Here is a 115,343-nt window from a genome sequence, read left to right as displayed (position 1 = left end):
GCATGTGACTCCAAGACGTCTTCTGCACGACGCAAAACATCTCCTGTACGATTTCACTACATCAAAGGCTCACGGTCTAGACGTCGTACTCGTAATAAGTACTTCCACAGTTTACGGAACTCTTCTTATGTCTCCATAAACAATAAAATCGGATATCTGCGTGGGCTACTCGTTACGTCTCCTTTGCAGACAATATTTGATTGTGCAAGGACACTACCAATCGAGTATGCGCTTATCGTAGCTGACCAACTTGCTCACTCATTCGGCATCACGAGCAAGAAAGCAGTAGCGTACGCGCGTCAACAGCACCGTTGTTGGAAATCCAGTACAGCAATTTATGTGCTCCAATTTTTGGATGCAAGATCAGAAAATGGAGGCGAAAGTTTCTCCCGTGCGCGAATGCTTCAGGCGGGTTTTGCACGACCATTATTACAAGTTGAGATTCCAAACCCATTGCGTCGTTTAGATTACCGACATGAAAAGAACTTCCAGCGAACCCGCACAATCAGACCTGACTTTCTATGGAAAATTAAGGCTATCAGAGCTCACTCTGATTCTCACTACAACAGCCAAATCATCGCTGAACTTGACGGCCGTGAAAAATACCTCAACCCTCATATGAATAAATATTCTACCCCTGCAGATGTCATCCTTCGGGAGAAAGACCGAGAGACAGCGCTCGCCTTAGCCGGCTTCACAATCATTCGCTTTCAATTTTCAGAGGTGGAGAAGAATGGCGGTGACAGTATGATCGGCAAACTAAAACTTGGTGGTGTCCCACACGTTGGGAAGTGGGAGATGCGCAGACGTCAGCGATTCCTCATCAGTGATATAACTCATAAGCGCCATCACCAACTTGATTAAGATGTCATGCGCGCACATGTATTTCCGCGCGCACATTATTTCGTGCAAAGTTCATCTTTATCCCGTCTGTCATCATTCGTGAGCCTAAAACAGTAATGATGCATCTAACATTGATATGTAGAGATGCAATGCTGCACTGTCAACATACAATTCGACAGACCTCGTATAGCCTTAAAAGTATTCCACCCTGACTTACTTATACAGCAATAATTCAGTTTAGGCGTAGCTTATCAGGTCACGTTTTGTGCAAGTTGATACGTAAATTAATCCTCTTTGCCGCAGTTTTGCATTAAAAGTGTCGCAAGCTGCACAAAATATATAGAAACCGCAACGTTCTACGACAAATTTCGGCGGTGAAGTGTAGTTCAAGTAAGATAGAAAGGAAGACTAGAGGAAAGAGCGTAAGGACAAAAACAAAAAGACCTGCTTTTCTGCACAGTGCGTCGCAAAATGCAAAAAACAGGTCGAAAATCTTTCTAACTCTCACGAACACAACCAAGCAGGCAAATCTGTTTGTATACTTGGCGCAGATTCGCGTAGCAGTTAGAAGATCATAAACTACTCAGCAACCACCTTAACGGTAAACTGCGCAGAAATTTCTGGATGCAACTGTACCGTTGCGGAGAAATCGCCGGTAGTCTTAATGTTCTCAACAGCGACTGCCTTAGCAGAAACTGGAGTGCCCTTTGCGGACAAAGCCTGTGCAACTTCAGGTGCTGCAATAGCGCCGAAGAGCTTGCCAGACTCAGAAACCTTAGCAGCAATCTCTACGACAGAGCCGTCAATCTGCGCCTTAGCAGCAACTGCATCCTCACGTGAAGCAAGAGCGAGAGCACGACGCGCGCGCTTCATTTGCTCAATCTGAGCTGCAGCGCCCTTAGTCCATGCAAATGCAAGACCTTGTGGCACAAGGAAGTTGCGTGCATAACCAGCAGATACTTCTACAACGTCGCCAGCCTGTCCGAGACCGTTAACTGAGTCAAGAAGAATAACCTTAGTGTTCTTTGCCATGGTAATTTCCTCTTTTCTTTAGCGACCATTGGTTGCGTAAGGAAGCAAAGCCATCTCACGTGCATTCTTGATAGCACGTGCAATCTTGCGCTGTTCCTGTACAGTTACGCCAGTGATGCGACGGGAACGAATCTTGCCACGATCAGAGATGAACTTGCGCAGCAATGCAACGTCCTTATAATCGATTTCGGTAATCTTTGCAGCCTTCAATGGGTTTGGCTTCTTTTTGAAAGGCTTAACTGGTGGCTGAGGCCTTTTGCGTGACATAATCACACTCCTTAAAAATTAAACTCTAGATTTTGCCCGACAAACCAAGCGAGAAAGTACGTTCCTGCTTATTCAAACGAGCCAAAGTCGTCATTACCGCCAAAGGAGCCGAAGCTAGATGCATCGCTATCAGATGCATTCCAAGGATCAGTTGACGGAGCAGAAGTACCAACCTGGGCATTCATCCCAGTAGCACCGTTGGAATAGTTAGGAGCAGTATTGTTGCTCTGATATCCGCTGTTGCGATTATACCCGCCTGAATAATTCCCAGACTGGATGCGATTTACAGAAGCGGTGGCGCGGCTCAGCGATGGTCCAATCTCGGTAACACGCAATTCAACAACAGTGCGAGATTCACCACTTTGCGTCTGATAAGAACGCTGGGTCAGATTTCCTTGGGCAATAACACGCATGCCTTTAGTTAAAGACTGCGCAATATTACTTGCCATAGTCGTGTACTGAGAATCCCAGCACGAACAGCGCAAGAAGAGTGCATCGCCATCTTCAAACTGTCCAGAATTACGGTTGTATGTGCGAGGCGTGGAAGCAATAGTGAAATTCACCACTTTGCTGCCATTGCTCGTCGTGCGCAATTCAGGATCTGCAGTGAGGTTTCCCACTACCGTGATGACGGTTTCTCCAGCCATAACTAACCACTATCCGTTTCGTGTACGTTTCGTTAAAATCTAAAGTTTTACGTTTACTAGTTTATTGACAAATAATTAACGATTTACTCAGCGTCGGTACGAAGAATCTTGGTACGCACGATGGATTCGTTAAGGTTAAGCAAACGATCAAGTTCGTCGCTCGTTGCTGGCTCAGCAGTGTAATTAACTACAGCATAATTGCCCTCGTTCTTACCCGCAATTTCATAAGCCAACTTACGACGGCCCCAAATGTCGACATTATCGACAGTTCCCTTTTCGTTGGTGACGGTTTCCATGTAGGTATCAACCAACTTCTTTACAGCACGCTCGTCCATCTCTGGATCAGCAATGAGCATGAGTTCGTACTTATGAGCAGACATCACCCACCTCCTTCGGACTAATCGGCTGCAGACCTTCTGCAGCAGGAGAATGTGTATACTCGCGTGTCTCTGGAAACGAGCGAATCCAACTAATTCTAGTGGTGTGTCAACGACGTCGCCGCCCTCCTCGTTTCAAGAACAACGTGTCCATAATACTAGTCAAACGAGACGAAAACACTTTTTAATATCTTGCTTGCAGTTTTCTTGTTTTATGGCTTTATATGCAGTCTTTCCCTTTTTGTGCAAGTTGCAACGTAATTTCGCTCGATACACCTCAAAATGAGCCTCAAAACGTATCATCATGCACAAAACTTCGAAAAAGCAATAGGGAAACACACTATTTACTCCTCTAATTTAGCTCATTAGCTCACGTATACCCCAGCAGCACACACCTCTAGTAACCATTAACCGCGCTTGGCACTTCATATCCGCAATACCCGCGCGCCGAGTCAACTTGCTTGTGATTTCATTTCACCGGCGAGCCGAAAAATTGGTTATAAATGATAGAAAAATTACGATTCCCATACGACGAGCATTCATCCCCCTCACCATCGCCTGACTCAAGAGCAGCTTTATTTGGCTGATAGGGCGTATAGATGTACAACAGCGCCGTAGCTTTGTTATAAATGTACACGTCTGAGGAACCGCACGATACATTTGGTGAATATTGGATGCGATTGAGCGAATTCCAATGATAATGGTAGCTCGATGAATGGTTCAGATAACACTTGAACCGGCGAGCAGCACCATACACCTGTTTGAAGAATCCTTTATATCGAGCATCGCAGTCCGCAGTATCCGGGCAAGATAACCCCGTGGCTGCATCAAGCTGAGTATGCGACGGTGCGGTAGCAGATTGCACAAGATGCTGCTCTTTTTGCAAAAGAACTAAAAGTACTTTGGGACTGATTCCGCACGACTGAGCAGCACCACTAATTATTTGTGCCGCGGTAGCCTGCCGAGACTCCGGAGCTTCATACCGTGTAGCACATTCAGCGTCTGCATCCATATCTTCGACATCAAATTCTGCATTTTTTATGCATGTTGAGCCGGAACAGAGAGTGCCTTTATCATCAAGAAAACTCTGAATTTCGGCGGTTGTCATTGCTTGGGAATCAAAGAACTGTTCATCAGAGATGATGTATCCCGGGTCAAAGCTAAATTTCTTATACGTAGTACTCTGGGATATTTGCGCATTACGGATTTCTCTTTGCCAACGCACTAAATTCGTGGTAGCAAAAACAAAAGCCCCAATGAGCACGACAGCAAGAAGCCACAAAATGCCCGTTTGCCAAGGGCGACGCGCTTTACTCATGCGATTTCCTCTTCCTCCCTCGAAATTTTCTCACCGGTTTCTCTCGCTTTTGTTTCTCGATTCTGAGCGTGTTTTATGCAATTTGACACCTCAAAATGTTGCTTACACTTCATAATCAATAATCACTGCCCTAAATTTGCATAACTGCGCTCGACATCAGGTTTGTAAGCTTCCCACCAGTCTTGATGATTCGCATACCACTCAACCGTTTGAGATAGTCCTTTGCGAAAATCCGTATGCTTCGCTTTCCAGCCAAGCTCTTCGACGATTTTATGAGGGTCTAATGCATAGCGCCGATCCGCCCCAAGACGGTCACGCACATGCTCCACCGTAATTTTTTGCTCACCGCAGTATTGCGGCAGAATCTCCTCTAACATATTCACTACATGTGCATTGTTTATTGTGCAATTTGCGCCAACGAGATATGTCTGACCGATATGACCATTCTGCAAAATTTCCCATATTGCACTACATTGATCTTCCACATGAATCCAATCGCGCACCGCGAGACCATCGCCATAGAGCTTAATTGGCAAGCCACATAAAGCGTTCGTAATGGCTCGCGGAATAAATTTTTCAATATGCTGAAAAGGTCCATAATTATTTGAACAGTTGGAAATAGTGGCTCTCAAACCGTACGTCCGCACCCATGCGCGAACCATGTGGTCCGAGGCCGCTTTCGACGCTGCGTATGGAGAAGACGGTTTGTACGAGCTCGACTCAGTGAATTTTTCCGTCGAATCTAACGCCGTATCCCCAAAGACCTCATCAGTAGAAATATGATGAAATCTCACGTCGTATTTTACTGCCGCTTGCAGCAAAATCAACGTGCCCATAACATTTGTTTCAAAAAAAATGCGCGGCTGAGTAATTGCTCTATCATTGTGTGATTCTGCAGCAAAATGCACTACCGTATCAACTCGACTCATCAATGAATCTACGAGTTTTTCGTCGGTAATGGAGCCGTGAACAAATTCCACATTCTTTACCCCGTCTAGGTTCGCGATATTTCCGGCGTATGTCAATGCATCAAGCACAATCATGCGAATATGCGGTGCATGAGCACTTACATAACGCACAAAATTCGAGCCGATGAAACCAGCGCCGCCTGTAACGAGAAGAGTGTGCATACGTTCAGTGTAGTGATGGAGTGGGATTGCTTAGAGAATTTTTTCCCCCCCCCCAGATATATCCAGCCGCGTAATCAGAAGGATGGATGAGATGGTATGGGATGAGGATTGCTGGAGAGGAAACAAAAAGTAATAGGAAGAGAAAGAAGAAAATTTGGTTTTCTCCTTTGCTTTTTACACTTTTTGTGCAAGTTGAAACGTTTTTATCACTGTCTAATCGGAAATAGGCTTAAAAAATGTTCCAACCTGCACAAAAGTGTCAGAGAATGCTGCGACGACCATAAACTCTCTCGATTTTCCACATATTTCCATACAGCCTTGCCGCTAAAATGACGTCTAACAGGCATTCATTGAAGGAAAGGCTCCCCAACCATGGCAAATGTGCGGAATGCAGCAGACGTTACAGGCGAAAATCCAGTTGAGGCTGACGTCGTTATCGTTGGCGCAGGATTGTTTGGTCTGGTCACCGCTCAGCAGATTACAGAGCATACCGACAAGACCGTTCACATCATTGATATCCGCGACCACATCGGTGGAAACGCGTACTCATACTTCGATAAAGAGACTGGCGCAGAAATTCACAAGTACGGCGCACACCTCTTCCACACCTCCAACGACCGTGTATGGGAATACGTGAATCGTTTCAGCAAATTCACGAATTACGTGCACCGCGTGTACACCACACACGACGGCGAAGTTTTCCCGCTGCCTGTCAACCTCGGTACCATCAATCAGTTCTTCCACGCTGCATACACACCGGAAGAAGCCAAGCGCCTCATCGAACAGCAGGCTGGAGAGTTTGCACACATCGAAGAACCACAGAATCTCGACGAGCAGGGCAAGAAGCTCATCGGCGAGCCGCTTTACAACGCGTTCATCCGCAATTACACCGGCAAGCAATGGCAGACTGATCCATCCGATCTTCCAGCTTCCATCATTCGTCGTCTCCCAGTACGTTTCAATTATGATAACCGCTACTTTAAGGACACTTACGAGGGGCTCCCTGCAGACGGGTACACCCGCTGGATGGAAAACATGATTGACTCCGATCGCATTACCGTCACTCTCGGAGTTGATTTCTTCGATGAAAATCAGCCATATTCCAAGGGTAAACTCGTGGGCACAGTGCCAGTCATTTACACTGGTCCAGTCGATAAATACTTCAATTATGAACTAGGCGAGCTCAAGTGGCGCACCGTCGACTTTAAGGAAGTCCGCTACGACGAGGAAGATCACTTTGGCGTTCCAGTAATGAACTACGCCGATGCTGATGTGCCGTATACCCGCGCCATCGAATTCAAGAACTTCAACCCAGAGCGTCGCGAGCAGCAGAATCCGCGCAAGACGGTCGTCTGGGAAGAGTATTCGCGCTTTGCTGAACGCGGTGATGAGCCATATTATCCAATCAATACCGATGCAGACAAAGAACTGTACGCACAGTACAAGGAGCGCGCTGCTGCAGAGCCACAAGTCGTGTTTGGCGGACGCCTTGGGACCTACGCATACTACGATATGCACCAAGTCATCAACACCGCTCTCATCGCATACGAAAAACAGGTGAAACCACTGCTACAGTAGGGCCGGCTCTACTTGCGTAACGCGTGACGTGTGGTGTGTGAGACGTGATGCACGATGAACCCATCTTAGTTTAATCTCTTTGATGCTCGTACTGGAACCATTACGACTTCTCACAATTTAAAGCAATCTAGGCTGATGCTCGCTTATGAGTTTCAGCCTTTTAATTTGCCTTTTTGCTGTATTTTGTGCAAGTTGGAACGTTTTGAGACTCTGTTTATACTAAATTCATGAGAAAAACGTATCGTTCTGCACAAAATAGTGGAGAAGCAACGGATTCTGCCGAGATTTCTGGAATCCGTATCAGCAATCTTGACTCCGCAGAGCAAGCAACCATGTGGCGCACCTTCACCGCTGATTTTTTGTACAAGCATCACCGCAATTCGGCTGACCTGTGGGATGAGTCCTCGCACATATGCGATTTCCTCATCGCAAACAACTCTAATATCACGTGCTATTTTGCAAAAATTTTAAGAACGGCATACATCACCAATGAGACCATCACTTTAACCTATCAAGAAGTGCTCGACGGTCCATTTTTCCTCGCCTTTGGCCCCGAATCAATCAATGCGTTGCTCGGCCTTTCATTTAAAGATAAGCCTGCACTGCATATCCGCACATTTTCAGGTGCACATAGCTCTCTTGTCGATGCCCTCATCTCGAGTTTCACTGTGGAACGAGATGGGCATCGTTACATCAACTCTGAATTCGAACCTTCAGCGCTCACTGCCAGCCCTGATTTATATCAACAAGCGAGGTCCTGTCCAAGTAGCCCAGCACGTTTGCCACACAACTTACGTAATGCACCAAACTGCACAAAATTGATTGCTCAAGCCCTCGAAAAAACCTATCAGCTCAAGAAGGGCAGTTTATCGCTACTCGCAAGGCGGTGGGAAGAATGGATACATGCATGCGAAATGGGAACTGTCATTTTCGTACCAGCCGACACAACCATTGGCAAGTTTGATTTTGCGTCGCAACTTGCAAAAATTCCAGAAGAACTCAAAGAGGAAGCTATTCGTCAAGTCCTTTCTGAAGACGAGAAAACCTACGTTTCTCCTCAAGAAATAGCAACTATTCTAACTCATCCGCAGCGAAGCAAAGTCTTCAGCGCGCTCAATGCAGCTTTTCGCACTAAATCATACAATTCGCGCTCAGAAGCCCACCAGTATGCACGCGATTTATATCAATATGCTTACCAAATGACACTTGCAAATCAGTATCACTGTGTGCTAATGACTGTCCAAACTGCACAAAACACGCAAAAAGCACAAAATCCAGAAAATACACCTACTTCTCCCCTCTCATCACTCATTTCACGCACAATACACGCGCTACCGGCATCGCGCTTGTCTCGCTCCCAGCCAATGCCAACACTCAACACTTTTACGCAGAAATATTGTGCATATCTCGACACGCAAAACGAAAAGTTGACTGGTTTTGCCGCCATTCACGGAGAAACCACTGAGTTTTTTGCAGAAATGCCAGCTGTCTATTTCACAAACCTTTTGTACACGTCACGTTCCACGATTTCAAAGTGGCGAAATGCACAAAATACGCAAAAACAAGCTGCCGCACGCGAGCTTGACTACGCCGTAAAGATGGCAGCAAACCAAGTGGACCGAACGAACGAGGTTAGGTCGACTATAGTGAGAGGAATAATTGCAATTATCCTCGCGGTTGCAGGATGGTTTATTGACAAATTCCAGTTTGACGGGACGAATGGCGCGACTCTCTCTGTGGGAATCGCCTTCTTAATTTCAGTCGGACCAGAAATAATAGACCTCATCCGAAATCTTATGGAATTTCATAGAGGTCCGCGTACGTTCTTCGCACAGTTCTAGATACTGTAACGAATCGCTCAGCTACATGAGCCAATTAGCACTCAAACACACTAAGATACAAGCGATATTGCCTTCCCCACAGCGAGCTGCTAAGACTTAGCACCTCGTCGCAACTTCCAGATAGTGTATGCAGCGAGCGTAATGCCATCGGTAATTTCGCCACGCGCAATCATTGATTCGAAATCGTTTACACTCACCCAGCGTAAGCTATCTCCCAGCTCCCAGTCACTTTGAAGCATAGATTGCGAGCACTCAACATTCATCGATTTAGACGAGTCAAGCACAGACTCGTCCACGCGAATGTTCGCAACTGCTATAGCCCCAGCAAGCAACCCTGAATCCGCATGTATCGTCTGCCATACCGTTACCGCACTCTCCGGTACCGAAATGCCCGTTTCCTCGCGAAACTCTCGAAGAGCTGTCTGCGCAGGCGTTTCGCTAGCTTCGCCAACTCCACTAGTCTCGCCAGCCATAGTAATCTCCTCAGGTCTGAGAGACTCGCCCATACCACGCGGAAATTCCCACGCAAACTCATTCGTCGCTACTCGCCAGTGATGCCCAATGAGCAGCTGACAGTGCGATAAACTGCGAGGGCGGTCAGTCCCATCAGTACACCCACTGGCAATGCTGGCGATATCCTTATCCTCACCTTCAGAGCCAGAGTTAGAGCCAGTCCGCTCAGCCACGCACACCGCACCCACAGCACCGTTCTTGACGTCTACAACGTTGAACTGCACAGCTTCGCCGGTAGCTTTCACGCGCGCTTGAACCTCGGTTACGGTGAAGTCAGCTCCGCCCTGCTCGTGATAGACCTCACGTTGAGACAAAACTTCGAGAGGAGGCCCTGCAGTTTGAGAATTTTCCGTTATTACCACGTGTTGCCTCTCCTCATAGCCAGTATAACTAGCATTACGATAAATGCCTACGTAGATTCGCCGTTAAACACAACGGCGCATCTACATCTCCTTAAACTCAATCCCCGTATCGTTAAGCAACGCATACGCGCGATTGCGAGTATCACTGACAGCAAAGAACCCCGAGTTTTCTTCATTTGTAAAGGCAACCATGTCACTACGTTCTGGATCGACAGGATTTTGCGTGCGCAGAGACACAACAATCTTGAATTTGCCATTGTTAAAAAGATTGAGTGGCAGGCTAAATTCTTTGCGGCCATGTCCACCATGCATGATGTGGTAAGCCTTCTGTCCCGAGTCATAGACTGCGCCGCCGCGTACGATATCGTGCAGGGCAATAGCAAGGTAGAAGTCTTGGTCCTCATCGCGGAAGTCATACTCAACTTCAAACTTAAACGTATCATCACGTGTAAGCATCTGTGAGGAAAGAGCATTAATGCGTAGCAAAGGAACGCGTTCATTGAGGCCAAGAGGGAACTTGCTTTCCTCTTTTTCTTTCTCTTCACGCTTAAAGTTCTCTAGCGTGTAGCGATCTGCTACGTCATCCTTGTCTCCAGAAGCGATAACTTCACCATCTTTGATAAGCACGGCATTATTGCAATACTTCTTTACTGCTCCCATATCATGAGTGACTAAAATAACCGTCTTCGTCGGGTCTTTCTTAATTTCAGTAAAGAAGTTGTCACATTTACGTTGGAACGCCTCATCGCCTACTGCCAGAACCTCATCGAGCACTAGGATATCACCCTGCGCCTTGATGGCGACGGAGAAAGCCAATCGTACCTGCATACCAGATGAGTAGTTCTTCAGTTTCTGGTCCATAAATTCTTCGAGCTCAGCAAACTCGACGATATCGTCATACATCGCTGACACCTCAGCTTCAGTAAAGCCAAGCAGCGCACCATTGAGGTAGACGTTTTCTCGACCAGTCAGTTCAGGGTTGAATCCTACTCCGAGTTCGATAAACGGTACAAGTCGACCTCTTACATCGATAGAACCAGCATCCGGCGTATAAATCTGCGAAATAAGCTTGAGAAGTGTGGACTTACCAGATCCATTACGACCTACGATACCAAAAAAGTCACCTTGCCGAACTTCAAAATTGATGTCGCGTAAAACGTGCTGATCTTTATAACCCTTAATACCCTTTGTCCAATTAATAAAGGCCATTTTCAAACCAGTAGCCTGCTCCGTCGGTAAGCGGAAGTGTTTTCCTACATGCTTGACAGAAAGCACGACAGGACGTTCATCTTCATTAGAAGTAAGACCCGGCATAAGGCTCGCGCTCGCGTTTGTTTGCATGTTTTCTGTTACATTCGTCGTATCCATTACAGCACCTCAGCAAACTTCTGGCTATTTTTCTTGAAGATATAAATACCCAAAACAAAAATAGCGACAGACAAAAGCAGTGGAATCACTGCAATACCCTTATTCCCAATCTCTGTCCACACAGTCGGAACGTATTGCGGAGAGATGAAATTATGACGGATATCTTGAAATACCTGTGCGATAGGACTCATCAGCATCAGTTTCGTGATGGTGTGACTATAGCGATCGACCATGCTTAATGGGTAAATGATAGGTGTCGCATAGAAAAGTACCTGAAGCAGAACTTCCCAAATATGCGCGATGTCACGGAAGTGAACATACATAGCGGCGAGGATAAGCGACACTCCCACTGCAAGCATCACAAGTTCGATGACGTAGAACGGGACAAGAATTACTCGCCATGTAAATGTAACCGGAGAAAATAGGCAGAAGATAAATACCACAACGAAGTTGATGAGGAGACTAATGAGCGCTCCGATTGTGGCAGAAACTACCACGATATACGTCGGAAAGTGAATCTTACGAAGTAAATCACCGCGATCAACGATGGAGCGTAACCCCACGCTTGTCGCCTCCGAGAAAAATGCCCACAAGCAGTTTCCCAGTAAAAGGACGACAGGAAACGTCGGCGTACCGTCAGTGAACTTCAAGAACCTTACAAACACCGTGTACATCACAGCAAAAAGCATCAGTGGCTTCACGACCGACCATGCGATACCTAAAAGCGACCCTTGGTAGCGTAGCTTAAAATCAGTCTTCACTAGCTCACGTAAAACTACAAAAGAGTAGTGATATTTCTCGCGTACATTCCCCAAAATATTTTTCACAAGAACCACTTTAACATCACGTCGGCTCAGAGCGCTCTTGCAACCGGCAAAGAACAAATACGGAGAAACCGATGTGTCTCTTTGTCTCTTCGCTATAAGATTATAGATTTTATGACTTCACACTCAAAACACCGTAATGTCAGCATTGAGATTCTTCGCATCATCGCGATGTTTTTAGTCCTCGCATGCCATGGCATTCTTCATTTGAACTGGATGCTCCATGTTGATTCTGGGCTGACACCTCATCCTGGATGGGAAACAGCATTATCATATTTAGTTGTTCAATACGGTCAAGTAGGTGTGTGCATCTTCTTCATGATTTCCGGTTACTTCCTTGTCAAAAAAAGCTTTAATTGGAAACGAATCATTACCCCCTGGGCTCATGTACTCGTATATACTATCGGTTTCTTCATCATCGCTCTTCTGCTACCGGCTGCGATTAAGCAATTCGCAGGAATCAACGTGCTATTTGATACACGAGCACACATCGTCGAAACACTCGTAGCAGTCTTTACGCCAATATCAGCCAGTTCCTACTGGTTTATGACATCATACATTGCTATGCTCATTCTTTCACCTTACATAAACACTCTTTTTGAGCACGTAAGCGAGCACGCCATGATAGGACTAATAGGTTTCATATCTTTACTTAGTGTTCTCATGCTTTATTGGGGACGTACAAACCTCTTCAACCATATTTTTTACGCGTGCCTCTGCTATATGATTGGCGGATGGATGCGCGTATACCTTCCTGCGCACCGCACTTGGAACAGAGTACAGATATTCGGCGCTATCATAGTAGCAACAGTAGCCATGGCTCTTTTCAACTTTGCAGCGGCTAGTCAAAACAGCATCATAAATGCTCTCACGTGGAACGCACAACTAAAAGATGGCATATGGCTTGGCCCCGTAATTGTAGCCGCTTGTCTCTTCCTCTGCGCTGTTAAGAAACAGTCTCCTAGCCGGCACACTACCTTTGAAAGCGCAATCATTGCTATAAGCCCGGCAACCTTCGGCGTCTACCTACTTCATGAAAATCTTTTTGGCTATCGTCTACTATGGAGGACGTGGGAATACCTCGTCCCAGCTCCGCACACTATACTAACTAAAGTAGCGGCTTACTTAGCTATCCTCGTGGTAACGTATGCTGTCTTACTGCTAGCTGCATATGTGATGGATCGTTTCATAGCAAACCCAATATCTCGATTTGTGGGGACTAAACTCGCAGCGGTAATCAAAAAATAATCTTCTGAAGGTATAGAAGCTCCACGCTACTGCTAAAAAGCCCATCACTCATGTTGTCCTAATCATTGGGATTAGGACAACATGACCACATTTCAATAGTCAGAAGGCACTGTGCACACTGTACGAATCCAGCTACTTATCAGCAGCATGAACTCGAGCCGATTCCTCTACTCCCTTTTGCGTAGCCGGGACCAGACCAGCTATCACGGCTAAGAACGCCCCAAATAGCATTACATACGAATATCGAGCTTGAGCTGCTGCCGTTAGCAATAAGTTAGCCCATGTCATTACGAATGGCGCGAAAAGTACTAGATTCTTATATTTTTTCTTTGATAGTACAAATCCTAGCGAAATGATTGGAATCCAAATCGTATAGAGCACTTCGCTTCCCGCAATTGAGAATGGCGGAACATTCTTAAGAGCTCGGTTAAGCGGACTACCTAGATGCTCTTGCTGCCATGAGAATGCACACTCTTTCGAGTTAGGGAGAATATATTTTCCTCCAGCTTCACTCCACCCGCAATGTTCATACTTCAATGCATAGTAGCTATCACCAACAACTATATAGTTTCTCACATATGAAATCGCGTGGAAATACGATGCCGGGTAGCGGAAGAAAAGTTTAATCCATAAGATTACAAACTCTCGAAGATACTGAGAATTTTTAGTGCGCGTGTATGCGAATGAATTTATTGGATCAGCATACACTGGATTGAATTCTTTCTTTGCTGTCTCCATATCAATCACACGCGAAATAACTTCTTTTTCATGAGAATTTAAGTCATTCTCATGGTCTATGACAACCTTCGCCATCTGCTGCATAGGGACTGCAAGAGGTTCTTGAATTCCTCCCGGAGCAATATGGAGTGCAGGAAGAACAGTAGCTGGGACAAGCACTAAAACTATTAAAGCCGGCACAATGCCCATGACCAATGTCTTCCACCGTTCTTTAAGGAATATAGTCAGAATGAGCAACGACGGAGTAGTCACATAGATAGAAGTTTTACGCATTAAACCGGCTAAAGTCGAGAGGACGACTATCCCCACTACTAACTTCCACGAAATCCGTTGTTTGTTGAGCAACCTATATGCCAACTCAAAGAAGCATACTAACCATACAGTAAAAACTGGAATCCACGTTGAATCTTTCACGATGATGCTTAATGCCGTGGAGAATGTAGGCACAAACGCCGTGAAAAGAATGATAGAGAATAAATATCTTCCAGAGATTTTAATGCGAGAGCCAATCCAACTGATGACAAGTGCAAGGGAAGTGGCCCCGAGAAGATACTGCAACCATGTAAGAATCTCTAGCCCTAAAAGTTCATTGCCGACTTTCATACCTAAATCGTCAAAGAAACCGTAGATATACGTATCTACAAATGGATGATGATCAGATAGTCGATAACCAGTTAGTATTGTTCCAACCTTCGGGTCCCAGACTAATATCTTCTTATACTGTATGAGCTGCACGATGGTATCAATATCGACAATTACTGGACCGTTAGCAATCATAATAGGTATCCAGCATAGGAAAATAGCGACGCCTAGTAATACAACATTTAAAGGCTTCAGCACTACATATTTGCTAAAGTAATAGTCTAACTTGCTATGCGTTTCGCTGTCTGCTGTAGAAGTTTTATGCTCATTGATTTTCGCTATGGCTATTACGGCAAGGTTGTACAGAGCCATAGCAATAAAGAGCATCTCAACAACGACTATAGCGAGCAGAACTTTCTTCCCATAAAGAGTAGAAATCGAATAGAACAATGAGACGTCAGTTTGAGAAGGTTCAACATTCTGTGCTGGCGGGATTACGATTGAGGCACTTATGACAAATGCTGCTAGAAAAATTAAGATGCGATTTCTGCGTTGTAGCGTTTTATACTTGGGGATAGCAGCAAAAACTATATACAACGTTACAGCAAAAAGTACAAAACCTACAACAATACTATTATGAGACACAACATCTAAAAGAAACGTACCAATTGAGTATTGACGAGTAGGATAATTCTTCACCTCGGTCGCCAAGGGAATTGCAAAGGATAAGGCCACTCCAATACCTATGAAGGCGCCCAAAATCACCTTTAAGAATCTTTGCTTTACCATATCCGCAGACCTTCCTCATTAAGTTTGTTCAGTTAATTTCCAGTAAAATTTACGTAAGTTCTATTGAAAAGCTAATGACCACGATTCAACCGCTCTGTAGACGGTGTCATTCGAAGAAATGAGCGCATAATATCGTCCCTGAGACAATAAATTCAAGCTATAAAGTAACACAGTCCATAAGAATGTACAAAGAGCAAAATTACGTAGCCAAGCAGCTTTAACTGTGTAAGTTATAGCCCCTACACCTGAAGATGGTATCGTCTCAGTCTCGCTCCATTGATCGAGTAAATTCTGAATGACGATAATCGCGGCAACAATTAAAAGCCACCCAAAGTCCCCAAAATAGCGCGAGTTAACGCCTACAAGGGCAGAGTCAAGGAAGAGAAGAAGAAAAGCACATACAACGCAACCCGACACAAGTAATGCGTTTTTTTGAGTATGCATCACTCGTTTAAATGGAATTGCTAAAAGTATCGCAAAAGCAATTGGCGTAAAAACTAAAAAGCCTCCAAAATACGGCTCCATGATAAAGGTCCCCATGAAACCGTGTGGAATATCGACCGTAAAAATATAAGGGAAGTTAGGCGATATGTTAAGTGGTTGGAACAAGTACATCCATAATCCACTCGGAGCTCGCATAATGGTTCGTGAGTGATGAACCATGTCAAACCCCGTAAGATTGTATGTCGCACCGAAATCAAAGAATGATTCAAACCTAATTTTGTTGTACCACATTGCAGGAATTCCCACACAGAAAAACGGCGCAATGACAGCTAAAGTATTCCATACTCCACGTTGTGAGAAGAATAGTCTCTTCTTAATCTGTTCCCAAAATATAGGGAACGCCAGGAATGCACTCAGAATAAATTGAGGTCGGCACAAAAGATTGAGAGCAATGCACAATGCTCCAAAGAAAAGCATCGCTTTTGTGAATCGCGCATTAGCCCTAAACGAACGAAGCCACAATCCTAATCCAAAAGTCGTTACTGTCAAAGATGCAAGAATTGGCAGAGAATATATTTTAGGCAAAAACACTTGTGTGAATCCGCTTCCACCGACTACTAATGTGATAGCCGAAAGAATATACATGCCAAAGCTAGTCTTATCAAAATACTTCTTCAATAATGCATAGAGGAAGTAGAAAGCCCCAATGACAAATAAAACAGCGAATGCTACAACTGCATAGTCAGTACGTAAATCGTGTCCCGTCAGCAATTTAAAAGGTATAAACGCAACAATTACAGGGAAAACTCCAAAATAGGAATAATATTTTCCATTAAAAAATGCATAGTCCCAATATGACTGTTCTCCCGTTGACTGACCGTAATACAATCTCAGACCTGCATCATATGGGTTTTTCATATGGGCTAACCAGCGCGGCACATTTAAATCAAGATAAGCATGCCCTCGCAAGAGCGCATTTGCTACATGATTATACTGGTTACTATCGTTGATAAATCCGCCGTCTTGGGTAAGGTACGTCCCACTGAACATCTTTTCTGGTTCTGCCAACCTGCTAATTGCAAAAAGAATAGCGCTCAGTACAAGCATAGAGAAGATGGTTAAGATGAGCTGAGCCTTATGTGCCATACTTAACCGCCATTTATATATACGGCTTGAAGGCAAAAATACGTAGATAAAATAGCTAACAGACAGGAAAAAGACAAATCTTGTGAGAGAAAAATGGAAAGGACGATTTGGATTTACTCTCACAGTATTTAACTTTAGTAATTTCCCCTTCTGAAGGTCTACAAATCTTAAGTTAAGAGTAGAAACTTTTCCAGCAGCGTGTAGCCTCACATAATGAGTATCTGGTAAATTCTCAACAACCACAGTACGCCCGATAGGGACCGCGGTCTTCGAGTTTCCCTCATCTTTCACGTAAGGTTCAAGCGTAAAGCTTTTTCCTACACGAGAGTGGCTAGGAGATGTAGCACTCCGAGGATTTACTTCAATATAAGATATTTCCTGAGGTTTCTTAAATTCTACAGAGAGATACGCATTATCGGTACTCGTAACTTTCCATAAGCCACTAGCAACTTTAGAAAAACCGTTACCTAATGTGACAGAACTGTCAATCGGGGAATTATGGAAAGAATTCCAAAAGGGGAAATTAAAAATAAAAATTTCTAAGAGAAGGACAATTACAAGAGGGATAAACATACGAAAACATGGAAAAATACCCTTCATGCTATTACGCATGTAATCCCTCCTCGCACTCGAGTTAAAACGTCGTTTATACTCTACTCTTACGCCTGCAAAGGTTCCTGTGGGAAATCAGTCTTTGGATTGAAACGTACTGCCTCAAGCATCTTTCCATACATCTTGCGACGAAGTTTCTTAGCTACATTTCCACGACGCATTTGTACAGCTACATTCGCACAGAAAAGTAAGAACTTTGCCTTGCCTTCATGGTGAAGACGGTAAGATCCCTGATTCCGAACGCCATAAGCAAACTTCCATGCATTCTTCTCATCAATCATGGAGAAGTTTACACCCTTGTTTGCCCCCATGTCGTGCATCACTACTGAGTCCAAAACTTCTACGCCAGGGCAAGACCTTGTGATGCGCATAGTGTACTCAGCATCATCAAACCAGATAAAGTACTCCTTATACGGCAAGCCAAAGGCTTCCATGACCCAGCGAGGAACGAGGACAGAGACAAAGGATGCTGCAGAGACCATGACGAGGTTGCTATGTCCCAACGCTTGCAGACGCCCCCAGTCCCACGTCGGGACAGGATTGTTCATCTCACAAATTGTACCGTCGATGAACTTTACCATTGAACATGCAAACGGCACATCAGGACCAAGCTCTTCAACCGCCTCACTGAATCCAGACACAAGCTTTTCTAGTGCGTCAGGCTGAGGATAACCATCATCGTCAAATATCCATACGAAGTCAGCGCCCATCTCATAGCCACGACGCATACCTGCAGAGAAACCACCTGCACCTCCTACATTTTCAGGGAGGTGAATGATTTCAAGTTGTACTCCTTCAAGCGAGAAGTTCTTTTGGTACTCATCAAGATACACATCCGTACCATCAGTCGATGCATTGTTGACGATGATGAACTGGTCAGGAAGTGTAGTTTGAGCTTCTAACGATTTTAATACAGTCTTAAGCTTTTCTAAACGGTTAAAAGTTACGACGACCGCTGCTACTGTCTGTTTAGTCATTCTTCTTCCAATCATGTAAAAGTCTGGTCACGAATGAGTTCGCAGTTTCCAGCTTTGCAAATTCGTTGAGATTATCGTTTTCTACCACCCACAGTCGCTCACGTGTACTCTCATCACGAAGAAGATGATCAAGTGAACGCATGGTGTCCTTCACAAAATTGTACGTCGAACGACGGCTCAAGCCTTGCGGCGGAATGAGAGTATACTGTGAGCCTACATTTGCTGAGATAACAGGTATACCGGCTCGCAGTGCCTCAATCGTAGTCAGAGTAATCCCCTCGTTGACTGAAGAAACTACAAGTACATCACTATCGGCATACGTCTGTGATACTGAAACTTCCTGACCGCGGAATTCAACTACACCCTCGAGACCTAAGCGACGGACAATTTCATCACGCACGATATCCATGGAGCCACTACCATGCATGATGAATTTATAGGTATTTGGGCTACTTTTATGGAGCTTCGAAGCGAGAAGCAAGAACGCTTCGAGACGCTTCTGCCGAGCAAGACGACCTACGAATGCCACAGTTAAAGACTTCTCATCATGGCGAGGCTGGAACTGCGGCTCAGAGGTATGAGCAGTCAAGTCTATCAACGGAGCGTCTACAATCTTTTGCGGATCAATGCCATGCACCTGAGTAAGCCACTGTTCAAGCTGAGGCGAAATAACGTGGTGAATATCAATCCACTTATCATGCGTAACTGCCTCATGTGGATAGCCACCACCGAATTTATACTCCACGATGTGCAGAGAGTCCATTACCGGGGTCGCAGCAAAGTACTTCTTAATCCACCATAAACGGTCGTAGAGCCACTGACAGTGATGAACGAGTACGCCTGCGACATTGAACTGCTCAAAAACTGCCCTGAGCAATGTCGCATCACCTACACGCTCCTGCAACGGATGAGTCAAATTGAGCACTACAGCATCATCAAACTCAGGACGAGTAATCCACGGCTGATGACTATCGCGATCAGTGATAACAATTGGTATATAACCTGCTTGCTTAGCGAGAGCTACAGTTTCTAAAGCCCAACGCTCCGCACCACCTGCCTGCAACCAGTGCATGCCGATAAGGATAGCTTGCGGCGCATCAGCACGAGGGGTACCTGGCCTCACTTCAACCCACGGATGGTGGACGTCACCACTGCGATTGACAAAATCTGTCGTATAGGCATCTGCGTGTTTAGCCTCTTTACGCCCGATAAGTTCTCCACGCTTGCGCTGTGCTTCACGAAGGGTATCAAGCAAAACTGGAGTATTGGTCTCAAGTTTGCTATAGATACGACTCAACCGACGCTGAGGATTATTTACCTCGACATCGGTGTCTGTTGCATCATCAGGGGTGAGGAGGATGTAGCGAACATTTCTGTCGATAATCTGCTCATCACCAGCAAAATAATGAGGAGAGAATACCGACTTTGGCTCGACAAGGGATGTCGCAGAAAATTCTAAGAATGGCTCTAACCCCGCTCCGTCGGTAAGGACACCATTAAGCGTAGAAGTGTCCATCAAACGAGGATACTGCCACTTCTGCCCCATATAAATCTTGTACTTGAGAGTACGACCGGGTTGAATCAAGGAATGATAATTGACAGCTGACTCAATGAGCCGCTGCTGACGAGTCGACAATGCGGTGAGCTTTTCTCCTGACTGTTGAGACTCTAACTTATAAAATCGCATCTTCCCTATTACCTCTATCTCCCACAGACTTTTTATTTCCTACGGATATACTCAAACATATTCGTTGTCTCGACAAATTCTTTACGGTCGTTTTTCGCAATGACATCCAAGATAATACCAGCAATTATCAGTAACACACCTGTAAGGATAATGAAGAAACTTCCAAACAGCGTGGGGAACTGTAGAACTTGTCCCGTTTGCCAGAACTTGATAAAAATAGGAACCATCAAGCCGATGCCTATGAGCGCAAAAAGTAAGCCAACCGTACCAAAGAATGGAAGTGGCTTATATTCACGAATCATACGGAAGATTGTAGAAATTACTCTTACGCCATCGCCTACTGTTTCAAGCTTAGACACAGAGCCTTCAGGACGGTCGCGATACTGAACAGGAATTTCATAAAGCTTGAGATTCTTATCGAGACTATGAATGGTCATTTCTGTTTCTACTTCAAACCCGTGTGCTTGAATTGGGTATGTCTTTACAAATTTAAAAGAAAAAGCGCGATAACCAGTCATGATGTCCTTCACATCAGATTGGAATAACATGTTGATAGAATCACGCACAAGCGAATTACCAAAATTATGGAATGGTCGTTTATTTTCCTGAAAGTAGGTGGAACTTAAACGGTCACCGATGACCATATCATAGCCTTCAAGGACCTTCGCTACCATATCTGGTGCAGATTCCGCTGGGTATGTGTCATCGCCATCTACCATGACATAAACATCTGCATCAATATCATTAAACATAGACTGAATAACATTACCTTTGCCTTGACGAGGTTCAGGACGTACTATGGCACCCAAAGAATGCGCAATTTCAGCAGTATGATCTGTCGAATTATTGTCATAGACATAAATTGCCGCTCCTGGTAGCGACTTCTGAAAGTCTTGCACAACCTTAGCAATAGTAACTTCCTCGTTATAACAGGGAATAAGCACTGCGACTTCTGGTTTTTGGGTTCCACTCATATTTGTAGTATAACCTAACGCTTTAATAACCACTGCTGCCCTTGAGAATTATTACGTTCCCATAACTGTACATTGGTATTATTAGCAGTATTATTCGCGCTCACATCGAGTGCGAAACTCTGGTTGACGCGAGATAAGAAGGTATACGTCCCGTTACTATTCTGAATGGCAATCCACTGCTGTGCGTAAGAACCATTTGAATCATATTGCTGGATATTTTGACCGCTTCGTGCAATAGCGGAGTCTAAGTCGAGAGCTTTTCCTGTTTTCTTACTCGTTATAGTTATATACCCTTCAGCATTATGGGTGATAACCCACTTCTGTGCATCACTTCCATTGCTAGACCAAATTCGAATATTCGTATAATTTGCAAAGGAACCCGAACTAAGATCCATGACAGCAGTGCTCTTTTGCGGACGTACAAACTGATATGTACCGTTAGAAATAGTACTAGCATGAGCCTGAGCATACGTAAGTAATTTCCACTTCTGAGCTGTCGTCCCATTAGCTGTATAAAGCTGAACATTTGTGCCATTGGACACCCCATTTGATGTGACATCCATGACAAATGACACATTAAGACCTGAATGGAAAGTGTATGATCCATCGCTATTTTTCACAGCAATCCATCTTTGCGCATCTGTTCCATTTGCGGCATACTGCTGCACATTTTGAGCATTTCTAGCAATACCAGAGTTCACATCAAGTACTTTGCGAGATTCTTTATTCGTGATAATGACATACCCCTCAGAATCATGCGAGATAATCCAACTTTGTGCATCTGTGTCATTTGCAGAGTAAATTTGAGCATTTGCAGCATCCGCATGTGACGCTCCTGAGATATCGAGCACTTTATTCACATTAGTTGAACGCGCAAAGTTATACGTTCCATCCGGCAAATCGCTGTAATGATCAAGTGCAAAATGAGCATCATGAATGTCGCTCGAAGACGGTGTCGATACACGCCAATTCTGCGCAGTTGTGCCATTGCCTACGTACGTTTTCACATATGAACCAGATGTAGAGTTTGCTCCTGGCACCTCCATAAATTTTCCAGAGCCTCTGCCTTGGAATGAATATGTGCCATCAGTATTCTTACGAACTATCCATTGCTGTGCGCTCGTGTTATTGGAACTGTACTGATCAATTGACGCACCATTGTCCGTATTGTTCCAAGCAACATCAATTACTTTACCTGAGCTCTTGTTTACTAAGGTAAACGTTCCGTTACCTACCTGCCTAGCGATATAGAGCTGAGCGTTAGAACCGTTCCATCCCCAAAGACGGATAGGTAACCCATCATTTGATGATGCTGACTCGATATCTAGAGATTTAGATGTATTCAGTGCAGAAACAATTTTGACTGTTTGATTATCAGTCAATGATTGCGTTGAAGCGAGGTAAAATTTCTGAGCGTTCGAGTTATTTGGTGTGTATAGTTGAACTGCCGTGCCATTACTCGTCGATGCTCCTGCTAAGTCCATGACCCAGTTTCCTAGAGCTGATTGAAGTATGTACCCTTCACCACTTTCACGTATGAACCATCTTTGCGCAGTCGAACCATTAGAATCCCACTGCTGAAGTTTTGCATTATTTTTTGCATCTGCGGAACTCACGTCAATTGCCTTACCAGAATTAGCATTCACAATGGTGTAACTTCCATCACTCTGACGAGTAAACTTGAACTGTTGAGCAGCTGAATTGTTGTACGTATAAACTTGCATCTGTGTACCACTATTGGTACTTGCTGAAGGAATATCTACAGAAATCTTTTCGCTCAACTTAGAATCTATGTAATAATTTCCGTTTGGAATGGTAACCATAGGAAGACTGCGCACATCAAACTCCGCCACATAGCTCGCATTCCCGAATGCATTGATATCCACATTTCCACTGATGCCGTTGACCTTGCCACTTGAGGAGTACTGCCATCCACGCGAATTTGTATTCCACGCTGTGAAGCCCATGTATGCCCCGTACTGCGCTACCCAACTTGTGTTTTGCCAGATATAGCTACTCTTCAAATTGCTATTCAAGTAGCTCGTATACGAGTACACAGACGTGTTGGTATATCCGCGAGCGCTCATAGTGGACTTAAACGAGGACACAAGCTGAGCATTAACGTTTGGATTCGTCGATGGCGCATGACCGGTCCATGTCCACCGCTCCATGTCATAAAATACTGGGTATGCCATGTCCTGCGCACTTACGCCAAGGTCACGAAGTACATCTGCGAGAGAATTTGCTTCCTTGACGGACTCGCCTGTGCTCGACGAATATGAATACCAATACACACCAAACGGGATACCTAAGCGTTTGAGCTCGCTGATATTACGTCGTGCCCAATTGTCGGGACCATTTCCCCAGCCGTACCCTGCACGGACGATGACACCTTGGACGTTTCCGGTAGCTTTGACTGCATCCCAATTGATATTTCCTTGCGCATAGGAGACGTCGATGACGCCCTTTGCTTGCTGGACGAACAGTTGACCGTTGTTTTGGAAGAAAGCTGGCGTGCCATTATACGTGCCCCAGTGAGCACCATAGGAATTGTTCGGCAAACTCACATTAGTGATGTGCGTAGCAGATTGAGCGGCACGAGTGCGGCGACTCGAAGAATTTTCAGTATGGGTAGCGTCCTCTTCAGTCTGCTTATCTATCTGCTCCTTGACCTCTGAGACAGGAACTGGAATGAAACTTTCTCCATCTGTCTTTGCAAGTGGCTCTGGCTGTTTGTCCTGTGTACCGACGATGTTTGGGTCGGTTACCTTATCACCAGTTTTGATATCATACACATTGCCACTATCATCCGCCGCGAGGTTTTCCGATACGACAGTTGCATCATCAGGTACACTCTGTGAGATACTTTCAGGAAGCTTTTCTTGTGGATTTTCTGGGATAGAGGAGCTCGATACTTCACTGCTTGAGCCTAGATTGTCAGCGACGGTCTCATCCGCCGCGTACGCTGCCTGTGGGATAGATACTCCTCCAACGGCCATTATCGCGGCTATAGCAGCAACGACAGCATTTTTTGTAAGCTTCTTCATCTTCATCCTTTTAGCGGGAACTGAAACGTCCACATTTCTCAAATTTCAACTCCCCTCATGATAAAAGTAAAAGAATGAAAATTTTGAGAAGACAGTGAGAAGTGAGGTAACCCGTACAAGGTCCACACAGGTCCTGCATAAAGTCTTTACAACCTATGCAGTTTCACTGGATTTTGTATCTGCTCATGCCTGCACACTCGATATACTTGAAATCATGGATTTTTCTGTGGTAATGAGCGTCTACTCAAAAGATAGGTTTGACAGCATCCGTCGCGCTATCACGTCTATCACCACCGATCAGATTTGTAAACCTGCTGAAGTCATCATCATCGAGGATGGTCCCGTTGCAGAAGAAGTCGAGGCTTACCTTTCATCCCTTGAATCTTCATCCGCGCCCATCACGATAATTCGCCTGCCGCACAACCGCGGTCTTGCACACGCACTCAATGTAGGGGTGAGAAACACTTCTACCGACTGGATAGCACGTATGGATGCTGACGATTATAGCCTTCCATACCGTTTCGAGCGCCAGGTCACTTATCTCGAGTCTCACCTAGAGGTGGATGTACTCGGCAGCGCTCTTCAAGAATTTACAGAGCCGCAGTACGATCACATTATATGGGGAGAAAAACGTCTACTGCCACGTTCTTCCTCAGAAATCAGCGCTTATGCGCGCTTTCAGTCGCCTGTACACCACCCGACGGTCATGATCCGCAAATCAGCATTGCTGAGTGTTGATGGATATCCAGAAGATTCTGGACATTTCGAGGACTATCAGTTGTGGGAGCGAATGCTACTGAACGGTGCTCAGTTTGCTAACATCTCCGAGGTTCTCCTCGGATACCGCGTAGACTCTGGCGCATATAATCGCCGCGGTGGCTGGCATATGATGCGAGACGAGATTGCACTCCAAAAGCAGTTCTACAAGGACGGTTTTACCTCTCGCAGTCAGTTCATAAGAAATGTCATCATTCGCGGTCTCTACCGACTTGTTCCCACGAGTATCAAAAAACCGCTGTACCGGCTTCGCACAGCGGTAAAAAACCACAATACTGTTTAATTCTCGTCAGTTCTCGAATTCCTCTCGAATTCTTTGAGCACAGTCTCTGCTTCAGGACTTGCAGCAAGTACTTCAGCATTGGAGAGAGGACGCCCACTTCCAGCTTCCTTCCACCCCTGTCGAGCATATGTGAGAATCGCGCTCTTATCCTTTGCGCGGGCCACGGTCTCCGCCCAGCGCTTCACCGTCGCCAAACGGTAATAAATACGCTCTTTTCCTGTAAAGTTCACTTTCGCATACTTAAAGAGCCACTGTTTGTTGCGCACTTCAAATCTAAAACGAGCACCAGGATCGGCATTAGACGACCCAAATACCTTTGTCTTGTGCTCGACGACACTTTCAGGCACATAGTACCCAGTCGATTCCTTCAGAAGGCGCGTCGTAAATTCGAAGTCATCATTCCATAAGAAATATGCGCCAATGGGTAGTGCTTTGCGAGCGCGAATTTCATGTGCGTTGATACAGCATGACACGAAGGAGAAAGAACGCGCCTGATATGCGCCGTGAGAATGTGTGAGAGTCGGTGCACCGTGATGGATCCACCGACGCGCGCGTGGCTTATTCATCAAATGCTCGCGTCCGTCTATCCACACCGCTTTCGAGCCTACGATGACAGGCTCGTCGCCATTAACTCTTTCAGCTTCATTAATGGCTTCAACGAGCTTTTCGAGGGCTGTCGGGGTAGGCACCGTGTCATCGTCCATAATCCATACATAGTCTGTATCCGTCTTACGAGCTGCAAGCGCGATACCTACTGCAAAGCCGCCAGCACCACCGACATTCTCATTGAGTTTCATAAGCTCCGGTTTCGACGGATGCGACTCAACAACGCTCACCGCGCCACCTGTACTTGCATTATCGACGACGATGGTGCGAGCAACGGGATATGTCTGAGCTGCAAGACCATCGAGACACTCTTTGAGAAGCCTCTCACGGTTATAAGAGACAACGACAGCGGTAATGCGCAGAGATGTGGAAGTCATATAGCTATACTAACAACTCTTAATCCTCGACTGAACGTGCACGCTCGAGGAAAGTAAAGGTACGTTCAATAGTCTCATCAAAACCAAACTGGGGAGACCATCCTAATGAGCGAAGTTTACTATCGTCGAGCTGAGCAAGACGCTTGAGTTCAGCACGACTTGCTGTATCCGTCGTATGCGCTGGTATATGAACGTTAATTCCTGCACACTGTCCAATCTTTCGAGCAAACTGCGCAAAAGTCACCATATTCTCAGAATTTGTGACGTTATACGCATGACATGGCTCTCCTCTAGAAATTATCGACAGAATTCCTGAGACACAGTCAGCGATATACGCAAACGTTCGGATTTGCTCACCAGTGGATGTCAACGAAATGTCACGACCTGCAAGGGCATCTCTAAAAAATTGTGCGCTTGCTCTGCTATCCGACGCTCTAAACTGAGGACCGATAACATGGGATGGACGCGCTATACGCACATCAATACCATACTGCGTAGCATAACTTGCACAAAGTGTCTCTGCAGCACGCTTCGATTGCGGATAGCAGGAACGTGCGGAGAGTATATCAAGCACACCTTGCTCCTCCTCTTTGACACGATGCTCCTGCATAAAGTAGCCATATATCTCGCCGCTCGATATGTAAAGTGTTCTCTCTACGTTATGTGCGACTACATAGTCAAGCACGTGGGATAATCCTTCTACGTTACTGAGCATTGTGCGCACAGGAAATTGTGCAAATGAAGCGGGATCTGCAGGGGATGCCGCGTCTATCACGATGTCAGGAGTCCCATAAAGGTCTTGTATCGTAGTATCGGTACTCCACGAGGCATCGTTGATATCAACCTTCACGGTACGAACACTTGACGTATGTGCAAAGAGATTTTTTAGCCTTTCCTCACTCCGGCCGCAAGCGATAACGCGTGCGCCAAGTTCGCATAGTGTAAAGCACACCGTACTTCCAATAAAGCCACTCGCGCCAAAGACAGCAACGGTCTTCCCTTGAAAAAATTCTGGAGAAATCACTGATTGTGCAGCACGACGCGCATCCTGGATATACATATCACTGTATATATCATCCATACAATTTACCTCGCTAAAACGTATAGAGATACGAATCCCGAATTAATACTACGGTAGGGTAAATTAGCCTTTAAGCCACGATGCTCGTTCAGCACCTAGCAACGCTTTAAATATATCGATGTCGTCAAGCGTGGTTAACTTAATATTTTTCTCCGAGCCGGGCGTGAAATGTACGCTGCGGCCAAGTTCGATAGCGAGAGTACATGAAGCAACCGAATTGGTAATTCCTTGCTTACGTGCATCTTCATGCAAATCAAGTAACGTCCCCAGCGGGAATCCCTGTGGTGTCTGGGTTCGTTTCAAGCTGTCTCTATCAATGACAGCGCGTGAACTTGCTCGTAACGCATCAGCATCATCAATCTCTAGCATCGCCTCAGCGCATGGAATAGCCACTATTGACGTGCCAAACTCACGAGTATCTTCTATACAGTGTGAAATAATCTCATGCGAGATCATAGGACGAATGGCGTCATGTACAAGGACGATATCATCTCGAGAAAAAGTAGAGCTCAAGAATTCTAGACCATTGCGTATAGATTCCTGACCGTTGCTTCCGCCGGAAACTATGCCACATAATTTTGTGATGTTAAATTGATGAGCATACGCCTCAAGAGCCGTCTGCCAACCATCTATGCACACGATAACAATCGCATCAATGAGTGGGTGCGATTGGAATGCCTCACATGTATACATAATAATAGGTTTATCGTCAACGCTTAAAAACTGTTTAGGCAAGTCTTGCCCCATACGATTTCCACGACCACCTGCGATAATTAATGCGATATTTGCCATAAATCCTCTAGCTTAGTTTCCTTTTGCTATCTTTGTTATCTGATTCGCTATCCTCATTCGATATCTCAAAAGAAGGTACGACAGACTAACCATGAAGATGCTCGTCAGAAATATACTCTTCAATCGCCTGACGTACTTTATCATCCTTCATGACGTCCTGAGACACATGCTCATAGTGCAGCCCAATATCGTTAGGTAAATCATAAGGATTCCTATATGACTCTTCATTGAAATAGACGTACTCTCGTGGTACTGGATATCGATGCCCTTCAAATTCTAATAATTTCGTAGGGAACATATTATGAAGCGAAACATTCCAATGGAAATTCCGTGGAGCGTCCAAATTGTCAATAGAACGGATGATTGCATGCGCATCTTGTTTACTACAGATAACGTGCTGATTCCTCAAATCTTCTATCGCGTCGTCAAAAGCAGTAGCAATAATCTTCGCATCCTCATTATGGGAGTCTAAAGCGTCCATGTACGCAGATTCAGTCGCCGGAATCCAATTCTGAAGCTGATCACCTTGCGCCTCAATCTCACGCAATCGAGCCCTCACCCGTGCCCTTGCCAGAGAGTTCTTCTTTACTAGACTCTCATCCACAGCAGGACACCAATCAAAGATGAAAAGATCGATAAATCCAGGGACATTATCCCGTGTGGAATGCAAGCGAATCTGCTTACAGTCAGCATTTCTATCCCACACTACGGTGACAGTAAACTTATCACTTCCTTCAACTTCGCGATTGTTGATGAGTTTGATAAGCTGCATCAAGCTGTCACGCATGATGCCTACATCAAGATCATCATCCCACGGGATGAAACCAGCATGTCTATCAGCTCCCAGCAATGTGCCGCCGATAAGCCACCAGTTATCGATATCATTATCTGCGCAAAAATCAGCAAACTCGTGGAGCAAGTGCGCTAAGGCAAGTTGCAGAAGACGTGCCCCTCCACGCGCTTGCGGCAAAGACTTAAAGAAAGCTCGACGCTGATCGATGCTTCCCGACCCGTCACCATATAAGCCCCAAAAACGAATGTTCTGCTTGGCATCCACAGCACGGGCCTCATCGATGATAGTGCGGTTCTGCTCTTCCAATGGCTGTGCGCGGTCATCAATGTGACGGTGAAGAGAATCAAATGAATCCTGCAATGCATCTATGCGCTCTTCGATATGCTTAATCTCTCTTGCCTCCCATTGCGCTTGAGCACGAAAAGACCTTGCTGAAATTGGAAGTAGTGACTTCATTGTATCGATAATTCCCATGTCAACTCTAACTTTCTTGCTCGTGCAATGTTGCCATAAGTTTATCAATGACCATGCTCACGCACACATCATCTCGCTATCATCTCACGTATATTCACAGCTACTTTGCATAACATGCGCTAGACTGACCATAAGAATGTGAACTTTACGGAGGTTTTCATGGCTAACGGTCTTGAAGCATGCATCAACCGCATGCGCGATGCACAGATGAGCGATACAGCAGTCGCTCAGTTCCAGCGCATGTATGAGGCATGGGAGGCAGATGAGACGGGCTGGATACATGAATCCGACGTCACTCCTATGACAGATATCGTTTCCGTCGCTGATTTCCATGACACAATGCCTACTCGTACAGCACGTGCAGCACTGGCAAAGACCGCAATCTTAAAGCTTAACGGTGGTCTTGGTACATCGATGGGGCTAGATGGACCGAAGTCTTTACTTCCAGTGCGTCGACACAAGGCACGCCAGATGCGTTTCATCGACATCATCTTGGGGCAGGTCGTCTCTATGCGCGCTCAGCATAAAGTACAGCTTCCATTGATTCTTATGAATTCTTTCCGCACTTCGAAAGACTCTTTAAGCGCGGTACGTCATAATCGTAAGTTCCATCAAGATGATATTCCTTTGGAAATCATCCAGCACCGCGAGCCTAAGATTACCGGACATAACGGCATGCCCGTATCCTTCCCTAAGGATACTGATTTGGAGTGGTGCCCTCCAGGGCACGGTGACGTATACTCCACGCTGTGGGAGTCGGGAATTTTAGATGTTCTACAAGAGCATGGAATTGAATATCTCTTCATTTCTAATTCCGATAATTTAGGGGCGCGTCCGTCGAGCATCATCGCAGGGTATTTTGCACAGTCCCGATCCGACTTCATGGTAGAGGTATCTCGAAAAACACCAGCAGACCGTAAAGGTGGACATTTCGTCGTGGACAACGCCACCGGTCGTCTCATACTGCGTGAAATGAGTCAGGTACATCCTGACGACAAGGCCGCTGCAATGGATGTTCATGTGCACCCGTACTTCAATACCAATAATATTTGGGTACGCATCAGTGCTCTGAAGAAAGTAATGAAGAAATACAACGGCATACTTCCGCTGCCAGTCATCCGCAATAATAAAACCGTAGACCCTACAGATTCATCTACTCAGCGAGTGGTTCAGCTTGAGACGGCAATGGGAGCAGCTATCGGACTTTTCGACAGCGCACAGTGCATTGAAGTTACCCGCTCTCGTTTCCTACCGGTGAAAACAACCGAGGATTTGTTTATCCTGCGATCCGATCGTTTCCACCTGACAGATTCCTTCGAAATGGAAGATGGTAACTATATCTTCCCTGACATTTCCCTCGACCAGCGCTACTACAAGAACATTCATGACTTCAATGAGCGTTTCCCCTACGGAGTGCCATCACTGGCTGCTGCTGCAAGCGTGACTGTCGAAGGTGACTGGACATTTGGACGTGATACCGCATGTTTTGGCGATGCGCATCTAGAAGATACGAATAGACCGTCCTATGTGCCCAATGGAGAATATATCGGTTCCAACGGTATCGAACCGGATACGTGGCAATAGCCACATATGCTCTCAACTGTTCTTAACACATGGAGCACGCGTGACACACGGAAAGGCAAGACTTGAAAAGGTCGTGCCTTTTGTGTTACTATATCCAAGTTGTCTTTAGACGCTGAACTTTAGGAATCTTAAGACATCAATGGAGAATTCGCCTAGTGGTCTATGGCGCACGCTTGGAAAGCGTGTTGGGTTCACGCCCTCACGAGTTCGAATCTCGTATTCTCCGCCCGTAAAAGGAGGTCTCACGAGAGACCTCCTTTGTTACTATATGGACCCACTTACTACCACGAACTGAACTAGGAGCAAATGGTGCATAACCCAGATACCATAGCACATACTCCGCGTAAGCGAATTGTAGGATACGATGCTGCAAAAGCTATTTCCATGTTTTTGGTAGTTCTCATCCACCTTACTTACTACACAAGCGCGTTCCCTAATACGTTCTTCTCTTCCACTATTTCTAGCCTGGCAGTGTATTGCTGTCCAGTATTCTTTATGGTCAACGGGGCTCTTCTACTACCACGGACCTTTAGCTTCAGCAAGCACTTTAAGCGGACTGGCATGCTTATCGGCATTGTATTTTTATGGCGGTGCTTCTCCTTTATCCCCTATTTTCTTCTCAGCTCGCCACATCTCAATGCACATGAAGTAGTCTATTATCTTCTCATGGGAAATATCGATAGTCTTCCAACAGGCTACTTCTGGTTTATTAATGCCCTAATCGGTATCTATCTGATATACCCGTGGGTAAAGCTTATTTTTGACCAGAAGGACAAAAGATATCTTTATACAATGATGGGAGTTCTTGCAGTTTTTAGTATTCTTCTACCATCTATTCAAAACATCCTCCACATTGTAGACCACTTCTTTGGACGCAATTTTGCGAGTTTGTTCAATTCGATAGAGGAACTTAACGTATGGGGACAGCGTGGCAATGCTGTACTATACTTCCTTCTTGGCGGACTACTTGGCAAGAATGTTGTTGCTCATAATTCCCCTGCTAACAATCCTGACGACATCCATACATTGCCAACTCACTCACAATCACAGCGTTTCTTCTCTCGCTTTGCTCATTCTCCAGTATTTCTTCTTTTATCTTTCATCGTGATGCATGCGATTGTGTCGCTCATACTCCTTAGCGAGCGGCAATGGGACCCTACTCGTCTATTTGCAGACGACGGTTACCGGCTATTACCATCTTTTATGGGTTCTATCATTCTGTTTCTCTTGTGCTTCTCGGGGAAAATACCACGGTGGCTCGCGGTTTTTTCAGAGTTCATCGGCAAGAACACCTTTGGAATTTACATGCTCCATGTCTTCTTCTTACTAGCGATTCATAACCTACAAGCGCATGGGTTTTTGCTGCTTGAACCATCGCTACCTACGTGGCTCTCTGTGCTATTTAATCTTCTCCTCGTCCTCGCAGTTGTAGTACTTACAGCAGCCGTGTCGGAGCTTGCAAAGAAGATTCCATACGTGAGGAAGATGTTTACTCTCTAGCTTTCTCTGTATCTTCTGCGACGGTTCAAACGCTAAGAGCTATTTCCTATCTCTTACTCTTATCTTCTTCATTTGCGATTCTACGCGCACCCTTCTTCACTCGAGCGCGTACGTAATACCACGCATAGCATAGAAGGACAAAAGGAACCATAGCGAGTACAGTCATACGCTGCGACTTGTCAAAGAGGATAAGAACAAGAGCAAAAGCGCTCAAAATAAGCGCAAGAATAGGAATAAGGGGATATCCTGGCACTCTATACGGTAGCTCAGCGACGCTTTTGTTCTCACATTTAAGCTCTTTACGGAACAAAATCTGACATATAACGATGATGACCCACACAACGAGAGTCGACAACCCCGAAACTGCAACTAGCGCCAAGTACACTGTGTCTGCTGCGTACACAGAAGTTAGCAAAGTCAAGAGACTTCCTGCCATCGACACGAGTACAGCCGCGACAGGGACCCCGTACTTATTCGTATGCGCTAGACGTGAAGAAATCATATCCTCTTTTGCAAGAGACCACACCATGCGCGCGCAAACGTACAGTCCGGAATTTGCTGCAGAAAGTACCGCTGTGAGAACCACAAAATTCATGATGTCAGCAGCATAGGGAATGCCGATAGACTGAAAGACCATGACAAATGGTGATGTCGTAACGCCAGACCTATGCCACGGGATAAGTGCTGCCATCACTCCAATAGAGCCGATAAAGAATATGACGAGACGAAAGACGGTCGTGTGCACTGCTTTCGGAATGGCGATGTGAGGATCTTTTGTTTCCCCAGCTGCTACCCCGACAACTTCTGTACCAGAAAATGCAAAGATGACTGTCAATAGTGTAGAGAAAATAGGCAAAATTCCCGTAGGAAACCATCCATCAGAGAAGAAATTTGAAAACCACGGAGCAGTATGCGTACCATTTAATGGCGCAATTCCCACTATTGCAGCTGCTCCGATGAGGATAAAAGCTGCAATCGCCGCCACTTTAACGCTTGAAAACCAAAATTCAGCTTCGCCATACATGCGCACCGACAACAGATTTAGTACAAGCACTGCCACTATAAATACTGTCGACCACACCCATGCGGGAGAAGCGGGAAACCAATACTTCATAAGCATCCCCGCAGCAGTAAACTCCGAAGCGAGTGCGACAGCCCAGTTGAGCCAGTACAAGATAGCTACAGTAAAAGCCGTTCCAGGACCAATAAATCGTTTGGCATACAAGTGAAAACTTCCTGCGTACGGCATCGTCACAGAAAGCTCTCCTAAACACAGCATGACACAATACACGAGTAACGAACCCGCCGCATACGCGATAATCGCGCCAAGCGGTCCCGCAGCATGAATCGTCTCTCCCGAGCTCACGAACAGTCCCGTACCGATGACACCGCCGAGGGAAATCATGGTCAGGTGGCGCGATGACATGTGGCGTTTGAGCTCGTTAGCATGCTTATCTGGCAGTTCGCTTGATACCTTATCTAGTGGCTCATCTGTCGACATAAATCACGCTCCGTATTTAAGAATTAGCAGCAATTCACGCATACCTCATTAGGTTTCTTAAGTCTACTTCGAAAATCTAACTTTCCTTATTCTACCGGTTCACTATTAAAATTAGTTTCATGATTACGCATAATGGCACTCCTCTCGAAGATTACGCGCATCGACTTGAAGGTCAGTATTTTGACCGTAAAAGTTGTCGAATTAAGCCAAAGGACGTCGTGAGACATGTTATTGCATTTGCTAACGCATCTGGTGGAATTCTTGTCATTGGGATTGAAGACGATGGAGCGGTACGCGGTTTTACTTCTGACTCCGAGAAAGAGGCTAATCTAATTGAAAATGCACATATAGTTGGCTGTACTCCAACGCCAACTGTAAAAAGTGAACGAGTACGAGTAAATGATAGCGAATTCATTATTGTACTTCACATTGAAGTATCCACTCACGCAGTTATTCGTAGCAAAGCAGACGCTAAAGTCTATTTACGCATCGCAGATACAAGTCGCGAACTATCACACGAGCAAATTACTCATCTGGAATATGAAAAGAATCAACGTGCATTCGAGGACGAAATTGCATGGGGTTCATCAATCAATGATATTGATACTACCCTATTAGCCGAGTATAAAGACAGGCTTCACACTTCAGTAAGTGACGAGAAATTACTAACGAGCCGCTCGCTTATGCGCGATGGGCAACTAACCAATGCAGGCGTGCTCCTCTTTTCTCAAAACCCCACAAAGTTTCTTCCTCAAGCGCGAGTGCGAGTTCTTCGCTTTGAGGGAAACCAGATGGAAGCCGGACGCGATTTTAATCTCGTCAAAGATCAGCCATACGATTTACCTATTCCACGCATTATTCAGCAAGCGTCCGTCCTCATCTCGAGTATGCTGCGCGAATTTCAATATCTTTCCGATGATGGAGTTTTTGAAATAATTCCTGAATACCCAGAATTTGCTTGGTTTGAGGGACTCGTCAATGCTGTAATTCATAGAGATTACTCGTTCGCGGGAGATTACATACGTATATCCATGTTCAACGATCATCTTGATATTTTTAGCCCCGGTGCGTTACCAAATAATGTAACACTCGAAAATATGCGCAGTACTCGTTATGCGCGCAATCCACGTATCGCACGAACTCTCGTAGAATTTGGCTGGGCACGTGAACTCAACGAAGGGGTTGGACGCATCTATACGGAAATGCAAAAAGTATTTTTACATGACCCAGAGTATAGCGAGCCAAATCATTCTGCCGTACTCCTGACGCTCAAAAATAGTATTACCTCTCGCGCTCTAAGAACACAAGATACCATCGAGGATAAGATTGGCACGCAGAATTTTAACGACTTGACAGCAGACGAGAAAATCGCAGTAAATCTCGCATATACGGAAGGAAAGGTTACAGTTAAAACTTTTGCAACAGCAATTTCCGTAACACCTACTACAGCTCGAAAAAAGCTCAAGAGTTTAGCGCAAAAGAACGTTCTTTCGTGGCACGGGCATAATAGTAAAGATCCGCAACAATACTACTCACTAACGAGTATTAACGAGTATTAACGAGTATTAACGAGTATTAACGAGTATTAACGAGTATTAACGAGTATTAACGAGTGAGAGGACTCTCCTATCGAACGGAATTAAGTCCTCTCATCTCATTTTGATATACGCTTGTTTATGTTAGCTAAGAAATATTACCCATTCGCACGCTCAGCCGCATAATCCTCCAGCAGGAATTGCGTAAGTTTCTTACCATCCTTGCCAAAGAGAACTGCCATAGAATTGACTGGCATAGATTCAAGGAACATCTGCACGCCTAAATTATCCTCAGGAATCGCAGGAAGCTCCCCCGCCCTGCCAAGTTCAATCATATGTTCCACAGCTTTTGCCCCAAACAGATCTGCTTTAAATTCGCCGTAGTTTGACCATTCATTGAGCGGCGCGTAGTAATGATCACCTTCAAGGGCAATGGTTTCACGTGAAACAATGTCGCGCGACGATGTTGCTACCTCTACTCCATATGTACCCTTAACTACTCGCCAATTGTTGGATTTTTCTGACCAATAAGCGAATGCACGAGAGTCAAGCCCAATCTCCACCTCAGCCAACTCACCAGCTTTAAGGAATACCTTCTTGAAACCTTTAAGCTCGTGGACAGGTCTCTGAACAGGAGTGGTATCTGCAGGGTTAACATACACCTGCACAACCTGTGCACCGTCAACACTGGAAGTATTCTTAACCATCGCATGAACGAGAGCGGTAGTATCTGACGTCGCCTCTACTTTCACGTCCAAAATATCAAATGTTGAATAGCTCAAGCCGAATCCAAATGGATACGCCACATCTACGTCAAAGGTGTCATAGTACCGATACCCCACAAAGACACCCTCACCATAGTCTACCGTCTGCTCGCCACCTGGCCAGTTGACCATAGACGGGTCATCCTTGATGTCGAGCGGGAACGATTGCGCAAGTTTGCCGGAAGGATTTGCATCGCCAAACACGACATCAACAACGGCGCTGCCGCCCGCTTGCCCCAGCAGCCACGTTTCAAGAACTGCTTTGGCATCATCTTGCCACGGATTCATTTGAACTGCAGAACCATTGGAAAGAGCCACCGCTACATTGGAGTTGACCTTTGCCACGTAAGACAATAACTCAAGCTGCTTCGCTGGCATATCAAGATGCGTACGATCAAAGCCTTCAGACTCCTCAGCCTCTGGAAGCCCCATGCAGAAGAGAACTACATCAGCGCTCTTCGCTGCTTCTAGCGCTTCTTGTGTCAGAGCTGCATCTTGTAGCGAATTATCTAGAGTAAATCCAGGAGCAAAAGTATAGTGTGAGCCTCGCTCATCCAACTCGTCTAGGATGGTTGTCATCTTCGTCGGATTAATATGCGACGAGCCGCCTCCCTGATAGCGCGGTGTGCGAGCAAATTCGCCAATGACCGCTACGTGAGCATTCGGCGCGAACGGCAGGAGTTTATCCTCATTTTTAAGCAAAACTATAGATTCCTGAGCAGCGCGACGTGCTACGCGATGATGCTCATCCACATCAAAGACAAAGCCTTCCCTACTCATTGCCTCTTCAGCCTTCGCTGTAAGTTCAAGCATTCCCTGAGCCATCATGTCAATTTGCTCTTCAGAAATTGCACCGTTCTTTACAGCTATAACAACCTCATCATCTGTATAGCTCGGGGGCATCTCGAGGTTCAGCCCCGCGTTGAGGGCAGCCGCACGATCATGCACTGCTCCCCAATCGCTCATCACAATTCCCTTAAATCCCCACTCGTTGCGCAACACATCTGTCAAGAGCCAACGATTTTCTGAACCAAAAACACCGTTAAGGCGGTTATATGCGCACATAACGGTCCACGGTTGCGCGGTTTTCACGATGTGTTCGAAAGCCGGAAGATAAATTTCACGCAGGGTACGTTCAGTTATGCGCGCATTGATACGCAGACGATCCGTCTCTTGATTGTTTGCCGCAAAATGCTTGAGAGAGGTGCCCACACCTTGAGACTGCACTCCTTCAACAATGCCTACTGCTTCATGCCCCGCAAGGTACGGGTCCTCTGACCAATATTCAAAGGAACGACCACCAAGAGGATTTCGTTTAATGTTGACGCCCGGTCCAAGGATGACAGCGACCTTCTCCTGCACACACTCCTCACCCATCGCCTTGCCGACTTCGCGCACCAAGTCTGGGTTCCATGTACTCGACATACCTGCCGCTGGCGGGAAGCACGTCGCCGGAACGGTGTTTGCCATATCGAGCGCTGCGGTTTCAGAATTTTCCTTGCGCAAACCATGAGGACCATCGGTAAGCATATAACCTGGCACACCAAGACGGTCAATCTTTTGGAAGTGCCAAGCATCCCCACCAGACGTGAGGGAAGCCTTCTCTTCGAGAGTCAAATCTTTCACACTTATCGTGTTCACATCATTCGCCGCATTCGTCATTGAATTCTCCATTCACTTTTACGTAGTATGTAGCAACCTGCAAAAAATTGACGGAGTGTCGTGAGAAATCGCGCATACTCGCCGGTATTTTTTGCAGATCGAAACCTTTTTATCCATCGTAGTGGCGGCACACTTCAGAAGGAAGTGCCGCCACTCACATTTTTGCATTTTGCGCTTTTCTTGGATGTTCTATACGTTCCTAGCACTATCCGGCATAAGCACCATCTGCAGAGACCCTATCCCAAAATGACAGCCACATTCCAGCGACCGACTGTGATGGACTCGCCTTCAGTCACAGAGGTCCCGCGCGTGAGAGAAGCCTCCTCACCCGTGAGTTTGCCATCTTGCCCGATAACTTCTGGAGCGACAAGCACTTCACCCGACACCGGGGAGGCAAACGTTACAGGCTCAGCAGAGTAGTTCAGTAAGTACGTAGCCTTCTTACCTTCTGGAGTTATGGTCTGACGCACAGTGACTACGCCTGCCAGCTGAGCGCCAACCGGCGTAATACCTGCATGAGCCACAGCCTCACGCAAAATCTCGCGAGCAGCTTCAACACTTGGAATGACAGCAATGTATTGAGCATCACCCTTGCCGAATACGTGCCGCGTAATCGCCGGATGTGAATCCCATGCGTAATGGTCATATGTGCCCAAAACCTCGAGATTATCAGCCGTTGGATTAAGCATCTCAGCAATTGCTTCAGCTGTGAAAGTTTTGGCAACGTTCCCGGAGACTGTCACCACATCATCTGGGCGAGTGAACTGGTTGTAGCTCACACCGAATACATCAGTGAGGCTGTGAGGAGCCGCATCTTGCCAGACCTTTGTATCGTTATTTGTCACAAATGATCGAGCTGACGATACTAAGTGACCACCCTGCTCTACGTATGTGCGCAAATTATCAATAACCTCTTGCTCAGCAACATACAGCGCCGGAGTAATGACCATATCGTAACGATTGATACGCTCAGACTCAGAATTTACTGGGATAATATCTGCTTCAACGTTGAGCTCAAAGAGGGCGTCATAGAAACGACGCACCACATCGTTGTACGCCATACCTTGTCCATCAGGGAAACCAGTTTCAATGCGGAACCAGTTGAGTGCAGTCAGAGCCTCGTTCGACACCATGATTGCTACGCGATTGTTCTTCTTCGAATGAAGCAAACGACCTCCAATTTCTGGTGATTCCATTTCTCGTCCAAAAATACCAGCTTCTTCGTAAGTAGGATTCTTTGCAAAATCATGGGACAGTACACCCTTCCAATACGTTTCAAACGAATTGTGAATGGAATGCCAATGCCAGTACATCACACCATCTGCGCCATTTGCCACATGCGAATATGCCTGGAGACGCAACTGCCCTGGGTACGGAAGCCACCCGTGCTGCCCCTGCGCTTGTGTCTCAAGAACGATGAAATTACGTCCATCCTTGACATTACGCGACAGATCGCCGCCGAATGCAATTTCCTTGCCTGTCAAATGTTCTTCAGTCGGATGATAGATATCAACGCCTGCAATATCAAGCGCTTTGCCAGCATCAAAATGATTGACAGCAGGCTGTACACCGAAGGAGTAGCCACGCCATTCGTAGTCAAAATTCTGAGTCACAAATTGGCCATCGCGCGCATATTCTCGCACGATGCTTGCCTGCCATGCCAAATACTCAGTAACTACTCCGCGGCGGAATTCGTCAAACGCCCCACGAAGAGACTGATTGATAGAGCCAGACACATCAGGGAAATTCTCCCACGAATCTACGCGATTAGACCAATAATCCAAGCCAAACGCTTTATTCATCTCATCGGTAGAGTCATGGAAACGCTTGCGAAGAGACTGTACAAAAAGCTTCTGCATGTCTGGAGAGCAGGAATCGTAGTACTTCGTCTCATTGTCTACTTGGAAACCGATGACCTGCTTGTGTGGGGCAGTGTGAGATACGAGCTTACGAATAATGCGTTCTGCATAGAAGCGATACGTCCCATTGACGATGTCCATGTTCTGACGAGCACCATACTTTGCTTGTCCCGAGTTATCCTGTACCGCGAGCACATGAGGGTCAAGCTCAACAAGCCAGCTCGGCACCGCAGCAGTCGGAGTACCAATGATGACCTTGATACCAAACTTTTCAGCTGCCGCAAGCGCGCGGTCTACATGCTCAAAATTGAAGACACCTGGCTCAGGTTCTTCTGTGCTCCATGTAAATTCAGCGATGCGGATGACGTTCATCCCTGCCTCGCGCATCATAGCGAAGTCCTCTTCGATACGATCAAGATTATGAGGAAGGATATATTCGTCGTAGTATGCCGCACCAAAAAGGAACTGATTTGTATGTGTCTTACTCATGGTCTTTATTCCTTACGTTTTCTTAAATTTTATGCTTTTCTAATAGGAGAAGAGCAATATAGCTACTGAAGAAGATATGCATGGGCGCTCTAACGTGCCGTTTTTATCGATGCCTTTATGCGCTTTCTCACTATTTTGTGCAAGTCGGGACATTTTTATACTCATCCAACTCGATTTCACCTCATATAAATGTGCCAACCTGCACAAAACTTGAAAAAACCGCGAGAACTACCTACTATTTTCGCAATAATCTCGCGGTCTTCTCCGCAATTTACACAACTCACGCACTTACGTTTACATGCACTTATTCGAATGTCGCAAGCTGCACAAAACACCCAAAACTAGTCAAGCACGAACGTATTAAAGGAACGCGCCTTCAATGTGACATTCAAGCCCTGCTCAGGATGCTCCGGATTCGCAAAAGCGAATGGCATATCCTGGTTGAGCGCATTTTGTGCAACGACAACGATTGTGTCATCCGGATTTTCAAATGCGATGGCCATGGAGTTGAAATGTCCCGACGTGCCGAGGACGCGAGCGCCAGGCTTGACGTACTTCGCAAAATGCTTCATGACATAGTACTCAGGATTACGTGTCACTTCGCCGGTCTTAGAGTTGACAGTAAAGAGCGAGTTTTGCATCCATCCCCATGTAGACACTACTTCGGTGAGCACCATATTCCAGTAGGTATATGTGGTCGCACCATTCTTGAAGTAATGGTTCATCAAATGGAAAATATACTCTGCATAATCCCACGCATTTTCGCCATTGCCACACTCAGATTCAGTTTGGAAGATTTCCATCTGTGGCCACGACGAATGAGTACGTTGTACAGCCGCTCGTCCTGCCCACTGGTAGCCAATGCCCTTGATATACTTGCGAGCATCCTCATCGAAAAGGATATTGTCCACCCAGCGATTGTAATTATCCATACGCATGCCATAGCCGACACCCGTGAACGCCATATCTTCCGGACCGTTCAACGTACCTAGGCAAATCTGTGTGTCGATGCCTTCACGTTCGAAGGTTGGACCAAGATAATCGCGGATGAAAATCTTCATATCCTCACTGTCATACAAGCAGCTTGGGAATTTCTGGTCTGCGAATACTTCGTTCTGTGGGAAGAGATGTGTGACCTTGATGCCTTGCGCTTCATAGGCTCGTACGTACTTGACAAAGTAGTTCGCGTATGCCTGGAGATTTTCTGGAGTCATCACGAGACGTCCGAAGTTGTACACCTTAGGGAATTTCATCCACGTAGGAGGTGACCATGGCGAAGCGAAAAGCTCGAGATTTGGCTGATACTTTTGAGCTCGCTTAATGTAAGGAATCAGTGTCTTTTCATCGCGTGCAATACTGAAGTCTTTCAGCTCTAAATCACCGTCAGTTTCGTCATAGGAATACCAGTCGAGCGAAAAGTCATTTGCCCCCACCGGTGCGCGGTTGAAGACAAAATTCATCTCAGATGGATCGAAGAGTTCCTTGAAGACTTCTTCAGCATCTTCAGCAGATGCTTTTTCAGTTAATGCCTGATAGCCGAGCTCATTGAAGCATCCACCAAAGCCACGTACTGCTTGGAATTTTTCTCCTGTCAGTTGGAAGTCTTCTGACTCCTGTACGGCAGTTGTATTGATCGCGTTATCGACGAACTTATCGTCCTGCGTTGTAGAAATCCACGTTACCATTGTGATTACCTTGCCTCTTTGCAATTGATATGAATAATTGTGAATAAACCAGAGCGCACCGTTCATGCCGAGGATGGAAAGATAGAAAGCATGATATCGATACGCTCTGAAATTATGAGTTATTTCTTCTTATAACTCTCTTCTGCTGCAATGGACATCTTTTACTTCGTAGAGCGAATCATGAAGAAGAAGACCACTGCGAGTGCTGAGAAGACGATTGCCGTTGGGAATACAGCAGCGTAACCAACAGTCGTAGCAAGTACACCGGTCAAGATAGGACCAGCCATCTGGCCGAGAGTTGTCGCGATATTCAAGATACCGAGATCTTTACCTGCTTCCTCCTTGTTTGGAAGCACATCAACGTTGAGCGCCTGATCTACTGCACCGTACACTGCATAGCCGAATCCTGCAAAGATCGCGAATCCAAACATGGACCAGCCAGTCTTGAAAATCCACGGCAATGCATACCCGATAGCCATAAGAACGCTTGCAAGTGCTACGGGGACCTTGCGCTTACCGATCTTGTCAGAGATGAAGCCAGAACCAAGAGAGCCAATCAAGCCAAAGATCATGATAAGCACAGACATTGTAGCGATAGTCGCCCCGGAAGTTTTCTTGTCCTGACCGATGTAATCCTGAAGGATATAAAGCTGATAATTCGTAATCATATAGTAGCCGAAGATGAGAAGTGTTCGCCCACCAAATGCGAGCCAAAAATCACGAGCACCCTTAGTAGGCGGGATGAAAGAAGCCCAGAACTCTGCCCAGCCTGCCTTTACTGGAGGAAGGTCTGCTGAAGACTTTTCTGTCGGCCATACAAGAATAGTGATAATGCCGGAGATACCCATGAGAATACCAGCGGCAAGGAATCCTGGCAAAGTATTCGAAATGAAATATGCGGCAATGATGGTACCCACGGACTGACCGACAGTCTGACCGAGAGCCATAAATGCAGACATAGAAGCACGCATATCTTCAGGGATTCGATCGGAGAAGGATGCGATAACTGGCGCAATCATGGCGTTCAGGCCAAACATGCATACGCAGTACCAGAATCCAATAGTCCATGGGTTCGTGGAAATGCCCGTAAGGAAGAGGGACACGCCACCTACAATACCGCCACCCAAAATCCACGGAGCACGACGTCCGAAGCGAGAGCGGGTACGGTCAGAAAGATTTCCAAACAAGAGGTTTGACACGAGGGACGCGATAGCCGTGACCACATTTAAGACAGTGAAGACCTTGGTAGCTGCATCCGCATCGCCCAGCACATCCTTCATATGTTGTGGCAGCAAAACCGCAGATACGATAGTTAGCCCCCCCATCCACAGCAATGCGAAGAGCAAATACGCACCATAGTAGCGTATCTTCTCCAGCCCTGTGAGTTTAAGCTGCGCCGTTTCAGCTACAGTTGTTTCGTCACTCATAATATCTCCTTTGATGAGCGTCGTCATCGAAACTCTTTTCAGAGTGCTCTAAATGTGAACGTTCACATTTAGAGTTTCTAGCGTAACATAGAATTAGTTAATCGGGCAAACAAATTATGAAAATGACTTACGATTGTCCGACATGTGAGCATACTGAGCTCTACACTAATGCCGCTGAATGCAAACAATACTTAGCCTTACTGCACGGCACTCCCCTTTGAGAGCCTTATACGCTAAACTATTACCGTACTAAGCAGCAATGCGGCTTCAAGCATGGAGAGATAGAGACACCGTACGGTGTCAGCTCAAAGGCGCACAGCCGCTAGGAAATCAAGAAAACACAGGGAAGCAGAGCGTTATGGCTGATTTAAGACACGATAATTCCGACAATGGCGATAGCTCTAACTCGACACACCAACCAGAACAGCAGCCTGCGTCTCATGAGTCTTCATGGGATATCCCCAATTTAGATGGCATAGATTTCCACCGCATTACCAGTTCTGCCACACCGTCTAGCTCAGTTTCTTCCAATACTTCTTCTTCCTCGCGCGGGACTAACTACATTGAGCCAGTTCAAGACATTGAAATGACACAATCTTTGGCTCAACTCGCGACGAATACTTCTACAAATTTGAAGAAGGTTACACCGGAAGATATCAGCCAACGCTACTCATCACAAGCTTCAGATACTAATAATGTCGAAGACCCCGAAGCAACAGCTGCATTTGATCCACTTGCCGACGACGCGCTTATGCTCCCTGCTCAACTTCCAGAAGATGAAACGCCTCTCCAAGGCTCTCATGAACCACAAAATCAGCAAGAACTTCAAGACCCACAAGAGACTCAAAAGTTGCAGACGTTGCCAGAGCTGCCTGAGGAGAGTACGTTCACGTCACAGTTTGCAGCGCTCGTCAGCGAAGATGAAGGAGAAGCTGAAGGCTCTCACACGCACACAAACGGACGTCACACCCATACGTCATCAGCCGGTAGCAGCTCAAACGGCGTGGATCGCAATACTCGCCGCGTTCTTATATGGGGTATCGCAGGTGTACTCGCAGTTATCCTCATCGTGGCACTTACCATTTTCATTCGCCATACTGCAACTGCTGCCACCCATGAGCAGCTTGTCAATGCATGTGTCACAAGTGTAAAGTCTGCTCAGTCATCATCGCAGGAATTGCAAAAAACAATAAATAATGCAGATGCTGAGGCAAAAACGTCCTCCGACCAAGTTGAAGATACTTCCGTTCTCACCAATATACAGAATGCCATTAGTCAAGCGAACGCTTCTATCACGAAGGTTAACAATCTCGAGAAGTGCTCAGCAGATTTAAGCGACACTCAACTCAAGAGCATTACCGAAGATGCTAATTCGGCGATTTCAAGTCAATCAACCTACCAGACGACAATTACTAAGGCAAAGACCGCTGTGAGCAATTCAAAGAATGCAAAAGCAGTCAGCACCGCTAAAAATGAGTTAAGCGCTAAACGTCAAGAAGCACAAACGCTCTACACTGAATCGCAAGATAAAGTAGCGGACGAAGCTACTCGCGACAACCTCAAGAAAGCAATTGACTCCGCTGATAACCTTCTCAAACAGAGCACAAAGTCCGTCACAAAAGACCAATACGACGATGCAAAAAGAACGTTGAACAACACTATGACTGCTGTTCAAAACTCCCAGAAAGCAAAGGCCGAAGCAGATGCTAAGGAGCGCGAGAAGGATACTGACGGGATTTGTGCCCCATTTGCAGGCTCTTTCTCTCGCGGAGATACACAGTTCACGCTCAATGGCGACTGCTCTATCACATACGGCGATGATTCATCAGGCTCACCAAGCAGTTGCACATTTGCCGACGGCTCGACAAGCACATGCGCGAGCGTGGATGATGAGGACAACCCTCAGCACATCAACTGGTCTATGCAGTGTACAAGCGATGATAATGCATGTAAGTCTGGTCCCGTTCAACTCTTCGCCTCTGGCCTATCCAACGGAGGTGGAGACACGTCAAAGACGCGCATCTCTATAGGCGGGCAACTCTTCACTAAAAATTAAGCTCTACTTTCTACCTATAAGTCCTCTATATAAGTCCTCCGCCATCGCATATGTACTTAAACTTAAATAGTAGTTTAAGTACCACGATTTGAGCTAAATTCACGCCTTCTATGACAATGCGTGTAGAAGAGTAACTATAAATGTAAAACACATCGAAGAGAGGAAACACGAGATGAGCGACACCAATGACGCCAATCTCACTGAGTCACAGTCACAGTCGCTGCTAGAGCCGCAGACGGAGTCCACAGATTCTATATCCGCAAGCAGGAGCGCACCCGAGGGACAGAGTGGCAGTAATTCTAACGAGCTCAAGAAGGGTTTGAAAAATCGCCATATCCAACTTATCGCTCTTGGCGGAGCTATCGGCACAGGACTTTTCTACGGTTCTGCTGAATCCATTCAGCTTGCAGGCCCATCAATCTTGCTGACATACCTTATCGGTGGCGCACTTATCTTCCTCATCGTGCGAGCACTCGGTGAAATGAGTACATACGATCCAAAGGCTGGAGCGTTTAGTTACTACGCGACCCGTTACTGGAGCAAGCGTGCCGGCTTCGTGAGTGGTTGGAATTACTGGGCGAACTATGTACTCGTCTCCATGGTAGAGCTCGCAGTCGTCGGCCAATTCGTCCAGTATTGGTTCCCCAACATTCCTGCGTGGATTACAGCTGCTGTGTTCCTCGTGCTGATTACAGCAGCGAATCTACTTGGCGTTAAGGCTTTTGGCGAATTTGAGTTTTGGTTTGCTATCATCAAGATCGTCGCCGTCATTGCCATGATTATCGCGGGACTTGTGGTCATCATCTTTGCTATTCCTGGCATAGATGGGACGATTCCATCTCTGTCGCATCTTGCGAACTTCTTCCCTCACTCGATTCTTAGTATCCAGCACACAGACGGCGCACACGGTGGCACCACGTATTCGGGCGTCTTGATGGCACTTGTCGTCGTTATGTTTAGTTTCGGCGGCACTGAGCTCATCGGTATCACCGCAGGCGAGGCTGAAGACCCGAAGAAGTCCATCCCTAAAGCAACAAATGAGGTACCGTGGCGCATTCTCATCTTCTATGTCGTTGCTTTAGCTGTCATTATGTGCGTGGTGCCATGGGACAAGATTGGCGTCCCTAATGCACATGGCGTAGTTGTCAGTCCATTCGTTCAGATTTTTGACTCTGTCGGCGTGCACTTTGCAGCAGGATTGCTGAATTTTGTGTGCTTGACCGCAGTCATTTCTGTCTATAATTCTGCCCTCTACTCAAACTCTCGCATGCTCTACTCTCTCGCTCAGCAGGGTAATGCACCAGCATTCCTCAAGAAGACAGATAGCCGTAACGTTCCAGCCGCAGGCGTACTCGTTTCCGCAGCCGTCACAGTCATAGCAGTCGTCGTCGTTTTCATCTGGAAAGACTTTGCATTCAACTATCTGATGTCCATCGCGACGTTCTCTGCTATCTTGAACTGGTCGATGATAGCTATCACACAGATGAAATTCCGTAAAGTTATCGGGAAGGAAGGTGAGAAAAAGCTGACCTTCAAGCTTCCTGCCGCACATGTGACCCCATGGATTATCCTAGTGGCGATGGTCTTGATTTATGTCTTAATGTGGCTGTCACCAAGCTATCGAGTAGCAGCATGGATAGGCCCTCTCTGGTGTGTAGGACTCGTCGTAGCGTACGAGATTTCCTCTCGCCTACATAAGTAAACGGATTTTCACTACAATCCCGCTATATAACCAATTCCTCTATAGTCGCTACAACTTTTGCTCAACTCGGTATCGTGGGCGCCTTTTCGTTTCAAGGTATATCTTTCCGATATACTCGCCTACGATGCCGAGCGACACCATGATGAGACCACCGATAAACCATATTGAGCAAATGAGAGAACTCCAGCCCCAAATTGCATGACTGGTAAGCACGGAAATCGATGCATAAATATACATGCCTATAGAAAAAATAATAGACATCCATCCTGCCCACGTCACAAAGTTCAGCGGTTTTGTAGAGAATGATGTGATGCCTTGTAGAGCGAAAGAAATCATCTTTTTCAACGGGTACTTTGATTCCCCAGCTTCCCGCACACCTCGTTTGTAGTACACTTTTTCCGTCTTAAATCCAAGGTCCGGTACCATTCCACGGAGGAAAAGGTTGACTTCTGTGTATTCGCTGAGCGCATCAAGCGCTTGAGCGCCCATGAGACGATAATCAGCATGGTCGGGAATCGTGTCCGCATCAAAGAGACGGAAGAGGGCATAGAAAAGCTCAGCGGTCCACCGCTTAAATGCAGTATCGGTCTGGCGAGATGAGCGCACACCATAGACGATTTCATTGCCTTCCATATATAAGCGAATAAAATCATCCATGACATTGATGTCATCTTGGAGATCTGCATCGAGAGAAATTGCCGCATCGCACCCTGCTTCTTTCGCCGTCATCAAACCAGCCAGTAAGGCATTTTGATGACCGCGATTGTGTGCGAGTTTGACGCCACCATACAGCACAGGGTCACTCTCATGAAGTATAGAAATCACTGACCACGTGGCATCTTTGGAGCCGTCGTCCACAAAGAGTACACGGCTCGTGGGCGAGACGAGACCAGATGCCATCAAAGAATTAATCTTGGGTGTAAGGATACGGGCTGTCAGCGGCAGCATATCTTCTTCGTTGTAGCATGGCACTACCCAGTAAATAATGGGTGCCTTGTGCGTAGACTCTACTGTATCTGTCGACATATCTGTCACGAATCTCACTCTTACTGTCCTGAGGTTTCTGTAGTCGCAGCCGCTTCACCACGGATGTTCGTCAGCGCCTGATTAAACGCCTGCGTAGTCCAGCTCGCCCCAGCAACAATATCCACATTCATGCCTTTGAGATCTTTTCCTACCACTTCGGAGCGAATTTGCTGTACAAACTTCTCGCCATATTTCTTAGAGATAGCGTTATCTGTCTCAGGTTCTACGCGCACATCGCTAATCTTGCCGTCCGAAACTGTGAGGTCTACAGAAAGCTGATTTTTTGCATTGATCCCATACCCGCCAGTGACATGATAGGTGCCATCCTTGTACGTGCCTGTATCCTGTGATGCAGCAGGGAACTTCATCGTATTTGAAGGAGCAGAACTGGAATCTTTATCATGTGTAGACGTGTCTGATTGCGTAGAGTTGCTCTGAAGATCTGTATTATTCCCCGCGGCAGGGGCAGATTGAGAACCACACCCAGCAAGCAATGTTCCCGTGGCGAGGACAGTCACAGCTGCGAGCGCTCCAGCTTTGACACCAATCGTCGCTTCCGCTGGTCGAGTCTTCTCACTCATGCTGACTCGGGTGCTAACTTGAGTGTTGACGAGGACAGAATTACTCATCATCCCTCCTTAAGCCTTGTCACGTGACATTGTACTCTTCGCGCTTTTCGTAGGATCATCGAAGCCCGTATCGAGCGAGGCAGCTACCTGTGAGTTCGTGGCTGCGAGCGCGTCAAAAGCTTTCTTTGCTTCGAGGTCATTCCAATGCTCCCCCACGAGTTTACCGTGGTTGAGCATTATCTCGCGCTGTGCTTGTCCCGCTACCGTAGAGTCATGAGTGACGACGATGATGGTCGTACCCTGTTCATGCAAATTTTTGAACAGGTCGAGCACGATTTGCTCGTTTGCCTCGTCGAGGTTTCCTGTCGGCTCATCTGCGAGGATGATTTCAGGGCAGTTAATTAACGCGCGAGCGATACATACACGCTGCTGCTCACCGCCAGAAAGTTCGCGTGGCAAGTGGTGTGCTCGCTCCTCAAGACCGACCTGACGGAGCGCATCCATTGCCTGCTCTCCATCAACAACTGAATGGTAGTACTGCGCCGCCATCACATTCTCGATAGCAGTTAAATGCTGAACAAGATAGAACTTCTGGAACACGAGACCAATGACATTTTTACGCACATCAGCAAGTTCTCGTTCACGTAAGTTTTCAAGATTCTTTCCCTGCAAAGTCACCGAACCTTTGCTCGGAGAGTCGAGACATCCGATGATATTCATCAGCGTCGTTTTGCCGGAGCCAGAAGATCCTACGATAGAGAGCCACTGACCTTGCGGCACCGTTAAACTCACATCGTCAAGCGCGTGGAGATCGCCATAAATCTTAGACACGTGATCAAGGTGCAGAAGAACTTCACTATTGTCTGCCATAATTTCTCCTCGAACTTTCATTTTCTGTGCTACTCATCTCTACTCTTCTCGCAAAACTACAGCAGGATTAATCTGCGAGGCTTTTCGCACAGGGACAACAGATGCTATGACAGCGATACAGGCAGAAGCTACAACGCAGCCGCACATGAGCCACACGTTTGGTGCAGCATTTCGCGCAAAAACAGCGTTAATGAGTATCCACGACACAATAATGCCCACTACGACACCTAGCACACCGCCTACTATTCCGTAGAGTGCCGATTCTACGTAAAACTCTCGTGCGATAGATGTGCGAGAAGCACCCAAGGCTTTGCGCAGACCGATTTCGTTGCGACGTTGTGCCACGATAGACGTCATCGTCGTCGATACTCCCACAAGGGTTAAGGCAATGATGACGAGAGAAATAATCCAAAACAGCGTCGTCAGCATGGTGATAACGCTGGCATTAGCCGTGGAAATCTTGCTCACTGCTTGTGCCGTAACGTTCATAGATGTCATATCGTTAATATTGTTCACAAGCTTCGTCAGATTCGCACCCGTTGCTGCAGAAGAGTACTCAATGACGTCTGCCCCACGAGACAGCCCGGTCAACTGGTTAAGTGTATCCTGCGTGGCATAAACCATGGAGTCTTCATTTCCGCCAGTACTCACGATGCCGACGACCTGCATACGTGTGCCATTCGTGTCGAGAATGGAACTACCGCTCGTCGAGTATCCCACTGTGATGGACTGCCCCACTTTGACACTCAGTTTCGAAGCGATGTCCGAACCCAGCATGATGTGGTTCGTCTTCTGCGGCCAGGCGCCTGTCACATCCCAGAACTTATTCATCGCTTTTACAGATGCGCTATCAATTCCCGCCATCTGATAGGACGCGGAGTTAATGCGAACGGTTTCATAACGGTACGTGGCATGAATCTCGCGAAAACCAGTCGCCGTCACCATCTCAGTCGTATGCTGGACAAGGCTGTGGTCAATCCCCTGAGATGTTCTTCCTGTCTTGTTGCTCGTGACGACAAGATTTGCACCGTACGTACGCATTTCCTCTGTCATCTGCTGCGGTACGACGAGACATACCATTGCCAGCGTGAAGAGTGTCGCAGCCCCTACAAGAGAAGCAACAACTGCCATAACCGCACGAGATCGACGCCGAAAGACAGCGCCGCGAATCATCGTCCAGAACATAGAACGATTTGCGCGCTCCTGGCGTCTCAAATCCTTAACCGTAAACTGCTGCTTATCTTCCATGAAGCACCTCCGCTGGCTTGACGTGGAGAATGGAACGCAGAGCCGATATCGATGCCACAAGTACAGTCAGCACGATTAATACAGCGACAAGCACAAAGACCATTGGCCGCATGACAATTCCCGCATGGAACACTTTCATGCCGATAACCTGTGCCACACCCGTGCCAGCTAGAGCACCAATAACCGCTCCTATCACGCAAATTATCCCAGTCTCAGCCAAGATAAAGCGCATAACTTCACTATTTTTTGCGCCAATTGCCTTGCGTAATGCGATTTCGCTTCCCCGCTGAGACAGAGCCGCAGCCATGAGATTCGCCACAGCAATAGCAGCTGCAATCAGTGTCAACACTGTCATCACTATCATGATCGCTTGAGTCTTGCGCAAAACATTTCCTTGCAAAGCAGCAACTTGACGTACTTGCTTTGCTACAGCACCGGGCAAAACTTCCTCAATCTGGTAAGCGATAGAGCTTGGATATGCTGTACAGTACCACGTGTCCCATTCTGTTTGAGAGACTTGATCAGGACTTTTCTCCACTTTGCGCGCCAAATCATTCTCGGGAGTTGTCAGCGCTTTGACTTCAACGTAGTTGACTTTATCGTCAAGATCTGTCACTGCTTGAAGGTTTGCGCTCGACGTATAAATTGCCTTGTCATCGTCATCGCCCGACATGTAAATCCCGCTAACGGTCAATGTCTTCATTCCACCATGAGGAGTATCAGACGATAGCGTAATAGAATCTCCCACTGCAACGTGATACTGCTTGGCGAAAGTGGAGCCGACCATGCAGTCTGCACCGTCGTCGCTTGCCCATGAACCATTGAGCTTCCACCACGACCGCATCGTGTGCACACCAACCACCGTTTTTTCGCCAGTGTTGAGTTTAAGAGTCTTAGCAAACCATGTGCCAACTACTGGAACGTGCTGCGCTGTTTGCTCTTTGTCTGCGCCGTGAGCGCTGACAGTGGCGGTCACGTGCTCATTAAGCTGAGGAGCAAAATTCAAAATATTGTATGCCCAAAAAATTGTCTTAATCTTCGATAAGTCAGACTCTTTAATGAACTGAGTAGGATTCGACTGTGATGAGCTTGCCGTCGACGTCGATGAAGATGCGTACAAGTCCGAGAGAACAGCATCAGACTGTGGGCGTACGGTGATATTGGAGCCATACGTAGACAGCTCATCCGTGAGCTTATCTCCTACGTCAAAAACAATGCCCAGCATAGCAGTTGATACGGTGGCGGCAAGAAATATCGTCAATCCCATGAGTAAACGTTTGCGTAATTCTTGCGTTAGCGAGCGAGAAATCATGCGGAGGAAAAACATCTTTACTTTCCTGTACTTTCCTATCTGGCGCCTAGAACTCTAACGCCTGAAAACCTGAGATTGCGCATCTAGATCAGCAGTGCGCACGCTCACTGTTTTGCCGTTATTAGTAAAGTCAAGCGGTATCGGATTACAGCCACCTTTAAATCCGATAGTTGCCACATTCATCGCAACATCGCATTTCTTGCAGATAACTTTTCCATCTTTTTCGTAGTAACCCGCATCGCCACAATTCTCGCAAGCGTCGAGTACAACGACGACCGATCCACCACCTTTTTTAATAGCAAGGAAACTCATCTTTGTACCGTCTTTCGCCGTGTACTCAAAGCGATGCAAATGCCCATCTGAGACTTGAGAAAGTTTGATGTGAGCAAATCCGTTTTTTACACTATAGCTTTCCGCTTTAAGTTCAGCGATTTCTTCATGCGTAGCCGCTACCCCATATGTGAGCGCATACCCCATGGCGAGCATAGAGACAAGCCCGAAAACAGCAGTCACATAAGAGCGACGTTTCATCGCTCGACGAGATCGGACGATTGCCAAGTTTTCTCCTACAAGAGCAGTCTTCCATCCGACGATGATGCTCGCAATCACAGGAATGATAAAGACTGCCGCCTGCGCGATAACGATAGTTAAAGTATGATTCAGCCCCCACGCCAGAAGTGCGAAAGTCGCAGGGAACAAAATAATGACACCAGTGCTATACAAAATCTGCGTAATGTCAATAATGTGCTGTGCGGCGATGAGAAGTACGAGCGCAATACCCGTTACCGCAAAGATACGAGACGATACGCTCGACGTCATCGTAGAGAAAATAGCCGCTATGACAACGCTTGTGCCAATTCCCAAAGCAAACCCTAATGCGCGCATCAGCATGTCAGAGGTGAAGAAAGACTCTCCCGCCTGCACAAAACTCGTCACGCGCAAAATAACGTCAGGGAAAGCACGAAAGTACGTCACTGCTAAAGCAACTGCAAAAACAGCGTTACGCACGTCGATTTGCACGCCTCGCCGAGTATCTTGAGTAGCGCGGTCATCGCGATTCTGACCATTCTTCCATGCAGCCACTGCAAAGAGAACAACCAGCGCTCCATCACAGATAAGGCATGCGATAAGAGTCGGCACATTGACAATCGTGCGTTGTGTAAGCTCCCCCGTAGCGCGCAAGGCTGCAAACACTATCGCCCCTATCAAGCCGATAACCACTCCGCCAATTCTCCACAAACGCGACGTGCGATGATATCGCTCATCGTCAGGTTTGCACACTGCGCCTACGACGACAGTAAGTACAATCGGTGCAAAAGAGCCCGGAAGCGCAGAAACGAATTGTTCAAGCATAATGAAGTCTCACTATCGTTGTGACGAAGGCTACCACTGCATAGGCGTATAGTTCCAGTCAAACTTCACTTTAAGTGGCTTAGTCCAGAACGTGCCCTTTACACCTGTCTCCTTGTCGACATGCAGCGCCCAGCCCTTCTCTACCGGTGAGGCAATCGACAACTTGAGGGTGTAGGAGCCAGCTTTGTCGAGCTTGACGTTTGCTCCGTAGTGAGGACCGTCCGCGGCGTTCATCTGCATGAAGGTGCCGGAAGTAGCTGTTTCGCCTGAATTCTTATCGATGATTTCGTAGGAAACAGTTAAGTCTGGTACGTACTCGCCCGTTGCATATCCGAGATTATTGTTTTTCAATGCGTGAATGTCTGCTTCGAGATGGAAACTCGACTCCGCGGCAGAAAGACCCATACCTGCTGGTTCCATATCCACCGGCTGGAAGTAGACCATTGCTACATTTAACGGTCCAGCTTCCTGGTCTGTGCCGATAGGAAACTCCTCGAAGCCTTTGCTCGACGATGAGTTAGACCCAGACTTTGTCGAATTTGCTGAGTTCGATGATGTCGACGAAGAATTCGCGGACTTGGAGGAACTACTCGATGCCGGAGCGCATGCTGCTAAGCTCAGTGCTGCAGTAACGATGAGAGCAGCTGCTGCGGTCATTGATTTCCACTTCTTCATAGTGTTCACTTTCTCTAGAGTGTTTGTGAGGTTTTATATTCGCTTTATGCTTATGAGGGAAAATTTCTAGCAATCTTTACGGTTGATTCTGCTGACTCGTTTGACTCACTCGGTTAGGCTGCTCCGCCAGATGACGTTTGCGCCGTGCTCGTGCCGCAGTCCGTATCGCAGTTATCGTCAAAAGTGCTATGACGATAACTGCTACAACAATTTGGAATACTACGGTTTGCACATATGGATAGATTCCTAAGAAATCATTTGTCGGCCATGTGGATATATACGTACCATTTATCACATCTGCCTCAATGAGTTCATGGAGTCCTGAACCAGCAAAGACGACAACCATGACTGCCATGATAATGCTCATCACCGCAAAGAATTCCTTATACGGAATCTTCATCGTAGTGAGGCGGAACAGCAAGAAGATGACAATGAGAGCCACTACTGCAGCACCCGCTCCCCACCACAACGGAGAGAAATCTGTGCCAGTCACCATAGACGCCAACGCCTGGTAGAAAATCACCGTTTCTGCACCCTCACGGAAAACTGCAAGAAATGCAAGAAGAGCTAGAGAGAATACACTTCCCCGCGATATACTTTGCTGGGCTTTATCGTTGATGAATCCGACCCACGCTTTATTCCCTGTCTTGCATAGCATCCAATTAGATGTAAAGAGAAGCATAATCATCGCAATGAGAGCGGTAACTCCCTCGAACAGCTCCTGTCCTGCGCCTTGTGCTGCCGTGTAAACAAACATGAGCAGCACTGCCATAATGCCCGATGCCACAAGTCCTAGTCCCGCACCTACATAGACAAATTTCAGCATCTTTGTTGCTCGTGTCTTTGCAAGGTACGAGATAATTGCCGCTACGACGAGGATAGCTTCCACTCCTTCACGTAGCAGAATGATAAATGCTTGCCCGAAAGTAGACGTGACGAAAGAGATAAAAGGATTGACATGAGATACTGCACCGTTGTCCAAAATTTTTGCATCGGCGACAAGCATCTTTTTCAACGTTGCAACATTCTTGACCACTATGGCATCTGGCTTGCCGTTAATCATGGACTTGCGAGTCTCTTTGAACTGGTTTTCCACCTCAGATACGCGGGCGCCAGAAATCGCACTCATGACAGTTTTTTCAAAGCCTAGCTTTTCGTAATACTGGTAGTAAGCGTTGTTGACAAGGTCGGACCCTTGAGAGTCATTGCCCTCACTCGTAGCCGCTTTCTGCGCTTTGTCAAGAATTCCTGTCATTTCATCAGCAATCTCACTCCACGAGCGAGAGCCACGACCAGTATTTTTACGAGTCTTTGACGCATCTAATTTTTTACGTTCAGCTTGAGTCTGAGCAATGCGTTCTGCCGCATAGTCGCGTGGATTTTTCAATCCTTGCGTCGCATCGAGCTGTGCCGCAAAACCTGTGAGAGTCTCCTTGAGCGTTTTTACTCGACTGGAAATTGTACTCTTCTTCGACTGCGAATAAACGTCCGTCGTCAATGAGAGTAGCTCATTTTGAATCTGCTGCGCGCTGTCCTCCGAGATATACTGCTTTATAACGACTGCCATATTAGAAGCGATATAGTCCACGTTGTACGCACGCTGAAAAGATGCAGCAGCTGTTGCTACATCGTGAGAATCCTGAGAATCCAAAGCGCTCACACCGGCATCAAGATTCTTCGCTAAAGAAGACGCCACTTCACTCCATGACCGTGCAGTCACAGCGTCTGCGCTACGGCTCTGCGCGCTGCGCGTATTCTGCATACTTTCAGCGCCGTTCGCATAAGAGTTTAAGACGAGCGAGAAGGAAAAGAGAAGAAAACCAAGGAGGGCAAGCCCAATAAGTGCAGTTTTTCGTGCACTCTGAGTGTAGAGGTAAGTCTTTCGGCTCATCCTAGGTATTGTCCTTGTCTTCTATAATTCGTTAACTTCTCACATAATTTTGTGCATAACGCACATTTCAAGACTAAAGGAATTTCAGAAAATGTAAAGAGTTTTTTCTTAATATCTCATGTAATCTCGTGTAAAGTACGAGTATGGTTACGTCAGATCCGTCTGTGTTTACACTTCTCTTTCCGCAAGCCGTGGGTACTGGCATTATCGTAAGCTCTCAACGTTCAGACTTTTCTCGTTTCCCTGCACTTTTTGGGCAACTCTCGACACTCATCGAAGATTTCGAATCCACATTTTCGCGTTTTCGTTCTGACAGCCTTATTAACACTGCGGCAGCGCATGATATAGACGGTGGACCTTTTGAGATTAGTTTTCCTTCATATGCAGCGGATTTATTTGACCTCTATGATGCTCTTTTCCAAGCCACCTCCGGTAAAGTTACACCAACTATCGCCGATGCGCTTATACGTTTAGGGTACGGACAGTCTTACAACAGTACGCACGCTTCTTCAAGCCAGTATTCAAGCCATCGCTCAAGTCAATGGGGCACGGATGTTTGGCATACGGGGGCGACGCTCCATTTCCGACGCCCTGCACATCTTGACTTCGGAGCTGCAGGAAAGGGATTTCTCGTCGATCTTATGGCAGACATTCTCGTGCAAAATGTGGATAACTTCACTATCAATGCCGGAGGAGACATATACACTACAGAAGAGCTCACCATTGCTTTGGAAAATCCTTATGACACGTCGCAAGCAGTAGGTGTCGTCCACGTCACCGAGCCGAGTGCGCTCTGCGCTTCAGCTCCAAATCGTCGCCATTGGACAACGGCGGACACCCATGAAGAGGTACATCATCTCCTTGATGGACTCACAGGACAGAGCGTACACACGGTCTTAGCCAGCTGGTCTCTCATGCCCACTGCTGCTACACGCTTCCCCACAGCATGGGCAGACATACTGTCCACTGCCCTTTTTGTTAGTTCGCCAGATCAGTTAGTGAGCGCTGCACCGCACGGTTGGCAATGCGCGCGCATGAGTGATATGAAAAACGCCCAGCAATCCGTAGACTGGCCGGGCGAATTTTTCACGAGATAAAAGGTCTCTCCTTGATATCATGAATCGTGATTTTATGCTCCGATTGTTTTCGTTGCTTTATCGTTGCGATGCCTCCACAAGCAATACCCTCCAAAGAGCACGAGCCACACGACTCCTGCAATTGCTGGAATAATGCGGTCTTGTGAGGCAAAAAGCGATATGTAAATGAAGAGGAAGAAGATGATACCTACCGTGTCAAAGAACTTATAGCCTTTGAGCAAGAATCCATCTTCTACAAAGTCGGGGCTCTTGCGGTATCGGTAGTGTGCGATAAGGACCAGCACATAAATAAAGATAATGACCGCAGATGAGGCCGAAGAAAACAGTGTAAATGCTGACTTAATCGCTGGAATCAAGCTCACGATAGGCGAAAGAACAATCATTACAGCAGAAATAATGATGGCACGCGCAGGCACTTTATGCTTAGAAACTTCCCCAAGACCCCACCTATTCAACGGGGCAGAGGCAGGCGCATCCTCAGCTAACTGATACAAATGGCGTCCTGCAGAGTATAGAAGAGAATTGAGCGCAGACGATGCGGCAGTGAGGACAACGAAGAATACAAGCGCTGCCGCCCAATCCACACCTGCATAGCGGAACACCATGATAAACGGAGATGCGTAGTTGCCCTCAGAATCTGGGACGAAACTACGCCACGGGACAATCGCCATAATCGCCACCAGCGCGCCTACGTAGAAAATGAGCACACGATAGATAATTTGGTTAATTGCCTTCGGCATAATCTCGCGCGGGTTCTCTGTCTCAGACACTGTCACACCGACGAACTCAATCATTTCGTAAGCAAAGAAAACCATCGGGAAAGCCATAAGCAAGCTCTTCCACCCGCGAGGCGCAATCTGGAAATTATCTACGATATTCATCACACTCGCATGTCCTGCAGCTGTGTGTACTCCATTAATTGTCTGAGCAGAGTAATGATAATTAATGATAACCATAACTATCGCAGTGACGATGAGCCCCACGATAAGCGTGATTTTAATCATAGAAAACCAAAACTCAGTCTCTCCGAAAACCTTGACCGCGATAAGGTTAATGGCCGTCAGCCCCACCAAGAATACGAGTTCAATAAGCCATTTCCATGAGTTGAGGTCAATCCCAAAGGTGCCAAAGAAACTCACGAAATACGTCGAGACAGCAGCAATCTCCGTCATGCCAATCAATATGAGCACAATCCAGTATGACCATCCAGCAAATCGTCCCCATGCCGGCGAAACATACCTCGTAATGAAGCTAATGAACGTATGCTGACTTGGATCACGATACATCAGCTCGCCGATGGCACGCATAAGAATGAACATGAATAATCCGACAGCGATGTAGACGAAAACAATTGACGGCCCTGTCAGAGCAATCGACTCTCCCGAACCAAGGAACAGACCCGTTCCAATAGTCCCACCAATTGCGATGAACTGAACGTGGCGATTCTTCAAGCCGCGTTCCATCTGATTATGCTGGTCTAAATGATCTACGGTCTTCAAGTCAGACTGTAAACTGTGATTATCTTGATTGCCTTGCCTACTATGCCTATCAGCCATTGTCCTCTTTTATCCTTTAAATGTTCGAATTACAGTTTAACTCATGAGATAACATCGCATCGTGGGTATGCTTGGATTATGACTTATTCTCCTCAATACCTGCCTGGGCACTCGACTCCGTCTCATGGTTTGTGCGAGCCATACAATTCGCACAAACCACACGAATCACGCAAATCGCATTCTGATGTCGAAATTCGTCGCGCACGAAAAGAAGACATTCCATCTCTCCTTGAGCTTCTTCGCCAAGTTAACCTCATCCACGCTCATGGGCGACCAGATCTCTTTCGCATAACTACGAAATACACTCAGGCAGATCTTGAACATCGCTTGGAAAGACTAGACGACCCAGTTTTCGTGGCAGTAGCGCATTCAGCTTCTCCTGATGAAACCGCTCTCTCTTCTTCATTGCTCGGTCATATGTTTTGTGAAACTCAAGACCATTCACATGATGGTGAGGATGCATTATTCCAACCCATAAAAACTCTTTACATTGATGATTTGTGCGTTGATGAAGACGCGCGCGGTATGGGAGTCGGGCGGTCTCTACTTGAGTTTGCGCAAGAATGGGCGACGCAGCGCGGCTACTACAACATCACTCTCGGTGTGTGGGAACTCAATACCAATGCGCGGGCATTTTACGAGGCTATGGGTATGAAGCCACAAGAGACCATTATGGAGACGATACTGCGCGAAGCTTAAAGCTGGATTATTGTGATGAGAGAGCAGATTATTACGGTAGATTGCTTCATTAAGAGGGTAGCGAAGAGTCCCATGAGTAGCTAGCGCTAGTCGAGATTTTGATACGACTATCTCAATGGAATTTCAGTAACTCATTTGGCATATACAGGCTTATACGAGTTTACAAAGACTGACTTTGCACAGTTTTGTGCAGGTTGGTCATTTTTTATACGTCAAAATTCCTTCATGAAGCCAAAACAGGAAATACAAAGTGACCAACTTGCACAAAATACAGAAAAAACATGTACTCGGCGTGGTAACCTTACCGTTGTTTCGAGACTTTACACAGTTTTGTGCAAGTTGAAACATTTTTCTTCAACACAATTTCATAGTGAAGCCAAAGCGCGAAAATAAAACTAACCAAGTTGCACAAAATACAATAAAAGCACACTAACGACGACGATAAAGGTCTAAAGAGTAAAACGCAACAAGAGCCAACCTGCACAAAAAGCGAGCAACTCCCTCTGTTCGTAGCCACTGCGTAGCTACTAAAAAATTAACGTCTCGCAAAGAAAATCACAATCAATGCGAGACGAAAAACGGGACGACCACAACGATCGTCCCGTCAATGCATAATATCTACTTGCTCAAAGTAGCCTTAAGACTACTCCTGCACCTGCGTACGAGCAATCTTACCGTTGAAGGACTGACCCTCATCAGCATCAGCAACGCCGTCCTTGTTCCACGAGAACATTGCGCGAAGCTTCGGCCCAACGGTCTCGATACGCACGTTGGAGTACTTCTCCTGGAGTTCCTTGAAGTGAGGAGCGCCAGCATCCTGATCGTCGATGAATTCTTTCGCGAAGGAACCGTCCTGAATGCGCTTGAGCTGGTACTCCATGCGCTTGCGAGTTTCTTCGTTGATAACGGTGCAGGTGTAGTCACCGTACTGAGCAGTGTCAGAGCAGGACCAGCGAGCCTTGTTCAAGCCACCTTCGTTCATGAGATCTACGAGCATCTTGAGCTCGTGGCATACCTCGAAGTACGCAATTTCTGGCTGGTAGCCTGCATCGGTCAAGACTTCAAAGCCCATCTCAACGAGCTTATTTACGCCGCCCATAAGAACATTCTGCTCGCCAAAGAGGTCAGTCTCAGTTTCTTCCTTGAAGGTAGTCTTAATAGCGCCTGCGCGAAGAGCGCCGAGAGCCTTTGCATATGCGAGGGTGATGTCCCAAGCATCGCCACGAGGATCCTGCTCAACTGCGACAACGACTGGCACACCACGACCTTCAGTGTACTGACGGCGCACAATGTGACCAGGTCCCTTTGGAGCCACCATGAATACTGGGTGGTCTTCGGTTGGCTTGATATATCCGTAATGGATATTGAAACCATGTGCAAATGCGAGAGCTGCACCAGGCTTGAGGTTTGGCTCGATATCGTTTGCAAAGATGGTGCGCTGGTACTGGTCTGGAGCCAAAATCATAACGATATCGGCTTCTGCAGTTGCTTCTGGCACAGACTTAACTTCAAGACCCTGCTCTTTAGCAAATTCAACGGACTTAGAAGTTGGACGAAGACCTACAACGACGTCTACACCGGAATCACGCAAGTTCAATGCGTGTGCATGGCCCTGAGAACCATAACCGATAATTGCAACCTTCTTACCGTCGAGTACGGAGAGATCTGCATCCTTTTCATACCAAATCTGTGCTGCCATGTGGCGCTCCTTGTAACATCGTAACATCGCGCATAATCTGCGTGTTTGCTGATTAAATTCTTCAATTGGAAGAAAGGATTTTGTCCTTTACCTGTGTGCTATCTTACAAAGCTCAACGTATCTTCGAGCTGGATGACCATAATGTGGGAGCACGTTTAGGAAACCGCACTGAAACACGAATCCCCCAAGCTCCCACATAAGTCTCTAGTCCACGCTCTTAATCTGCATGATGATAAATGCAGCCGCAAGCACCACGACGATACATACCGGGAAGACCAACGCGTAGCTGTGGAAGAGCATGAAGATACCTGCTGTAAGGACCGAGCCAAGGACTGTACAAATAGTATTTGCAAGATTCAAAATACCAAGATCCTTGCCTGCCTCTTCAGGGTTTGGCAGAATTGCCACATTCAGCGCCTGATCGATAGCGTTATAGACACCATAGCCGAAGCCAGCCACTGCCGCGAAGAGATACATACCCGTCGCATTATGGAAAATCCACGGCATCGCCGCGCCAATTGCGAAAAGCACCGACGCCAACGCAACAGGAAGCTTGCGCTTACCGATGAAGTCCGCCACCGGCCCAGATACAAATGCTGCAATCATAGACACGACCAGGGTAATGGTAGACATGATAGCGATGACTGTTTTAGCATTCTGTCCGGCATGAGCATCGTTGCGGAAAATGTAGAACTGTACGATATAAAGCTGGTAGCTCGAAATCATAAAGTAGCCAGACATCATCAAAGTACGTCCCACGAGAGCCAGATAGAAATCTGGAGCATTGTGCGGCGGGCGGAACGAGTTTAGTATCATCGCTATGCTGAAGTCTTCACGTGGCATATTCTTGCTGCTCTTCTCGCGAGGCCATAAGAAAACGATGATAATGCCAAGTACAGCAAAGATAACACCCGAAATAATGAAACCCTGGACAGTGTTTGTAATGCGCGAACCGATAAGAGTTCCCAAAGTCTGACCAGCCGTGATACCCGCGCCATAAAATGCTGAGACAGTTCCACGGAACTTATCTGGAACTCGGTCGGACATGGTCGCAACGAATGGCGCGAGCATCATGTTATAACCGAGCTGAGCAATACACATCAGTACGACGACTACCCACGCATTAGATGCAGTAGCAATGAGCATCACTGCAGCACCTGCGACTATGCCACCGCTAACAATCCACGGCGTACGGCGACCGAAACGCGAGCGCGTCAGGTCAGAGAAAGTTCCAAAGATAAGGTTTGCAAAGAGCGCAACGATAGCACCTGCAGAGCTAATAGTCGCAACCATCGCATCTTTCGCTGCCGGGTCAATTTTGAGCAATAGCTCCGGCAAGAGGACGGAATTCATTGCCAGCCATGGGATTGCTCCCAAAATCGCGCCCAAAGTGAAACCGATAGCAAGACGCCAAATTTCCGCCATCGTCGGACGATGTCCATCAGCAGATACCATAGGATCACGCATATCAAGGAATGCAGAAGCCGTTCCCGGCACCTCTGTAGCGACAGCAGCTACCGCCGCAGCACCTGACTCTGCGCTCATGCGTGCTACCTGAAGATCTGCATCCTCAATACTGTGTTGTTCCTCAATGCGTTCTGTCGTCATAGGCATCGCCAAACGATTGATTGCCTGCATCTGATTATCGTCAAAAGCGTCATCCAAATCAGGACGGTCGTCAATGCCCGGACGCATATACTTGCCTGAACCAGGCATCTGGAAAGGCTTATTTGAATTATTCTCAGCCATCTTCTACCTTTGCATACAAATAAGGCGCCCTATATAAGGCGCCGGTACCATGTGTTATTATACTCGCCACGTACGTCATTAACGTACGCTAACTGCTTCATTTACTGCTTTTATCTCATTACTTTCATTCTCAATTCCAACGATATTGAGCTCTTCCCAATGCCACAATGCACAAAAAGCGTAAACATTACGAAAAGGTCCTCATAGTATACAAACTATGAGGACCTCGAGGGAAGGAGAAATGAAAGCGTATGCTAGCTTTGTATGTTGCTAGCCTTGCATTATCCCTTTTATCCCTTTACCGCACCTGCAGTCACGCCTGCGACGATGAAACGCTGCAAAGCTAGGTACAGGATAAGGATTGGGAGCATGGCAAGTAGAAGCGCTGCCATGACGAGACCGATATCAGTGGAATATGTACCGTAAAATACCTGCGTCGCGATAGGGATGGTATACAGCTTCTTATCTGTCAAGACCAGCGATGGCAGTAGGTAGTCATTCCAGAATGCCATAGCGTCGATAATCGCCACCGTTGCTGCAGTAGGCTTCAGCAGCGGGAATACGACCGTCCAGAATGTACGCCACTTAGAAGCACCATCAATTTCTGCGGCCTCTTCAAGCTCAACTGGCACATTTGTCTTAATTGCTCCGTGGAACATAAACACTGCCAGCGAAACAGAGAAACCAACGTGCATCAAAATCAAAGTAATGCGCGAGTTGAGGACACCGAGATATCCGCCATATACGGAGACCAATGGGACCATGATGACCTGGAATGGGATAACCATGGAAGCAACCATTGCTGCAAACGTTACTTTGGAAGCACCCCACTTCGGATTACGCACGATGACATATGCTGCCATTGCCGACAGAAGAATGGTCAAAATCGTAGCAAAGGTCGTAATGATGGCGGAGTTTCCGAATACGCGCCAGAAATGCATCTTGCGCATAGCATTGGTGAAGTTTGTGAGAGTGAAACCATGCGACCCCACGACGCTCAGCGGCTCGCCAGTGATATCATTCATGCTCTTGAATGCGTTCGTCAGTACCATCCAGAACGGCCAAATGAACGCGAGGAGAAGAATGATAAGCAAAATGATGGTAAGCACATGACCCACGCGAGCGCGGACTATTGCTTTGCGATTTTCAGAACTCTGTACGTTTCGAGGAGCTTGAGTTTGCATCTGTATCTGTGCCATTATGCTTCCACCTCGCCCTTCTTGCCGATGTAAACCTGGAGCATACCAATGACAGCGCAGATAATGAAGAGTATCAGCGCTTCAGCCTGACCTACACCGTAATTCTTATAGACAAATGCTTTGTTGTACACGTGCATAGCTGCCATGACAGAGGAGTTGAAAGGCTCGCCCTTCGTAAGTGAAAGGTTCAAATCGTACACCATGAAGCAGCGTGTAGTAGATAGGAAGATGCACTGAACGAAAGATGAACGCATCAGTGGAATGATAACGTTGCGCATCGCTTGACCGTTGTTGCAGCCATCGATGAGAGCAGCTTCCTTTAAGGAGTTATCTACTCCCATGAAGCCTGCTACATAAATTAACATCATGTAGCCTGCGTACTGCCACACAGATACGAGAATCAGCGCAAAGAGAGCGCCGTTAGTCGTGCCGAGAATTGATGCGCTGTCATGCCCCGTGACCGCTGTGCCAATTGCGACAAACGCACGGTTGAAGACGAACTTCCAGACATAGCCCAAGACGATACCGCCGATAAGGTTTGGAATGAAGAAGCCCGCACGGAAGAAGTTTTGTCCTTTAATGCCAGATGTGACAAGGTATGCTAAGGCAAAAGCGACAATGTTGACGAGGACGACGGAGATTACCGAGTAAATCGCTGTGCGTCCAAGCGCAGACCAGTAGTCAGTGTCAGCAAATGCTGCCGTGTAATTTGAAAAGCCTACGAATGGTTTAGTTTTTGCGACGCCATCCCAGCTTGTCAAAGTGAGATAGAGACCGTAGAAGAATGGTACGATGACCACTGCGGCAAACAGAATCGTCGCAGGTCCAGCGAACAGCAAGAACTGCCCGAGTTTATAGGAAAATTTATTTTGTTTCATTTCTCTCGCCAACTCTAAAATGTAAAATCTTGTGCCGCACAAGCTCTGCTACCAAATCGTCAGGTTTATATAGCTTCTTATGCAGCACAGCGGAAAGTAGTGTGGGAGATATAAGGCGTGCACATACCGGCTGGTAGTAGCGCTATAAGCACAAGCACAAGCGCGAGTACGCGAGTTATCATCGCCGGCTCAATGCACGCCCTATTCTTGAGTTTTGAATTTTGTAGAGGAGATATCGATTGGATATCTCAGGATGTAGTATCTAAAGTTACTGGATTGACTTCATATCGTTCGATTTCCAGTAGTCCACAATCTGACCTGCAAGCTTTGCGCGATCCTCCTGTCCCGCAAGGTACTTCTGGAAGTCAGCGCCCAGTACAGAGTAGTGATCATCTGGCAGGTAGTTGTAGTTGTTGATAAGCAAGCCAGCATCAGCATACTTCTTCACAGACTTGCCCAATGGGTCAGAAACCGCAAACTTGTTAGACTTGAACGGGGAAACGAGGTGCGCTTGGTCAACAACCCACTTCTGACCATCCTTGTTCTCAGCAAGCCACTGGAGGAATTCCTTAGCAGCCTTCTGCTGAGCTGCGGAAGTGTTCTTAGAAGAATCGATGAAGAAGTACTTAGAACCGCCACCGAGCATCTTGCCTTCTACGTCGTTAGAAGTGTCGTTCTGTGGAACAGCCATCATACCCATGTTCTTGGTTGGCTCGTACTGGTTCAAAACTGCCCAGTCCCAGTTACCGCCAAACATCAAAGCAATTTCACCAGTTGCGAGCTTCTGCTCAGTAACTTCGCGCTCTGCAGAGATAGCCTTGTCACCCTTTGCGTAGTTGTTGTCCTTCAAAACATCGAAGGTGTCCATCAAAGAGTTCCAACGTGCATCAGAGTTCAAATCATAACCCTCGTGAAGAGACTTGATGAACGCAGTTGGATCCGCCTGCATCTCATAAACCTGTGGGAGGTAGTGGCCTGCGAGGGACCAGTCTTCCTTCATTACGCCTACTGGAGACTCCATACCGCCAGCCTTCAAATCAGCAATGAGCTGCTTCAAATCGTCGGTGGTCTTGATGGATTCTGGCTTGAATTCCTTACCAGTAACCTTCTTGATAGCGTCTGCATTGTAGATAAGGCCACGAGCTTCGATAGAAACTGGGAAACCGTAAGTCTTACCGTCGATTGCGATAGCCTGGTCAGTGTCCTTAACCCAGTCCTGATCGCTCAAGTCGATTGCGTGCTCCTTAGCGAGGGAGTAAACATCCTTTGCATCAACCATAGAAATGGTGTATGGATTGTTGGATGCATATTTTGTAGCCAAATGGGAAGAAACCGTATCGGAAGAGTAGTAGACTTGAACGTCTACATTATGCTCATCACCATAAGTCTCAGCAAGGTCTTCAAGCTGTGACTGAATTTCAGACTTGGAATTGAAGATAGTAATCTTCGTCTCACCGCTACCACCGTTGTTGCCACATGCTGCAAGCATTCCAACGGACATCACTGTTGCTGCAAGTGCTGCGGTCCATCGTTTCCAATTTTTCATTTTCTCTCCTAACCGTTTCTCGTCGACGAGAAACAGAATATTCACGCATCATCGCGCTTCCCGAGGGAAGTACTTGCAATTTTAACGCGAACCCGTTCGATATGTCAAACCCGTTCGACACGCGACACACTTTCGTCACACTTGACTCTCTTGCAGGGAAGAAAATGTACTCCGGCGAGTTAGCTCCTACCGCTTATCTCGACCAGTTTCACCGTCGCTTCCTGTTTCTCCATCTAATTTCTTAAAAACTGTCGTATATATGAGCGCGCATAAATATTGGGGGAGACTGACGCCGAGAATCACCATGGGGATAAGCGCATAAGAGTAGAAAGCGGCAGCAGCAATAGCCGTGCCCATAAGCAAGATAAGCATACCCAGCGTCTGTGGAAAGTATCCCAAAGATATCAGCACTGCATTCTTGAGATGTACCCGATTCGTATTGGTATATCGTGACGCAAGAATGGTATACCACTGCACTATTGCTACGGCCACAACTGTGACAATAGCCACGAGAGCTATAAAGGCAAGCTGCATCACGCGAGAAGCGCTAGGGATAAATTTCTGCATGTGCATGTCAAAATACACATCGGCCCCACCGATAAAGGCAAGTACTATCATGACGAGCCACACGGAAGTAACTTGCTTGAAATTCTCCTTAAATGATTGGAAATACATACGCAGTAGCGGGCCGTCTTCACCTCGCACCGTACGCCACAAAACATAATGAAGCGATGTAAGAGCCGCACCAGCAGTAAAAATCGGGAGAGAAACGATAAGGGTTACAACGTTGAGCACGACGAGGTCAAAAAGCGTTCCCATCGCTTGATAAAACCAGTTTTTCTGGTTAAAGAATCCGTTCATATGTCATCTCCCCTGATTGGTCTGGTAAAAATCATACGTTGGTTGCATGCATCATGTCAGCGCAAGAATACCGTTAATCCTCTTTCGAGTGTAGCGAGCGCAGTTAACAGATGTTACCCTTTGTATTTCCCTCGCAAATCTTCATGCTTCATAGAAAGAAAGAGCTTCACCCTTTCGAGTGAAACTCTTTATATATGTTTGCCCATGCGTCTTAAGCAGATTACAACACTTCCACGTAAGGCTCTCGTAAACTTCTGAGAGCTAGAAGCTTTTAAGCAACCACTGGCGGCTGTGCAATCAAATCGTCAGTGAAATGCTCTCCTGCCGCGTCTTTCCATGCCAAGCTTGCTACAGAAGCACCGTTAGAGCCGGCTTTTGGAGCGAAAGTAAGCGTGGTAGAAGTTGTATCATCTGCCCATGTCATGGTCAGAACGCCATTCTCGTTTGAGAAGGAGAAGTCACCATCGAATGCAGATAAGGTGTTACGGAAACGACCCAAAGCGTTCAGAGCCTTAACGACTGGACGCTGTACTTCCTGTTCTACCTCAGCGCTGGAGTAGTAATGACGATTGATATCGCGACCTACGTTTGTGCGCTTCAAGAGTTCCATGTCATTCTTGCCTGCAAGAGCACCAACATAGTAAACCTGAGGTACACCTGGCATGAAGAACTGCACCGCGCGAGCTGCAATATACTTCTGATCATCACATCCGAGCGCAGAATAGTACGTGGAATTGACCTGATAGAGGTCCAAGTTGGACGCTGCAGCCCCCGTCGCCTCTGCAGATTCGCCGTTGGAATTACGATGGATGGATTCTACAAGAGCATCAACTTCAGGATCCGGTACGAGGCCCAACTTGGAGCGGTCCATCTGATCAGAACCGATGTCGATGACGCCAATGCCGTCATGAGTATCAAGTACGTTCACCGCATTATTTGGACGTACGTCAATCCACTTAGCCAAGGAATCAGTCTTGCCAAACTCGAGAGCATGCAAGAGCAAACCTGGAATAGCAAAATCATAGACGCGATCTACCTTAGATGCGATTTCGACCTGCTTCTGATAGTGGGAATGAACCTCAATGAGAGTTTCAAGACCACGCTTTGCGCCCTCTTCCTTAATGCGCTCGATGAGCTTGAAAGTCTTAGGAGTCATGAAGCATGAGGAATTCTTTTCCTTGGCGCCATAGCCCACAGCATCAAGGCGAATCTGAGATACATGAGACTTAGCAAGCTGATCCAAGATAGACAGCAAGTAGTTCCATCCCATTTCAGAATCCGTATCAATATCCACCTGCTGAGGAGTGAAGGTCGTCCACACCAGGTGGGTCTTGCCACCCAAAGTGTAATGAGTGAAAGGCAGACCCGGACGAGGACGGTAAATCTTCGTCAAATCTTCCTCCGTCACACCATCAGGGAAAACAGAAGACATGGTCAGGAACATTGGATAATATTCGGACTCTTCGCCTTTCGCCATGACGTCTTGGAACTGCTTGGACTCCCATGACATGTGATTGACGATAGTGTCCACCATGATGTCATGAGTCTTGGAAAGCTCTGCGACATCGTCCCAACTTCCCAATCGTGGATCTACCTGAGTATGATCTACAGGGTCAAAACCTGCATCAGCACCGTCGAAAGGTGTGAAGAAAGGCAAAATGTGTACGCCTTCGTACACACCATCAAAGTGCTTGCGTAGATTTTCGGTCATGGATTCCAATGTGCCGTCGCCAAGACGGTCAGCATAGGTAATCAACTGAACTTTGTTCTTCATCAGACCTCCAGCCTGACTTGTTATTTTTCCGTATTATCAGTATATCGAACCCGTTTGATGAGCGCAACGTAACACAACACAACGTGATAACTTAATAACGTAATAATGCTATAGTGCAATCCCATGAGCGTTTTAATATCACTCTGTGATTTGATGCACGCCACGTAGCACGAGTTTTGCTCGCTTAATGTTTCGTCGTCTCACGCTCTACATATTCGAGCTTTACAGCATCAAAGCGATACGGCACGCCTGACTCTGTATCAAAGACAGACACATAATTGCGGTGTTCATTGCTTACACTTTCGACACTTTGCGCCATGTCTCCGTCGCCACGGTTAATCTTCTCATAGCGCTCGATTTCATCCATCGTGTGCACTACAAGACGACGAGCTGTCTCATCGAGATTCTGCACGACAGCACTGATTTGCTGACCAGCAAAAGTCGTCACATATGTGCCATCATAAGCGATGACCTGCATGTCTTCTGGGATACGAGTTCCCCTGCGACGTGCTTCCTGAATCACCGCCGCAGCCGCTAAATCTGGGGCGACTACAGCATCCACATCACTGTAGTCATCAAAAACGGCAGAGGCAGCTTTATGAAACAGATCCAAATCGCTCAAATCTTCCACAGTCACAAAGTTTGTCTCAATCCCCGCGGCATGTAACTCATCCTCCAAGACGAGCTGATAGCGCACTGTCGGGAATGAACTATCAGGACGAGAGCTTAGTTCACGAGCGTTGAGCAACTGTTCGCCGCGAGCACGGTCATGATAGCGCCCACGCGGACCGCCGATATGAACTACATGCTGTACGCCTGTATCGATAAGTTTTTTAGCGACCAGCCGCCCACCTGTGATATGGTCACCTCCCACAGTAGGAATGAAGTCACACAGATAACGATCGAAAGCGACCACAGGGCGCTTGATGGACTCCCAATATTCCTGACTCAAGGTGGAATGCGAACCCATGATGACAGCGTCTAGCGTATGACGCTGAAGCATGTCGACATATTGCGTTTCCCCTGTCTGCTGGTCAGCCGTGGAGCACAAAATCGCATGCAATCCCTGCGTGTCAAGATAGTGCTGGATGCGCCCAGCGAGCGTAGCAAAGAAAGGATGCTGCAAGGTAGGCATAATGACGCCTACTGTATTTGTGCGACCTCGATAAAGGTTCTTTGCTAAATCGTTAGGAATGTAATTAAGCTCTTCCATAGCAGCAGTCACACGTGCACGCATTTTGTCAGACACGTAACCACTGCTGTTAATAACCAAGGAAACTGTGCTGGTAGAGACACCTGCTTTCTTGGCAACGTCACGAATGCCTGCCATATTTACTTCTCTACGCTTTCCATGCGCTCGACTTCGAAGACTACTGCTTGTGCAGGGTTCAATTGCGGTGGACGCACACCAAAGTTATGCAATGCTGCTCCTGACACTACGACACCCTCTGCCGTCCACCACAATAGTGGGGACTGAGCATTCGTCTCTTCGCTCGTTAATTCACGTTGGACATCTACAGGGCGAATACGATAAAGTGCCCGATTATCAAGACCAGGCAGACGCACTGGAACCGCTGGATAGTGCATCGACGTACGAACCTGTGCGAAACGATACATGGCACGAGAACCGTCACGCGCTACAACTCCATCGAGTCGTACAGAATCGTCGATATTGTCGCCGTGAACAGTGATACCATCAGATGCCCAAGAGCGCGATTCCTTATACAATGCCACCCATCGGGCAAGCTCGTCAAGGTCTTTTTGCTCTTGAATATTCAGATTCCATTCAATGCCCAAGTGTCCAAACAGAGCAGTCGCTGCACGCATTGAAAGCGAAGTAGCGCGCTGGGTAGAATGCGCTGGAGAAGCGCCTATATGTTCGCCCATCATGCTTTCAGGAACGAGTAGCGAGGTGTATCGCTGAATATCTGCACGCTCTACTGGATCTACGCAATCCGAAGTCCACACACGGTCTGCACGTTCAAGTATGCCCAAATCGATGCGACCACCGCCCGAAGAGCACGATTCAATTTCGAGACCATTGTGTTTGAGTTTAAGCGCGTCAAAGATAGCATATACTGCTTCGACTTGTTTACGCTGGACAGGAGCATAGTCATTATATGGAGACGCCGGCTCGGTGACGAGCTTATTATGATCCCACTTGATGTAATCGATACCAATTTCGTCGACGAGCGTGTCCATTGCATCAAAAACGTATCGAACAGCTTGAGGATTTGATAAGTCGAGTACTTGCTGCGAGCGACCTTGTACTGGCAAACGGTTGTCCGTCGGAGACAATATCCAATCAGGGTGAGCTCGAGCTACATCTGAGTCCATGTTGACCATTTCAGGTTCAAACCATAGACCAAATTCCATACCCTTACCATGAACGTAATCAGCCAGAGGCACCAACCCTTCTGGCCATACTTCTTTGGACACATACCAGTCCCCCAAGCCCGATGTGTCGTCGCGTCTGCTGCCGAACCATCCATCATCGACGACAAAACGCTCTACACCCGCCTCAGCAGCGCGGTCAGCAAGCTGACGCAGAGTCTCGAAATTATGTTTGAAATATACCGCTTCCCAGGTGTTTAAAATTACTGGACGTGGCTTGGTCTTCAGGTTAGGATGAAGTTCGCGGACAAAAATGTGGAAACGTGCCGCAACTTCGTTCAGCCCCTCACCGTTGGCACCATATACCCACGGAGATGTATACGATTCGTCTGTCCCCGCGTGAAGACTTACCTCACCTGCATACAAACGCTCACCGCCACCAATGATTGGCAGCGTATACGTGTTTTGCTCTACGGCGATGACTGAATTTCCTGACCAGCCTACGTGAGTGGAGTAAACCTCGCCATGCTCGAAGTCAAAACCACGCGGGCCGACAGTTAAAAGTAATGTGGCATCGAAGCCCGAACGCCCCACACGGCTAATCTTCTCATAGCGACCGTTCGTAATTTCTTGACGCTGCGGATGACGCTCACGCAAATGATGCCCGGCAGTGGTCAAGATTTCACGCGCAGTAGAGGGGACAGGATAAGCAAGTTCCAAAGTACGCACAGAAAGAACAGTATTTGCTCTTGCGCTGTCGGTGTTAGATACAGTAGCACGCTGACGTACAAGACCAGCATCGAGAAGCTGCATCTGCCATGTCAATCGTACGCCCTGCTCGTCATCCTCGGCGACCATAACGATGTTTGGTACTAATTTCGCGTTCTTTGGATAGGTCGTGCTCTCTTGCTCGGCTCTTTCTACGTCCTCTTCGCTCATACCCGCTAAAGAGCGCGCCAAATCAGAAAAAGCATCCACTATCTGACCATCAGTATTTACTTCTACGGTCTTAACGACGAAGTGGCAAAAAATTTCCCTGCCATCACGACTGACGGTAAAACGCGGGGCACCAAGCCATGATTCAGACTGAGTAGGAAGGACAGAAGGAAATGCCGTGTAGTCCAATCCGCCAGACACACGCTGAGGATTCAAGACGTGATAGAGCTGCTTCGTTCCTTCAAGCTCAGCACTCGCCATGTGCTCATAAGACCTTCCCCAGTACACAATGCGAGGAAGTTGATTGTCATACTTTGCCAAAGTAATCGCCACGCCGCCGTTTTCGAGAGTGTACAACGACACTTCCTTATCTTCAGCGCAGACACCATTAGAAACGTAGACTGCGCCTGAGTCTGTGTGCAATTGTGTACGGGTGGTTGCATCCATTGGAGTATTTACCATCGTCGGCCTCAATTCATCGAACTTCATCGTTTTGCACCACTCTCGCGCGCATAATGCGTGCAAGCGCTCACGCTATGCGGTATACAGCACGCGGCACAAATCTAAGCCCCAAGTATATCGAACGCGTTTCACAAACACGCAGCAAAGGTGACTATAGAAAAACCAATAACACTCACTTCATTGTTAGAAAAGCTCTAAAGTTCAACTCATTATCAATCGATGTTTAATAGTTTAATGTAAATGCCTTTTGACAGAAAAGACGAAAATACCTTATACGACGCTCCGCCTTAAATTTTTCGTAGTTATCTCTACTCTAGTCTGAAGTCTTCAGTCTCCAACCCGACTTTTATACCCCCGCAGTATTCAACCATTACCGCAACCGTTCCACTCTCTCTTCTGCTTGAAAAATTCCCCTAGCACCGCTGCACACTCATCAGAGCGCACTCCGCCGTACACTTCAGGCTTAAATCCCACGTGCGGATCGCGCGCAATATCCCAGACCGAGCCAAGTGCACCCATCTTGTCATCCCACGCACCAAAAACTACCCACCCCATATGTGCACTCACCAACGCTCCGGCGCACATCGGACAGGGCTCCATCGTCACTACAAGAGCACAATCTTCAAAATTCCAACGCCCACGCACACGCGCAGCATCGCGCATTCCTTCAATCTCCGCGTGGGAAAATGGGTCACTCCTCTCTTCGCGATGATTTCGAGCAACTGAAATAACACGACCGTTTTGCCGAGAAATTACCACAGCCCCAACGGGAATTTCCCCGCATACCGCAGCTTCTCGTGCAGCCGTTAAAGCCACACCCATTGCATCAAAAAACGGTGATTTCATACCCTTCAGACTATGCTGAAAGTATGACTATGCATTTGACAGTTTTGGACCATCCATTGGTCGACCATAAACTCACAGTCTTGCGTGACAAGAACACTCCTTCAAATACTTTCCGTGAACTCATTTCTGAGCTGGTCACATTGGAAGCATACGAGGCAACGCGCGACCTCACCGTAGAGGATGCACCTATCGAGACCCCAGTAGCTCCAATAATTGGCAAGAAACTTTCCAAGCCTCGCCCTATGGTCATCCCTATCCTGCGCGCGGGTCTTGGCATGCTTGACGGCATGACTAAGCTCATCCCTACTGCTGAGGTTGGGTTCCTTGGCATGAAGCGCGACGAGAGCACTCTTGACATCATCACATACGCAAACCGTCTCCCTGATGATTTGACGGGACGCCAAGTCTTCGTAGTCGACCCAATGCTTGCCACCGGTGGAACTTTGGTGGCCGCTATCGAATATCTCAAGGAACGCGGTGCAAAGGATGTCACTGCTATTTGCATTATCGCAGCTCCTGAAGGTCTTGCGCGACTGAAGAAAGACGTAGATCCATCTATTGATTTCAAGGTCGTCGTATGTGCGCAAGACGAGAAACTCAATGAAAACTCCTATATCGTTCCTGGCTTGGGCGATGCAGGAGACCGACTTTACGGTCTTGTAGATTAATACTTACGCAATGAAAGCGCGCGGGTGAGGCGCGATGTTTCACGTGAAACATACTTCGTCTGCCCGGCGCTTTTTTGCGGACTTTTGCGTGAAGATCTCTCCGTATCTCCATATGATGCCTGTAGAGCAGAATAATGCTTCCCACTCACCATTGCGATAGAACTGAAAGCGAGTGACGATGCTCAGCGTATTTGATATGTTTTCCATCGGTATAGGGCCATCATCTTCTCATACCGTTGGACCTATGCGAGCTGCGTACGACTTCATCCAAGCGCTACGAGAGAAGAAGATTCTTGACCGAGTAGCCCATATACACGTCACATTGTATGGCTCGCTTTCGCAAACTGGACTGGGGCATGGCACCGATCGCGCTGTCATAGCCGGTCTTATGGGATATCAGCCGGAAGGCGTCGACCCTAGCCTCGTCCTTCACTGCCTCGACGATTGTGCACAAGCAGGAAACATAAGACTTGGCGGTATAAAAGAGATTTCTTTTGCACGTGAAGACATTGAATTTGAACGCTGGGAGACGCTCGCCTACCATCCTAACGGCATGAAAATGTGGGCATACGATGACCGTGATGATTTACTTCTCGAGGATACAGCCTTCTCCGTAGGTGGCGGATTTGTTGTCCACGAGAATAACCTAACTGGCTCAGATCACACTACCGAAGCCCACAAACCGCGCGGCAAAAAACTCGATATCTCAGACACGCATCCCGTTCCTTACCCTTTCACGACGGGCACCGAGCTTGTAGAAATGTGCAATGCCAATCATCTCAGCATTTCTGAACTTATGTGGGCAAATGAAACGGCACTGCGTAGCGAAGACAAGGTTCGCACTTACCTCATGCAGGTGTGGCACACTATGCAAGGTTGCGTGAAGTCTGGGTGTACATCTTCGCAGGAAGTGCTCCCCGGAGGCTTAAACGTACGCCGAAGAGCACCGAAACTCTATCAAGAATTTGCACACAATGACTTTGATTTTCTAGGACTCCACGCGGGCGAGCAACGTCCCATACTTCACCCCAAGAACGACAAAAGTTCATGGGTTGATCTCTTCGCACTGGCAGTGAACGAAGAAAACGCAGGAGGTGGACGCATAGTCACGGCACCTACAAATGGAGCAGCCGGCATAGTTCCAGCCGTTCTCAACTATTACTGGTGGTTTGTAGACGGAGCAGACGAAGATGGCGTTTGCAAATTCCTGCTTGCAGCCAGTGCTGTTGGTTATCTCTTCAAACGTAACGGTTCCATTTCCGGGGCAGAAGTGGGATGCCAGGGTGAGGTTGGTTCAGCAAGTTCTATGGCTTCCGCAGGACTGTGTGAAGTCCTCGGTGGTACGCCTACACAGGTGGAAAACGCTGCAGAGATTGGTATCGAGCACCATCTCGGTTTGACTTGCGATCCTGTCGGTGGGCTTGTGCAAATTCCGTGCATTGAACGCAACGCATTAGCATCCAACACTGCTATCAACGCTGCACGCATGGCTTTACTCTCTGATGGTTCTCACGTCGTCTCCCTTGATGACGCCATTAAGACCATGAAAGAAACCGGCGACGACATGATGAGCAAGTACAAGGAGACCTCGCGTGGAGGACTGGCGGTTAACGTCGTAGAATGCTAGGGCATAGCACCTATGCAGACATTTCCTGTGTGAAGCGTTCGCGACGCTCATAGAGCACATAAAAGGCAATCAAAAGCACAACCGCCACCATAGTGAGCGGTACTCCATACAAAGCAGTGAAGTGATAATCCATGTGATGCTGGTTGAGCGCGATACCACCTACAATAGAGCCCGTTGAGTTACCCGCGTTAAAAGCTATTTGCACCATCGCAGCAGCAAGCATTTCGCCACCGCCTTCGCCGAGCTGAACCATAAGAAGCTGCTGAGGAGACGACAGGAAGAACATGCCAAACGCGCAGATGAAAGTCAGAATAGCCGCGGTCGGCTGTGATCCTGGGTCGAGGAAGATGAGAAGCATGGCGATGGCTGCAATCATTTGCCCTATACCAGCAGTAATGCCCGGCGCGATTCTATCGCTTACTCGTCCGCCCACGAGACCGCCCACAACCATGCCAAAACCTGCGAGAGCTATGAGGAGCGGTATGACGCTGACAGCATATCCTCCGGTCTTTTGCAGCCACGGCGACACATAGCTCCACCAGCAGAATATTCCAGAGTTTCCCACATACACCGCGAGAATAACGAACCACGGTTTGATAGAACCCAAGAATTTGAACTGCCCCGCAAGACCGGCATCTTTGATAGATGCGACCTTAGGCACCCACAGCCAGATGAGAACCATAGTCAGCACAGCCCACGCACCCAACGCAGCGAATGCGTAGCGCCAGCTCATTGCAGACCCCATCCACGTCCCCAGCGGTACACCTACCATATTTGCTACGGTCTGACCTGCGACCATCTGAGATACAGATTTTCCCTCAGAACCTTTGTCAGCAAGTACTTTTGCCACGATTGTCGCCGTGCCAAAATAAGCACCATGTGGCAATCCCGAGATAAAGCGAGCAATGAGTAGCAACGTAAAGTTCGTTGAAACCGCCGCCATAGCATTACCCATGAGTACAAGCACCATGAAGAAAAGCAGTAATTTCTTTGGGTTTATACGCCGCCCAAAGATGAGAATCAGCGCGCCAAAACACACGCCAATCGCATATGCTGACACGTAATGTCCCGCAGTAGGAATGCTTACCGCGGTGTCACGCGCAGCTTGTGGAAGCACACCCATCATCACAAATTCAGCAGCACCAAGCGCAAACGCTCCGAATGCAAGAGCAAGGATACTTTTCTTCATATCTTCATAACACCCATTGAATACTCACGAGCAAGCGCCTCTAGCTGCTCAGCAGTGGGGACGCTCCATGTCGCCACAAGTTTATCCCAGCGCGCGATATTTTCTTCACCAAATTTTTCACACCGATGCCGAGCCATGCCTGTGCTCACAAACTGAGGCGGCAACGATTTAGTATGAAACTTATCCGCAAGAAGTACGATTTCTTGCAACGAATTTTGCGGTACATAATTTGTAGGTATGAGAGGGAGGTTCTGCCTTACACAATCCTCTTTTGTGAGACCCACTCCCGTATGATTACGCGCAAACTGTGCGATACTGCCATCGAAACCTTTACTCAGCAAAAGCGAGTAGCCGTAGATTCCATGCTTGATATACTCACCGCGTCTAAAAATCGGCTCCTTCCCCGAAGAAAAACGCACTGCATCCAGCACTTTATATGTGCCAATATCATGTGCCAGCGCGCCTTCCACGAGAAGTTCACGCTCCTGCAGCGAGAGTTGATAGCGCGAATTGTGTGCAATGATGAGTGCGATGCGCGCCACAATTTCACAATGTCGCTTAATGAAATTCTCGCTATCACCCTCACTGCTACTTGTACTTGTACCGTCGCTTGTTTCGTCGTTTGTTTCGCCAAAGCCTAGCATTTTCCACTGCTCATCATGCAGCGCTTCTAAAGCGCGCGTCCGCTCCGTGAGTTCCCAACCATTCCACGTCATACCTGCCATTGTATGCTCTAGGAAGAAAGAGACATATACAGAAGAATTAGGGTAATTATGACAGCCGGCTCGTCACTCAAAACTCGTGCTTACCGCTCATGGTTCATAGCTGATAGTGGCACATCAGCTGGCTACTCTTTGCGCGTTTTTGCGTTGCCGTTGGTCGCGTTCTCTGTAACCCAGGACGTCTCTATCGCGGGTTGGATCACTGCAATCTCTTCTATCGTCTACACCGTAATGTCAATTTTCGGCGGAACGGTGGTAGATCGCCATAATCGCCGCAAGCTTATGCTTACCTTTGCAGGAGCAAGCTCAATCATTTGGAGTGTTGTCATCGTCTTACTCCTTAACCATCATCTTGATGGGTGGACGCTGCTCGCGGCAGCCGTTATCCATATGCTTATCTCAGGCGTGACGTCGAGTTCTGGTCACGCGTATTTGCGTTCCATTATTTCCGCAGACGACTACCCAAAAGCACGCAGTGAGACGGAAGGACGAGATGCTGCTATCAGTATGGTTTCTGGACCAGTAGGCGGTGTCCTCTACGCGATAGCACAGTGGTTGCCATTTCTTGCTTCAGTAATTTCGTATGTGTTTGCTTTTGTGGCAACGCTTTTTATCCCCGGACGCGAGCAGGAGGATATACGCGCAAAGCAGGCGCGGAGTACTGGGTCTACTGCTATGCGCGACTTCATTGATGGTTGGAAATGGACGCTCTCCAAGCGTACGCTTGTACGGGCTATGTTGGCGTTTGCATTGATGGATTTGGGATTTGTAGGCATCGATGAAGCAGCACAATTGCATTTAGTCTCGAGCGGCGTAAGTTCACAGCGCATCGGATACATTAATGCCGCGTGGGGTATCGCAATGGTCATCGGCGCATTTATCTCTACTAAGTTGTCGCATAAGCTTCACGCAGGCATTACCTGTATCGCCGTGATGGCTATGATGGCTGTCATACATGTGCCGCTGATTTTCACTGATAATTATTTCGTTATCATGATTATGTTTGCTATCAGTTGCCTGCCATGGCCACTCTTTAACGCACTCATTATGGGATTCATCTACGCAAAGACACCGCAAAATTTACAAGGACGTGTCACTACCGTGGTAAGCCTTCCTTCTATGGCATTGTCCTCTCTAGCTCCTGGAATTGCCGGGATTCTTCTGAAAGCCATAAGTTGGAACATATGTATCGCTGTATTCTACGCTTTTATGGTGGTAAGTCTTTTTGTATATATCTTTAGCCCCGAGTTGCGCTCTATGCCTCGATCGTCACAATGGGAATCGACGGAAATGCGATAGGAGAATCTTTCACAGGATAAAAACATTATGACCGATAAAGTACCTTTCTATAAAACTAGTATTTACAGACGTTGGTTTACTGCTGACACCTCACTAGCCATCGGCGGCGCTTTATGGAGCTTCTCATTCCCCTTAGTAGCATTTGCTCTTACACAAGATGTACAAGCATCAGGATGGGCCGTCACCGCATCTGAAATCATCGGTCAAATTGCCTACTTCTTCGGCGGAACTGTCGTAGATAGGCGTGACCGTCGCAAGCTTATGATTCTTCAAGCAAGTTCGGCGATTATTATATGGGGATTTATATCTGTGCTCCTCATCATCCATGCGCTCACTCTGCCTGTGCTCGTCATTGCCGTGTGCATTTACACCCTGATGAGCACCGTAATCAGTCCCGCGTCAAACGCCATGTTGCTGTCTATCGTGAGTACAGAAGATTTCCCGCAAGCTAATAGCGTGAATGAGAGTCGCGATTCTGTCGTTGAAATGGCTTCAAGCCCATTTGGCGGTGTTCTTTACGCATTCGCGCATTGGTTGCCATTCTTAGGAACTGTACTTGTTAATATAGTCGGTCTTATTGCAAGCATACTTATTCCGCAGCTGCCTCGTCCAGAGGGCACGAAACAAGATAGCTTTATTAAAGAATTTGTCACTGGGTGGAAATGGGCGTATCAGAAGAAAACAATCGTGTCCACATGCATTGTGGCTATGATTATGAATTTCGGACTCGTTGGTGAAGGGTATCTCATCGAGCTTCATCTCGTTTCACGCGGTGTCAGTGCAGTCCAGATTGGTTTCCTCAGCACCGCACTGATGCTTGGCATACTCCTCGGTTCCATAATCTCGACAGCTCTTACCCCAAAAGTGCATGGCGGGTTCACGATTATTATCAGTTTCTTCATCATGGCCTTAGTGCTCGTTCCGTTAATTTTCACTGATAACTTCTGGGTCATTTTAGTGTCCAACTTCTTGCTTGGGCTCCCCTTCCCTCTCATGCATGCTATGCTTCTCGGCTTCACATATACGAAGACTCCAGAAAATATGCAAGGTCGAGTCCAAAGCGCCATCGGCGGTCCCGGAGGATTACTTGCTATGTTTGGCGGCGCCGTTGCCGGGTGGCTTCTCGCTCACACCAGTTGGATGGTAAGTATCATACTTTTCATCGTCTTCATTCTTGCCGGAGCGACAATTTCTATCTTCTCCTCAGGAATCCGCTCAATACCGCACACAGATCAGTGGGACAGCTTTGAAATGTTGTAGAAAAAATACTATAGACCGCGCACACAATAAAATGACACTATGACTGCTTCTCGCTTAACACTGGACTTACAAGGAGACTCTCTTCACCTCTCCGCGAGCGCGCAAGACTATGTTAAAGCTATCTGGAAACTACATGAGTGGCATCACGCTCCTGAGACACCATCATCTCCGTGCGTTATCAGTACGTCTGACTTAGCGAGAGAAACTGGCATGCGTACTTCTACCGTTTCTGGCGCCATCTCTCGCCTCGCTGATGTAGGTCTCGTCACGCACGCTCCCTATGGCGGTATTCAACTGACGACAGAAGGCGAAATTCAAGCAATTCGTATGCTTCGCCGGCACCGTATCATCGAAACGTATCTCGTGCGTGAGCTCGGCTATAACTGGGACGAAGTTCATGAAGAAGCAGAGTCACTTGAACATGCTGCAAGCAATTTCATGATTAATCGTATGGAGGAACGGTTGGGCTTCCCCGACCGGGATCCTCATGGAGACCCTATACCTGACAGAGCCGGCACTATTCCGCAGTTTGATACGATAAATCTTAACCTCGTTCCCGTCGGTCAGAGCGTTATGCTCGCGCGTGTCAACGATGACGATACTGCCCTCCTTCAGCTTCTTCAGTCGCATGATGCCATGGTCGATAGCATCATTACTGTGGTATCGCTTTGCGCAGATACTATCACAGTTACCACATCATCTGGTACTTTCAATCTCAGCCGCGCACAAGCAGATTTCGTCAGAGTTTCACGTATTGCATAGTTTTCCTGCATACTCAAACTTTTGAAAAACTCTCGGTAAACTAGAAGAAGTTAATTTTATACCATTGGAGTTTTCATGACTGACAACTGGACCAATCCATTGCGTGACCCTCGCGATATGCGTCTCCCTCGTATCGCTGGACCGTGCTCCCTTGTCATTTTTGGTGTGACTGGCGATTTAAGTAAGAAGAAACTTATTCCTGCCGTTTACGACTTGGCAAACCGCGGTCTTCTTCCTGCTGGTTTTGGTCTTGTCGGCTTTGGACGCCGAGCGTGGAGTCACGAAGATTTTGCAAACTTCATTAAAGAGAACATCATCGCTCACGCCCGTACTCCTTTCAATGAAGCGACATGGGAGTATCTCAAGGGCGGCATCCGCTTTGTGCAGGGCACATTTGATAATGAAGATTCGTTCAAGGCACTCTCGCAGACAGTTTCTGAGCTTGACGATGTACGCGGTACCCAGGGTAACCACGCATTCTATATGTCCATTCCCCCACGCGATTTCCCTATGGTTTCTCGTCAATTGGCAGACTCGGGTCTGGCGAAGTCTGAAGATGGTGCATGGCGTCGAGTCATCATTGAGAAGCCTTTTGGCCACGATTTGAAGAGCGCCCAAGAGCTCGACCGCGTAGTTTCTGAAGTCTTCGACCCACAGTCTGTATTCCGCATCGACCATTACCTCGGCAAGGAAACGGTGCAGAATCTTCTCGCATTACGCTTTGCAAACATGATGTTTGAACCTGTTTGGAACTCTAACTATGTCGATCATGTGCAAATCACAATGGCTGAAGACATCGGTATCGGCACTCGTGCTGGTTACTTCTCCGGAATCGGTACTGCACGCGATATTATTCAGAACCATCTGCTCCAACTCATGGCGCTCACAGCTATGGAAGAGCCCGTATCATTCTCTGCTAAAGACTTAATTGCTGAGAAGATTAAGGTGCTCTCTGCCGTACGCCTCCCAGAAGATCTTGGGGCTCATACTGCTCGCGGTCAATATACCGAAGGCTGGCAGGGCTCGGAAAAGGTAAAAGGATTCTTGGAAGAGCAAGGAATCGAGCCTGACGATAAGACAGAAACCTACGCAGCTATTCGTCTTGACATTGATACTCGACGTTGGGCAGGCGTACCGTTCTACTTACGTGCTGGTAAGCGTCTCGGCAAGCGCGTTACTGAAATTGCTATCGTCTTCAAGCACGCTCCACACCTTCCATTCGAGGATACAGCAACTGCGGAGCTTGGCAGCAATGCAATCGTTATTCGTGTGCAGCCAGACGAAGGCATTACAATGCGCTTTGGTTCCAAGGTTCCAGGTACAGCTATGGAAGTGCGCGACGTAAACATGGACTTCAACTACGGCAATGCATTTACTGAACAGTCCCCTGAGGCTTACGAACGCTTGATTTTGGATGTACTCCTTGGTGAACCTCCTCTCTTCCCAACAACTCGCGAAGTGGAACTTAGCTGGGAAATCTTGGACCCTATCGAAGAGTTCTGGGCTACTCAGCCACAGCCTGAAGGCTACCGCTCCGGTACATGGGGGCCAAAACAAGCAGACGAAATACTCGCTCACGATGGTCGCTCATGGCGCTTGCCATAGGTGATAAGAGAATTCATATCCGCACTCTTAGAGCATTTTAGGGAAAAGATTTTACTATGATCGTTACATTGCCTCACAGTACGACACAGGAGATTTCATCCGAACTAGCAAAACTTCACGCAGAACGTGGCGAGGTTTCTCAAGGACGCGTGATGACGCTACTCATCAGCGCTGGAGAAGACGAGCTCAACTCCGTTCTTGTTGACGCTATTTATGCAAGCCATGAACACCCAAGTCGCATCATTGCTGTGGTAAATGACGGGAAAGAAGTTCCTTCCTTCGACGAACTTCCTATTACTGCGGTCGGCACCGTAGCACCACTCGATGCAGAGTTGCGTTTAGGGTCTGATGGCGGTGCAGGCGAAGTGATTGTATTGCGTCCTGCAGGAGGTCTTCAGCGTCACTTAGATACATTGGTTATCCCACTACTCATTCCAGATGCTCCAGTTGTCGCATGGTGGAGTAGTAATGTTCCTGACTCCCCAGCAAACACTTTGCTTGGTTCCATGGCGCGTAGCCGCATCACCGATGCTCAGAAGAATGACGACCCTATAGAGAAGTTCTTGCAGCTACGTAAGCATCACACTCGTCAAGACACTGACCTCGCATGGACACGTTTAACTATTTGGCGAGGACTCTTGGCTGCCATGATTGACGAACCGCCTCATGCTGCCATTAAGTCCATCACAGTCACGGGTAATGACCATCATCTTTCTGTGGATTTGCTCGCTTCTTGGCTCGCGTGGGCTATGAAGGTGCCAGTGCGCATAGAGATTGATAACAGCATGCGCGGCGTCGCAGGTGTACACTTCTTCCGCGAAGATGGCGAAGCATCCATTGAACGCCGCGGTGATGAAGATATCAATATTTATCTGACGAAACCTGGACAGCCTGAGCAAAAGGTCTCCGTCCCTCATCGCACATTAGGTGACTGCATGACGGAAGAACTTCGCCGTCTCGAGCCGGACGAAATCTACAATACCGTTCTCACGCAAGGCTGGGATCTCGTCGATCACTCTCACTGGGACAAGTAAGCTTCGTACTGCCGAAACGATAGGGTTAAAACATGCGTAATATCATGGTGTACGACACTGAAGAACTTCTCATTCAAACTGTGGGAGCACGTTTGCTCTTACGCATTTCTGACTTGCTTACTGCTCAAGAACGTGTAGACGTGGCTCTCACGGGTGGCGGAGACGGTATCGAAGTCCTTACAGATGCGAATAACTCTCCACTCGCGCGTGCAGTAGATTTCTCTCGCGTACATTTCTGGTGGGGAGATGAACGTTTCGTCCCTGCTCATGACAAAGATCGCAACGCATTGCAGGCGCGAGAAGCATGGCTTGACAATCTCGTGGACTCTGGGAAGCTTCCTGAGGAAAATATCCACGAGATGCCAGCAGAAAAGCGTTCTGCCGAAGAAGTTGCGCATGCCACGGATGCTGAAAATGAAGACATTCTTGAGATAGCTTCTCGCGAGTATCAAGCTGAACTTGAACGTGAATTAGGGAAGAACGGTCATCTCGACCTTGCACTCTTTGGTGTCGGCCCTGACGGGCACTTCGCTTCTCTTTTCCCAGGTCATAAGCAGATATATGTGACCGATCCCGAACTCAAAGTACTTGGCGTGGCACATTCACCAAAGCTACCACCACTACGCGTAACGCTGAGCGTGCCATTTATCCGTCAGACTGATTTTGTGTGGGTGTTTGCTTCCGGCGAGCGCAAATCCGAGGCAATTGGTCGAGCTATGTACGAGATGAATAATCATCACGTGCCGTCATCCTTTGCTATGGGTGCAGAAGAGACTTTGTGGATGGTAGACAAGGCAGCAGCATCGAATTTGGCGTGAAACTGTCATCGTAGTTGTAGCTCGAAGAAGTGCAGGCAGCGTCAAGCTATATGCTCCACTACGACTATTCATGCAGCGAAACCGTTTAACCCAGCGAAAATAAACATGCCTGATATCTCTGCATATTTATTGTTTGGCGTCAGTGAGTACACTTAAGCTTATGGATATCACACCTCGATATATCGCCGACGATAATCGCTATGACGGTCGCATGCCATATTCACGATGCGGTCGTTCCGGACTCGCAATGCCCCAAGTCTCCTTAGGATTGTGGCACAACTTTGGCGACAACGCTTGTTTTGACACTATGCGAGCGATATGCCGCACAGCATTTGACGCAGGTATCACTCAGTTTGATATCGCAAATAATTATGGACCTGAGTATGGTGCTGCTGAGCGCAATTTTGGGCGTGTACTCAAGCAAGATTTGAAACCTTACCGCGACGAACTTCTCATCACGACAAAAGCTGGCTACGACATGTGGCCCGGTCCTTATGGTGACGGTGGATCACGTAAGTATCTGTTGGCAAGTCTCGACCAGTCTCTAAGCCGACTTGGTCTTGACTACGTAGACATCTTCTACAGTCACCGCATGGACGACGATACACCGCTAGAGGAAACTATGGGAGCGCTTGCGAGCGCAGTCCAGTCAGGGAAGGCACTCTACGCTGGTATCTCGAATTATGACTACGAAACTACCTTACGAGCTGTTGAAATTCTGCGCGAATTGCATGTTCCCATAGTTATCAATCAAGTGCGCTATAACATTTTCGACCGTCACATTGAGCTTGACGGACCTCGCGATAGCAATGACGAGAAACCTCTTGGACTCAAGGATGCCGCTCAAAAAGCCGGAATCGGTCTTATTACTTTCTCCCCACTCGCGCAAGGTCTACTCACCAATCGTTACCTTGACGGAATCCCGACTGATAGCCGCGTAGGTCACGATCCGCGGTTCCTCCATGAGGAGGACGTGAAGAGCCGCCATGAGCAAATTATGCAGCTCAATGCCCTCGCTCAAGACCGTGGCCAGTCCTTAGCGCAGATGGCTTTGTCGTGGATTTTGCGCGACGGTATAGACGGCTCCATCTCTAGCGTTCTTATCGGCGCTTCTAAACCGGAGCAAGTGCTTGACTGCGCACAGGCAGTTAAAAATACTCACTTCAGTGAGGACGAGCTTGCAGCGATTGATGCCATTGCTCCGGTGCGTGAGTTAGAGTGAGGTTACCGCATGCGTTTCATAATCTGATTATCTATCGCCCAGAATACAAGCTCAAGAGCAAAGCCAAAGAGCAGTACTACTACCAGAGACACTGCTACTCCCCTGTATCCAATGCTATTGACGTTGACGAAACCATAAGGATACAAGTGCGTAAATGCCCCATAAATGAGCATCCATACGGACCATGCAGCAGGGATAATCGCCGTTCGTAGGAGGCAGAGGCACACTTCGCCCAGACCCTGAGCACCGTTAAAGAAATCGCGCGGTCCCCACAACGCCCACACAATCCAAGCAGTTAGTGGTGTCACCACATGCTGCCACGGAGACGTCAAGAGAGCTAAACCGCTCAAATGCAAGAATGGGAGAATTGCTGTCAAAAAGACGATAGACGTTACTGTGATCATCATCATTGTGGTGTCAAGCATTGCTGAGCGCCACTTCGTCTTACGAGGACTGAGTGCAATCATCATGAAAACAACTGCTACCATGATGTTAGAAATCATAGTGAAATAGCTGATTCCTTCTATGAACCGCTGCGGCGCACCTGCCCAACCATGAACAGATTTACCATATAGCCCTGGCCAGCCACCTGACTCACGTGGGTATATGTCGGTCACATTCCCGATGTTCGTCACGATGACACCAAACCATGCCACAAGAGATGCAACCCACATGGCATGCTTGGACTCACGTTCTGGTCGAGGTCCAAATGTGAAGTTCTGGACTTCCTGTATATTCTTGCTCACGCTCGCCACCGCTCTTTCTGCTACCCTCGTCTATCTGTACCCATAGTTAATGGTTCATAGGAAAGCCGCGACTACCAAGTACATGCTCAGTAATCGCGGCTTTGCAAAGCTATGAGATAACCTTATGCTTCAATCTCTAGACGATCTTCTTCACTCCACAGCGTGTGGAAAGTACCTGGCATATCAACACGACCATACGTATGCGCACCAAAATAGTCACGCTGACCCTGGATAAGCGCCGCTGGGAGACGGTCAGAGCGCAAACCATCGTAGTACGACAATGACGAGGAGAAGGCAGGAACTGGGATGCCAGCCTTTGCAGCTGTTGCTACAACTTCACGCCATGCATCCTGCGCATTCTCTACAGCAGCCTTGAAATAGTCCGCCTGAAGGAGAGATTCGAACTTCGCACCTGAATCATATGCGTCAGAAATGCGGTTAAGGAACTTCGCGCGAATGATGCAGCCCCCACGCCAGATCCGTGCGACTGCGCCCAAGTCGATGTTCCAATCATACTGGGCTGCACCCGCACGAATCTCGTCAAAGCCCTGTGCGTAAGCCACAATCTTGGAAGCGTAGAGAGCCTGACGCACAGACTCTACGAACGCAGCCTTGTCTTCGACTTCAATCTTGCCATTAGGACCTGCGAGTGGCTTAGACTTTACCTCTTCACGCTGAGCTGCCATGGAAGAAAGTCCACGAGCAAACACAGCTTCTGCGATGCCCGTTACCGGAGTTGCAAGAGAAAGTGCAGTCTGAACGGTCCATGTACCCGTACCCTTCATACCAGCATGATCTACAATGACATCCACGAGAGGTTTACCGGTTTTAGCATCTTTCTGATGCAAGACTTCGGATGTGATCTCTACAAGGTAAGAGTCAAGGTCACCCTTATTCCACTCTTCGAAAGTATTTGCAATTTCCTCGGCAGACATGCCCAGACCGCGGCGAAGCAAGTCATAAGACTCACCAATGAGCTGCATATCCGCGTACTCGATACCGTTGTGCACCATCTTGACGAAATGCCCCGCACCATCGTGCCCGATGTGGGTAACGCATGGCTCACCTTCAGCGACGGCGGCGATGGACTTGAGGATAGGACCAAGGGTCTTCCACGACTCATCTGTACCACCAGGCATCATGGATGGACCATTCAAAGCACCTTCCTCACCGCCGGAGATGCCACAGCCCACAAAATGAAGACCACGAGCGCGGATAGCCTTTTCACGACGAATCGTGTCTGGGAAGTATGCGTTACCGCCGTCGACGATAATGTCGCCCGGCTCCATAGCATCCGCTAAAGCGTTAATCATAGCGTCAGTCGGCTCGCCAGCCTTAACCATGATGATGGCAGTGCGTGGCTTGGCAAGGCTTGCAACGAACTCTTCTATAGTCTTTGCAGGAATGAATGTACCCTCATCGCCGTGCTCCTTCATCAAAGTTTCGGTACGACCATACGAGCGGTTAAATACCGCTACGGTATTGCCATGATGAGCAAGGTTTCGAGCAAGGTTTGAACCCATAACTGCGAGACCTACTACGCCGATATTTGCTTGTGCTTCTGCCATTATCTTTACGCTTTCTGTTGCGAATGGTTCTGGTGCCTAGTTTACTGACATCGCTAGAAAGTTCGCTCTCTGTGTAGTTTCTGCTACATACGACGTGTGAGTACAGTAGAAATTTGCATGTGTCCACAGAAAATAATTTATTTCTGGAAAATATCAGGATTGCACGGGTCTCCAGGGATGTCTTCACCCGTATATTCCACATGCAAAAATTCTCGCCAAAACTCAAGGCTCTGCCCGTAGGGATGGGATTGATCGCCATGAGCCTGAATGTCTATCTTCGCAGCATTGACATCAATTGCACGAACACCGTCAAAATATCCGAGAAGACGGTTTAATTCACTTGGTTTCGTCATGAGATTGACGACGACATCCGTCAGTATACGAGCGCGATCTATCGGCAAAGAGTCCCAATGTCGCATTTCTATGAAGTTTTTGAGGCGCACGTCGGTAAAGTGAGTAGAGATAATGTGCATAATCTCATACTCATTCAGATCTCGGTCGGGGTATACCTCAGCACTATTTGCAAACGGCTCTCTGTAAATCAGCTTCTCAAGGTGCTCATTCGCAACTAAAGGACCGCCCATGGCTTCCACTGCCTCTGGGGTATGCGTTAAATCTACTGCCATAAGCGGTGTAGACAGCGCATCGATAGCCGCTTTTTCAAAGCTAAAATCTTTGTCATACAGTCCTGGATTAATCCCCGTGCGCCCCGATGAAATCCCCTCCCACATATGCTGACGCAGGAGCGGAAGTACATTCTCTTTCCCCTCAAAAAATGGCGTATTGCGGAAGAAATATGCAAGTATAGGACCAATTGCTACGGCCATACGCATTTTATTGATTGCATCTTCTTCGCTGGAGAAATCAAAGCTCACCTGAGTAGAAGCTGACACACGCATCATATTCCACCCGTAGCTTGACACTCTACCAAGATACTTATTCATGGCGCTGTAGCGATGTTTAGGAATAATAGAAATATCGCGCGCTAAACTCACAGGCGTATATCCATAGTTGAGTAACCGAATGCCAAGTCGCTCAAGGATAGGATCAATGTCTGCTCGAAATTGTGCGTAGAGTTCGTTGAGCTCTTCCGTAGAGTTCATTATGCCAAATGAACCTTCAATTTGCCCACCGGGCTCTAGTGAAATAGCAATCTTTCCGCGTCGAAGTCCCAAGAGGTACTCGCCATCACGATATTCGTATTGCGCGTCATAGAGCGGAGCGAGGGATTCTAATACCTCGCGAATACCTTGCGGCTGAGCATATGTCACTGCTTCGCCAGTACTTACCCGCACGGGCAGATGCTCAATCTCCACTCCCACACCGTATTTGTCGCACGGCACACATCCCGACTCATAGAATCGCACGAGTGAGGCAACATGCTTGTCATTGACCACACGATCTTCGTGAAAATAAGGAAAATCGCGGAAAGTCATATCGTCATCCTTTTTATGCGGGGCAGTTTGTTATCGTGAAAGAGTCGGTATCGAGTTTCTACTCTTCTAGCTTTGTATCCACGCGTTTGCGTGACTGTTATCGTGCTATCTCATCAAGCGGGTGAATCTCGTATGTGCCGGTATAAGAAGTAGCGATAAGCATATGATTGACAGGCAGCTCTTTCCACCCATCTTGACTGCTTTGCTCGAAACCTGACGAAGCGACAACTACACCGCCGCCGTCAAGCGGACGATATCGAATCACGCGATAATCCGCCGCCTTGTCACGTGCACCATAGGACTCATACACTTCAGCCACACGATGTGCGAGATAATCATGCCCTGTCGCGTTGACGCAGATAAGCGCGTCACGTGTTTGCACCAAGCAGTTATAAGACGAATCACGATACTGCTTACGCAGCTGGCGGATAGCCTCCTCAACTGCACGGTCAAGTGCAAAACCTAAACGTACAAAATGCAGTACATGTGCAAAATAGATAGCAGAATCAGACTTTCCACCCGTTGCAGCAATCTCATCGCTACTTGGTAGCACGTCGCGATTGTGCACTAAATTCACGCCATCGACCGTAGAAATGTCGCCGTTGTGCGCGAAAGAGATACCATCTGCTGCAAACGGCTGCTGATTCTCCGGAATAAGCGGCAAATGAGAGGAGGCAAGCCGTAGATGAAAAATTGCCGAGCGCGCTGGAGTATGGGAAATGGACTCAAAGTTATTATCCAAAAATGCAGGCTCCGTAGAGCAATAAATATTTTCATACAAATCAGGACTTGGCGCACCGCCGTCATACGCATGAGCCTCACGCCGAGCATTAGAGATAAGAGAAGCTCCCCAGCCATCGTTATGTATGCGGGAAATATCGCAGAACTCGGCTAGCTGAGGCTCCCCTAAAATCTCTCCTAAAGTGAAGTCTCTATCTGACGTCGCGAATCCAAGTAATCTGCACATGACTTAAAACATACCCTGCTCACGTTTTTACACGCGGGCAGGGTTATCACGATAAGTTATAGCGCCTTTATAGTGCATTCACTATATCACTATATGAAGTGCCATAAACCCTCATATAAGTCACATCGCCACGTTACTACTTCTTTGAGTTAGACTTCGAAGCCGATTGAGAAGTATGGACAGAATTCGATGCAGAATCCGACGATGAAACTGACTTAGAGTCTACAGACGACTCACGCACTGCTTTCATTTGTGCAGTGTTGAGTGCTCCATCTGCACCTTGATCAGCGTGCTCAGACAAGTCACGCGCTGCAGCGATATCCACAGGAATCCCCACTTTCGCCGCCTTCTTCGCAAGGACCGCTTCAAGCGTGATTGGTTTCTTCGTCTTGCGCAAGGCTACCCGGCGCAAAGGAGCCACAGGCGCAGTGGAAACGAATAGGGGCTGGACCTCGATAAGCGGATTAAATGCAGACAGACCGAACCACTTAATAGGCGAACCTGCCGCCTTACGAATCGCATATTTCATGCGTAGCGCCACTGCGCCAGAGGTCGTAATCTTCGACTCTGGCATAAGCTCCTTGTGGATAAGCACATAGCGAATAGAATCAATTTCTGGGTCTTCATCTACCTGAGGGTAGATGGTAGTTTGAGGCGGTAGAGTCCCATCATCAATCAGCTCATGCATGATTTGATGCAGATACGTAGCGACATTCTGGCTCACCTTGAATCCCAAGCGGATGCGCACACGGAAGAGGAAGTTCGTACCGAAGTTTTCCACAGAGTACTCGCGAGTATACGGGTCATCCGTCACGAATACTGACACTGCCCACCACGCACGAGCGCGCTTTTGATGATCGCCAAAAATGGAGTAGAAGATATCCGTATCAAGGCGGCGAAGTTCCGTATCCGATGTCAGATAGACCACGTTTCCGGCGTACAATGGGACATTTTCATCATTATGCAGAACGTTGAGTGCAGGCAGGAAGTCCTCTGGAGACATGTGCCGACGCTGACTACGCTCCACCTTCGTACCCGTATCCCAGGAGTACATGACGGTGAAGATAGCAATGGTGACAAGCGTCGTAAACCAGCCGCCAGTCATGAACTTCGACATCGACGAGATGAAGAACATGATTTGAATTGCCAAGAATACGATAGTAAAGATAACTGCGAGAACTCGCTGATGCTTACCCCACCAAATATACGCGGCAAGAAGCACCGTCGTAGTAATCATCGTCACCGTAAGCGCTAGACCGTACGCTGCAGTGATGCGCTCCGAGTCTTGGAATACGAAGAGAACGGTGAGTGTAGCAGCCATCAGCACCCAATTTACGACTGGGATGTAAAGCTGACCACGAGTACGGCTTGGATAGCGCACCTGGAGATGTGGCATCCAGTTCAGACCTGTCGCTTCTGACACCATGGTATATGCGCCTGTAATAAGTGCCTGCGAAGCGATGATGCCAGCTACAACCGAAAGGATGACCGCCACATAGCGTACCGGTTCCGGCATCATTTGGAAGAACGGGTTGAGATTATTGAGCTTCTGGATGGCAGAGTCATTCTGATGTGCGACCATCCACGCGCCTTGCCCGAAATAGTTGAGCATCAGACAAATCTTGATGTACGGCCATGTCGCATAGATATTTCCTCGACCCACATGCCCCATGTCGGAGTAAAGCGCCTCCGCACCAGTAGTCGCGAGGAAGACGGTCCCCATGATGGCAATACTCGCATGATTGTTCGGATCAAAGAGGAACTCGAGTCCTAACATAGGGTTCAAAGCTTCAAAAATAGACCAGTCGCTACCGATAGACATCACACCTGTCACAGCGAGGAAAGTGAACCACACCAGCACGACGATACCGAAAACTTTACCAATACTTTCCGTACCGCGGGACTGAATCAGGAAAAGCACGACGATGATGACTGCAGTGATACCCAAAGTCAGCGTAGGCGATGATTCAAATACTGGCTTCAACGGTGCAAGTGTGCGCAAACCTTCTACTGCCGAAGATATGGAGACTGCAGGAGTTAAAACAGAGTCCGCAAGGAACGCCGCACCGCCTACCATCGCAGGTATCCACAGCCACTTTGCATAGCGCTTCACTAGGGAGTACAAAGCAAAAATGCCGCCTTCGCCCTTGTTGTCAATGCGCATAGCGATGAACACATACTTAACTGTGGTAATCAGCGTAACCGACCAGAACAGCAGACTGAGCATACCTAAAACTGCTGGACGATTAACATACCGGATGCCCCCTTGTCCAGCCACGAACGACTGCGCAAGGTAGAGAGGAGATGTACCAATATCGCCATATACCACGCCGAGAGCCACTATCATCATGCCGATAGTGATCTTATCTTGCGATGTCTGAACCTTGCGCCACCAGCGCCCTAAAGGAGTGCGGGCACGTTTTTGCTGCAATTGTGCGGTGCGCTTCGCCTCTTCATGAGCTAAACGCTTAGCCTTGATTTCCTCTTCACTTACCGCATGTTTGTCAATTTTTGGCGCCTTCGTGATGCCCTCTGGAGGCAAAATTGCGCCTGTTTGAGCCAAATCTAGTGCTAAAGAATCCGTCGATGTGATGACATGTAGTTCCTCGGGCTGGTTAGCCTGATTGGTCTGGTTAGATTGATTAGACTGTCGAGCCTGTGAATTGCGCTGGTTCTGTACATTCTTATGGTTCTGTTTGCCTTGCGATGCCTGCTGATTCGAGCGCCGAACTTTCGTCTCATTTATCTTATCAGCCTCATTCTGCGCTGCAGCAGTATCCTTTGCGAGGTTTGCGAGACCTGAATCTTGGGTAGTATTGTCGCCCATGTCAGATGCCATAACCGTCCTCACCTGTTCCCAGGATTTCTCTTAATTTTATACGACTTTTAGTCAATGAACACCTATTTTACACTGCCATACGGCAAACCGTATGCTCGCACTGTATTTTCGAAGGTCAAACGTGCAGTATCAGCTTCACTTTTCCCAAGTACTTGAGCCATCACACGCAATGTATACGGAGTCATATAGGACGAATTTGTGCGACCCCGATACGGTTCTGGAGTTAAGTACGGCGCATCTGTTTCGATAAGAATGTGTCCCCTATCAATTATCGAGAGCACTTCGCGAATGTGCTCATTCGCTTTGTACGTCATGGTCCCTGAGAAGCTCAAATACCACCCGTGTTTATTAGCGATTTCAGCGACATCTTTGCCTGCGGAGAATGAGTGGAAAACAGTTCCTTCAGGGGCGCCGTCGGCAAGAAGAATATCAATCACATCATCATGCGCATCTCGATCATGAATCTGCATGGCAATGCCAAGCTCTTTCGCGAGCGCTATGTGTGCACGAAAAGCATCACGCTGAAACTGACGAGCGCCCTCGCCTGTACGGAAATAGTCCAAGCCTGTCTCACCTATCGCCACAACCTCGTCAGGATTGTTCTTCGCAACCGCATACACATGAGCTAATGCATCTTCTATTGCGACATCATGCCACGGCTTATAGTTGAGCTCTAAGCCGTCTGGACCAGTCTCACCTCGATGACCATGGAGTACTGCTTCGTTAGGGTGAATTGCTATAGCAGCCCTCACGGTGTGTGGATACTGTTTCGCCATGTTTACCGCGGTCATAAGATTTGGCAATTCACATGCGACATCAATGATATGCTCTACTCCCACTGCTTTTGCTTGGCACAGCAGTTCTTCACCGGAGTACACAGGGACAGGGTCTTGCCCACGACTCACAGCAGTAGCACTCATGTAATTGGAATACTCCACCGTAGATGCCACATGCGTGTGATTATCAATAATTGGTGCACTAAGCAGCTGGGGCGCTTTGCCCCAACGGCGATCACGATGTTTTTTCTTTGCCATGGTAAGTCCTAGATAAATCCTTTCATATTTGGCATCACGTATTTTCTATGGTTACGACTTATAGACTGCATTTGAAAGAGCTGCGCTATGAAGATGCGACACTGTAAAAAGCTCGATAGAAAGAAGAAACCCGATCGTGTGGACCGGGTTTCATAAGAGAGAGAAAGAGAAGAGGGATTAAATTATCAGTTTGTTAACTGCCAGCTTGTGCTGATATCTCTATATAACCCTGACTTTCTGAGTTGAGCTTGCAAAATAACTGAAAATAACCTTGAAATTTTGCAAAGAAAATGTGAAGGCCTCGATTTTCTTTTGTTATTCCGTCACATTCTCATCGTTATTAAGCTTCGCTTTCTCTGCTTCGAACCGAGCTTTTTCCTTCGCTTTACGAGCATCAAGCTCAGCTTGGAATCGGTCAAGTTCCTCCTGTACTGCTTCTACCGGTATCTTCTGGAAAATTGGAGTTGGCTTACCGATTACAGTACCAGCAACTATCTTCCCACGCTTCCATGGATGAACATTCACACCAAGCTTGTACTCGCCGGTGATGATTGGGTATGTAAAACTAGGGTCGTCAAGGTCGCTCACTTCTTCAATGTGCGGCAGAGGAGAGAACACGCCTGTACCGCCAAGAGTCTCCCAAACTTTCTGTGCAGAGTGTGGCAGATATGGACTGAGCAGTACATTCGCATCCATCACTGCCTGCGCAGCAGTATGAAGTACAGCTGCCAAGCGAGCTGGATTATCCTTAATCTTCCATGGCTCAGTAGCAGAAATATACTTGTTAATCTCTCCCACAATGCGCATAGCTTCGTTGAGTCCCTGCTTCTGGCGGTGATTGCCAATAAAATCACCCACCGTATCAAATGCAGCGGCAGTGGTATCGAGAAGAGCACGATCTTCATTTGTTAATTGAGAATCATCAATTGCTGGAATCTCACCGAAGTTCTTATGGAGCAATGTGGCTACACGATTGACAAGATTTCCCCAACCAGAAACGAGCTCATCATTGTTGTGGCGTACAAATTCTGCCCATGTGAAGTCCGAATCAGATGTCTCAGGACCGGCAATGGAAATGTAGTAGCGAACTGCGTCCACCTGATATCGCGCAAGGATATCCTTCACATAAATCACAATGCCGCGAGAAGAGCTAAACTTACGTCCTTCCATCGAGAGGAACTCTGAAGAGACTACTTCGGTAGGCATATTGAGCTTGCCCATGTCTCCAGGCTTACCACCCTTATTTCCCTCGCCGTTATAGCCAAGCATCTCAGATGGCCAAATCTGCGAATGGAAAGTGATGTTATCTTTGCCCATGAAGTAGTAACTCAATGCCTCTGGGTCGTTCCACCACTTGCGCCATGCCTGGTCATCGCCACTACGGCGCGCCCATTCGATAGAAGCGCTCAAATAGCCTATCACTGCATCGAACCACACATAGAGCTTTTTGTTTGGATTATCAATCCAGTCAGCTACTGGGACAGGGATGCCCCAGTCAATATCGCGAGTAATCGCGCGAGGCTTGACTTCGTTAAACAATCCAAGCGAGAAGTTGATGACATTAGTACGCCACCCCTCACGAGACTTAAGCCACGCAAGATTTGCTTCTGCGAGAGCAGGTAAGTCAAGGAAGAAGTGCTCTGTTTCTTGGAAGATTGGAGTTTCGCCATTAATCTTCGACACCGGATTCTTCAAATCGATAGGATCAAGCTCATTTCCGCAGTTATCACATTGATCACCTCGGGCACCATCTGCACCACAAATCGGGCATGTCCCCTCAATATAGCGGTCAGGAAGAGTACGACCAGTCGATGGCGAGATGGCCACCATCTGTGTCCCCTTGTAGATATAACCATTAGCTAAGCACTGCTTGAACATATCCTGTACAACATGCTCATGATTCTTCGTCGTTGTACGAGTAAAGAGGTCATAACTCAAGCCGAGATCGCATAAGTCCTTAGAAATGACGCGATTATAACGGTTAGACAGCTCCTGAGCAGTAACCCCCTCAGCATCTGCCTGTACCAAAATTGGCGTGCCATGCTCATCCGTGCCTGAAACCATGAGGACATCGTTGCCCTTCATACGCTCATAACGTGCATAAACATCAGATGGCACACCAAAACCTGCCACATGGCCAATGTGACGAGGACCATTTGCATACGGCCAAGCTACTGCGATAAGAACATTACTCATGGTGTCGATTATCGCGAAAAGAGCCGACATTACAAAGAGTAGATAGCACATATTTTTCTTGGTTTTCCGCGAAAAATTAGATTCTTTTCTTTCAACACGGTTCTCCACATACATCCACACAAACCTGATGTGTACAGATGTGAAAACACTCTAGCCTTATCCACATAATTGTACTTATCCACAAAATTTCACAGAGTTATTTTTCACGCACTATTCAGCTGACTATCGTGGCGACCATGATGAATCCAACGACGAATGAACCACCTCACGCTCTGGCGCACACCAATGATGCGGTCACACATAACCAGACTAAAATGAGTGCGCATGTCTACCAACGCAGATCCAATCGTGCTGACCGTATTTCTAGCGAACTGATTCAGCACCCACTGCGGCATAAAGAGGATTTCCCTGGTCAGCTCTGCTTAGCGCGCCTCGAAAAGGCACATATCATCTCAAACCTTGACAAGTCCACGTTCTACCCGATGAGGTTCAATGATACGAGTTCCACACGTGCACACGTAGCCCGCGATATTGTCCCCTTTGGGGCTATCGCTTCGGCATGGCTTGCCGCATGGATTTGGCTTGGCGGGCAATTCCCCACCTCCATCGACATCACGAGTACAAACCACTATCACAACATTCTTTTCGGCAGAAACGTCCGCTCAACGTCACGCCAAATCCATAGCTCATGCTTGGCACAATTTCCTCACTTGCTTGTCACTTCACCACAGAGAACCGCATGCGACATCGCTTGTAGCGACATTCGTCGCGCAAATCCGATAATCATAGAGCACACTATTCATCGCCTTGCATTGTCGTATGCCTTCGCTGAGCACGATTGCATGGAAATCATGCGTCACAATACTCGCCAACCCCGCTACACATGTGGAGTTAATTTGCTCATTCACGCTTTCGCAACGTTAGAGGACAATATCGAACAATGTGAGGCTCTTTGTAGCAATGAATCCTAATTCGCCATATTTCCCAGGTTGCCCACCGCCTCTTCCACCTGTAAAACTCACGCCTACCGTGGCAACTGACCCACACACAAATCCTCCGACTTTGTGGTACATAGCTCGACATGTTCCACACTTACGCCGCTGGCTGGTAGCGAATGAATCTGCCACTCCGGAGCTTTTGGAATTCATTTCTCAAGCAGGAGGACCTAGAGTAGCGCACGCTTTTGCTGTTCTTTTTGACGATTCGGCTGAGAACTCAGATGTTTGAGTCACCTCGACAGCACCAGCACATCATGCAAAGTCGTAGCTCAAGCGAAATCACACTCGTTCTCTCTCGCACCTCAAACTGCGCATTTCCAATCGACAAAAATTGGAGTACAATTATGAAACTACATATATTATCAAGTGCACTTAAGCACGGGCAGAGAAGGAAAGATATAGAGCACGCAATCGACCTTCACGTGAAATCAATTCAACACATCGAATCCGATAGGGTAAATACCAACTCGTTTGATTTTCTCTTCATTGGTCCTAACCGTAATGGCGAGCTCCTTGAAATTATAGGATTCGTCAATGGTCATAAACGCGTTATCTTCCACTGCATGTCGCTGCGCAAGAAATATGCACACTATTTAGAAAGTGAGGAGTAATGGTCTGGCTCACAAAAGAAGAACGCAAGCACGTGAATCACATGCTTGAAATCGTAGAACGCGACGATTTCGAAATTTCTCCAGATGCACGAGTGCTCTCAGACGAAGAGGCGCGTATCTTCGCAGGTGAATTACTCGGGAAAGGCCGTCCTCGTAAAGGATCTCGCCCATTCAAGGGACCAAGTCCCAAACGCCAAGTACGTCTCAATCGCGAGCTCGACGAAAAAGCTCAGAATTTCATCGCCAAACACCATATGACGTTTAGCGAGCTTCTCAGAGCTGCGACAGCTGAGTACTTAGCAACACACGCCTAGCACCAAACGCTTCCTCACGGAGGAGTCCGCAGAAACGTCTAGTTCTTCATCTCAAGCACAAGAGCATATACATCTTTGCGCGAGACGTACGAACCATCAGGGAGCGGATGTTCTCGTACAACTGCTGTAATTGCCTCTTTAATACGCACATTCTGCGCACGCGCAGTCTCAATGGCGAGCTGCGCAAGCTCTTCTACACCTAAAACAGCTGAGCCAGCAGCCTCGACGGCTTCATCTTCAGACGCTCCAGAAACAACAAGTACTATCTCGCCACGAGGAGGGTCATTAATCACGCTCTGACGAATTGCGCCGATGGTGTCCCGTCGTATTTCTTCAAAATCCTTAGTAAGCTCACGACATAGAGCCATATGCCTGTCAGCCCCGAATGCTTCCTCTAAATCCGCCATCGTGTCCTCAATGCGATGAGGAGCCTCAAAGAAAATCATCGTACGCATTTCTGTAGCAAGAGCACGCAATCTCTTCATACGTTCAGAATGCTTGCGAGGGACAAAGCCCTCATAGCAGAAACGATCAGTAGGTAAACCCGATAACGTCAACGCGTCTAAAGCAGCCGAAGGACCAGGTGCGCACGTCACTGGGATTCCACGCTCAATCGCTCGGCGCACTATGGCAAGACCAGGGTCATTAATCGTTGGCATCCCCGCATCTGATACCACAAGAACTGTCGCACCGGCCTCTACCTCATCAAGGAGCGAATCAGATTTCTCACGCTCATTGTGATCGTGATACGCTACCACGCGGCCACCCACGTGGATTTCGAGGCGACGCGCGAGGTCAAATAATCTGCGCGTATCTTCCGCTGCCACGATATCCGCATGCTCAATCAAATTTACAAGGCGCGCGGAAGCATCTGCCACGTTTCCAATAGGCGTAGCAGCGAGCACAACCTTGCCATTAGTCATCGTGTTATCAGTACTGTTAGCTGTGCTTTTACCTGTGCCTTGAAGATTTCCCATAACTCAAGCCTACCTCAGTGCGCAAACTGCGATATGTGCTCCGTTCTGACGCATTCAAAGTCTCACGCTCCACGATAGCGCTTACATATGTCCACTTATTGCCTACTCTCATCTCGCACTTATGATGGAAATGTTGATATGTGCTTTTTTATATGCTTCTCAGATATTTTTTCTTTACACTGGAAATGGTTTTGTACAGATAGCCGATATAAATACACGCATGTCATCAGACCTGAACTTGGAGATCTTTGTGGGCATTATTCAGTTCTTTGTCAATCTTTTGAAAGATCCTCGCTCTGCTATAGCAGGATGGATTGCTATGGGATTAGCACCAACATATGCTTTTATCTTTCTCATTATTTTTATAGAGACCGGTCTCGTATTTATGCCATTTCTACCGGGGGACTCACTCCTTTTTGCAGCCGGCTACTTCGCCCATGACCCTACATCAGGCATGTCGCTTGGCATACTCTTGCCTATCGTGTGGCTTGCTCCGATTCTTGGCGACCAGTCTAACTATTTCATCGGTCACTTCTTTGGTCGCAAAATCATCGAATCAGGTAAAGTCAAAGCGATGACGCCTGAACGCATCGCCAAAACCGAATCTATGATTGAGAAGTGGGGTCCACTTGCAGTTTTCCTCGGGCGATTTTTCCCATTTATCCGTACCTTTATGCCATTCATCTCTGGACTTTCTGGCATGAGCTGGAAAAAATTTACTCCGTTTAGTATTATCGGCGGGCTCATTTGGAGTTCACTGTTTACTCTTCTTGGCTATTTCTTCGGTGGAATTCCTTTCGTGCAGAAGAACTTTGAACTGGTCATTGTCGCTATTTTGCTTGTGTCGTTGGCACCAACCATCATCACCGGCATTCGCGCACTCATCAATCGAAAAGCAAAAGGCTCAAACGCGAAAAAGTAAACACGGCTTGCGCTAGACCGCCCCTCGTTCTAAAGTAGCAGGTGTTGCTCAGCATTCGTTATGATGCTTAGGGACATTTTCGGGGCTATAGCGCAGTTGGTAGCGCGTTTCGTTCGCATCGAAAAGGTCGGGGGTTCGACTCCCCCTAGCTCCACGAAGGCTCGTCCATTCATTCCACCGGACGAGCCTTTTTCCATTGCATTTATCTGACTTTAGAGCCTATGCCTCTTTGGCTTATATACCCCCCAGATTTGGCTATCTTCCTTGCATGAGCAATCGCTCGGTTGTATGCTTTCCGCACGGCTGATTCACTCTTCCCCTCACTCTTTGCTATTTCAGTAAACTTATAGCCTTCCACCGCCACGTGCCACAGAAGTGTACGTTGTCGTTCAGAAAGTTGTAAGAAGATTCGTGCAATTTCATCAGCATTCATTGCATTATATTCAATATCTTCAGCACTAGCGAAATGGCAATCTTCCCAACTAAACGTTGACAGTTGAGTATGCCTGTCACGTCGCGTATTTGCGCGATCATTAGTTTTCCACTCTTTCGCAGGTTCTGGTTTGAAGTACAACACATATAGTGTTGCACTTCAAACCAGAACCTAGGAGGCACATACGCCACACACAATTCTGCTAAAATGCCATCACTCTCTTCGTTTTAGCTTAGCCTTATCGGATTTGATAATCCCGATGAGCTTAAAATTATCACTAACAAAGACTATACGCTGCACAGATTTACGTGGCGTTCTTTTTGGCATGCATTCTATGCATCAGAAAATAATATAAGTACTAGTTCATCTATTCTCCTGCCCTCTCAGTCTACGGCAAAGACAAGCGCTCAAGCGGCATTATCGACTTTGATTACCGTTAATGACTTTTCCCAATTTTCAGGGTATTTACCTTCCAAGATGCGAAAAATACAGGTGAATGCACTTATCGAGTATCTTTCACCTTTATCTAAGCAATATCGTGAACAGATAGAGCATATTGAGCATACTCTTGGAGAACGAGACGACGCAGAAATTCAGCAATCTCTCGATTCCTTAACTACGCAGCTTGAAGATACGAGTCGTTCTATTGAGCTTCTTATTTCTCAAGGTTCACATCTCGCTACAGAACTGCAAGACGTTAGAGAGCAAATTGCTGAAACTGACACCCTTTCAGCAAGGTACCAAGAGCTTGCCTCATCTTATCAAGCGCGAATCGAACGCTACAATTTTGTAGAAAACGGGTATGAGAACGTGGTACAATTCCCTGAGGCGATGCTCTGCCCCATTTGTAATCAGCCAGTTCCGCCTCAGTTACAAGAGCAAATATTTTCTCCTCACAGAGCAGAAAAAGAAAACCTCGAAATACGACTTGCTGATTTACTGCAGACGATTGAAGAGATGAAGGAAGAACGTAATTCTCTTAAAGCTCAAGAAACCCAACCCGAATCCCAGTGTGAAGACATCAATAAGGCCATTGATATCGATTTAAAACCGCAATTAGCTGCTTTACAACGCGATGTTGAAAATTATCGTTCACTCCTTTCTCTGACCGTAGAAAAAGAGCATATGAACAATCTCCTTAATGAGACAAATAAAAAAATAGCCAATCTTAAAAATAGAGAATTTCCAAACATGCAGTTGAACATTTTTGACTACTTCCCTTCAGAGTTTAGCCAAGATTTTGGTGAAAAAATCCTTGATATCTTGGGAGCCTGTGCCTTCCCTCACCTTGCCCAAGCTACATTTGACGAAACAACTTTCGATGCAATCATTAACAATCAGCCTAAGAACAGAGAAGGCAAAGGTTATAGATCCCTCATTAACACAGCGATGTTTCTTGCTTTACGCGAATACCTCGCATCATGCGAAACAGCACACGCACCTAGCATACTTATGATAGATACACCGCTTCTAGGTCTCGATGATCCGCAAGTTCGCAAAGACAGCAAAGAATTTATTGATACTATACCGAACGCACTTTATGAGTATCTCATGATGAACCAAGAGTACGGTCAAGTCATCATCGCGGACAATCAAAAATTCATGCCAGATATCGACATGTTAAGAGGAAAATGCAATCTCATACATTTCAGCAAACAAAACGATAGCGAAGACAGATATGGCTTCTTACACCCGTAAGAAGGAGGATATCACGACGAGCATTTCGCGCTTACTTTACTTTTAATACCCCTAGCTAGCAGGGCATGTAATATCCGTATGAAGACACAACCACCCCGGCAGAGTGTGTGCCATTTCCATAAAAGACTCTACATGATCAAATAGCACTTTCCCATGCACTTTAATTATGATTCGTGCCGAAAGCGTGTTACCAATATCGGGATCTTGAGCACTACCTTGCGCATCCTCTTGTCCAAACCACATTAATCGTATATTCTTATTCGTTATAATAGAGTCGCAAGGAATTCTAAACATATGAGCGATGTCAAAAAACTGTATATCTAAGCTCCCCATGCTCACGTATATATCTTTATTTTTCGTATTTTGAGTCACATAAATACCCTGAAATGGAGAGTGTGCGATAAGTACTAAAGAATTCCCCGGCATTGGACTTTCATATGGTATTTGATATCGACTTACAGGAATGATATACGGCCAGAAAAAAAGGAGGAGGACACACAATGCAGCAAGTATCACCGATATAATTATCGTAGCTTTTTTCTTTGTATGCATTCTATATCCTCTTCCATCACACTAATAAGCAAGCTAAGCAGCCTGAGCTGCTCCTTTAAATCATAATCACCACTCCTAATGTTAGCAATGCTTCTAGAGCCGCTTCCATAACAGCAACGCCTAAGGCAACAGCAGATATTAGTATCGCAATAACTGTCTTCGCGGTATCCATATCTGGTTCCTTAAACATATAGTTTCGTCCCTCAACTGGATGAAGTGTGAGAATGTAACTCACGCTGACACTGACATACTCTTCAAGACCGGAACTTTCAGGAGCAAGATTTCTGGAGCTCACAGTGAAGTCCGCTATGAGCTGCCCGCTATTGTTGACAGCAACTGTGCAATCTACACTTCCTGACTTTACCGAGGTAGCAATTTTTGTCAGTATATCCGTATACTTTCCTTTCGCATCGAATCCTTGTAAATCAAACTTGCCGCTAGCAGAGCTAATTTCGTTTTTCGTACTGGCTGAAAGGGAGCCATAGTTGTTGACTGAGATATGAATCAATGGATTCCTAGCTTGTGCCAAACTTGTTGATTCTGCAATATACAGCTCAACGTCAAGGTCGTAATTCGGCGTGGTAATATGATTGGCTTTAATCCGCTCGTTATAGCTCCAACTAAACTTGATCTGTTTTGAGACACAATTTAGCGGTTCAAGCACATTACGCACATACATATCTTGCGCAATCTGGATGTCCCTCTTCACATTTGCCTTCTCTATATCAGCAGGTGAAATCTGCGTGACGTGGTCGAAAGACTTCACACCCTTATCTCGACCAGAGTAAGCATCTTTGTCTAGTGCAAAGCTCGGAGCAGAAGATATCTCACCCTCATAAAATTGATCGAAAGACCAGTTTTCGGGGATGGCGTATCCGAGATTTCCAGCAAAGCCGCGTGACATATCAGCGACGAATGAGGCAATAGCGTAATCACGTCGCGATACCTCACGGCATACAAGTCGCGGACCATATACTCCTACGCGGTAAGACTTTGTATTAGTCTTCTTATTCGCAAAAGCTATGCACACCTGCTCAAAGTAAGGTACAATCATGTCCTCAATCTGATAACCGTAGGCATCAAAATCTACAGCAAAGTAGATAATCGTATCTTGCGGAAAGCCAAGTCGTTGAGCTGCGTCAATTGCCGTATAGCCATCAACAGCGCCCTGTCGTGGAGAAGCAAAATATTCTGGGTAATATCCACCATCTTGATAGATAGGGAATACCGCTAATCCAGCATTTTGAATATTTTTGACCTCGTCCAGATTCATTGCTTTAGATTTTCGGTTAGACCCTACTCCTACAGTTCCAGTAAGATAACGTCCAACGTGCGTATAACCGCTAGACCGCAAATCCTTGGCTTGTTGTGCGTTAAGTACAGTAGCACAGTCGCATGCTTTCGCTGCGCGGTTGGGGTCTCCACATGATGTAAGCAAACTCATCCATGTTGTCTTATCGACGACACCCGTCACAGGGAGTGCGTAGTCACTTTGGAATTTGCGTACGACGGTAGTGACAGTTCCGCTCCATACTGTAGTAGGAGAGAGATCATAACCATTACATGCTAATGCGGCAGTTGCTAACCACACCCATTGCGCTATAGGCGCGTAGTTAGAAGGTGTAACTGTACGTAAGTGGGATGTAGTCCCTGCGCCAAAGTTCCCCGTGGCGTCATGAGGACTGTATCCTTCAAGGGACTGCAATACTTGAATCAATGCAGTATTCATCTGCCGCCCGTATAATCCATCAGTCGGAATGATTCCGGTGTAATTCCTGTAGCTTTGATTAATTTTCTGCTGAATAGAGCGGACTGATGAGTTTGCGCCTTGATTCTCCAATAGTTTGAACTGATCCATACTAAGCAGAGACATCATGATAGCAAGGGTAACTGTTGAATCCCCTCCGATCCCCATATCTGCTTTCAACTCACGAATGGCACCGCCTGTACCACCGAAGAAATGAGTGGTAATCTCGCCAGAACTAGTGGAATATCCCTTGCACCACAATGCTCCTTGAATAATTCCATAAACATTGTCCGTCATTTTACTTTCAGACGATTGTTCGTGAATTCCGTTCGGCCACTTTTGACGGAATCGGGACTGTGTCCCTTCTCCGAAATTATCCGCAGTAGCGGAAATGCCTAGTTCAATTTGAAGAGCATGAAGCAATGCATAGATAGTATCCCAGCCAGTTTGACCGTTTTCCTTGATTGCTGTGAATCCCTGCTTGCCCTTGTATGTTTCGTTCAGCCACTTTTGAGTAGCAAGAACCATTGTATCTGTCATTATTGCCTCCTGTAGGCTCGAGTATAAGAATTAAGCACCGTGCTCAACTCTGATAAGAGGTGTAAGACTCTGCTTTTATCCGCTTATCTCTTTAAGCCACAGGAGACTTCAAAATCGGACGGTCCTAAGAAGTAATTTTCGAAAAGTTTAAGATACTACTAAAAGTAACATGTAAATATGTAGGGCAGGGGCTTATCTGCTCTTCTTTGATTTTTCAAGCTTACGATTCTTCAGGAAGATGTCGATGACAATCCATACTGAGAGCACAAATGCCACGACGTACCCTAAGAAACCCACGATAGGAATGCCAAAAACTACTGGCTTCATATTTGCGTAGTACACCACGGAAGAGCCGATATACAGCCCCACTACGATGAGAGCCATAGTAAGGCGATCAATCATATAAGAAATTTGGCGCAACGGCTCCTCAGACCCTACCATCTCCACGTTCGCCTTGAGCTGCCCACGAGTGAGCATCTGGGTTAATGCATGTGTATCCGAAAGAGCACCTAGTGCTCCGCGCACTGCTTGGGTAGATAGCCTTGCAAAATCAGTGCCTGTCTGCTTAATGTACTGGCTCGGCGTGCGCGATGAGGCGACGTGTGCAGAAATAATTTCTACCATACTTGCTTGCGGCATGAATTGGTCAATAAGTCCTTCGAGCGTAACGAGGCTGCGCGCGATAGTTGTAATCGTCCCCGGCATTTTCAATCCATGCCGTGAAGCGAGAGAGACGATTGCCATGACAAAGTCCGCGATATCCAGCTCAGAGAGCTCTGCCGAACCGTAATTTTCAATAATCGAGTCAAGCTCTGCCAGCAATTTCGGGTGATTGATGACGGACGGATCAGGGATGTTTGCAAGACGAAGCAGCCCATTCTTCAAATCCATCGAGTCCTTACGCGCCACGGCAAAAATCATTTGCTTGAGGATATGCCGCATACCGCTAGTAAGGCGTCCGGTCATACCCAAATCAAGCAAAACTATCTGACCTTCACGCACAAGAATATTCCCTGGGTGAGGGTCTGCATGAAAGAATCCTTCGTCAAGTACTTGAGCAGCATAATTATCCACGAGTTTTATACCAATTTCCTCAAGGTCATAACCATGCGATTTCAGTTCCTCAACATGTGAGATGGGGATACCGTCCATATAATCCATAACGACTATGTGCTGCGTGCACAAGGACATGTACGGTTTAGGACAGTCCATATACGCATAACCAGCTACAAAATTCTTGAAATCGCGAAGATTCCGCGCTTCTACGAGGAAGTCTGTTTCAGACTGGAATGTCTCCCAAAGCTCGTTGACTACTCCCATAAAATCAACGACCTGTGTACTCTCAGAGGCTACCTTCGTCGCCGCACCTGCGATGGAGCGCACCAGCGAAATATCTTGAGCCATCGTCTCGCGCACCCCAGGTCGCTGCACCTTGATGGCCACGCTTTCTCCCGTGACGAGGGTTGCACGATGCACCTGAGCCAGTGAAGCCGAGCCTAGTGGAGTAGGGTCGATAAAACTAAAAATTTCCTCCAGGGGTTGTGAGTATTCGTTTTTAAGCGCTTCAAGCACCGTCTCATACGGCATAGGATCTACGTCGGCACGCAATTTAGAAAGTTCAGCGCAATATTCCTCTGGAAGAATTTCCGAGCGCATAGACAGAATCTGCCCAACCTTCACAAAGGTCGGACCTAACGCTTCCAAGGCAAGCCGCAAACTTGCCGGAGTCATATGTGACGGTAAGCCATACGCGCGCACGATTCCTATAATCTGTGCTAGGCGCGCAACCTTTCCGCGACGTTTACCTTCATCCACGTGTGCAGCAAAATCTACAGACGCTGCACCGCTATGCGCATCAGTTATACCGTCATCGGTATGCTTACCGTCAGAATGTAAATCCATATCTAAGAGTGACAGCTCTTACTCAGCTTCAGGGGAAGGAGATACGTCGGTAGTCTCATCAGAAACGCTCTGAGGAGCTTCACCACTTTCGCTATCTTTCTCCACCTTTGCATCAAGGTCAGCAGCAAGCTTAGAGACACGCTCTACATACTCTTTACGTTCAGTTTCACTCATGGCAGCCAAACGTGTACGAAGCGCCGTCTCTTGCACACTGTCGAATGCTTCGCGAGCGCCAGAAACAGCGGACTTAGCTGCGTCACCCGCTTTGCGGGTTAGCTCTGTGTTGAGAGCTTTACCTTGGTCCACTGTCAGCTCCCCTTTGCGCACTAAATCTTCTATAAGATCCTTGCCCTTGTCAGCGCCAGTTGCCACTGCGCCTACTCCAGCAAGAAATACCTTGCGCAGACCTTCGCCTAATGAGTCAAAATCAAAATCAGCCATCATTGCCTCCTTCACTGCTCAGCTTACTCCTGAAAGTACGTTCGGACAATTTTAGGCAGCTCAAAACGCTTGACTCACACCGTGCTCTTGATTTTCGTCTGCGAGCGTGAAATCTGTGAATCTACCTGTAAATCTATCTGTAAGCGCGTGCCTGCATGTTTTATAAATGTGCGTTTTTATAGCTTTCGAGTCTACCTAGCATAAAATCGTGCAATGTCGGCGAGCGTGATTCCGCTAAAGTCCTGTACAAACTGATGTGCTAGTCCTTCTTCGCGTGCGTTCACTGAGGAGAAGCCCGTCACTGCTACCCAATGTGCACCGGAATTGCCAGCAGCTGTCAGACCTGGACGTGAATCTTCAAAGATGAGGGCATCTGTGATATCTACACCTGCAATTTCGGCAGCTCTAAGATATGGCTCAGAAGAAGGCTTATGCTTGACTGGATCTTCATTACATAAATATCCAGTAAATATATCTTTGCCAGCTTGCTCTACGACATTTGATGCCATTACTCGGGGAGAACTCGTCACAAGCACCTGAGGAATTCCTGCATCGTGAAGTAAATGAAGCGTGTCTTGTACACCGGGGTTCCATGGAAGTTTGTCTACTTCTTTCTTGTAAACGAAATCCACCATGAATTTAGTGATTTCTTCGGATTTCATATGGTGTAAGCCGTGTTCACGCATATATTCAGCAACGAATGCTAGAGATGTGCCTTGAAGATGCTTCGCGATAGATGGATCAAATTCAATCCCTACCTGTGCCAGTAATGCTGCTTCAGACTGTGCCCAGTAAGGTTCAGAATTGATGAGGGTGCCGTCGAGGTCCCAGAACACGGCAGCTGGAAGTTTTATTTCCATAATTTTCCCATACTCTTCACTGTTTTCGTTTACAATTTACAGACGATCCGCCATTCCTTTGTGCTGTCTCATCTTATCTATCTCATTGTAGAGAGATATATGCCAAACACACGTTACCGCACAACGACAGCAAAACGTATAAACACAGTGTGTGAGTATTTGGTTATTCATGCAGAAAGATTATCAAGTACGCTTTTATTCCGATTGTCCTCCGATCGCTCTTTATAAGGTTGAGGAGTCCATACAGCAATAAAATTGCTGAGACTACGGACACATAGTCTCAGCAATTTGTGTATCTGATTACACGCATCTGATTATCTCGTTATCGTGTCAGCGCATTCGCGTCTGTCACGCAGAGAATATGCGTCCTCCTACCATGGGCGTACACGCACCTTGATAGCTTCACGCTGATCCATCGCACGATATCCTTCAGCAATGTCATCAAGATTTACAGTCTTAGTAAAGACTTTGCCTGGGTGCATCTCACCCTTGTAAATTTTGTCAATAAATTCAGGTAGGTACTTGCGTACAGGAGCAGGACCTCCCATGAGGTGAACCTCGCTAAAGAAGAGCTGACCTCCATCAAGCTGTACACCATGTGAGACACCTACATAGCCCACATAACCGCCAGGACGGCAGCATGCAATTGCCTGCATCATGGATTGCTGTGTGCCTACAGCTTCGACAACGCCGTCAGCACCTACGCCGCCTGTAAGCTCCATAATCTTTGCAACGCCTTCGTCTCCACGCTCTTCAACTATGTCTGTCGCGCCGAATTCCTTAGCCAAAGCCTGACGGTCAGCATGACGACTCATCGCAATGATGCGGGAAGCGCCCAACTGCTGAGCAGCAAGTACGCCGCTCAAGCCCACAGCGCCGTCGCCGACAACGACAATAGTCTTGCCAAGACCAGCTTGAGCCTCGTCTGCTGCAAACCAGCCTGTACCCAATACATCAGAAGCAGCGGTCAAATCGACAAGCTGCTCATCTGTCGGCTTACCGGGAGCTGCCACAAGCGTTCCATCCGCCAGAGGGACACGCAAGTACTGTGCCTGCGCCGTGCCGACAAATCCACCATGCATGCAGCGGCTTGGATATCCTGCCTTGCAGATGTCACACGTCATATCCGAAAGACAGAAGGAACCTACGACATAGTCACCGACTTTAATATCTTTCACATCGGAGCCTACTTCTTCTACGACTCCTACATACTCGTGTCCCATGCGACGCGGCTCAGGGAATTCTCCTTCAAGGCCACGATATGGCCAGAGATCAGACCCGCATACGCATGTGGAGAGCATACGGATAACCGCATCTGTAGGCTGCTCGATAACAGGACGTTCAACTTCTTCTACACGTACGTCGCCAGGACCGTACATTAAGGTTGCTTTCATTGTTGCCATAGTCAAATTTTATGCGCGGTTTTTCGGGGTTTTCGCGCACTTTTCTTTCAGCACAACTCATGCAGGTTCACAATCTGTCCCTCTGCTCGCTTTTCTCAGCGAATGCACCTAGTATTAAGAATACTAGAGGTAATATTTGCGTTGCGTTGTCAGGATTTCAAGGAAGAAGTTGAGCAATGGGTACTTCGCATGATTGGATGGTTCATCTGGCTGAAGATGACAAAACATTCATTAAGAACTTTATGCTGTCGTCCGGCTCCTTGAAAAAGATGAGCGAACTCTACAAGATTTCCTATCCAACACTGCGTACTCGCCTTAACCTCCTCATCGAGAAAATTCACTTGTATGATACTGCTTTTGACGACTCTTACATCGTGCTCATCAAATCTCTCGCTGCTGAGAATAGACTTGATGCGCAGACGATGGAACTGCTTATTGAAGCTTACAACGATTCAAAACCGCCAAATGAATTGCCACGATGACAATGCACTGACATCTGGCAAGTCAGGTGGCTGAAGATTCGCGGGAACTACTTAAGACCGTTTAATCGCTGAATTTCACTGACGCTGCCGCCGGCATAAAAAACGCGGTGCGAGAATCTCAAGAATCATGAGAGTCCCGTGTGAAATACAGCACAAAAAAGCCACCCAAGTGCTACACTTTTAGATAGTTGATTCGTCATATTTTACCCATTGCCTGTGCTTAGCACATGACGATTTTACACACTGTCGTATTGCTGCGAGTCTTATGACTTGTAACTGTCGAGTTTTGAACCGAGCGAAAGAAACTCGATACAGAAATTCGCTGCAAAAGCTCAGCACGTGTGGGCTCATCATGCGGTTGCATGATTATGTTGAGACTGTGTAATGTGTACAGCCGATTGTGCGCCATAAGACATGATGGGTAGAAGGTACAAAATTTGAGGAAGGAGAACTATGGCTGACGTATCTGCACCCGTCGAAGACCGCTCCCGTCTCTCCACACAAGAACGTGCTGCCCTAGACCAAGCAGAGCTTACCATGCAGCAGCTCGAAGAACACAACGGTTATGGAGATGGAGACGGATCTGCCCGCGACTATTTCAAGCTTTTTAACAGTCTTCGTGAGTTCAAGAAACCCGCTATCGCTACACCACTCTTTGTGGCAGGCGAAGCAATTTTTGAAGTACTTATCCCTACACTCATGGCGCAGCTCATCGATCGTGGCTTGACCGCACATAACATGCCTGAAGTGTGGAAGTGGGGTCTCATCCTCCTCGTGGTATCCTTGACCTCGCTCACTTTCGGTATCCTTGCTGGACGCTCAGCAGCCAAGGCAGCGACCGGTTTGTCTCGAAACTTACGTCATGACCTTTTTGAACGTGTCCAAGGGTTTAGTTTCACCAATATCGACCGTTTCTCCTCGGGATCACTGGTCACCCGTCTAACTACAGACGTCACGAACGTACAAAATGCGTTCCAAATGCTTATCCGCGTGGCATTCCGTGCACCGCTTATGGCTATCTTTGCGTGGATTTTCACCTTTACCATCAGCAGATCCATCTCTGTCATCTACTTGATTCTCATACCTATCGTGGCTGGGGGATTAATTTTCATCGGTGCAAGTGTCCATCCTATCTTTGTACGTGTCTTCCGCATTTATGATCGTTTGAACAATAATGTGGAAGAGAATCTGCTTGGTGTGCGCGTAGTGAAGTCTTTCACTCGCGAAGATCACGAAGACACTAAGTTCAAGTTCATTTCTCAAACTATTTACAAGTATTTCGTTAAAGCTGAGCTGCGCTTGACATATAATAATCCGCTTCTCCAGGGATCTATTTACGTAGCTATGCTGATTTTGAGCTGGATGGCAGCACATCAGATTGTTGCTTCTGGAAATAATGCAGCACACGGCTTGACAACGGGGGACTTGACCTCTCTCATCACTTACACGTTGCAGATTTTGATGTCTATGATGATGATTTCTTTCGTCTTCATCATGATTATCATTTCTCGCGCATCAGCAAGCCGTATCGCTGCCGTACTTGATGAAGTATCGACGGTCACTACTCCAGACAACGCTCTTGAGGATGTAGCAGACGGTTCTATCCGTTTCAAGGATGTCTCCTTCCGCTACTCCGAGGGTAGCGAAAAAGAAGTTCTCTCTCACATCGACCTCGATATCCCATCAGGCTCCACCATCGGCATTGTCGGCGGTACAGGTTCTGCGAAATCTTCTCTCGTTCAGCTCATTCCGCGTCTCTACGATGCCACAGAAGGCTCAGTACGCCTCGGTGGTCGCGACGTGCGCAACTATGACCTCGACGTACTGCGCAATGCTGTGGGTATGGTACTGCAAAAGAACGTACTTTTCAGCGGAACCATTGCTGAAAATTTGCGTTGGGGAAACCCCGATGCCACCGATGAAGAAATCGCACATGCAGCACACCTCGCTTGCGCTGACGAATTTATCGAGCAAATGCCTGATAAATATAACTCTCGCGTAGAGCAAGGCGGTTCAAACTTCTCCGGCGGTCAAAAGCAGCGTTTGTGTATCGCCAGAGCACTCCTTAAGAGGCCTAAGGTACTTATCTTGGACGACTCCACATCTGCCGTAGATACCAAGACCGATGCAAGCATTCGCAACGCCTTTGCACAAGAAATTCCAGATACCACGAAAATTATCATCGCTCAGCGAGTCAGCTCGGTGGAGCATGCTGACCAAATCCTCGTGATGAATAACGGAAAAATCATAGATCGCGGCACACACGAGCAGCTTTTGCGTACGTGTGACGAGTACCGCAGCATTGCCGAATCTCAGACAAAGGGAGGTGCCATCGATGAGTAAAGACAAGAAGAATCTCAAGCGTGAGGGCGCTCAGCCAGGCACACTATCTCGCCTTCTCAAACTTATCTTTAAGGGCAACGCCCCAGCACTGACCTTGGTATTTGTGTGCATCATCATCGGCGCTGCCGCGAATGCAAGTATGGCGCTATTCGTTCAAACCTTGATTGATACATATATCTTGCCGCTTGTAGGTACATCCAATCCTGATTTCATGCCACTCCTACGCATGCTCGGCGTCATGGCAGCCATCTATACTGCTGGCATCATCGCAAGTTTGATATATCAGCGCATCTTGGTAGGTATCGAGCAGGGTACTTTGAAGAAGATTCGCGATGACATGTTTGAGCATATGCAGAAGCTCCCTATCCGCTTCTTCGATACACATCAGCACGGCGATATCATGAGTTTCTACACGAATGATACCGATGTCTTGCGCCAGGCGATTTCTCAGTCCATTCCTGCTGTCGTGCAATCTGGTATCACGATGCTTGCCGCGCTCATTGCTATGTTCTATTTGTCTGTACCTATGGCAATTTTCGTCCTCGTCTATGCATGCGGTGTAGTGGCAGTCATTCGCTATCTCGCGACGACTTCAGGACGTTACTTCATCAAGCAGCAGGGCGCGCTCGGTGAGGTCAACGGTTTTATCGAAGAAGCGATTAACGGCCAAAAGGTCATCAAGGTCTTCACCCATGAAGATGCTACGCAAGAGCGGTTTGACGAAAAGAACACTAAACTTTTCGATGCATCCTGGACTGCAAATGCATATGGAAATATCACTATGCCTGTCGTAGGAAACCTCGGCTACTTGCTCTATGTAATTCTCGCGCTCGTGGGGGCATACCTGAGCCTGAGTGGATTCCACAACTTTGGCTTTGCAGGAGCATCGGTTTTGACTATTGGTACTTTGGTATCGTTCCTGACCTTGTCGCGCAATTTCATCAATCCAATTGCTCAAATTTCCAACGAATTTACGCAAATTATGCTTGCACTTGCAGGCGCGTCCCGTATCTTTAGTCTGCTTGACGAACCAGTCGAGGAAGATCACGGTACCGTTACCCTCGTCAACGCCCACATCAAAGCAGACGGCACGATTACCGAGTCTTCCAAGCGTACAGACGAATGGGCGTGGAAGGTTCCAGCGGGTGTGAAAGTGCGTGAGGACGTGGCACATGTCAGTGTCGCTCAAACAGCGCTGGCACCAAAGTCTATCGACCACGTCGTAGATGGCGCTCATGCCTCCGCGCTCACTGAGCTCGTAGGGTCTATCTCCTCCGAGAGCACTACATCACGTAATGCTATGCAGGGTGGTACGAACTATACCCGTCTTCGTGGCGATATCCGCTTTACCAACGTGGACTTCTCCTACAATCCAGACCGTGAAATTTTGCACGACATCACTCTCTACGCCGAACCGGGACAGAAAGTCGCTCTCGTTGGCGCTACCGGCGCGGGCAAGACTACGATTACAAATTTGGTAAACCGCTTCTACGATATCCGCTCCGGCTCCATCCTCTATGATGGCATTGATATCTCTGATATTAACAAGACCGATTTGAGACGAAGCCTTGGTGTCGTGCTCCAAGACGTGAACCTCTTCACAGGAACCGTCATGGACAATATCCGTTACGGTAAATTGGACGCAACTGACGACGAATGTATCGAGGCAGCAAAACTCGCAAATGCTGATGGGTTTATCCGCATGCTTCCACAGGGGTACAACACCATTTTGTCCGGTGACGGAAGTGGGCTGTCCCAAGGTCAACGTCAGCTCATATCCATCGCACGAGCAGCAGTGGCAGACCCTCCAGTGATGATTCTTGACGAGGCAACCTCCTCCATCGATACTCGCACCGAGGAAATCGTGCAGGCAGGTATGGATGCTCTCATGGAGGGGCGTACTGTGTTCGTCATTGCGCATCGCTTGTCTACTGTGCGCAACTCTGACGTGATTATGGTAATGGACCACGGCCGCATCATCGAGCGTGGCACTCACGACCAACTCATCGCTCAGAAAGGTCAATACTACCAGCTATACACTGGCGCGTTTGAACTGGAGTAGCGCGGTTCAACATAGCCAACGTTTCGTAGTATCTTGACTTGAAGCGGAGAAACGAAAGACTGTCCCTTGTGTGAGAACACAAGGGACAGTCTATATGAAGGAGTTCAGGTTAAGTTTTCTACCTTTAGTGTTGTCCGTAGACGTTTTGGTAGCGGTCATTAAGCTTATCAATATCAGACTGCGGAATAGGAATAA

88 protein-coding genes, 2 tRNA genes and 1 pseudogene (1 of these 91 running past the window's edge) are annotated in these 115,343 nt (G+C 47.3%); 32 read left to right on the top strand and 59 right to left on the bottom strand.

Annotation, left to right across the window (positions count from 1 at the left end):
- Positions 1 to 864, top strand: the 3' portion of a protein-coding gene (locus tag ACFQY8_RS03035) for a hypothetical protein (protein ID WP_377938436.1). 186 nt of this gene lie to the left of the window's left edge; 864 of the gene's 1,050 nt are visible here — the last part of the coding sequence; the start codon falls outside the window, past its left edge; it ends in the stop codon at positions 862 to 864.
- 558 nt (positions 865 to 1,422) lie between these two features.
- Here ACFQY8_RS03035 and rplI read toward each other — a convergent pair.
- The 6 genes from rplI to rfbB all read right to left on the bottom strand — a co-directional run bounded on the left by rplI (position 1,423) and on the right by rfbB (position 5,614).
- Entirely contained in the window at positions 1,423 to 1,875 is a 453-nt protein-coding gene (gene rplI / locus ACFQY8_RS03030) for a 50S ribosomal protein L9 (protein WP_377938435.1), read from the bottom strand.
- Between the two features lie 18 nt (positions 1,876 to 1,893).
- Entirely contained in the window at positions 1,894 to 2,142 is a 249-nt protein-coding gene (gene rpsR / locus ACFQY8_RS03025; RefSeq protein ID WP_018142554.1) for a 30S ribosomal protein S18, read from the bottom strand.
- A 68-nt stretch (positions 2,143 to 2,210) separates the two neighbouring features.
- Positions 2,211 to 2,789, bottom strand: a complete 579-nt coding sequence (locus tag ACFQY8_RS03020) for a single-stranded DNA-binding protein (RefSeq protein WP_377938434.1) — start codon at positions 2,787 to 2,789, stop codon at positions 2,211 to 2,213.
- A gap of 83 nt (positions 2,790 to 2,872) precedes the next feature.
- Positions 2,873 to 3,169, bottom strand: coding sequence for a 30S ribosomal protein S6 (gene rpsF / locus ACFQY8_RS03015; RefSeq protein ID WP_377938433.1), 297 nt, complete (start codon positions 3,167 to 3,169; stop codon positions 2,873 to 2,875).
- Positions 3,170 to 3,635: 466 nt separating this feature from the next.
- Positions 3,636 to 4,484: a hemagglutinin gene (locus tag ACFQY8_RS03010; protein ID WP_377938432.1), complete on the bottom strand. Its 849-nt coding sequence runs from the start codon at positions 4,482 to 4,484 to the stop codon at positions 3,636 to 3,638.
- Positions 4,485 to 4,606: 122 nt separating this feature from the next.
- Positions 4,607 to 5,614 carry a dTDP-glucose 4,6-dehydratase gene (gene rfbB / locus ACFQY8_RS03005; RefSeq protein WP_377938431.1) on the bottom strand — a complete coding sequence of 336 codons (1,008 nt, stop codon included), beginning with the start codon at positions 5,612 to 5,614 and terminating at the stop codon, positions 4,607 to 4,609.
- Between the two features lie 372 nt (positions 5,615 to 5,986).
- Here rfbB and glf point away from each other — a divergent pair, with 372 nt between their 5' ends.
- Positions 5,987 to 7,192 carry a UDP-galactopyranose mutase gene (glf, locus tag ACFQY8_RS03000; protein WP_377938430.1) on the top strand — a complete coding sequence of 402 codons (1,206 nt, stop codon included), beginning with the start codon at positions 5,987 to 5,989 and terminating at the stop codon, positions 7,190 to 7,192.
- A gap of 227 nt (positions 7,193 to 7,419) precedes the next feature.
- A complete protein-coding gene (locus ACFQY8_RS02995; protein WP_377938429.1) occupies positions 7,420 to 9,033 on the top strand; it encodes a hypothetical protein in 1,614 nt (537 codons plus the stop codon).
- A gap of 89 nt (positions 9,034 to 9,122) precedes the next feature.
- On the opposite strand, the gene ACFQY8_RS02990 is transcribed toward ACFQY8_RS02995, so the two are convergent.
- The 3 genes from ACFQY8_RS02990 to ACFQY8_RS02980 form a co-directional block, all read right to left on the bottom strand.
- Complete coding sequence (locus ACFQY8_RS02990; protein WP_377938428.1) at positions 9,123 to 9,908, bottom strand: NUDIX hydrolase; 786 nt, start codon at positions 9,906 to 9,908, stop codon at positions 9,123 to 9,125.
- 81 nt (positions 9,909 to 9,989) lie between these two features.
- Positions 9,990 to 11,222: an ABC transporter ATP-binding protein gene (locus tag ACFQY8_RS02985; protein ID WP_377938446.1), complete on the bottom strand. Its 1,233-nt coding sequence runs from the start codon at positions 11,220 to 11,222 to the stop codon at positions 9,990 to 9,992.
- A 53-nt stretch (positions 11,223 to 11,275) separates the two neighbouring features.
- Positions 11,276 to 12,103 carry an ABC transporter permease gene (locus ACFQY8_RS02980; protein ID WP_377938427.1) on the bottom strand — a complete coding sequence of 276 codons (828 nt, stop codon included), beginning with the start codon at positions 12,101 to 12,103 and terminating at the stop codon, positions 11,276 to 11,278.
- A 111-nt stretch (positions 12,104 to 12,214) separates the two neighbouring features.
- Between ACFQY8_RS02980 and ACFQY8_RS02975 the strand changes: the two genes are divergently transcribed.
- Positions 12,215 to 13,348 carry an acyltransferase family protein gene (locus tag ACFQY8_RS02975; protein WP_377938426.1) on the top strand — a complete coding sequence of 378 codons (1,134 nt, stop codon included), beginning with the start codon at positions 12,215 to 12,217 and terminating at the stop codon, positions 13,346 to 13,348.
- 132 nt (positions 13,349 to 13,480) lie between these two features.
- Here ACFQY8_RS02975 and ACFQY8_RS02970 read toward each other — a convergent pair whose 3' ends face one another.
- From ACFQY8_RS02970 to ACFQY8_RS02945, 6 genes are all read right to left on the bottom strand, one after another.
- Positions 13,481 to 15,457 (bottom strand): DUF6020 family protein, encoded by a 1,977-nt coding sequence (locus tag ACFQY8_RS02970; RefSeq protein ID WP_377938425.1) that lies wholly within the window; start codon positions 15,455 to 15,457, stop codon positions 13,481 to 13,483.
- Positions 15,458 to 15,517: 60 nt separating this feature from the next.
- Positions 15,518 to 17,047: a hypothetical protein gene (locus tag ACFQY8_RS02965; protein WP_377938424.1), complete on the bottom strand. Its 1,530-nt coding sequence runs from the start codon at positions 17,045 to 17,047 to the stop codon at positions 15,518 to 15,520.
- 659 nt (positions 17,048 to 17,706) lie between these two features.
- Positions 17,707 to 18,636, bottom strand: a complete 930-nt coding sequence (locus ACFQY8_RS02960) for a glycosyltransferase family 2 protein (protein WP_377938423.1) — start codon at positions 18,634 to 18,636, stop codon at positions 17,707 to 17,709.
- On the bottom strand, positions 18,629 to 20,323 hold the full coding sequence (locus ACFQY8_RS02955; RefSeq protein ID WP_377938422.1) for a glycosyltransferase: 1,695 nt from the start codon (positions 20,321 to 20,323) through the stop codon (positions 18,629 to 18,631). Before ACFQY8_RS02955 ends, ACFQY8_RS02960 begins: the two co-directional genes overlap by 8 nt.
- 32 nt (positions 20,324 to 20,355) lie before the next feature.
- The gene (locus tag ACFQY8_RS02950; RefSeq protein ID WP_377938421.1) at positions 20,356 to 21,297 is read right to left on the bottom strand and encodes a glycosyltransferase family 2 protein; all 942 of its coding nucleotides are present in this window, start codon (positions 21,295 to 21,297) and stop codon (positions 20,356 to 20,358) included.
- A 14-nt stretch (positions 21,298 to 21,311) separates the two neighbouring features.
- Positions 21,312 to 24,344: an RICIN domain-containing protein gene (locus ACFQY8_RS02945; RefSeq protein ID WP_377938420.1), complete on the bottom strand. Its 3,033-nt coding sequence runs from the start codon at positions 24,342 to 24,344 to the stop codon at positions 21,312 to 21,314.
- A 214-nt stretch (positions 24,345 to 24,558) separates the two neighbouring features.
- On the opposite strand from ACFQY8_RS02945, the gene ACFQY8_RS02940 reads away from it, so the two are divergent.
- Positions 24,559 to 25,404, top strand: coding sequence for a glycosyltransferase (locus ACFQY8_RS02940; protein ID WP_377938419.1), 846 nt, complete (start codon positions 24,559 to 24,561; stop codon positions 25,402 to 25,404).
- On the opposite strand, the gene ACFQY8_RS02935 is transcribed toward ACFQY8_RS02940, so the two are convergent.
- From ACFQY8_RS02935 to ACFQY8_RS02920, 4 genes are all read right to left on the bottom strand, one after another.
- Complete coding sequence (locus ACFQY8_RS02935; protein ID WP_377938418.1) at positions 25,401 to 26,387, bottom strand: glycosyltransferase; 987 nt, start codon at positions 26,385 to 26,387, stop codon at positions 25,401 to 25,403. The two genes, ACFQY8_RS02940 and ACFQY8_RS02935, sit on opposite strands and share 4 nt — an antisense overlap.
- A gap of 19 nt (positions 26,388 to 26,406) precedes the next feature.
- Complete coding sequence (locus ACFQY8_RS02930) at positions 26,407 to 27,468, bottom strand: NAD-dependent epimerase/dehydratase family protein (RefSeq protein WP_377938417.1); 1,062 nt, start codon at positions 27,466 to 27,468, stop codon at positions 26,407 to 26,409.
- 63 nt (positions 27,469 to 27,531) lie between these two features.
- Positions 27,532 to 28,260, bottom strand: coding sequence for an IspD/TarI family cytidylyltransferase (locus ACFQY8_RS02925; RefSeq protein ID WP_377938416.1), 729 nt, complete (start codon positions 28,258 to 28,260; stop codon positions 27,532 to 27,534).
- An 85-nt stretch (positions 28,261 to 28,345) separates the two neighbouring features.
- On the bottom strand, positions 28,346 to 29,527 hold the full coding sequence (locus ACFQY8_RS02920; RefSeq protein ID WP_377938415.1) for a LicD family protein: 1,182 nt from the start codon (positions 29,525 to 29,527) through the stop codon (positions 28,346 to 28,348).
- 159 nt (positions 29,528 to 29,686) lie between these two features.
- Here ACFQY8_RS02920 and ACFQY8_RS02915 point away from each other — a divergent pair, with 159 nt between their 5' ends.
- The 3 genes from ACFQY8_RS02915 to ACFQY8_RS02905 all read left to right on the top strand — a co-directional run bounded on the left by ACFQY8_RS02915 (position 29,687) and on the right by ACFQY8_RS02905 (position 32,611).
- Complete coding sequence (locus ACFQY8_RS02915) at positions 29,687 to 31,111, top strand: UTP--glucose-1-phosphate uridylyltransferase (RefSeq protein ID WP_377938414.1); 1,425 nt, start codon at positions 29,687 to 29,689, stop codon at positions 31,109 to 31,111.
- A 141-nt stretch (positions 31,112 to 31,252) separates the two neighbouring features.
- Positions 31,253 to 31,337 (top strand) — tRNA-Ser (locus ACFQY8_RS02910).
- Positions 31,338 to 31,417: 80 nt separating this feature from the next.
- Positions 31,418 to 32,611: an acyltransferase gene (locus ACFQY8_RS02905; protein WP_377938413.1), complete on the top strand. Its 1,194-nt coding sequence runs from the start codon at positions 31,418 to 31,420 to the stop codon at positions 32,609 to 32,611.
- A gap of 46 nt (positions 32,612 to 32,657) precedes the next feature.
- Here the strand turns inward: ACFQY8_RS02905 and ACFQY8_RS02900 are convergent, their stop codons facing one another.
- Positions 32,658 to 34,037 (bottom strand): amino acid permease, encoded by a 1,380-nt coding sequence (locus ACFQY8_RS02900; protein WP_377938445.1) that lies wholly within the window; start codon positions 34,035 to 34,037, stop codon positions 32,658 to 32,660.
- A gap of 194 nt (positions 34,038 to 34,231) precedes the next feature.
- Here ACFQY8_RS02900 and ACFQY8_RS02895 point away from each other — a divergent pair, with 194 nt between their 5' ends.
- Entirely contained in the window at positions 34,232 to 35,671 is a 1,440-nt protein-coding gene (locus tag ACFQY8_RS02895; protein WP_377938412.1) for an RNA-binding domain-containing protein, read from the top strand.
- Between the two features lie 134 nt (positions 35,672 to 35,805).
- On the opposite strand, the gene ACFQY8_RS02890 is transcribed toward ACFQY8_RS02895, so the two are convergent.
- From ACFQY8_RS02890 to ACFQY8_RS02875, 4 genes are all read right to left on the bottom strand, one after another.
- A complete protein-coding gene (locus ACFQY8_RS02890; protein WP_377938411.1) occupies positions 35,806 to 38,085 on the bottom strand; it encodes an exo-alpha-(1->6)-L-arabinopyranosidase in 2,280 nt (759 codons plus the stop codon).
- Positions 38,086 to 38,309: 224 nt separating this feature from the next.
- Positions 38,310 to 40,421 (bottom strand): beta-galactosidase, encoded by a 2,112-nt coding sequence (locus tag ACFQY8_RS02885; protein ID WP_377938410.1) that lies wholly within the window; start codon positions 40,419 to 40,421, stop codon positions 38,310 to 38,312.
- Between the two features lie 341 nt (positions 40,422 to 40,762).
- The gene (locus tag ACFQY8_RS02880) at positions 40,763 to 42,106 is read right to left on the bottom strand and encodes a glycoside hydrolase family 30 protein (protein ID WP_377938409.1); all 1,344 of its coding nucleotides are present in this window, start codon (positions 42,104 to 42,106) and stop codon (positions 40,763 to 40,765) included.
- A 161-nt stretch (positions 42,107 to 42,267) separates the two neighbouring features.
- A complete protein-coding gene (locus tag ACFQY8_RS02875; protein WP_377938408.1) occupies positions 42,268 to 43,533 on the bottom strand; it encodes an MFS transporter in 1,266 nt (421 codons plus the stop codon).
- Positions 43,534 to 43,891: 358 nt separating this feature from the next.
- Here ACFQY8_RS02875 and ACFQY8_RS02870 point away from each other — a divergent pair, with 358 nt between their 5' ends.
- Positions 43,892 to 45,589 carry a hypothetical protein gene (locus tag ACFQY8_RS02870; RefSeq protein WP_377938407.1) on the top strand — a complete coding sequence of 566 codons (1,698 nt, stop codon included), beginning with the start codon at positions 43,892 to 43,894 and terminating at the stop codon, positions 45,587 to 45,589.
- 172 nt (positions 45,590 to 45,761) lie between these two features.
- Positions 45,762 to 47,291 (top strand): amino acid permease, encoded by a 1,530-nt coding sequence (locus ACFQY8_RS02865; RefSeq protein WP_377938406.1) that lies wholly within the window; start codon positions 45,762 to 45,764, stop codon positions 47,289 to 47,291.
- A 48-nt stretch (positions 47,292 to 47,339) separates the two neighbouring features.
- Here the strand turns inward: ACFQY8_RS02865 and ACFQY8_RS02860 are convergent, their stop codons facing one another.
- From ACFQY8_RS02860 to ACFQY8_RS02825, 8 genes are all read right to left on the bottom strand, one after another.
- Positions 47,340 to 48,317 (bottom strand): glycosyltransferase family 2 protein, encoded by a 978-nt coding sequence (locus ACFQY8_RS02860; RefSeq protein WP_377938444.1) that lies wholly within the window; start codon positions 48,315 to 48,317, stop codon positions 47,340 to 47,342.
- A gap of 20 nt (positions 48,318 to 48,337) precedes the next feature.
- Positions 48,338 to 48,946, bottom strand: coding sequence for an FMN-binding protein (locus ACFQY8_RS02855; RefSeq protein WP_377938405.1), 609 nt, complete (start codon positions 48,944 to 48,946; stop codon positions 48,338 to 48,340).
- 9 nt (positions 48,947 to 48,955) lie between these two features.
- Positions 48,956 to 49,756 carry an ABC transporter ATP-binding protein gene (locus tag ACFQY8_RS02850; RefSeq protein ID WP_377938404.1) on the bottom strand — a complete coding sequence of 267 codons (801 nt, stop codon included), beginning with the start codon at positions 49,754 to 49,756 and terminating at the stop codon, positions 48,956 to 48,958.
- Positions 49,757 to 49,795: 39 nt separating this feature from the next.
- Positions 49,796 to 51,004 carry an ABC transporter permease gene (locus tag ACFQY8_RS02845; protein WP_377938403.1) on the bottom strand — a complete coding sequence of 403 codons (1,209 nt, stop codon included), beginning with the start codon at positions 51,002 to 51,004 and terminating at the stop codon, positions 49,796 to 49,798.
- The gene (locus tag ACFQY8_RS02840) at positions 50,994 to 52,331 is read right to left on the bottom strand and encodes an ABC transporter permease (protein WP_377938402.1); all 1,338 of its coding nucleotides are present in this window, start codon (positions 52,329 to 52,331) and stop codon (positions 50,994 to 50,996) included. The genes ACFQY8_RS02845 and ACFQY8_RS02840 overlap by 11 nt, the downstream gene beginning before the upstream one ends.
- A gap of 39 nt (positions 52,332 to 52,370) precedes the next feature.
- Complete coding sequence (locus ACFQY8_RS02835; protein WP_377938401.1) at positions 52,371 to 53,669, bottom strand: Fe-S-containing protein; 1,299 nt, start codon at positions 53,667 to 53,669, stop codon at positions 52,371 to 52,373.
- A gap of 30 nt (positions 53,670 to 53,699) precedes the next feature.
- Positions 53,700 to 54,344 carry an iron transporter gene (locus ACFQY8_RS02830; protein ID WP_377938400.1) on the bottom strand — a complete coding sequence of 215 codons (645 nt, stop codon included), beginning with the start codon at positions 54,342 to 54,344 and terminating at the stop codon, positions 53,700 to 53,702.
- Between the two features lie 76 nt (positions 54,345 to 54,420).
- Positions 54,421 to 56,235 (bottom strand): FTR1 family iron permease, encoded by a 1,815-nt coding sequence (locus ACFQY8_RS02825; protein ID WP_377938399.1) that lies wholly within the window; start codon positions 56,233 to 56,235, stop codon positions 54,421 to 54,423.
- Between the two features lie 143 nt (positions 56,236 to 56,378).
- Here ACFQY8_RS02825 and ACFQY8_RS02820 point away from each other — a divergent pair, with 143 nt between their 5' ends.
- On the top strand, positions 56,379 to 57,332 hold the full coding sequence (locus ACFQY8_RS02820; protein WP_377938398.1) for an FAD:protein FMN transferase: 954 nt from the start codon (positions 56,379 to 56,381) through the stop codon (positions 57,330 to 57,332).
- Between the two features lie 32 nt (positions 57,333 to 57,364).
- Here ACFQY8_RS02820 and ACFQY8_RS02815 read toward each other — a convergent pair whose 3' ends face one another.
- Positions 57,365 to 58,888, bottom strand: coding sequence for an amino acid permease (locus ACFQY8_RS02815; protein WP_377938397.1), 1,524 nt, complete (start codon positions 58,886 to 58,888; stop codon positions 57,365 to 57,367).
- Positions 58,889 to 58,966: 78 nt separating this feature from the next.
- Between ACFQY8_RS02815 and ACFQY8_RS02810 the strand changes: the two genes are divergently transcribed.
- The gene (locus ACFQY8_RS02810; protein ID WP_377938396.1) at positions 58,967 to 59,587 is read left to right on the top strand and encodes a GNAT family N-acetyltransferase; all 621 of its coding nucleotides are present in this window, start codon (positions 58,967 to 58,969) and stop codon (positions 59,585 to 59,587) included.
- Positions 59,588 to 60,230: 643 nt separating this feature from the next.
- On the opposite strand, the gene ilvC is transcribed toward ACFQY8_RS02810, so the two are convergent.
- From ilvC to ACFQY8_RS02760, 10 genes are all read right to left on the bottom strand, one after another.
- Positions 60,231 to 61,286 carry a ketol-acid reductoisomerase gene (gene ilvC, locus ACFQY8_RS02805; RefSeq protein WP_377938395.1) on the bottom strand — a complete coding sequence of 352 codons (1,056 nt, stop codon included), beginning with the start codon at positions 61,284 to 61,286 and terminating at the stop codon, positions 60,231 to 60,233.
- Positions 61,287 to 61,490: 204 nt separating this feature from the next.
- The gene (locus tag ACFQY8_RS02800; protein WP_377938394.1) at positions 61,491 to 63,035 is read right to left on the bottom strand and encodes an MFS transporter; all 1,545 of its coding nucleotides are present in this window, start codon (positions 63,033 to 63,035) and stop codon (positions 61,491 to 61,493) included.
- A 290-nt stretch (positions 63,036 to 63,325) separates the two neighbouring features.
- Entirely contained in the window at positions 63,326 to 64,234 is a 909-nt protein-coding gene (locus ACFQY8_RS02795; RefSeq protein WP_377938393.1) for a carbohydrate ABC transporter permease, read from the bottom strand.
- A complete protein-coding gene (locus ACFQY8_RS02790; RefSeq protein WP_377938392.1) occupies positions 64,234 to 65,112 on the bottom strand; it encodes a carbohydrate ABC transporter permease in 879 nt (292 codons plus the stop codon). The genes ACFQY8_RS02795 and ACFQY8_RS02790 overlap by 1 nt, the downstream gene beginning before the upstream one ends.
- 268 nt (positions 65,113 to 65,380) lie before the next feature.
- On the bottom strand, positions 65,381 to 66,658 hold the full coding sequence (locus tag ACFQY8_RS02785) for an ABC transporter substrate-binding protein (RefSeq protein ID WP_377938390.1): 1,278 nt from the start codon (positions 66,656 to 66,658) through the stop codon (positions 65,381 to 65,383).
- A 186-nt stretch (positions 66,659 to 66,844) separates the two neighbouring features.
- Positions 66,845 to 67,519, bottom strand: coding sequence for a YesL family protein (locus ACFQY8_RS02780; RefSeq protein WP_377938388.1), 675 nt, complete (start codon positions 67,517 to 67,519; stop codon positions 66,845 to 66,847).
- 271 nt (positions 67,520 to 67,790) lie between these two features.
- Positions 67,791 to 69,293, bottom strand: a complete 1,503-nt coding sequence (gene gtfA / locus ACFQY8_RS02775) for a sucrose phosphorylase (RefSeq protein WP_377938386.1) — start codon at positions 69,291 to 69,293, stop codon at positions 67,791 to 67,793.
- 184 nt (positions 69,294 to 69,477) lie between these two features.
- On the bottom strand, positions 69,478 to 70,623 hold the full coding sequence (locus tag ACFQY8_RS02770; RefSeq protein WP_377938384.1) for a LacI family DNA-binding transcriptional regulator: 1,146 nt from the start codon (positions 70,621 to 70,623) through the stop codon (positions 69,478 to 69,480).
- Positions 70,624 to 70,625: 2 nt separating this feature from the next.
- Positions 70,626 to 73,052 carry an alpha-galactosidase gene (locus ACFQY8_RS02765; RefSeq protein WP_377938382.1) on the bottom strand — a complete coding sequence of 809 codons (2,427 nt, stop codon included), beginning with the start codon at positions 73,050 to 73,052 and terminating at the stop codon, positions 70,626 to 70,628.
- 336 nt (positions 73,053 to 73,388) lie between these two features.
- On the bottom strand, positions 73,389 to 73,871 hold the full coding sequence (locus ACFQY8_RS02760) for a nucleoside deaminase (protein ID WP_377938380.1): 483 nt from the start codon (positions 73,869 to 73,871) through the stop codon (positions 73,389 to 73,391).
- A gap of 29 nt (positions 73,872 to 73,900) precedes the next feature.
- Between ACFQY8_RS02760 and upp the strand changes: the two genes are divergently transcribed.
- Both upp and ACFQY8_RS02750 read left to right on the top strand, forming a co-directional pair.
- A complete protein-coding gene (gene upp / locus ACFQY8_RS02755) occupies positions 73,901 to 74,539 on the top strand; it encodes a uracil phosphoribosyltransferase (RefSeq protein WP_377938378.1) in 639 nt (212 codons plus the stop codon).
- A 178-nt stretch (positions 74,540 to 74,717) separates the two neighbouring features.
- On the top strand, positions 74,718 to 76,166 hold the full coding sequence (locus ACFQY8_RS02750) for an L-serine ammonia-lyase (protein ID WP_377938376.1): 1,449 nt from the start codon (positions 74,718 to 74,720) through the stop codon (positions 76,164 to 76,166).
- 10 nt (positions 76,167 to 76,176) lie between these two features.
- On the opposite strand, the gene ACFQY8_RS02745 is transcribed toward ACFQY8_RS02750, so the two are convergent.
- Both ACFQY8_RS02745 and ACFQY8_RS02740 read right to left on the bottom strand, forming a co-directional pair.
- Complete coding sequence (locus ACFQY8_RS02745) at positions 76,177 to 77,355, bottom strand: MFS transporter (protein ID WP_377938374.1); 1,179 nt, start codon at positions 77,353 to 77,355, stop codon at positions 76,177 to 76,179.
- Positions 77,352 to 78,071, bottom strand: a complete 720-nt coding sequence (locus ACFQY8_RS02740) for an HD domain-containing protein (RefSeq protein WP_377938372.1) — start codon at positions 78,069 to 78,071, stop codon at positions 77,352 to 77,354. The genes ACFQY8_RS02745 and ACFQY8_RS02740 overlap by 4 nt, the downstream gene beginning before the upstream one ends.
- A 57-nt stretch (positions 78,072 to 78,128) precedes the next feature.
- Between ACFQY8_RS02740 and ACFQY8_RS02735 the strand changes: the two genes are divergently transcribed.
- The 7 genes from ACFQY8_RS02735 to ACFQY8_RS02705 all read left to right on the top strand — a co-directional run bounded on the left by ACFQY8_RS02735 (position 78,129) and on the right by ACFQY8_RS02705 (position 86,077).
- On the top strand, positions 78,129 to 79,376 hold the full coding sequence (locus tag ACFQY8_RS02735) for an MFS transporter (RefSeq protein WP_377938370.1): 1,248 nt from the start codon (positions 78,129 to 78,131) through the stop codon (positions 79,374 to 79,376).
- 27 nt (positions 79,377 to 79,403) lie between these two features.
- Positions 79,404 to 80,636 (top strand): MFS transporter, encoded by a 1,233-nt coding sequence (locus ACFQY8_RS02730; protein ID WP_377938368.1) that lies wholly within the window; start codon positions 79,404 to 79,406, stop codon positions 80,634 to 80,636.
- Positions 80,637 to 80,675: 39 nt separating this feature from the next.
- Positions 80,676 to 81,398 (top strand): metal-dependent transcriptional regulator, encoded by a 723-nt coding sequence (locus tag ACFQY8_RS02725; RefSeq protein ID WP_377938366.1) that lies wholly within the window; start codon positions 80,676 to 80,678, stop codon positions 81,396 to 81,398.
- A 75-nt stretch (positions 81,399 to 81,473) separates the two neighbouring features.
- A complete protein-coding gene (gene zwf, locus ACFQY8_RS02720) occupies positions 81,474 to 83,003 on the top strand; it encodes a glucose-6-phosphate dehydrogenase (RefSeq protein ID WP_377938364.1) in 1,530 nt (509 codons plus the stop codon).
- Positions 83,004 to 83,059: 56 nt separating this feature from the next.
- Positions 83,060 to 84,037, top strand: coding sequence for a glucose-6-phosphate dehydrogenase assembly protein OpcA (locus ACFQY8_RS02715; RefSeq protein ID WP_377938362.1), 978 nt, complete (start codon positions 83,060 to 83,062; stop codon positions 84,035 to 84,037).
- A gap of 32 nt (positions 84,038 to 84,069) precedes the next feature.
- Positions 84,070 to 84,855 (top strand): 6-phosphogluconolactonase, encoded by a 786-nt coding sequence (gene pgl, locus ACFQY8_RS02710; protein ID WP_377938360.1) that lies wholly within the window; start codon positions 84,070 to 84,072, stop codon positions 84,853 to 84,855.
- 160 nt (positions 84,856 to 85,015) lie between these two features.
- Positions 85,016 to 86,077, top strand: coding sequence for an aldo/keto reductase (locus ACFQY8_RS02705; protein ID WP_377938359.1), 1,062 nt, complete (start codon positions 85,016 to 85,018; stop codon positions 86,075 to 86,077).
- A 2-nt stretch (positions 86,078 to 86,079) separates the two neighbouring features.
- Here the strand turns inward: ACFQY8_RS02705 and ACFQY8_RS02700 are convergent, their stop codons facing one another.
- From ACFQY8_RS02700 to metG, 7 genes are all read right to left on the bottom strand, one after another.
- The gene (locus ACFQY8_RS02700) at positions 86,080 to 86,823 is read right to left on the bottom strand and encodes a Pr6Pr family membrane protein (RefSeq protein WP_377938358.1); all 744 of its coding nucleotides are present in this window, start codon (positions 86,821 to 86,823) and stop codon (positions 86,080 to 86,082) included.
- Between the two features lie 122 nt (positions 86,824 to 86,945).
- Entirely contained in the window at positions 86,946 to 88,391 is a 1,446-nt protein-coding gene (gene gndA / locus ACFQY8_RS02695; protein WP_377938357.1) for an NADP-dependent phosphogluconate dehydrogenase, read from the bottom strand.
- A 137-nt stretch (positions 88,392 to 88,528) separates the two neighbouring features.
- Positions 88,529 to 89,827 carry a glutamate-cysteine ligase family protein gene (locus ACFQY8_RS02690; protein ID WP_377938355.1) on the bottom strand — a complete coding sequence of 433 codons (1,299 nt, stop codon included), beginning with the start codon at positions 89,825 to 89,827 and terminating at the stop codon, positions 88,529 to 88,531.
- A gap of 97 nt (positions 89,828 to 89,924) precedes the next feature.
- Positions 89,925 to 90,794, bottom strand: a complete 870-nt coding sequence (locus ACFQY8_RS02685; RefSeq protein ID WP_377938353.1) for a class II glutamine amidotransferase — start codon at positions 90,792 to 90,794, stop codon at positions 89,925 to 89,927.
- A 136-nt stretch (positions 90,795 to 90,930) separates the two neighbouring features.
- A complete protein-coding gene (locus tag ACFQY8_RS02680; protein ID WP_377938351.1) occupies positions 90,931 to 93,633 on the bottom strand; it encodes a KUP/HAK/KT family potassium transporter in 2,703 nt (900 codons plus the stop codon).
- A 62-nt stretch (positions 93,634 to 93,695) separates the two neighbouring features.
- A complete protein-coding gene (locus ACFQY8_RS02675) occupies positions 93,696 to 94,667 on the bottom strand; it encodes a TatD family hydrolase (protein ID WP_377938349.1) in 972 nt (323 codons plus the stop codon).
- Positions 94,668 to 94,982: 315 nt separating this feature from the next.
- Positions 94,983 to 96,863, bottom strand: a complete 1,881-nt coding sequence (gene metG / locus ACFQY8_RS02670) for a methionine--tRNA ligase (RefSeq protein ID WP_377938347.1) — start codon at positions 96,861 to 96,863, stop codon at positions 94,983 to 94,985.
- 236 nt (positions 96,864 to 97,099) lie between these two features.
- Between metG and ACFQY8_RS02665 the strand changes: the two genes are divergently transcribed.
- The 4 genes from ACFQY8_RS02665 to ACFQY8_RS02650 all read left to right on the top strand — a co-directional run bounded on the left by ACFQY8_RS02665 (position 97,100) and on the right by ACFQY8_RS02650 (position 98,786).
- On the top strand, positions 97,100 to 97,834 hold the full coding sequence (locus tag ACFQY8_RS02665) for a hypothetical protein (protein WP_377938345.1): 735 nt from the start codon (positions 97,100 to 97,102) through the stop codon (positions 97,832 to 97,834).
- Positions 97,824 to 98,090 (top strand): variant leucine-rich repeat-containing protein, encoded by a 267-nt coding sequence (locus tag ACFQY8_RS02660; protein ID WP_377938343.1) that lies wholly within the window; start codon positions 97,824 to 97,826, stop codon positions 98,088 to 98,090. Before ACFQY8_RS02665 ends, ACFQY8_RS02660 begins: the two co-directional genes overlap by 11 nt.
- Positions 98,091 to 98,283: 193 nt before the next feature.
- Positions 98,284 to 98,472 (top strand): hypothetical protein, encoded by a 189-nt coding sequence (locus tag ACFQY8_RS02655; RefSeq protein ID WP_377938340.1) that lies wholly within the window; start codon positions 98,284 to 98,286, stop codon positions 98,470 to 98,472.
- Entirely contained in the window at positions 98,472 to 98,786 is a 315-nt protein-coding gene (locus ACFQY8_RS02650) for a hypothetical protein (RefSeq protein ID WP_377938339.1), read from the top strand. Before ACFQY8_RS02655 ends, ACFQY8_RS02650 begins: the two co-directional genes overlap by 1 nt.
- Positions 98,787 to 98,824: 38 nt before the next feature.
- On the opposite strand, the gene rsmI is transcribed toward ACFQY8_RS02650, so the two are convergent.
- Positions 98,825 to 99,763 carry a 16S rRNA (cytidine(1402)-2'-O)-methyltransferase gene (rsmI, locus tag ACFQY8_RS02645; RefSeq protein ID WP_377938338.1) on the bottom strand — a complete coding sequence of 313 codons (939 nt, stop codon included), beginning with the start codon at positions 99,761 to 99,763 and terminating at the stop codon, positions 98,825 to 98,827.
- A 250-nt stretch (positions 99,764 to 100,013) separates the two neighbouring features.
- On the opposite strand from rsmI, the gene ACFQY8_RS02640 reads away from it, so the two are divergent.
- Positions 100,014 to 100,685: a VTT domain-containing protein gene (locus ACFQY8_RS02640; RefSeq protein WP_377938443.1), complete on the top strand. Its 672-nt coding sequence runs from the start codon at positions 100,014 to 100,016 to the stop codon at positions 100,683 to 100,685.
- Between the two features lie 81 nt (positions 100,686 to 100,766).
- Positions 100,767 to 100,839 (top strand) — tRNA-Ala (locus ACFQY8_RS02635).
- 48 nt (positions 100,840 to 100,887) lie between these two features.
- Here the strand turns inward: ACFQY8_RS02635 and ACFQY8_RS02630 are convergent.
- On the bottom strand, positions 100,888 to 101,118 hold the full coding sequence (locus ACFQY8_RS02630; protein ID WP_377938442.1) for an RNA polymerase sigma factor: 231 nt from the start codon (positions 101,116 to 101,118) through the stop codon (positions 100,888 to 100,890).
- A gap of 477 nt (positions 101,119 to 101,595) precedes the next feature.
- Here ACFQY8_RS02630 and ACFQY8_RS02625 point away from each other — a divergent pair, with 477 nt between their 5' ends.
- Positions 101,596 to 102,816 (top strand): hypothetical protein, encoded by a 1,221-nt coding sequence (locus ACFQY8_RS02625; protein WP_377938336.1) that lies wholly within the window; start codon positions 101,596 to 101,598, stop codon positions 102,814 to 102,816.
- A 607-nt stretch (positions 102,817 to 103,423) separates the two neighbouring features.
- Here the strand turns inward: ACFQY8_RS02625 and ACFQY8_RS02620 are convergent.
- From ACFQY8_RS02620 to ACFQY8_RS02600, 5 genes and pseudogenes are all read right to left on the bottom strand, one after another.
- Complete coding sequence (locus ACFQY8_RS02620; protein ID WP_377938334.1) at positions 103,424 to 105,655, bottom strand: glycoside hydrolase domain-containing protein; 2,232 nt, start codon at positions 105,653 to 105,655, stop codon at positions 103,424 to 103,426.
- A gap of 192 nt (positions 105,656 to 105,847) precedes the next feature.
- Positions 105,848 to 107,557 (bottom strand): ABC1 kinase family protein, encoded by a 1,710-nt coding sequence (locus ACFQY8_RS02615; RefSeq protein WP_377938332.1) that lies wholly within the window; start codon positions 107,555 to 107,557, stop codon positions 105,848 to 105,850.
- 251 nt (positions 107,558 to 107,808) lie between these two features.
- Positions 107,809 to 107,998 (bottom strand): annotated as a pseudogene (locus tag ACFQY8_RS02610) (phasin family protein); the annotation flags it as partial.
- Positions 107,999 to 108,189: 191 nt separating this feature from the next.
- Entirely contained in the window at positions 108,190 to 108,858 is a 669-nt protein-coding gene (locus ACFQY8_RS02605) for an HAD family hydrolase (RefSeq protein WP_377938330.1), read from the bottom strand.
- A gap of 371 nt (positions 108,859 to 109,229) precedes the next feature.
- Positions 109,230 to 110,261 (bottom strand): zinc-dependent alcohol dehydrogenase family protein, encoded by a 1,032-nt coding sequence (locus ACFQY8_RS02600; protein ID WP_377938328.1) that lies wholly within the window; start codon positions 110,259 to 110,261, stop codon positions 109,230 to 109,232.
- A gap of 176 nt (positions 110,262 to 110,437) precedes the next feature.
- Here ACFQY8_RS02600 and ACFQY8_RS02595 point away from each other — a divergent pair, with 176 nt between their 5' ends.
- The 3 genes from ACFQY8_RS02595 to ACFQY8_RS02585 all read left to right on the top strand — a co-directional run bounded on the left by ACFQY8_RS02595 (position 110,438) and on the right by ACFQY8_RS02585 (position 115,148).
- Entirely contained in the window at positions 110,438 to 110,743 is a 306-nt protein-coding gene (locus ACFQY8_RS02595; protein WP_377938327.1) for a DUF2089 family protein, read from the top strand.
- A 453-nt stretch (positions 110,744 to 111,196) separates the two neighbouring features.
- Positions 111,197 to 113,086 carry an ABC transporter ATP-binding protein gene (locus ACFQY8_RS02590; RefSeq protein WP_377938325.1) on the top strand — a complete coding sequence of 630 codons (1,890 nt, stop codon included), beginning with the start codon at positions 111,197 to 111,199 and terminating at the stop codon, positions 113,084 to 113,086.
- Positions 113,079 to 115,148 carry an ABC transporter ATP-binding protein gene (locus ACFQY8_RS02585; RefSeq protein ID WP_377938323.1) on the top strand — a complete coding sequence of 690 codons (2,070 nt, stop codon included), beginning with the start codon at positions 113,079 to 113,081 and terminating at the stop codon, positions 115,146 to 115,148. Before ACFQY8_RS02590 ends, ACFQY8_RS02585 begins: the two co-directional genes overlap by 8 nt.
- The last annotated feature ends 195 nt before the right edge of the window (positions 115,149 to 115,343 follow it).

Source organism: Alloscardovia venturai, assembly GCF_042676605.1.
In the GTDB taxonomy this organism is placed as follows: Bacteria; Actinomycetota; Actinomycetes; order Actinomycetales; family Bifidobacteriaceae; genus Alloscardovia; species Alloscardovia venturai.
The sequence above is the reverse complement of the archived record's forward strand: the minus strand, read 5'-3'. Positions and strand labels throughout refer to the sequence as shown.

What these genes read in the sequence shown, in the direction of transcription:
- ACFQY8_RS02605 (WP_377938330.1), bottom strand. Translation starts at nt 108,858, where the DNA reads ATGGAAATAAAACTTCCAGCTGCCGTGTTCTGGGACCTCGACGGCACC.
- ACFQY8_RS02590 (WP_377938325.1), top strand. Translation starts at nt 111,197, where the DNA reads ATGGCTGACGTATCTGCACCCGTCGAAGACCGCTCCCGTCTCTCCACA.
- ACFQY8_RS02685 (WP_377938353.1), bottom strand. Translation starts at nt 90,794, where the DNA reads ATGTGCAGATTACTTGGATTCGCGACGTCAGATAGAGACTTCACTTTA.
- ACFQY8_RS02585 (WP_377938323.1), top strand. Translation starts at nt 113,079, where the DNA reads ATGAGTAAAGACAAGAAGAATCTCAAGCGTGAGGGCGCTCAGCCAGGC.
- ACFQY8_RS02810 (WP_377938396.1), top strand. Translation starts at nt 58,967, where the DNA reads ATGACTTATTCTCCTCAATACCTGCCTGGGCACTCGACTCCGTCTCAT.
- ACFQY8_RS02900 (WP_377938445.1), bottom strand. Translation starts at nt 34,037, where the DNA reads ATGTCATCGCGCCACCTGACCATGATTTCCCTCGGCGGTGTCATCGGT.
- ACFQY8_RS02735 (WP_377938370.1), top strand. Translation starts at nt 78,129, where the DNA reads ATGACAGCCGGCTCGTCACTCAAAACTCGTGCTTACCGCTCATGGTTC.
- ACFQY8_RS02880 (WP_377938409.1), bottom strand. Translation starts at nt 42,106, where the DNA reads ATGGTAACGTGGATTTCTACAACGCAGGACGATAAGTTCGTCGATAAC.
- ACFQY8_RS02975 (WP_377938426.1), top strand. Translation starts at nt 12,215, where the DNA reads ATGACTTCACACTCAAAACACCGTAATGTCAGCATTGAGATTCTTCGC.
- ACFQY8_RS02765 (WP_377938382.1), bottom strand. Translation starts at nt 73,052, where the DNA reads ATGAAGTTCGATGAATTGAGGCCGACGATGGTAAATACTCCAATGGAT.
- ACFQY8_RS02665 (WP_377938345.1), top strand. Translation starts at nt 97,100, where the DNA reads ATGATGAATCCAACGACGAATGAACCACCTCACGCTCTGGCGCACACC.
- glf (WP_377938430.1), top strand. Translation starts at nt 5,987, where the DNA reads ATGGCAAATGTGCGGAATGCAGCAGACGTTACAGGCGAAAATCCAGTT.
- ACFQY8_RS02855 (WP_377938405.1), bottom strand. Translation starts at nt 48,946, where the DNA reads ATGAGTAATTCTGTCCTCGTCAACACTCAAGTTAGCACCCGAGTCAGC.
- ACFQY8_RS02660 (WP_377938343.1), top strand. Translation starts at nt 97,824, where the DNA reads ATGAATCCTAATTCGCCATATTTCCCAGGTTGCCCACCGCCTCTTCCA.
- ACFQY8_RS02820 (WP_377938398.1), top strand. Translation starts at nt 56,379, where the DNA reads ATGGTTACGTCAGATCCGTCTGTGTTTACACTTCTCTTTCCGCAAGCC.
- ACFQY8_RS02625 (WP_377938336.1), top strand. Translation starts at nt 101,596, where the DNA reads ATGCGAAAAATACAGGTGAATGCACTTATCGAGTATCTTTCACCTTTA.
- zwf (WP_377938364.1), top strand. Translation starts at nt 81,474, where the DNA reads ATGACTGACAACTGGACCAATCCATTGCGTGACCCTCGCGATATGCGT.
- ACFQY8_RS02740 (WP_377938372.1), bottom strand. Translation starts at nt 78,071, where the DNA reads ATGACGTGGAATGGTTGGGAACTCACGGAGCGGACGCGCGCTTTAGAA.
- upp (WP_377938378.1), top strand. Translation starts at nt 73,901, where the DNA reads ATGCATTTGACAGTTTTGGACCATCCATTGGTCGACCATAAACTCACA.
- ACFQY8_RS02615 (WP_377938332.1), bottom strand. Translation starts at nt 107,557, where the DNA reads ATGGATTTACATTCTGACGGTAAGCATACCGATGACGGTATAACTGAT.
- rpsF (WP_377938433.1), bottom strand. Translation starts at nt 3,169, where the DNA reads ATGTCTGCTCATAAGTACGAACTCATGCTCATTGCTGATCCAGAGATG.
- ACFQY8_RS02935 (WP_377938418.1), bottom strand. Translation starts at nt 26,387, where the DNA reads ATGACTTCCACATCTCTGCGCATTACCGCTGTCGTTGTCTCTTATAAC.
- ACFQY8_RS02595 (WP_377938327.1), top strand. Translation starts at nt 110,438, where the DNA reads ATGGGTACTTCGCATGATTGGATGGTTCATCTGGCTGAAGATGACAAA.
- ACFQY8_RS02995 (WP_377938429.1), top strand. Translation starts at nt 7,420, where the DNA reads ATGAGAAAAACGTATCGTTCTGCACAAAATAGTGGAGAAGCAACGGAT.
- ACFQY8_RS02920 (WP_377938415.1), bottom strand. Translation starts at nt 29,527, where the DNA reads ATGGGAATTATCGATACAATGAAGTCACTACTTCCAATTTCAGCAAGG.
- ACFQY8_RS02795 (WP_377938393.1), bottom strand. Translation starts at nt 64,234, where the DNA reads ATGGCACAGATACAGATGCAAACTCAAGCTCCTCGAAACGTACAGAGT.
- ACFQY8_RS02730 (WP_377938368.1), top strand. Translation starts at nt 79,404, where the DNA reads ATGACCGATAAAGTACCTTTCTATAAAACTAGTATTTACAGACGTTGG.
- ACFQY8_RS02955 (WP_377938422.1), bottom strand. Translation starts at nt 20,323, where the DNA reads ATGCGATTTTATAAGTTAGAGTCTCAACAGTCAGGAGAAAAGCTCACC.
- ACFQY8_RS02915 (WP_377938414.1), top strand. Translation starts at nt 29,687, where the DNA reads ATGGCTAACGGTCTTGAAGCATGCATCAACCGCATGCGCGATGCACAG.
- ACFQY8_RS02890 (WP_377938411.1), bottom strand. Translation starts at nt 38,085, where the DNA reads ATGGAGAATTCAATGACGAATGCGGCGAATGATGTGAACACGATAAGT.
- ACFQY8_RS02690 (WP_377938355.1), bottom strand. Translation starts at nt 89,827, where the DNA reads ATGACTTTCCGCGATTTTCCTTATTTTCACGAAGATCGTGTGGTCAAT.
- ACFQY8_RS02790 (WP_377938392.1), bottom strand. Translation starts at nt 65,112, where the DNA reads ATGAAACAAAATAAATTTTCCTATAAACTCGGGCAGTTCTTGCTGTTC.
- ACFQY8_RS02680 (WP_377938351.1), bottom strand. Translation starts at nt 93,633, where the DNA reads ATGGCATCTGACATGGGCGACAATACTACCCAAGATTCAGGTCTCGCA.
- ACFQY8_RS02895 (WP_377938412.1), top strand. Translation starts at nt 34,232, where the DNA reads ATGATTACGCATAATGGCACTCCTCTCGAAGATTACGCGCATCGACTT.
- ACFQY8_RS02885 (WP_377938410.1), bottom strand. Translation starts at nt 40,421, where the DNA reads ATGAGTAAGACACATACAAATCAGTTCCTTTTTGGTGCGGCATACTAC.
- ACFQY8_RS02985 (WP_377938446.1), bottom strand. Translation starts at nt 11,222, where the DNA reads ATGCCGGGTCTTACTTCTAATGAAGATGAACGTCCTGTCGTGCTTTCT.
- ACFQY8_RS02835 (WP_377938401.1), bottom strand. Translation starts at nt 53,669, where the DNA reads ATGCTTGAACAATTCGTTTCTGCGCTTCCGGGCTCTTTTGCACCGATT.
- ACFQY8_RS02750 (WP_377938376.1), top strand. Translation starts at nt 74,718, where the DNA reads ATGCTCAGCGTATTTGATATGTTTTCCATCGGTATAGGGCCATCATCT.
- ACFQY8_RS02970 (WP_377938425.1), bottom strand. Translation starts at nt 15,457, where the DNA reads ATGGTAAAGCAAAGATTCTTAAAGGTGATTTTGGGCGCCTTCATAGGT.
- ACFQY8_RS02815 (WP_377938397.1), bottom strand. Translation starts at nt 58,888, where the DNA reads ATGGCTGATAGGCATAGTAGGCAAGGCAATCAAGATAATCACAGTTTA.
- ACFQY8_RS02905 (WP_377938413.1), top strand. Translation starts at nt 31,418, where the DNA reads ATGGTGCATAACCCAGATACCATAGCACATACTCCGCGTAAGCGAATT.
- ACFQY8_RS02825 (WP_377938399.1), bottom strand. Translation starts at nt 56,235, where the DNA reads ATGAGCCGAAAGACTTACCTCTACACTCAGAGTGCACGAAAAACTGCA.
- rpsR (WP_018142554.1), bottom strand. Translation starts at nt 2,142, where the DNA reads ATGTCACGCAAAAGGCCTCAGCCACCAGTTAAGCCTTTCAAAAAGAAG.
- ACFQY8_RS02860 (WP_377938444.1), bottom strand. Translation starts at nt 48,317, where the DNA reads ATGTCGACAGATACAGTAGAGTCTACGCACAAGGCACCCATTATTTAC.
- ACFQY8_RS02925 (WP_377938416.1), bottom strand. Translation starts at nt 28,260, where the DNA reads ATGGCAAATATCGCATTAATTATCGCAGGTGGTCGTGGAAATCGTATG.
- ACFQY8_RS02650 (WP_377938339.1), top strand. Translation starts at nt 98,472, where the DNA reads ATGGTCTGGCTCACAAAAGAAGAACGCAAGCACGTGAATCACATGCTT.
- rfbB (WP_377938431.1), bottom strand. Translation starts at nt 5,614, where the DNA reads ATGCACACTCTTCTCGTTACAGGCGGCGCTGGTTTCATCGGCTCGAAT.
- ACFQY8_RS02845 (WP_377938403.1), bottom strand. Translation starts at nt 51,004, where the DNA reads ATGGAAGATAAGCAGCAGTTTACGGTTAAGGATTTGAGACGCCAGGAG.
- ACFQY8_RS02770 (WP_377938384.1), bottom strand. Translation starts at nt 70,623, where the DNA reads ATGGCAGGCATTCGTGACGTTGCCAAGAAAGCAGGTGTCTCTACCAGC.
- gtfA (WP_377938386.1), bottom strand. Translation starts at nt 69,293, where the DNA reads ATGAAGAACAAAGTTCAGTTGATTACCTATGCTGACCGTCTTGGCGAC.
- ACFQY8_RS02960 (WP_377938423.1), bottom strand. Translation starts at nt 18,636, where the DNA reads ATGACTAAACAGACAGTAGCAGCGGTCGTCGTAACTTTTAACCGTTTA.
- rsmI (WP_377938338.1), bottom strand. Translation starts at nt 99,763, where the DNA reads ATGGGAAATCTTCAAGGCACAGGTAAAAGCACAGCTAACAGTACTGAT.
- ilvC (WP_377938395.1), bottom strand. Translation starts at nt 61,286, where the DNA reads ATGGCAGCACAGATTTGGTATGAAAAGGATGCAGATCTCTCCGTACTC.
- ACFQY8_RS02950 (WP_377938421.1), bottom strand. Translation starts at nt 21,297, where the DNA reads ATGAGTGGAACCCAAAAACCAGAAGTCGCAGTGCTTATTCCCTGTTAT.
- ACFQY8_RS02870 (WP_377938407.1), top strand. Translation starts at nt 43,892, where the DNA reads ATGGCTGATTTAAGACACGATAATTCCGACAATGGCGATAGCTCTAAC.
- ACFQY8_RS02725 (WP_377938366.1), top strand. Translation starts at nt 80,676, where the DNA reads ATGACTGCTTCTCGCTTAACACTGGACTTACAAGGAGACTCTCTTCAC.
- ACFQY8_RS02850 (WP_377938404.1), bottom strand. Translation starts at nt 49,756, where the DNA reads ATGGCAGACAATAGTGAAGTTCTTCTGCACCTTGATCACGTGTCTAAG.
- ACFQY8_RS02875 (WP_377938408.1), bottom strand. Translation starts at nt 43,533, where the DNA reads ATGAGTGACGAAACAACTGTAGCTGAAACGGCGCAGCTTAAACTCACA.
- ACFQY8_RS02930 (WP_377938417.1), bottom strand. Translation starts at nt 27,468, where the DNA reads ATGGATGATATATACAGTGATATGTATATCCAGGATGCGCGTCGTGCT.
- ACFQY8_RS02830 (WP_377938400.1), bottom strand. Translation starts at nt 54,344, where the DNA reads ATGAAGAAGTGGAAATCAATGACCGCAGCAGCTGCTCTCATCGTTACT.
- ACFQY8_RS02840 (WP_377938402.1), bottom strand. Translation starts at nt 52,331, where the DNA reads ATGTTTTTCCTCCGCATGATTTCTCGCTCGCTAACGCAAGAATTACGC.
- ACFQY8_RS02600 (WP_377938328.1), bottom strand. Translation starts at nt 110,261, where the DNA reads ATGGCAACAATGAAAGCAACCTTAATGTACGGTCCTGGCGACGTACGT.
- ACFQY8_RS02965 (WP_377938424.1), bottom strand. Translation starts at nt 17,047, where the DNA reads ATGGCACATAAGGCTCAGCTCATCTTAACCATCTTCTCTATGCTTGTA.
- ACFQY8_RS02620 (WP_377938334.1), bottom strand. Translation starts at nt 105,655, where the DNA reads ATGACAGATACAATGGTTCTTGCTACTCAAAAGTGGCTGAACGAAACA.
- ACFQY8_RS02760 (WP_377938380.1), bottom strand. Translation starts at nt 73,871, where the DNA reads ATGAAATCACCGTTTTTTGATGCAATGGGTGTGGCTTTAACGGCTGCA.
- metG (WP_377938347.1), bottom strand. Translation starts at nt 96,863, where the DNA reads ATGAGTAATGTTCTTATCGCAGTAGCTTGGCCGTATGCAAATGGTCCT.
- gndA (WP_377938357.1), bottom strand. Translation starts at nt 88,391, where the DNA reads ATGGCAGAAGCACAAGCAAATATCGGCGTAGTAGGTCTCGCAGTTATG.
- ACFQY8_RS02715 (WP_377938362.1), top strand. Translation starts at nt 83,060, where the DNA reads ATGATCGTTACATTGCCTCACAGTACGACACAGGAGATTTCATCCGAA.
- ACFQY8_RS02705 (WP_377938359.1), top strand. Translation starts at nt 85,016, where the DNA reads ATGGATATCACACCTCGATATATCGCCGACGATAATCGCTATGACGGT.
- ACFQY8_RS02785 (WP_377938390.1), bottom strand. Translation starts at nt 66,658, where the DNA reads ATGAAAAATTGGAAACGATGGACCGCAGCACTTGCAGCAACAGTGATG.
- pgl (WP_377938360.1), top strand. Translation starts at nt 84,070, where the DNA reads ATGCGTAATATCATGGTGTACGACACTGAAGAACTTCTCATTCAAACT.
- ACFQY8_RS02945 (WP_377938420.1), bottom strand. Translation starts at nt 24,344, where the DNA reads ATGAAGAAGCTTACAAAAAATGCTGTCGTTGCTGCTATAGCCGCGATA.
- ACFQY8_RS02865 (WP_377938406.1), top strand. Translation starts at nt 45,762, where the DNA reads ATGAGCGACACCAATGACGCCAATCTCACTGAGTCACAGTCACAGTCG.
- ACFQY8_RS02675 (WP_377938349.1), bottom strand. Translation starts at nt 94,667, where the DNA reads ATGGCAAAGAAAAAACATCGTGATCGCCGTTGGGGCAAAGCGCCCCAG.
- ACFQY8_RS02745 (WP_377938374.1), bottom strand. Translation starts at nt 77,355, where the DNA reads ATGAAGAAAAGTATCCTTGCTCTTGCATTCGGAGCGTTTGCGCTTGGT.
- ACFQY8_RS03020 (WP_377938434.1), bottom strand. Translation starts at nt 2,789, where the DNA reads ATGGCTGGAGAAACCGTCATCACGGTAGTGGGAAACCTCACTGCAGAT.
- ACFQY8_RS02800 (WP_377938394.1), bottom strand. Translation starts at nt 63,035, where the DNA reads ATGGCTGAGAATAATTCAAATAAGCCTTTCCAGATGCCTGGTTCAGGC.
- rplI (WP_377938435.1), bottom strand. Translation starts at nt 1,875, where the DNA reads ATGGCAAAGAACACTAAGGTTATTCTTCTTGACTCAGTTAACGGTCTC.
- ACFQY8_RS02630 (WP_377938442.1), bottom strand. Translation starts at nt 101,118, where the DNA reads ATGAATGCTGATGAAATTGCACGAATCTTCTTACAACTTTCTGAACGA.
- ACFQY8_RS03010 (WP_377938432.1), bottom strand. Translation starts at nt 4,484, where the DNA reads ATGAGTAAAGCGCGTCGCCCTTGGCAAACGGGCATTTTGTGGCTTCTT.
- ACFQY8_RS02780 (WP_377938388.1), bottom strand. Translation starts at nt 67,519, where the DNA reads ATGAACGGATTCTTTAACCAGAAAAACTGGTTTTATCAAGCGATGGGA.
- ACFQY8_RS02940 (WP_377938419.1), top strand. Translation starts at nt 24,559, where the DNA reads ATGGATTTTTCTGTGGTAATGAGCGTCTACTCAAAAGATAGGTTTGAC.